The sequence below is a fragment of the Paraburkholderia graminis genome (genome assembly GCF_003330785.1).
Taxonomy (GTDB): domain Bacteria; phylum Pseudomonadota; class Gammaproteobacteria; order Burkholderiales; family Burkholderiaceae; genus Paraburkholderia; species Paraburkholderia graminis.
The window spans coordinates 228154-343496 of the sequence record NZ_CP024935.1 but is presented as its reverse complement, the minus strand read 5'-3'; the positions used below and the strand labels follow the sequence as shown (position 1 = coordinate 343496).

General features: G+C 63.7%; 99 protein-coding genes (2 of these 99 only partly in view). 37 read left to right on the top strand and 62 right to left on the bottom strand.

Going from position 1 to position 115343, the window contains the following annotated elements; genetic code table 11:
• Positions 1 to 740, bottom strand: partial view of a glycogen/starch/alpha-glucan phosphorylase gene (locus CUJ91_RS19720; RefSeq protein ID WP_029966441.1) — the 5' end (the start) only. The gene continues 1714 nt to the left of window position 1, outside the view; 740 of the gene's 2454 nt are visible here — the first part of the coding sequence; its start codon is at positions 738 to 740; the stop codon falls past the left edge of the window.
• A 796-nt stretch (positions 741 to 1536) separates the two neighbouring features.
• On the opposite strand from CUJ91_RS19720, the gene CUJ91_RS19715 reads away from it, so the two are divergent.
• Positions 1537 to 2904 (top strand): MFS transporter, encoded by a 1368-nt coding sequence (locus tag CUJ91_RS19715; RefSeq protein WP_029966445.1) that lies wholly within the window; start codon positions 1537 to 1539, stop codon positions 2902 to 2904.
• A gap of 46 nt (positions 2905 to 2950) precedes the next feature.
• On the opposite strand, the gene ltaE is transcribed toward CUJ91_RS19715, so the two are convergent.
• From ltaE to CUJ91_RS19700, 3 genes are all read right to left on the bottom strand, one after another.
• Entirely contained in the window at positions 2951 to 3958 is a 1008-nt protein-coding gene (gene ltaE / locus CUJ91_RS19710; RefSeq protein ID WP_114156913.1) for a low-specificity L-threonine aldolase, read from the bottom strand.
• Between the two features lie 202 nt (positions 3959 to 4160).
• A complete protein-coding gene (locus tag CUJ91_RS19705; RefSeq protein ID WP_114158000.1) occupies positions 4161 to 4964 on the bottom strand; it encodes a peptidoglycan DD-metalloendopeptidase family protein in 804 nt (267 codons plus the stop codon).
• Positions 4965 to 5056: 92 nt separating this feature from the next.
• Complete coding sequence (locus tag CUJ91_RS19700; RefSeq protein ID WP_053859540.1) at positions 5057 to 5368, bottom strand: cupin domain-containing protein; 312 nt, start codon at positions 5366 to 5368, stop codon at positions 5057 to 5059.
• 285 nt (positions 5369 to 5653) lie between these two features.
• Here CUJ91_RS19700 and CUJ91_RS19695 point away from each other — a divergent pair, with 285 nt between their 5' ends.
• Together CUJ91_RS19695 and CUJ91_RS19690 are read left to right on the top strand one after the other, a co-directional pair.
• On the top strand, positions 5654 to 5971 hold the full coding sequence (locus CUJ91_RS19695) for a hypothetical protein (protein WP_029966453.1): 318 nt from the start codon (positions 5654 to 5656) through the stop codon (positions 5969 to 5971).
• A 186-nt stretch (positions 5972 to 6157) separates the two neighbouring features.
• Positions 6158 to 6961 carry a DUF2968 domain-containing protein gene (locus CUJ91_RS19690; protein WP_114156912.1) on the top strand — a complete coding sequence of 268 codons (804 nt, stop codon included), beginning with the start codon at positions 6158 to 6160 and terminating at the stop codon, positions 6959 to 6961.
• A gap of 162 nt (positions 6962 to 7123) precedes the next feature.
• Here the strand turns inward: CUJ91_RS19690 and CUJ91_RS19685 are convergent, their stop codons facing one another.
• The 5 genes from CUJ91_RS19685 to CUJ91_RS19665 form a co-directional block, all read right to left on the bottom strand.
• Positions 7124 to 7450, bottom strand: a complete 327-nt coding sequence (locus tag CUJ91_RS19685; RefSeq protein ID WP_006049215.1) for a DUF4148 domain-containing protein — start codon at positions 7448 to 7450, stop codon at positions 7124 to 7126.
• Between the two features lie 302 nt (positions 7451 to 7752).
• Positions 7753 to 9162: an NADP-dependent phosphogluconate dehydrogenase gene (gndA, locus tag CUJ91_RS19680; protein ID WP_053859541.1), complete on the bottom strand. Its 1410-nt coding sequence runs from the start codon at positions 9160 to 9162 to the stop codon at positions 7753 to 7755.
• A 214-nt stretch (positions 9163 to 9376) separates the two neighbouring features.
• Positions 9377 to 10015, bottom strand: coding sequence for a DUF938 domain-containing protein (locus tag CUJ91_RS19675; protein ID WP_114156911.1), 639 nt, complete (start codon positions 10013 to 10015; stop codon positions 9377 to 9379).
• A gap of 64 nt (positions 10016 to 10079) precedes the next feature.
• Entirely contained in the window at positions 10080 to 10976 is an 897-nt protein-coding gene (locus CUJ91_RS19670) for an NAD-dependent protein deacetylase (RefSeq protein ID WP_114156910.1), read from the bottom strand.
• Between the two features lie 7 nt (positions 10977 to 10983).
• A complete protein-coding gene (locus CUJ91_RS19665) occupies positions 10984 to 11748 on the bottom strand; it encodes an SDR family oxidoreductase (RefSeq protein ID WP_006049211.1) in 765 nt (254 codons plus the stop codon).
• 229 nt (positions 11749 to 11977) lie between these two features.
• Between CUJ91_RS19665 and CUJ91_RS19660 the strand changes: the two genes are divergently transcribed.
• On the top strand, positions 11978 to 12844 hold the full coding sequence (locus tag CUJ91_RS19660; RefSeq protein WP_114157999.1) for a polysaccharide deacetylase family protein: 867 nt from the start codon (positions 11978 to 11980) through the stop codon (positions 12842 to 12844).
• A 24-nt stretch (positions 12845 to 12868) separates the two neighbouring features.
• Here the strand turns inward: CUJ91_RS19660 and CUJ91_RS19655 are convergent, their stop codons facing one another.
• Complete coding sequence (locus CUJ91_RS19655) at positions 12869 to 14281, bottom strand: DUF2252 domain-containing protein (RefSeq protein ID WP_114157998.1); 1413 nt, start codon at positions 14279 to 14281, stop codon at positions 12869 to 12871.
• Between the two features lie 288 nt (positions 14282 to 14569).
• Between CUJ91_RS19655 and motA the strand changes: the two genes are divergently transcribed.
• On the top strand, positions 14570 to 15454 hold the full coding sequence (gene motA, locus CUJ91_RS19650) for a flagellar motor stator protein MotA (RefSeq protein WP_029966464.1): 885 nt from the start codon (positions 14570 to 14572) through the stop codon (positions 15452 to 15454).
• The gene (gene motB, locus CUJ91_RS19645) at positions 15454 to 16440 is read left to right on the top strand and encodes a flagellar motor protein MotB (protein WP_114156909.1); all 987 of its coding nucleotides are present in this window, start codon (positions 15454 to 15456) and stop codon (positions 16438 to 16440) included. Before motA ends, motB begins: the two co-directional genes overlap by 1 nt.
• Here motB and CUJ91_RS19640 read toward each other — a convergent pair.
• From CUJ91_RS19640 to CUJ91_RS19630, 3 genes are all read right to left on the bottom strand, one after another.
• Positions 16437 to 17243, bottom strand: a complete 807-nt coding sequence (locus CUJ91_RS19640; RefSeq protein ID WP_029966467.1) for an exodeoxyribonuclease III — start codon at positions 17241 to 17243, stop codon at positions 16437 to 16439. The genes motB and CUJ91_RS19640 overlap by 4 nt on opposite strands.
• Positions 17244 to 17266: 23 nt before the next feature.
• On the bottom strand, positions 17267 to 17512 hold the full coding sequence (locus tag CUJ91_RS19635; protein ID WP_006049205.1) for a hypothetical protein: 246 nt from the start codon (positions 17510 to 17512) through the stop codon (positions 17267 to 17269).
• Between the two features lie 125 nt (positions 17513 to 17637).
• Entirely contained in the window at positions 17638 to 19737 is a 2100-nt protein-coding gene (locus CUJ91_RS19630; RefSeq protein ID WP_029966469.1) for a D-(-)-3-hydroxybutyrate oligomer hydrolase, read from the bottom strand.
• A 155-nt stretch (positions 19738 to 19892) separates the two neighbouring features.
• Between CUJ91_RS19630 and CUJ91_RS19625 the strand changes: the two genes are divergently transcribed.
• From CUJ91_RS19625 to CUJ91_RS34450, 7 genes are all read left to right on the top strand, one after another.
• On the top strand, positions 19893 to 20642 hold the full coding sequence (locus CUJ91_RS19625; RefSeq protein WP_114156908.1) for a 2Fe-2S iron-sulfur cluster-binding protein: 750 nt from the start codon (positions 19893 to 19895) through the stop codon (positions 20640 to 20642).
• 13 nt (positions 20643 to 20655) lie between these two features.
• The gene (locus CUJ91_RS19620) at positions 20656 to 21657 is read left to right on the top strand and encodes an FAD binding domain-containing protein (protein ID WP_114156907.1); all 1002 of its coding nucleotides are present in this window, start codon (positions 20656 to 20658) and stop codon (positions 21655 to 21657) included.
• Entirely contained in the window at positions 21654 to 23876 is a 2223-nt protein-coding gene (locus tag CUJ91_RS19615) for a xanthine dehydrogenase family protein molybdopterin-binding subunit (RefSeq protein ID WP_114156906.1), read from the top strand. The genes CUJ91_RS19620 and CUJ91_RS19615 overlap by 4 nt, the downstream gene beginning before the upstream one ends.
• A gap of 75 nt (positions 23877 to 23951) precedes the next feature.
• A complete protein-coding gene (locus tag CUJ91_RS19610) occupies positions 23952 to 24548 on the top strand; it encodes a nucleotidyltransferase family protein (RefSeq protein ID WP_114156905.1) in 597 nt (198 codons plus the stop codon).
• A gap of 330 nt (positions 24549 to 24878) precedes the next feature.
• Entirely contained in the window at positions 24879 to 26564 is a 1686-nt protein-coding gene (locus CUJ91_RS19605) for a DUF4130 domain-containing protein (RefSeq protein ID WP_114156904.1), read from the top strand.
• A 248-nt stretch (positions 26565 to 26812) separates the two neighbouring features.
• Entirely contained in the window at positions 26813 to 27517 is a 705-nt protein-coding gene (locus CUJ91_RS19600) for a PIG-L family deacetylase (RefSeq protein WP_006049198.1), read from the top strand.
• A gap of 165 nt (positions 27518 to 27682) precedes the next feature.
• Positions 27683 to 27835: a hypothetical protein gene (locus CUJ91_RS34450; protein ID WP_006049197.1), complete on the top strand. Its 153-nt coding sequence runs from the start codon at positions 27683 to 27685 to the stop codon at positions 27833 to 27835.
• 105 nt (positions 27836 to 27940) lie between these two features.
• On the opposite strand, the gene CUJ91_RS19595 is transcribed toward CUJ91_RS34450, so the two are convergent.
• The 3 genes from CUJ91_RS19595 to aepX are packed head-to-tail and all read right to left on the bottom strand — an operon-like array spanning position 27941 to position 31913.
• Positions 27941 to 29008: a 2-aminoethylphosphonate aminotransferase gene (locus CUJ91_RS19595; protein ID WP_114156903.1), complete on the bottom strand. Its 1068-nt coding sequence runs from the start codon at positions 29006 to 29008 to the stop codon at positions 27941 to 27943.
• Between the two features lie 20 nt (positions 29009 to 29028).
• Positions 29029 to 30192, bottom strand: a complete 1164-nt coding sequence (gene aepY, locus CUJ91_RS19590) for a phosphonopyruvate decarboxylase (protein ID WP_114156902.1) — start codon at positions 30190 to 30192, stop codon at positions 29029 to 29031.
• Positions 30189 to 31913 carry a phosphoenolpyruvate mutase gene (aepX, locus tag CUJ91_RS19585; RefSeq protein ID WP_107709003.1) on the bottom strand — a complete coding sequence of 575 codons (1725 nt, stop codon included), beginning with the start codon at positions 31911 to 31913 and terminating at the stop codon, positions 30189 to 30191. The genes aepY and aepX overlap by 4 nt, the downstream gene beginning before the upstream one ends.
• A gap of 539 nt (positions 31914 to 32452) precedes the next feature.
• On the opposite strand from aepX, the gene CUJ91_RS19580 reads away from it, so the two are divergent.
• The 3 genes from CUJ91_RS19580 (at position 32453) to CUJ91_RS19570 (ending at position 36415) form a co-directional block, all read left to right on the top strand.
• On the top strand, positions 32453 to 33994 hold the full coding sequence (locus CUJ91_RS19580) for a methyl-accepting chemotaxis protein (protein ID WP_029966482.1): 1542 nt from the start codon (positions 32453 to 32455) through the stop codon (positions 33992 to 33994).
• 252 nt (positions 33995 to 34246) lie between these two features.
• Complete coding sequence (locus CUJ91_RS19575; RefSeq protein WP_029966484.1) at positions 34247 to 36016, top strand: peptidoglycan D,D-transpeptidase FtsI family protein; 1770 nt, start codon at positions 34247 to 34249, stop codon at positions 36014 to 36016.
• Positions 36017 to 36157: 141 nt separating this feature from the next.
• On the top strand, positions 36158 to 36415 hold the full coding sequence (locus tag CUJ91_RS19570; RefSeq protein ID WP_029966485.1) for a DUF2866 domain-containing protein: 258 nt from the start codon (positions 36158 to 36160) through the stop codon (positions 36413 to 36415).
• Here the strand turns inward: CUJ91_RS19570 and CUJ91_RS19565 are convergent.
• Positions 36397 to 37026, bottom strand: coding sequence for a 2-hydroxychromene-2-carboxylate isomerase (locus CUJ91_RS19565; protein ID WP_114156901.1), 630 nt, complete (start codon positions 37024 to 37026; stop codon positions 36397 to 36399). The two genes, CUJ91_RS19570 and CUJ91_RS19565, sit on opposite strands and share 19 nt — an antisense overlap.
• A 252-nt stretch (positions 37027 to 37278) precedes the next feature.
• Between CUJ91_RS19565 and CUJ91_RS19560 the strand changes: the two genes are divergently transcribed.
• Positions 37279 to 37647, top strand: a complete 369-nt coding sequence (locus CUJ91_RS19560; protein WP_006049189.1) for a hypothetical protein — start codon at positions 37279 to 37281, stop codon at positions 37645 to 37647.
• A gap of 24 nt (positions 37648 to 37671) precedes the next feature.
• Here CUJ91_RS19560 and CUJ91_RS19555 read toward each other — a convergent pair whose 3' ends face one another.
• The gene (locus tag CUJ91_RS19555) at positions 37672 to 38298 is read right to left on the bottom strand and encodes a LysE family translocator (protein WP_029966487.1); all 627 of its coding nucleotides are present in this window, start codon (positions 38296 to 38298) and stop codon (positions 37672 to 37674) included.
• Positions 38299 to 38521: 223 nt separating this feature from the next.
• On the opposite strand from CUJ91_RS19555, the gene CUJ91_RS19550 reads away from it, so the two are divergent.
• From CUJ91_RS19550 to CUJ91_RS19540, 3 genes are all read left to right on the top strand, one after another.
• A complete protein-coding gene (locus CUJ91_RS19550) occupies positions 38522 to 39103 on the top strand; it encodes an IMPACT family protein (protein ID WP_114157997.1) in 582 nt (193 codons plus the stop codon).
• A gap of 222 nt (positions 39104 to 39325) precedes the next feature.
• Positions 39326 to 39871 (top strand): hypothetical protein, encoded by a 546-nt coding sequence (locus tag CUJ91_RS19545; protein ID WP_114156900.1) that lies wholly within the window; start codon positions 39326 to 39328, stop codon positions 39869 to 39871.
• Positions 39872 to 40052: 181 nt separating this feature from the next.
• Complete coding sequence (locus CUJ91_RS19540; RefSeq protein ID WP_053859557.1) at positions 40053 to 40673, top strand: LysE family translocator; 621 nt, start codon at positions 40053 to 40055, stop codon at positions 40671 to 40673.
• Positions 40674 to 40782: 109 nt separating this feature from the next.
• Here CUJ91_RS19540 and CUJ91_RS19535 read toward each other — a convergent pair whose 3' ends face one another.
• The 8 genes from CUJ91_RS19535 to CUJ91_RS19500 are packed head-to-tail and all read right to left on the bottom strand — an operon-like array spanning position 40783 to position 52043.
• Entirely contained in the window at positions 40783 to 41985 is a 1203-nt protein-coding gene (locus tag CUJ91_RS19535; protein ID WP_114156899.1) for a polysaccharide pyruvyl transferase family protein, read from the bottom strand.
• Positions 41982 to 43145 carry a glycosyltransferase gene (locus CUJ91_RS19530; RefSeq protein WP_153067644.1) on the bottom strand — a complete coding sequence of 388 codons (1164 nt, stop codon included), beginning with the start codon at positions 43143 to 43145 and terminating at the stop codon, positions 41982 to 41984. Before CUJ91_RS19530 ends, CUJ91_RS19535 begins: the two co-directional genes overlap by 4 nt.
• Positions 43146 to 43150: 5 nt before the next feature.
• Positions 43151 to 44191: an EpsG family protein gene (locus CUJ91_RS19525; protein ID WP_153067643.1), complete on the bottom strand. Its 1041-nt coding sequence runs from the start codon at positions 44189 to 44191 to the stop codon at positions 43151 to 43153.
• 49 nt (positions 44192 to 44240) lie between these two features.
• On the bottom strand, positions 44241 to 46394 hold the full coding sequence (locus tag CUJ91_RS19520) for a glycosyltransferase (protein WP_114156896.1): 2154 nt from the start codon (positions 46392 to 46394) through the stop codon (positions 44241 to 44243).
• Entirely contained in the window at positions 46391 to 48655 is a 2265-nt protein-coding gene (locus CUJ91_RS19515; protein ID WP_114156895.1) for a polysaccharide biosynthesis tyrosine autokinase, read from the bottom strand. The genes CUJ91_RS19520 and CUJ91_RS19515 overlap by 4 nt, the downstream gene beginning before the upstream one ends.
• A complete protein-coding gene (locus CUJ91_RS19510) occupies positions 48652 to 49146 on the bottom strand; it encodes an arsenate reductase/protein-tyrosine-phosphatase family protein (RefSeq protein ID WP_161966588.1) in 495 nt (164 codons plus the stop codon). The genes CUJ91_RS19515 and CUJ91_RS19510 overlap by 4 nt, the downstream gene beginning before the upstream one ends.
• A gap of 55 nt (positions 49147 to 49201) precedes the next feature.
• On the bottom strand, positions 49202 to 50875 hold the full coding sequence (locus CUJ91_RS19505; protein ID WP_153067642.1) for a hypothetical protein: 1674 nt from the start codon (positions 50873 to 50875) through the stop codon (positions 49202 to 49204).
• Positions 50876 to 50924: 49 nt separating this feature from the next.
• On the bottom strand, positions 50925 to 52043 hold the full coding sequence (locus CUJ91_RS19500) for a polysaccharide biosynthesis/export family protein (RefSeq protein WP_407762947.1): 1119 nt from the start codon (positions 52041 to 52043) through the stop codon (positions 50925 to 50927).
• On the opposite strand from CUJ91_RS19500, the gene CUJ91_RS34890 reads away from it, so the two are divergent.
• Entirely contained in the window at positions 51943 to 52182 is a 240-nt protein-coding gene (locus CUJ91_RS34890) for a hypothetical protein (RefSeq protein ID WP_244231101.1), read from the top strand. The two genes, CUJ91_RS19500 and CUJ91_RS34890, sit on opposite strands and share 101 nt — an antisense overlap.
• Here the strand turns inward: CUJ91_RS34890 and CUJ91_RS19495 are convergent.
• Entirely contained in the window at positions 52179 to 53591 is a 1413-nt protein-coding gene (locus tag CUJ91_RS19495) for an undecaprenyl-phosphate glucose phosphotransferase (protein ID WP_114156892.1), read from the bottom strand. The genes CUJ91_RS34890 and CUJ91_RS19495 overlap by 4 nt on opposite strands.
• A gap of 441 nt (positions 53592 to 54032) precedes the next feature.
• On the opposite strand from CUJ91_RS19495, the gene CUJ91_RS19490 reads away from it, so the two are divergent.
• Positions 54033 to 55010 carry a 2-dehydropantoate 2-reductase gene (locus tag CUJ91_RS19490; RefSeq protein WP_006049175.1) on the top strand — a complete coding sequence of 326 codons (978 nt, stop codon included), beginning with the start codon at positions 54033 to 54035 and terminating at the stop codon, positions 55008 to 55010.
• Positions 55011 to 55126: 116 nt separating this feature from the next.
• Here the strand turns inward: CUJ91_RS19490 and CUJ91_RS19485 are convergent, their stop codons facing one another.
• The 3 genes from CUJ91_RS19485 to oxlT form a co-directional block, all read right to left on the bottom strand.
• Positions 55127 to 56578: an aldehyde dehydrogenase family protein gene (locus tag CUJ91_RS19485; protein ID WP_029966510.1), complete on the bottom strand. Its 1452-nt coding sequence runs from the start codon at positions 56576 to 56578 to the stop codon at positions 55127 to 55129.
• An 87-nt stretch (positions 56579 to 56665) separates the two neighbouring features.
• Positions 56666 to 57691 (bottom strand): LysR family transcriptional regulator, encoded by a 1026-nt coding sequence (locus tag CUJ91_RS19480; RefSeq protein WP_114156891.1) that lies wholly within the window; start codon positions 57689 to 57691, stop codon positions 56666 to 56668.
• Between the two features lie 45 nt (positions 57692 to 57736).
• The gene (oxlT, locus tag CUJ91_RS19475) at positions 57737 to 59089 is read right to left on the bottom strand and encodes an oxalate/formate MFS antiporter (protein ID WP_006049172.1); all 1353 of its coding nucleotides are present in this window, start codon (positions 59087 to 59089) and stop codon (positions 57737 to 57739) included.
• Positions 59090 to 59451: 362 nt separating this feature from the next.
• Here oxlT and CUJ91_RS19470 point away from each other — a divergent pair, with 362 nt between their 5' ends.
• Both CUJ91_RS19470 and CUJ91_RS19465 read left to right on the top strand, forming a co-directional pair.
• Entirely contained in the window at positions 59452 to 60399 is a 948-nt protein-coding gene (locus tag CUJ91_RS19470; protein WP_114156890.1) for a LysR family transcriptional regulator, read from the top strand.
• Between the two features lie 96 nt (positions 60400 to 60495).
• On the top strand, positions 60496 to 60804 hold the full coding sequence (locus CUJ91_RS19465; RefSeq protein WP_006049170.1) for a hypothetical protein: 309 nt from the start codon (positions 60496 to 60498) through the stop codon (positions 60802 to 60804).
• Between the two features lie 65 nt (positions 60805 to 60869).
• Here the strand turns inward: CUJ91_RS19465 and CUJ91_RS19460 are convergent, their stop codons facing one another.
• From CUJ91_RS19460 to CUJ91_RS19430, 7 genes are all read right to left on the bottom strand, one after another.
• Entirely contained in the window at positions 60870 to 61619 is a 750-nt protein-coding gene (locus tag CUJ91_RS19460) for an NAD(P)(+) transhydrogenase (Re/Si-specific) subunit beta (RefSeq protein ID WP_114156889.1), read from the bottom strand.
• A gap of 63 nt (positions 61620 to 61682) precedes the next feature.
• The gene (locus CUJ91_RS19455) at positions 61683 to 62510 is read right to left on the bottom strand and encodes a fumarylacetoacetate hydrolase family protein (protein WP_114156888.1); all 828 of its coding nucleotides are present in this window, start codon (positions 62508 to 62510) and stop codon (positions 61683 to 61685) included.
• Positions 62511 to 62608: 98 nt separating this feature from the next.
• Entirely contained in the window at positions 62609 to 64804 is a 2196-nt protein-coding gene (locus CUJ91_RS19450; protein ID WP_114156887.1) for an acetate--CoA ligase family protein, read from the bottom strand.
• A 100-nt stretch (positions 64805 to 64904) separates the two neighbouring features.
• The gene (frc, locus tag CUJ91_RS19445; RefSeq protein WP_006049166.1) at positions 64905 to 66152 is read right to left on the bottom strand and encodes a formyl-CoA transferase; all 1248 of its coding nucleotides are present in this window, start codon (positions 66150 to 66152) and stop codon (positions 64905 to 64907) included.
• 24 nt (positions 66153 to 66176) lie between these two features.
• Positions 66177 to 67940 carry a thiamine pyrophosphate-binding protein gene (locus tag CUJ91_RS19440; RefSeq protein WP_006049165.1) on the bottom strand — a complete coding sequence of 588 codons (1764 nt, stop codon included), beginning with the start codon at positions 67938 to 67940 and terminating at the stop codon, positions 66177 to 66179.
• Positions 67941 to 68490: 550 nt separating this feature from the next.
• Positions 68491 to 69210: a GntR family transcriptional regulator gene (locus tag CUJ91_RS19435; protein WP_006049164.1), complete on the bottom strand. Its 720-nt coding sequence runs from the start codon at positions 69208 to 69210 to the stop codon at positions 68491 to 68493.
• Positions 69188 to 69406: a hypothetical protein gene (locus tag CUJ91_RS19430; protein WP_006049163.1), complete on the bottom strand. Its 219-nt coding sequence runs from the start codon at positions 69404 to 69406 to the stop codon at positions 69188 to 69190. The genes CUJ91_RS19435 and CUJ91_RS19430 overlap by 23 nt, the downstream gene beginning before the upstream one ends.
• A 378-nt stretch (positions 69407 to 69784) precedes the next feature.
• Between CUJ91_RS19430 and shiA the strand changes: the two genes are divergently transcribed.
• The 3 genes from shiA to CUJ91_RS19415 all read left to right on the top strand — a co-directional run bounded on the left by shiA (position 69785) and on the right by CUJ91_RS19415 (position 73014).
• Positions 69785 to 71101, top strand: a complete 1317-nt coding sequence (shiA, locus tag CUJ91_RS19425) for a shikimate transporter (RefSeq protein WP_006049162.1) — start codon at positions 69785 to 69787, stop codon at positions 71099 to 71101.
• A 370-nt stretch (positions 71102 to 71471) separates the two neighbouring features.
• A complete protein-coding gene (locus tag CUJ91_RS19420) occupies positions 71472 to 72875 on the top strand; it encodes an L-lactate MFS transporter (protein ID WP_107709035.1) in 1404 nt (467 codons plus the stop codon).
• A 10-nt stretch (positions 72876 to 72885) separates the two neighbouring features.
• The gene (locus CUJ91_RS19415; protein ID WP_006049160.1) at positions 72886 to 73014 is read left to right on the top strand and encodes an MFS transporter small subunit; all 129 of its coding nucleotides are present in this window, start codon (positions 72886 to 72888) and stop codon (positions 73012 to 73014) included.
• 79 nt (positions 73015 to 73093) lie between these two features.
• Here CUJ91_RS19415 and CUJ91_RS19410 read toward each other — a convergent pair whose 3' ends face one another.
• The 3 genes from CUJ91_RS19410 to CUJ91_RS19400 form a co-directional block, all read right to left on the bottom strand.
• Entirely contained in the window at positions 73094 to 75952 is a 2859-nt protein-coding gene (locus tag CUJ91_RS19410) for a YadA-like family protein (protein WP_114156886.1), read from the bottom strand.
• A gap of 408 nt (positions 75953 to 76360) precedes the next feature.
• The gene (locus CUJ91_RS19405) at positions 76361 to 76786 is read right to left on the bottom strand and encodes a DUF3830 family protein (protein ID WP_029966520.1); all 426 of its coding nucleotides are present in this window, start codon (positions 76784 to 76786) and stop codon (positions 76361 to 76363) included.
• 586 nt (positions 76787 to 77372) lie between these two features.
• Positions 77373 to 78296, bottom strand: a complete 924-nt coding sequence (locus CUJ91_RS19400; RefSeq protein WP_114156885.1) for an AraC family transcriptional regulator — start codon at positions 78294 to 78296, stop codon at positions 77373 to 77375.
• 176 nt (positions 78297 to 78472) lie between these two features.
• On the opposite strand from CUJ91_RS19400, the gene CUJ91_RS19395 reads away from it, so the two are divergent.
• The gene (locus tag CUJ91_RS19395) at positions 78473 to 79471 is read left to right on the top strand and encodes a helix-turn-helix transcriptional regulator (protein WP_006049156.1); all 999 of its coding nucleotides are present in this window, start codon (positions 78473 to 78475) and stop codon (positions 79469 to 79471) included.
• A gap of 114 nt (positions 79472 to 79585) precedes the next feature.
• Here the strand turns inward: CUJ91_RS19395 and CUJ91_RS19390 are convergent, their stop codons facing one another.
• Both CUJ91_RS19390 and CUJ91_RS19385 read right to left on the bottom strand, forming a co-directional pair.
• Positions 79586 to 80347: an ABC transporter permease gene (locus CUJ91_RS19390; RefSeq protein WP_006049155.1), complete on the bottom strand. Its 762-nt coding sequence runs from the start codon at positions 80345 to 80347 to the stop codon at positions 79586 to 79588.
• Positions 80344 to 81270 carry an ABC transporter ATP-binding protein gene (locus CUJ91_RS19385; protein WP_006049154.1) on the bottom strand — a complete coding sequence of 309 codons (927 nt, stop codon included), beginning with the start codon at positions 81268 to 81270 and terminating at the stop codon, positions 80344 to 80346. Before CUJ91_RS19385 ends, CUJ91_RS19390 begins: the two co-directional genes overlap by 4 nt.
• 403 nt (positions 81271 to 81673) lie before the next feature.
• Here CUJ91_RS19385 and CUJ91_RS19375 point away from each other — a divergent pair, with 403 nt between their 5' ends.
• Positions 81674 to 82081 carry a hypothetical protein gene (locus CUJ91_RS19375; RefSeq protein WP_029966526.1) on the top strand — a complete coding sequence of 136 codons (408 nt, stop codon included), beginning with the start codon at positions 81674 to 81676 and terminating at the stop codon, positions 82079 to 82081.
• A 215-nt stretch (positions 82082 to 82296) separates the two neighbouring features.
• On the opposite strand, the gene CUJ91_RS19370 is transcribed toward CUJ91_RS19375, so the two are convergent.
• A complete protein-coding gene (locus tag CUJ91_RS19370; protein WP_114156883.1) occupies positions 82297 to 83994 on the bottom strand; it encodes a tannase/feruloyl esterase family alpha/beta hydrolase in 1698 nt (565 codons plus the stop codon).
• 2 nt (positions 83995 to 83996) lie between these two features.
• Entirely contained in the window at positions 83997 to 85097 is a 1101-nt protein-coding gene (locus CUJ91_RS19365; RefSeq protein ID WP_114156882.1) for an OpgC domain-containing protein, read from the bottom strand.
• Positions 85098 to 85162: 65 nt separating this feature from the next.
• Between CUJ91_RS19365 and CUJ91_RS34035 the strand changes: the two genes are divergently transcribed.
• From CUJ91_RS34035 to CUJ91_RS19355, 3 genes are all read left to right on the top strand, one after another.
• On the top strand, positions 85163 to 85429 hold the full coding sequence (locus tag CUJ91_RS34035) for a hypothetical protein (protein WP_153067641.1): 267 nt from the start codon (positions 85163 to 85165) through the stop codon (positions 85427 to 85429).
• A gap of 176 nt (positions 85430 to 85605) precedes the next feature.
• A complete protein-coding gene (locus tag CUJ91_RS19360; protein WP_244231061.1) occupies positions 85606 to 86787 on the top strand; it encodes an acyltransferase family protein in 1182 nt (393 codons plus the stop codon).
• Between the two features lie 85 nt (positions 86788 to 86872).
• Positions 86873 to 87130 (top strand): hypothetical protein, encoded by a 258-nt coding sequence (locus CUJ91_RS19355; RefSeq protein ID WP_114157995.1) that lies wholly within the window; start codon positions 86873 to 86875, stop codon positions 87128 to 87130.
• Between the two features lie 22 nt (positions 87131 to 87152).
• Here the strand turns inward: CUJ91_RS19355 and CUJ91_RS19350 are convergent, their stop codons facing one another.
• The gene (locus CUJ91_RS19350; RefSeq protein WP_114156880.1) at positions 87153 to 89069 is read right to left on the bottom strand and encodes an AAA family ATPase; all 1917 of its coding nucleotides are present in this window, start codon (positions 89067 to 89069) and stop codon (positions 87153 to 87155) included.
• Between the two features lie 505 nt (positions 89070 to 89574).
• On the opposite strand from CUJ91_RS19350, the gene CUJ91_RS19345 reads away from it, so the two are divergent.
• Positions 89575 to 90198, top strand: a complete 624-nt coding sequence (locus CUJ91_RS19345) for an ABC transporter ATP-binding protein (RefSeq protein ID WP_107709053.1) — start codon at positions 89575 to 89577, stop codon at positions 90196 to 90198.
• A 28-nt stretch (positions 90199 to 90226) separates the two neighbouring features.
• On the opposite strand, the gene CUJ91_RS19340 is transcribed toward CUJ91_RS19345, so the two are convergent.
• Together CUJ91_RS19340 and CUJ91_RS19335 are read right to left on the bottom strand one after the other, a co-directional pair.
• Positions 90227 to 91234 (bottom strand): zinc-dependent alcohol dehydrogenase family protein, encoded by a 1008-nt coding sequence (locus CUJ91_RS19340; protein ID WP_107709055.1) that lies wholly within the window; start codon positions 91232 to 91234, stop codon positions 90227 to 90229.
• 156 nt (positions 91235 to 91390) lie between these two features.
• Positions 91391 to 92980 (bottom strand): tetratricopeptide repeat protein, encoded by a 1590-nt coding sequence (locus CUJ91_RS19335; protein WP_107709057.1) that lies wholly within the window; start codon positions 92978 to 92980, stop codon positions 91391 to 91393.
• A 250-nt stretch (positions 92981 to 93230) separates the two neighbouring features.
• Here CUJ91_RS19335 and CUJ91_RS19330 point away from each other — a divergent pair, with 250 nt between their 5' ends.
• On the top strand, positions 93231 to 93428 hold the full coding sequence (locus tag CUJ91_RS19330; protein WP_107709101.1) for a heavy-metal-associated domain-containing protein: 198 nt from the start codon (positions 93231 to 93233) through the stop codon (positions 93426 to 93428).
• A 44-nt stretch (positions 93429 to 93472) separates the two neighbouring features.
• Entirely contained in the window at positions 93473 to 93886 is a 414-nt protein-coding gene (gene copM, locus CUJ91_RS19325; protein WP_107709059.1) for a CopM family metallochaperone, read from the top strand.
• Between the two features lie 24 nt (positions 93887 to 93910).
• On the opposite strand, the gene CUJ91_RS19320 is transcribed toward copM, so the two are convergent.
• The 4 genes from CUJ91_RS19320 to prpC form a co-directional block, all read right to left on the bottom strand.
• Entirely contained in the window at positions 93911 to 94351 is a 441-nt protein-coding gene (locus tag CUJ91_RS19320) for a hypothetical protein (protein ID WP_107709061.1), read from the bottom strand.
• A gap of 246 nt (positions 94352 to 94597) precedes the next feature.
• A complete protein-coding gene (gene prpF / locus CUJ91_RS19315) occupies positions 94598 to 95785 on the bottom strand; it encodes a 2-methylaconitate cis-trans isomerase PrpF (RefSeq protein ID WP_107709103.1) in 1188 nt (395 codons plus the stop codon).
• A gap of 26 nt (positions 95786 to 95811) precedes the next feature.
• Complete coding sequence (acnD, locus tag CUJ91_RS19310; RefSeq protein WP_107709063.1) at positions 95812 to 98409, bottom strand: Fe/S-dependent 2-methylisocitrate dehydratase AcnD; 2598 nt, start codon at positions 98407 to 98409, stop codon at positions 95812 to 95814.
• Between the two features lie 164 nt (positions 98410 to 98573).
• Complete coding sequence (gene prpC, locus CUJ91_RS19305; protein ID WP_114156879.1) at positions 98574 to 99749, bottom strand: bifunctional 2-methylcitrate synthase/citrate synthase; 1176 nt, start codon at positions 99747 to 99749, stop codon at positions 98574 to 98576.
• A 215-nt stretch (positions 99750 to 99964) separates the two neighbouring features.
• Here prpC and prpR point away from each other — a divergent pair, with 215 nt between their 5' ends.
• Entirely contained in the window at positions 99965 to 101935 is a 1971-nt protein-coding gene (prpR, locus tag CUJ91_RS19300) for a propionate catabolism operon regulatory protein PrpR (RefSeq protein WP_029966546.1), read from the top strand.
• Here prpR and CUJ91_RS19295 read toward each other — a convergent pair.
• From CUJ91_RS19295 to CUJ91_RS19245, 11 genes are all read right to left on the bottom strand, one after another.
• Positions 101892 to 102302, bottom strand: a complete 411-nt coding sequence (locus CUJ91_RS19295) for a helix-turn-helix domain-containing protein (RefSeq protein WP_107710733.1) — start codon at positions 102300 to 102302, stop codon at positions 101892 to 101894. The genes prpR and CUJ91_RS19295 overlap by 44 nt on opposite strands.
• Complete coding sequence (locus CUJ91_RS19290; RefSeq protein ID WP_053859581.1) at positions 102299 to 103450, bottom strand: NAD(P)/FAD-dependent oxidoreductase; 1152 nt, start codon at positions 103448 to 103450, stop codon at positions 102299 to 102301. The genes CUJ91_RS19295 and CUJ91_RS19290 overlap by 4 nt, the downstream gene beginning before the upstream one ends.
• Positions 103447 to 104826: an FAD/NAD(P)-dependent oxidoreductase gene (locus tag CUJ91_RS19285; protein WP_107710734.1), complete on the bottom strand. Its 1380-nt coding sequence runs from the start codon at positions 104824 to 104826 to the stop codon at positions 103447 to 103449. The genes CUJ91_RS19290 and CUJ91_RS19285 overlap by 4 nt, the downstream gene beginning before the upstream one ends.
• Positions 104811 to 105125 carry a (2Fe-2S)-binding protein gene (locus CUJ91_RS19280; protein ID WP_107710735.1) on the bottom strand — a complete coding sequence of 105 codons (315 nt, stop codon included), beginning with the start codon at positions 105123 to 105125 and terminating at the stop codon, positions 104811 to 104813. The genes CUJ91_RS19285 and CUJ91_RS19280 overlap by 16 nt, the downstream gene beginning before the upstream one ends.
• Positions 105122 to 106966, bottom strand: a complete 1845-nt coding sequence (locus CUJ91_RS19275) for an ABC transporter ATP-binding protein (protein ID WP_107710736.1) — start codon at positions 106964 to 106966, stop codon at positions 105122 to 105124. Before CUJ91_RS19275 ends, CUJ91_RS19280 begins: the two co-directional genes overlap by 4 nt.
• A complete protein-coding gene (locus tag CUJ91_RS19270; protein ID WP_171800007.1) occupies positions 106966 to 107946 on the bottom strand; it encodes an ABC transporter permease in 981 nt (326 codons plus the stop codon). Before CUJ91_RS19270 ends, CUJ91_RS19275 begins: the two co-directional genes overlap by 1 nt.
• Positions 107943 to 108896 (bottom strand): ABC transporter permease, encoded by a 954-nt coding sequence (locus tag CUJ91_RS19265; protein WP_107710770.1) that lies wholly within the window; start codon positions 108894 to 108896, stop codon positions 107943 to 107945. The genes CUJ91_RS19270 and CUJ91_RS19265 overlap by 4 nt, the downstream gene beginning before the upstream one ends.
• A 126-nt stretch (positions 108897 to 109022) precedes the next feature.
• The gene (locus tag CUJ91_RS19260; protein ID WP_006049129.1) at positions 109023 to 110639 is read right to left on the bottom strand and encodes an ABC transporter substrate-binding protein; all 1617 of its coding nucleotides are present in this window, start codon (positions 110637 to 110639) and stop codon (positions 109023 to 109025) included.
• Positions 110640 to 110751: 112 nt separating this feature from the next.
• On the bottom strand, positions 110752 to 112026 hold the full coding sequence (locus CUJ91_RS19255; protein ID WP_107710771.1) for an NAD(P)/FAD-dependent oxidoreductase: 1275 nt from the start codon (positions 112024 to 112026) through the stop codon (positions 110752 to 110754).
• Positions 112027 to 112101: 75 nt separating this feature from the next.
• Complete coding sequence (locus CUJ91_RS19250) at positions 112102 to 112770, bottom strand: haloacid dehalogenase type II (RefSeq protein WP_006049127.1); 669 nt, start codon at positions 112768 to 112770, stop codon at positions 112102 to 112104.
• A 272-nt stretch (positions 112771 to 113042) separates the two neighbouring features.
• Entirely contained in the window at positions 113043 to 114536 is a 1494-nt protein-coding gene (locus CUJ91_RS19245) for an aldehyde dehydrogenase family protein (RefSeq protein ID WP_107710737.1), read from the bottom strand.
• Positions 114537 to 114842: 306 nt separating this feature from the next.
• Here CUJ91_RS19245 and CUJ91_RS19240 point away from each other — a divergent pair, with 306 nt between their 5' ends.
• Positions 114843 to 115343, top strand: the 5' portion of a protein-coding gene (locus tag CUJ91_RS19240; protein ID WP_053860770.1) for a GNAT family N-acetyltransferase. Its footprint extends 366 nt past the window's final position; 501 of the gene's 867 nt are visible here — the first part of the coding sequence; the start codon lies at positions 114843 to 114845; its stop codon lies off the right edge, out of view.

Below are 115343 nucleotides of genomic sequence, written 5' to 3'. Positions count from 1 at the left end.
GCGCCGAGGTCGAGCTCGTCGGTGGCGCGCGCGGACCACAGGCGCAGCGTGTTGGTGGCGTCGGTCGCGTAGCCTGGAATCACCGTGTCGTAAGCAGTGGCGTTCACATGCTCGGTGTCGATCCATTCGACCTGATCGCCGCGTTGCACGGTGCGTCCGCCGAAATGCACGGTGTACTTGATCTCGGGTCGCGGAAATTCCCACGGATTGCCTGCGCGCAGCCAGTAGTCCGGCGCCTCGACCTGCTCGCCATCGACGATCTCCTGACGGAACATCCCGTATTCATAACGGATGCCGTAACCGAAGCCCGGAATACCGAGCGTGGCCATCGAATCGAGAAAGCATGCGGCCAGCCGGCCGAGGCCGCCGTTGCCGAGCGCGGCGTCGGGCTCGATGTCGGTCAGCGCGTCCATGTCGACGCCGAGACTCGCGAGCGCTTCCTTCATCTGATCGTGGATGCCGAGCGCGAGCAACGCATTCGTGAAGGTCCGGCCGATCAGGAATTCCATCGACAGGTAGTAAACGCGCTTCACGTCCTGTTCGTATTGCAGGCGCGTGGTTTTCATCCAGCGCGCGACGAGCCGGTCGCGCACGGCAAGCGCCGCGGCATGCAGCCAGTCATGCGGATGCGCGGTGACGGCGTCCTTGCCGACGCCGTACATCATGCGATTGGAAATTGAGCGCCGTAGCGCGTCGACGGTACTGTTGAGCTGGTCGAATTCCAGATCGACGGCTGTCATCGAAGCCTCCGGTAAAAGCGCTGCGACATGCGCGAACCGCACAGATGACGGACGGGAGGCGCGTGCCGGTCAGGCGGGTTAAGAATCAGAGTAGGACATTTTACGACTCCCGGATGCCGGCGAGCGCGGGTGCGGGTCACGCACATGCCATGCCCGCCTGCGCGCGCGGCTATCTGTCGGAACGCCCGCTTTGACGCACGCGCGCGGTGCAACGCGCGCGCTGTTGGGCACTGCGCGCGTGCATCGGGCTGTTATCGACGGTGATGTCAAAGTGTGAAGGCGGGCAACGCGAGCGTGACATCATGCGACGTGGATCGCGTGACACTTGCGATTATTTTTTTGACGCGGGCACGAGGGCACGAGCACGCGAGGATCCGAAGTGGCAATGTGATCGAATCGCGGCTTCATCTGCCAGGCGATGTAACTGTCAAGCGATCGAGCGCATCAACATTCTTCGCCGTGCGTAACGCGTGAGCGCCGGCGCCCACCGATTCGAAGACGCCCGACGGGGCTGACAGTTAGTTGCGTCTGCACTGGATTTCATACGGCTTACGACCCATGCGCGGCTCTGCACGATTTCCGCGTCTCTGTAACAATCGCTACATTCGCCGCGCGGTGCCTTGGTCCCGTTTGGTCGTTCCTCCGGCCGGCCCGCGCTCCTGCTGTTCACCTGGTCTTGCCCCTCGCGCGCCGCATCGCCGATATGCGGCGCGTCGACGTGCCTATCTCCGACGAGCAACCCGTGTCCGATAGACTCAGCGCCGCATCCGCACCGCCCTTTCCCGCGGATGCCCCCATGTCCGCCGCCAACCGCCGCGCGATGGCCGCGATCATGCTCGCCGTCGCGCTCGCCACGCTCGACACCGCGATCGCCAACACGGCGCTGCCCGCGATCGCCGCGGATCTGCACGCGGCGCCCGCGGCATCGGTGTGGATCATCAACGCATACCAGCTCGCGATGGTCGCGACGCTGCTGCCGCTCGCCGCGCTTGGGGACATCGTCGGGCATCGGCGGATTTATATCGGCGGCATTGCGCTGTTCACGCTGGCTTCGCTCGCATGTTCGCTGGCGCCGACCCTGCCCATGCTCGCCGGCGCGCGCGTGCTGCAAGGCCTCGGCGCGAGCGCGATCATGAGCGTGAACACCGCGCTGATCCGCTTCCTGTATCCGCCGCATCGGCTCGGACGCGGCCTCGGCACCAATGCGCTGATCGTCGGCGTATCGTTCGCGGTCGGCCCGACGGTGGCGTCGCTGATTCTCTCGGTTGCCTCGTGGCCGTGGCTGTTCGCGGTCAACGTGCCGCTCGGCGTGCTCGCGCTGGCTTTCGCGTGGCCCGCGCTGCCGCACACTGAGCGCGGCACGCACGGTTTCGATCCGGTCGCCGCGCTACTGAACGTCATCACGTTCGCCGCCCTGATCTTCGCGCTCGGCGAAGGCGCGCAGCGCGCGTCGACGCAACTCGTGCTGGGCGCCGCGGTGATCGCACTCGTCTTCGGCGCGCTGCTGATTCGCCGCGAAGCCGGCCACCCCGCGCCGATGCTTCCCGTCGATCTGTTCAAGCGGCCGGTGTTCGCGCTGTCGGCGGTGACGGCGGTCTGTTCGTTCGCCGCGCAAGGGCTCGCGTTCGTGTCGCTGCCGTTTTATTTCGAGGATGTGCTGCATCGCAGCCAGGTGGAAACCGGCTTTCTGATGACGCCGTGGCCGGTTGTCGTCGCGTTGGCCGCGCCGCTTGCGGGCAGTCTGTCGGATCGCTATCCGCCCGGCCTGCTGGGCGCGATCGGGCTCGCGGTGATGTCGGCGGGCATGGCGTCGCTCGCGCTGTTGCCGGTGCACCCGCATGTGTTCGATATCGGCATCCGCATGGCGATTTGCGGCGCGGGTTTCGGCTTTTTTCAATCGCCGAATCTGAAAGCGCTGATGGCGAGCGCGCCACCCGAGCGCAGCGGCGGCGCGAGCGGCATCGTCGCGACCGCGCGGCTGCTCGGGCAGACCACGGGCGCGGCGCTAGTCGCGTTGAGCTTCAGCGTGGCGGGCCGGCATGGCCCGACGCTCGCGCTCGGCGCCGGCGCTTTTTTTGCCGGCGCGGCGAGCCTCGCGAGCGGTTTGCGGCTTCTGGCGCCGTCGCATCGCGCGGGCGTGCATGTGAAAACGTCGGCGAAATAGAAACGGGCGCGCGGCAGGCGTTCAGCCTATGCGCGCCCCGGCACAATCAACGCGCGGCGAAATAGTCCTTCACCGCCGCGATAAACGTGTCGATGTCGGCGCGCGACACGTCCTTGTGCGTGACGAAGCGCGATGCGTAGAGCATCTGCGTGAGGATGCCGCGCTCCTTGAGCCACGCTTCGAGCGGCGCGCAATGCTGCTGCGGCAACTGCGCGAACACCATGTTGGTCGCCACCGACTGGACCTTCACCTGACCAATCGTTTCGAGCCCCGCTGCCAGATGCGCGGCGTTCGCGTGGTCGTCGGCGAGACGCTCGACGTTGTGATCGAGCGCGTACAGGCAGGCCGCCGCGAGCACGCCGGCCTGACGCATGCCGCCGCCGAGCACCTTGCGCCAGCGGTGCGCGACGTCAATGAGCGCGCGGCTGCCGACCAGCACCGAGCCGACCGGCGCGCCCAGTCCCTTCGAAAAACAGATCGACACCGAATCGAACGGCTCGCACAAAGCCGCGACCGGCTTGCCCGACGCAACCGCCGCGTTGAACACGCGCGCGCCGTCGAGATGAGCCGACAAACCATGTTGGCGCGCGAGCTGAACGGCTTGCGCGACATAGGTCTCCGGCAGCACCTTTCCGCCGATCGTGTTTTCCAGCGCCAGCAACCGGGTACGCGCGAAGTGGTTATCGATCGGCTTGATCGCGGCGGCGATTTTCTCGAGCGGAATCGAGCCGTCAGGGGCATTTTCGAGCGGCTGCGGCTGGATGCTGCCGAGCACCGCCGCGCCGCCGCCCTCGTATTTGTACGTGTGCGCCAACTGGCCGACGATGTATTCGTCGCCGCGCGCGCAATGCGCCATCAACGCCGCGAGGTTGCTTTGCGTGCCGCTCGGGAAGAACAGGCCCGCTTCCTTGCCAGTGCGTTCGGCGAGTGTGGCTTGCAGACGCAGCACGGTGGGGTCGTCGCCCCAGACGTCGTCGCCTGTTTCGGCGGCCGACATGGCCGCGAGCATCGCCGGAGTCGGACGGGTTACGGTATCGCTGCGCAGATCGATCATTGTGTGTCCCAGTGCGTCTTTCGAGTGAGAAGCCATGACGGGCGGCCGGCGCCGCTCGTATTGCTCATGCTGCTCGCCGTGGCGAGAAGCACGGATCGGGCGCCGGCTTGTGAGCCACACAGTGTATTCAATTTGCACGGCGCTCGCAGAGCCGCGTGAGCGCGAGCGCGCGCCGCCGCAGGTCAGCCCGGCCCGGGCTTGCTCAGCCGCCCGGCTTCGGCAGCCAAGCGAGCGGATCGACCGGCTGCCCGTTCTGGCGGACCTCGAACTGGACGGAGCCGACGCCGCGGCCGTCCACCCCGACTTCGCCGATGGTCTGCCCTTGCGCGACCGCATCGCCTTCCTTCACGAGCAGCGTGCTGTTCTGCCCATACGCGGTGATCAGCGAGTCGTCATGCTTGATGATGATGAGCGGGCCATACGCCTCGATGCCCGAACCCGCATAAACCACGCGGCCGGTGGCGGCCGCCTTGACCGGATCGCCGGGACGTCCGCCGATCACGATGCCGTTCGACTTGCCCGGCGCAAACGTCTTCAGAACCGGGCCGCGCAGCGGCCATTGCAGCACGCCTTGCTGCGGTCCGGCGGAGGCAGTCGCACCCGGCGCCGTCTGGCCGCCTGGACCCGCACCCGCACCCGCATTCGGCGCGACGCTCGCGGGCGGCGCGACGACGCTGCCGGAGGCCATCGGCGGAGCGACGCGCAGCACCTGTCCGGGCGCGACAGCCGCGTTCACCGGCAGGCCGTTCCAGGTCGCGAGGTCCTGCGGCCTATGCCCGTATGCGGATGCGATGCCGGCGAGCGTATCGCCCTGATTGACGCGGTAGAAACCGGCCGGCACGGGCACCGTGCTGAGCGTGGTCGGTCGCGCCTGGTTGTTGCCGTAGAACGGCGTGCTGTCCCACGGCATGCTCGTGCAGCCGTTGAGTATCACGGCCAGCCCGGCGGCCGCCAGCAGACGGGTCGCGACCGATGAAGTCCCCGTCGATTGCCTTGGTCTCGTCATGATTTTCCTCGACATTTTTTGATTCAATCTTGTGATTCGATCGACTTCAATCGATGCCTCTAGCATTCCGCGTGCCGCTGATCCCGCGGCACTCAAACGCTGCCCTCGGCCTCGACCACGAGAATCCGCGCGGCGCCAAGCGGATGCGCGACATGCTCGGTGCCGACCGATGCGTAGAACACATCGCCCGTTTCCAGAATCGCCGCCTGTTCGACGCCATCTTCGCGATAGCGCATCTCGACGCGGCCGTCCAGCACGGCGAACACCTCCTCGCCGTCGTTGACGTGCCACTTGTACGGCTGATCGGTCCAATGCAAACGCGTGGTGATGCCGCCCATATTGGCGATGTCGAGCGCGCCCCAGGCGCGCGTCGCGGTGAAGCTCCTGCTGCGAATGATCTTCATGGTCCCAAGGGCACGGGTTAAAGGACGGCGCGGATTCAGCCGCTGTTCAGCCGCGGTTCGATGTTCGAGCCCGACGCGGCAGCCGCCCGAGCCGCTGTGAGCCACTGCCAGCGCCGCGATTTCGAACGGCCATTATAAGTCGCGTCGCGCACGCGTCTCGCCGATACCGCGCCCCGTTCGGCGCAATCGTGTGAGCATTGAAACCTTTGGACCCTCATCTATACTCAACTTTGCTGCGCCTGCGTGGCGCAGGCGCAAACGACCGGGTCCCGCAAGGAGTTGAGGATGAACAACGCCACCTTTCTGGCCGTGCAACTCAGCGTCGACGACGTCGCCGCGTCGCCGGGACTGGCCGAGTTGCTGAACATGCATCTGATTTTCGCCGCCGACGTCGCCGAAGCGGCCGACGCGCTCGTGCAGCTTGCGAGCATCGCCGGACTCGCGAGCGGCGTCGAGGCGCGCGTCGAGATTCCCGCCGTCGCGATCGAGCGGCTGCGCGAGGCGCTCGACAATCTCAGCGGCTACGACGAATCATGGCTGCTCGCGCTCGAACCGAGCCGCGCGCTATTCGACGACATCGGCCGGCAACGCACGCTGCATTGAGGCTGCGCTCGCACGCGAAGTCCGCGTCGACGCGCAGCCCGGCGAGCCCGATGGAACCTGCGTCATCCATCGGCCTACGCTACCGGGCTTCCGCATTTCGCTCACCGCCCAATCCGCCAGTTAGCCGGAACGCTTGATTGCCGGCGTCGTCTGGTCGTTTCGGGCGAGTCAACTGGAGGAACCGCCGTGAAAAGTCTCCTGAACCGCCGTAGCGTGCTGACCGGTCCATCGCATGTCGTGAGGGTCCCGCAGAGCCATCCCGCCGCATCCGATTCGCCCACTGACGCGCACGACGACGCATCGCCGAATCTGGCGTCCGCGGAGTCGTCATCGGATGACGGTCTTGCGCCGAATCCTGGCTCCGGCGCGGGTTCCAATGCGGCACACGCCGCCGTGGCCCGCAGCGGGCCGCGCCCGGTGCTGGCCTTGCGGCCCGTGCAGACGGTGCCCTCGCAGGTCAGCGCGCGCGGCGTGCAGATGGCCAATACGGCCGAAGTCGAATGGCTCGCCGAAGAAGAAGCGCTCACGCCGTTTCGCGTGTTCCGCAGCTTTGCCTACTCCGTCAGCCTGCTGTTTCACGGCAAGGAACTGGTGTACTACGTCGCGCTGTATCAGGACGGCGCGTTGTGGCGCGCGCTGAAAGCGGCGGATCTCGAAGCCGCCGAAGCCGCGTTCCGTCATTTCGAGGACCAGGCGACCCGGCTCTCCGATTGCGAAACGCGCCGCGCGCAACTCGAGGCGCAGAACGAGCAGTTGGCCCGCATGATCGCGCGCTCGGAAGCCGAAGCGGAACGGCTGCGCAGCGATCTGCAGCGACGCAGCGTGCAGGAACAGGCGGCGTCGAACCGGCAGCATCAGGTGCGCAAGGAAGTGTCGCAACTGGAGGCGCAACGTGTTGCGGCGCAGGCGCATCTGAACAAGGCGCATCGGCAGATGCACCAACTCAACCTGACGAGCAACGAAGCGATTCCGCACTTGCCGACTCGTTGAATCGGCGGATTGGGCGGTTTTGGTCTTGGCGGTTTACCAAGCGCCCACGCGGATCGCGCGCTGAGGAACCGGTAAACGGCAAACGCCGCCAGGCGGAAAACCTGGCGGCGTTTTTTTGCTTAAGCGCCTCTACAGCCGGCGGCGCTTCGTCCAACCCGGCAATTAGTTGCCGAAATAAACCGAGCTGCGATCCGTCGTGACTGCGCGGCCTGCTTGCGAGCTGCCGGCGATCGGTGCGCCGTAGCCGCTGTCGGCGACTTGAGCCGAAGCTTGGGCGGTGCCGTTCGCAGCGTTCACACGCGTTTGAGCAGCTTGCAGGTTTGCCGGGTAGTCGACATGATCGCCGACCGGGTTGTAGCCTGCCTTTTCGAGCTGGACCAGTTCGGCGCGGACTTGAGCGCGCGTGACCGGCTGGTTCGATTGAGCAAACGAAGCAACGGGAGCGGCCAGAGCGGCGGCGATAACAGCGGCAGAGATGATCGTCTTCATGATGTAAAACCTCCAGAACTTGTTGTGATGCGCTTCCGGGTTTGTTGTCCCTTGCGCTTGAACAGAAGTTTAGGAGGCCGGTCATCTAGGGGAAACCCCTAAAACGACGAAACTCTATTCCGCAAATTGCAATAGTCCGCGTCTGAAATTGCCGCTGATCTATCCCGTCGATAGCCTGCGGCAACAATAGCGGCACAGCGAATTCAAACGCTGCGCCGCCGCGTGCGCCCTTACAGCAAGCGCGCGCGGCGGCGCGTTTCAAGCGATTCAAGCCGTCCGCGCCGTTCCATCGGCCCGCAGGTTCAGCTCCAGTTCGCGTGGAAGCTACCCGGCTTGTCGACGCGCTCGAACGTATGCGCGCCGAAGAAGTCGCGCTGCGCCTGGACGAGGTTCGCGGGCAGACGCTCCGAGCGATAAGCGTCGAAATACGCAATCGCCGACGCGAAAGCCGGCACCGGCACGCCCGCATTGATCGCCGCGACCACCACTTCGCGCAACGCCGTCTGGTAGTTGCTTGCGATGTCGCGGAAGTACGGATCGAGCAGCAGATTGGCGATCGCCTTGTCTTTCGTGTAGGCGTCCGTGATCTTCTGCAGGAAGCGGGCGCGGATGATACAGCCGGCGCGGAAAATTTTCGCGATCGTGCCGAAGTCCAGGTCCCACTTGTACTCTTCCGACGCCGCGCGCAGTTGCGCGAAACCTTGCGCGTACGAAATGACCTTGCTGAAGTAGAGCGCACGGCGCACTGACTCGATGAACGCCTCGCGCTCGGCGCCGAGCGGCTTCGCCTTCGGGCCGTCCAGCACCTTGCTCGCGGCCACGCGCTGACTTTTCAGCGACGACAGCACGCGCGCGAACACGGCTTCCGTGATCAGCGGCAGCGGCGCGCCGAGGTCGAGCGCGTTCTGGCTCGTCCACTTGCCGGTGCCCTTCTGCGCCGCGCGATCCAGAATCACGTCGACGAGATCCTTGCCGGTTTCTTCGTCCTTCTTGCTGAAGATCTTCGACGTGATTTCGATCAGATAGCTGTCGAGCTCGCCCTGATTCCATTCGGTATAGACCTTGCCGAGTTCTTCGTTCGACAGGCCGGCCACCTGCTTGAGCACCGCGTAGCTTTCCGCGATCAGTTGCATGTCGCCGTATTCGATGCCGTTGTGCACCATCTTCACGAAGTGGCCGGCGCCGTCCGGGCCCATGTAGGCGACGCACGGCTCGCCGTCCGGCGCTTTCGCGGCGATTTCGGTGAGAATCGGTGCGACCAGATCGTAAGCGTCGCGCTGACCGCCCGGCATGATCGACGGGCCTTTCAGCGCGCCTTCCTCGCCGCCCGACACGCCGGTGCCGATGAAATGCAGACCGGCCTTCGCCAGTTCCTGATTGCGGCGAATTGTGTCCGTGAAATGCGTATTGCCGCCGTCGATCAGAATGTCGCCCTTCTCCAGCAGCGGCTTGAGCGATGCGATGGTGGCGTCGGTCGGCTCGCCTGCCTTCACCATGAGCAGAATGCGGCGCGGCTTTTCGAGCGATTCGACGAACTCTTCGAGCGTGAACGCCGGCACCAGCTTCTTGTCCGGATATTCGGCGATGAGTTCGTCGGTCTTTTCACGGCTACGGTTGTAGACCGACACCGCGTGGCCGCGGCTCTCGATGTTGAGCGCCAGGTTGCGGCCCATGACCGCTAGCCCCACTACGCCGATTGCCTGTTTGCCCATGTGAATTCTCCAGTGTCCAAAAGTGTCGTGACGCCGCGCCGGAATGAACGTCGGCCGGACGTCGAGGGTGAAAGCATAAAAGAAATGCCGGTTCGCCGCTTGTTATCGGGCAAGCAACGGCGCGCTTTGGGTTCGCTTTGGGTTCGCTTTGGCCGCGCTTTCGGCCGCTCCCGCCGCTCCCGCCGCTGTGACGGATCGCGCCGATTGCGCGCAGTCACCGTGCCTGGCCGGCTTGCGCGGCGCGCTTCCTGAATACGAGGCTGAAATTATTGGCCGGCATCGCGATCGGCTCGTCGCATTCAAATCCCGCCGATGCCCCGAGCGCCACGACCGCCTCCATATCGCGCACGCCCCACGAAGGATCGCGGCTTCGCAATTGGCGATCGAAAGCTTCGTTGCTCGGCGCGGTGTGCGCGCCGCCGCGTTTGTACGGACCGTACAGATACAGTACACCGCCATCCACGAGATAACGGCTCGCGCCTGCGAATAACGCCTGCGCGGCGCTCCACGGCGAAATGTGGATCATGTTGATGCACACGACGGCGTCCAGCGCGCCGACGTCCCACTCCGGCTGATGCACGTCGAGCGCGAGCGGCGCGCGCAGGTTGGGCGGCGCGTCCTCTGCGATCCATGCGGCAATCGACTCGCGCGCTTCCGCGTCGGCGTCGCTCGGTTGCCAGTCGAGGCCGGGCAGCGCGCCGGCAAAGCAGAGCGCGTGCTGACCGGTGCCGCTCGCGATTTCCAGCACGCGGCCCGTGGCGGGCAGCACCGTGCGCAACACCGCGAGTATCGGTTCGCGGTTGCGTTCGGCGGACGGCGAATGTTGCCGCATCGACGGAAGAGGTTCGGTCATGAGGATGGCGTTTCCATTGAATGAATGGCGTTGGCTCGATAGCGTAGGCGTTGGCGTGCGCCGCTCAATCTACCGCGAGGCGGCCGGCCAGAGCGGTCAGCATATCGGCGCACGGCGCCGCGATTTTCAGCGACAAAAGCGGATCGGCGCGCGTGCGCCCGAGATTGATTGCGGCGATCGGCTTGCGCTGCTTTTGCGCCCATAAGCAGAAGCGGTAACCGGAATAGACCATGAGCGACGACCCGACCACGAGCACCGCGTCCGCGGCATCGAGCGCATGCGACGCCGCTTCCACGCGCTCGCGCGGCACGCTTTCGCCGAAGAACACCACCGCCGGTTTCAGCAAACCGCCGCAATTCGCGCACGCCGGCACGCGAAACGTCTCGAGCGCGTGCCATTCGAGATGCGCGTCGCCATCGGCGGCGGCTTCGGCGGTGACGCTGCGCAGCGCGGGGTTGTCCGCTTCGAGCGTCTGCTGGATCGATGCGCGCGAATGCTGCGTTCCGCAATCCAGGCAAATAACGCCGTCGATTCCGCCATGCAACTCGATCACCTGGCGGCTGCCTGCGCGCTGATGCAAGCCGTCGACGTTTTGCGTGACGAGCGTCGGCACATGACCGGCGGCTTCGAGACGCGCCAGCGCCGTATGCGCGGCGTTCGGCTGCGCCTGCGCGACGACCGGCCAGCCGACCATGCTGCGCGCCCAGTAGCGCCGGCGCATCGCATCGTCGCCGAGGAACTCCTGCAGCGTGATGGGCGGCGAACGCTTCCATTCGCCGTTGTGGTCGCGATAGCCCGGAATGCCGGAGTCCGTGCTGATGCCCGCGCCGGTCAGCACGAACAGGCGCGGGTAACGTTGCACGAAGTCGTGAAGGTCGTCGAGCGTGTGCGATGCGCTAACGGCTTCGAGCGCTTCAAGCGCTTGGGACGACTCAACAGGCGCGGAACGAAGATCGCTCATGACGCCTTCAACCGCGTCCGACGAACGGCATCTTGCTCGCCATGATCGTCATGAACTGCACGTTCACGGACAGCGGCAACTGCGCCATATGCAGCACGGCGTCGGCGACATGCTGGACGTCCATCAACGGTTCGACCGCGATCTCGCCGTTCGCCTGCGGGATGCCGCGCGCCATGCGCTCGGCCATCTCCGTTGCCGCATTGCCGATGTCGATCTGACCGCAGACGATGTCGTACTTGCGGCCGTCGAGCGACACGGCTTTCGTGAGACCGGTGATCGCGTGCTTGGTCGCCGTGTAGGCAATGCTGTTGGGCCGCGGCGCATGCGCCGAAATCGAACCGTTATTGACGATGCGCCCGCCGCGCGGATTCTGCGTTTTCATCAGACCGAACGCGGCGCGCGTGCAGAGAAACACGCCGGTCAGATTCGTGTCGACCACCGAGCGCCATTCGTCGATGGCGAGTTCGTCGATGTCCACCGGCGAGCCGTTGCGGCCCGCGTTGTTGAACAGCACGTCGAGCCGGCCATAGCGCTCGCGGATCGTGTCGAACAAGGCGGCGACGCTGTCCGCGTCGGTCACGTCGCAGGGCACGGCGAGCGCTTCGCCGCCGAGCGCGTGCGCCGCTTCGACCACGGCTTCGAGCGCCGCCCGTCGACGGCCGGCGAGCACCACGCTATAGCCGTGCTCCGCGAGGCGCAGCGCGCATGCGCGGCCGATGCCGCTGCCCGCGCCCGTTACCAAAGCTACCTTTCTGATTCCCGTCACTGTCACAACATGTCTCCCTGTTTGCCGGCGGCGAGGCGCCACTGCCTCGTACGTTACCGCAGCGCAGGGTCGATCACAAATGCCCGCGACGCGAGCGCATTGCCCTGACGCCGCGCTTTCATTGCCGTTCCTGTCCGCGGTCGCGGCGGCTCGCGCATCAATGGTATCGTTCGACGTTGCGCGCGGCGCCTTCGCGGCGCCTGATCAAGCCGCGCAATTACCGGAAGCACGTTTTATGAATCCACTCTCCACGCCCCACGACACGCCGCATGACGCTCGCGCGGCACGGCTGCGCCGCTGGCCCGAAACCGGCTATCCCGCGATGCTCACCGCGACCGCCGCATGGCACGTGCTGGTGCTGGCCGCGTGGCTCGTCGCGCCGCGCGCATGGCCGTGGTGGCTCGCAGCGATCTTCGCGAATCACGCTGTTTTCACGGTGGCCGGTCTGCTGCCGCGCACGTCGCTGCTCGGTCCGAACTGGACGCGCCTGCCCGCCGGCGCGCGCAACGCGGACGCCATCGCCTTGACCATCGACGATGGCCCCGATCCGGTCGTCACGCCGCAAGTGCTCGATCTGCTCGACGCGTTAGGCGTGCACGCAACCTTCTTTTGCATCGGAGAGAAGGCGCGGCGTTATCCGCAACTCGCACGCGAGATCGTCGCGCGCGGTCATGCGCTGGAAAATCATTCGCAGGTCCACGTGCATACGTTTTCCGTCACGCTGCCTGGGGCGCTGTTGCGCGAGATCGACGCCGCGCAACGCACGTTCGAAGAACTCAGCGGCGAGCGTCCGATGTTTTTTCGCGCGCCGGCCGGCTTGCGCAACATCTTTCTCGAACCGGTGCTGCGCAAGCTCGATCTGCGGCTCGCGGCGTGGACGCGGCGCGGCTACGACACGCGCGAACGCGATCCGCAAGTGGTCGCGAGGCGGCTGCTCGACGGCCTCGCGGCACGCGACATTCTGCTGCTGCACGACGGCAACGCCGCGCTCACCGTCGACGGCAAACCGCTGATTCTTGCGGTGCTGCCGGGTGTCGCCGAAGCCGCGCGCAAACAGAAACTGCGCTTCGTCACGCTGCGCGAAGCGCGCATCGACGGTTGATGCGCGGCTTCACGGCCATCAGCATCACATGCGGAAATCCGCCGCCATGTCTTCGTCCGAGCGTGCTTCTAGCGCCCCGCTGCGGCACGCCTTGACGAAAGCGTCGTAGTCGCGCTCAACCTGGTCCGCGTACGTCGTTGCATACGTTGTCAGCGCCTCTGCGAACTGATCGCCGCGACCGATATACGCGCTGACCTCGATCGCCTGGCCGCTCGCCTTTGCATGCGCTCGCGCCATCACCCAGCCGCACAGTTGCGCGTAACCGGTCAGCAGGTCGCTATCGAATAGCTCGATGCTCGCCGACAGCTTCATGTCGCGCAATTGACGGAAGTAGTAATGCCGCCCGAGCGGACTCGTCGCCCAGCCGAGAAAGATGTCGCTTGCGGCCTGCAACATGCGCTGGCCTTGCACGACGCGCTCGCCCTGATGCCTGGCCGGCGGCGACTTGAAATAGCGCGCGACGACCGACGGCCTCGCTTCCTTGATCTGCATGAAGAGCGGCTTGCTCATCGGGTCGACGAGCAGCACGGCCGTGCAGCGTGTGCCGACGCTGCCCACGCCCACCACCTTGAACACGATGTCCTGCACGCTGAAATGAGCGAGCAGTTCGCGCCGATCGTGCGACATCGTCTTCAGGTAGTCGCTCCACATGCCGTCCAGCATGTTGCCTCCGCGCGGGCCTTTTAGCTCTTCGGTTTCCTCGGCGGTGAAGAGCGTGTTCGCGCCGAGCACATGAAAGAGCGCGGGCGGCGCATCGCGAATCACCCAGCGCTCGCCGTCATGCCCGGCCATTCTTTCGAACAGACTTTCGTGCGTGCGGCTCGCCGCCTTCTCCATGCCGCGGCGCACGGCGCGACGCCGTTCCGGCGTGAGCGCCGTCTCGGCCATGCGCTCGAATGTGATGCGCTCGTACCAGAGTTCGAGCGCGCCGCATTGCGCGTATTGCGCCATGCGATTGCGATATTCGTTGACCGCCGTCATCACCAGATCTTCCGCCGCGCCGCGGCTCAGGCGCATATGACGCGCCGCGATCACGAGACTCGCGGTGAGGCGTTTCAGATCCCATTCGAATGGGCCGACCGACACTTCGTCGAAATCGTTCAGGTCGAACACAAGCTGACGCTCGGGCGTCGCGAAGCCGCCGAAGTTCATCAAGTGCCCGTCTCCGCAGATGGGCATCGTCAAGCCCGTGTCGTGAACCTTGCTGAGATCGTGAGCCTGCAACAGCGCGGTGCCGCGAAAGAACGTGAACGGCGATGCAGCCATGCGCCCATAACGCAGCGGCACGAGATTGCGCACGCGGCCTTCGCTGCTCTCCTTCAGCAACTCGATCGGATCGCGGCGCAACTCGCCTACTGTCCGGTGACTCGAGCGCTTCGATTTTTCGCGGGCGGCACGGCCACGCGCCTCACGGTCGGCAATGGTGCTGGCTTTCATGCTCATCTCCGTTCTTCTTGTGAAGGTTCACTTCCGTTCGAGAGACCTGACGCCGGTCGCATTGCATGCTAGCAGAGCAATCGGTAAAAAAGTGAGGGCGCTTTTTACCGATGCCGCATACGCGACTCGCACGCCCTTCTATTTTTCCGCTTTGACTCGTTCGAACACTTCAGCAATAGCCTTTCGAGCCGTTTACCAGTACATGCGGAAATTCAGTGACGCACGCAGCGTCCTTGAAAAAGGACGTCTTCCGGGACGACGTGCGGCGCGCAAGATAACGGAGAGAATATGTTTGTCGCAATTGGCTGGTTATTGGTGATCGGCTCCGTCATAGGGAGCTTCATTGGCGTGGGCGGCCATTTGCCGGCGCTGATTCAACCGTTTGAATTGCTATGCATTTTCGGCGCGGCGATTGGCGCGTTTGTCGTCAGTAATCCGACCTCGACGTTGAAGAAGACGCTGAAGGCGATTCCGTCATGCTTCAAGGGCGGCGGCTATACGAAAGAAAAGTATCTGGAATTGATCGCGCTGCTTTACGAGCTGCTCCAGAAAGCGCGCAAGGAAGGCATGATGTCGCTCGAAGCCGACGTCTTCGCGCCCGAAGAAAGCGTGATTTTCCAGAAGTATCCGCATGTGCTCTCCGATCATCATCTGCTCGATTTCATCGTCGACTATTTGCGCATGATGTCGGGCGGCAACGTCAACGTGCTCGAAGTGCAGGACCTGATGGATGAAGAACTGGCCACGCATCACGCGGAAGCGTCGGTGGCCGCGAACGCGATTCAGAAGATGGCCGACGGCCTGCCCGCATTCGGCATCGTCGCCGCGGTGATGGGCGTGGTCCACACGATGGGTTCGGTCGGCGCGCCGCCCGCGGTGCTCGGCGAGATGATCGCCGGCGCGCTGGTCGGCACGTTCCTCGGCATTCTTCTCGCGTATGGTTTTATCGGGCCGCTTGCCGATCTGCTGAACGCGAAAGGCCGCGCCGAAGCCAAGCCGTTTCAATGCGTGAAGGCCGTGCTGCTCGCGTCGTTGTCCGGCTATGCGCCGCCCATCGCCGTGGAATTCGGACGCAAGGTGCTGTTCACCGCCGACCGCCCGAGCTTCCAGGAACTCGACGACGCGGTGCGCGCCACCAAGACGCCGAAGCCGGCCGCAAGCGGAGCAGCGTAATGACGCAACGACGTTCACGCGGCTCGGAAGACGAGGCGCCGCCGCCGATCATCGTGCGTCGCTCGAAGAAGAGTGACGACCACGGCGGCCATCACGGCGGCGCATGGAAGATCGCGTATGCCGACTTCGTCACCGCGATGATGGCGTTCTTCCTGCTCATGTGGCTGCTCGGCTCCACGTCGAAGTTCGACAAGCAAGGCATCGAGGATTACTTCAACACGCCGCTCTCGAGCCTGCTCGGCGGCAGTGAAGGCACGGCCGCCGCGCGGCCGAGCGTGGTGCAAGGCGGCGGGCGCGACATCTCCGATACGCGTCCCGGCGACGGCAAGAAGACCCAGATCGAAGCGGCCACGCCTGTCAACGTCGTGCCGACGGTGGCGCCCGCGGACGCGGCACGCTTGCAGCAACTCAAGGAAAAGCTCATTTCGCTGATCGAGCAAAGCCCAACGCTAAAGGCGTTCAAGGATCAGATCCGCATCTCGATCACGAACGAAGGCTTGCGCATCGAGATCGTCGATTCGCAGAACCGGCCGATGTTCGCGTCCGGCAGTCCGCGTCTGCAAACTTACGCGGTCGCGATACTCACGCAGATCGGAGCGGCGCTCAACGACGTCGAGAACCGCATTTCAATCGCGGGCCACACGGATGCCGTGCCGTACACCGGCGGCCCCGTCGGCTATTCGAACTGGGAGTTGTCGTCAGAACGCGCGAACGCGGCGCGGCGCGCGCTGGTTTCGGGCGGCATGCATGCCGAAAAGTTGTTGCAGGTGCGCGGCCTCGCGGACGTGCTGCCGCTTAACAGCAATGTCGTCGATGAACCGACCAACCGGCGCATCAGCATTCTCGTGATGAACAAGGCCGCGGAGCAGGCGTTTTTCCACGATGGCGGCCGTACGTCGATCGACGAGAGCACGCCGGCCAGCTCGGCGATTCCCGCAGTCGCGGCGCGCACACACCTTGCTCCGGGCGCGACGATAGTTCGCTAGCGCGTTTTGCGCCGCCTGGCGCTCATATCCAGTTCGACCCATGTCGGCGCGTGGTCGCTCGCGTGCGGCTCGCCGCGCACCCAGCGATCCACGCCCGCGTCGCGCAAACGCGGTGCGAGATCCGGGCTCAGCAAGATGTGATCGATGCGCAAGCCCGAGTTGGTGTCCCAATGACGGCGAAAATAATCCCAGAAGGTATAGACGCGCTCATCGCCAAAATGCGTGCGCAACGAATCTGTCCAGCCTTGCGCGAGCAGGCGCCGATAACGTTCGCGGCTTTCCGGCTGCAATAGCGCGTCTTTCAGCCATGAGCGCGGATTGTAGATGTCTTCATCGGTGGGCACGACGTTGAAGTCGCCGGCCAGCACGACCGGATGCCCGCTCTTGAGCAGATTCGCCGCGTGGTCGATCAGATGGTCGAACCACTTCAGCTTGTATTCGAACTTGGGACCGGGCTGCGGATTCCCGTTCGGCAGATAGAGACAGCACACGAGCAATCCGTCGACGGCCACTTCGAGATAGCGGCTATGCGTGTCGGCCTCGAAGCCCGGCAAGCCGCGGCGGCTTTCGAGCGGCGCTTCGCCCTTCGACAGAATCGCCACGCCGTTCCACGCGCTCTGGCCATGCCAGATCGCGTGGTATCCGGCGTCGCGCACGGCATCGGCGGGGAACGCGCTGTCCGCCGCCTTCAATTCCTGCAGACAGACAATGTCCGGCGCCTCGCGCTCGAGCCATTGCAGCAACGCGGCCTGACGCGAGCGGATTCCATTGATGTTGAACGTCGCAATGCGCAGCGTCGCCACAGTATGTCCTCCCTGCACGCAAGTTATTCCGACGAGGCCTCGCTCGACACCTGCGACGCCGCTTCATCGCACCATTCGATCGCCCACGATCGCGCGCACGAGATCGCATCCGCTTCGTTCGAGAAGGCGTCGATGTCGCCGGAATCGTGCGAACGGAAATGCTCGTTTTTCCGCGGGATATGCGTGATTCTGGCACGCGCGTAGTAGACGCCTTCGTCCGCATGGCGTGCCCGGCAATCGATATGAAAATGCCTGTAGTCGAACTGCATCGGTTGTCCTCTGAACGCTTGATGCCGATCACCCGTAGCATCGCTCGTACCCGCTGCAGATTCAATGCGGCGCTCACACGCGCGACGCGGGGCCGCGCCGCGTCACGCGAGTGAGTGGACCCGCATCAGTTTGGCACGTTCACCGCGCCGTTTGCGACCGTGATCGCATTGCCGCCAGGGCTCGTCGCGATTGCCGGCAAGTTCGCGGTCGTCAATGCAGGCGCCGCGCCCGGCGTGCCGCCGCGCGGCACCGTGTGAACCACTTGCGAAGGCGGCAGCGGCGTGCCGTTCTTCAGGTGGCTCCACATCAGGTTGAGCGCCTGAACGTTGTAGTAATGCAGCGGCACGAAGCGCGTATCGAAGCCGGCCACGCCGAGGAACGCATCGAAGTGCTGACCGTTCGTGATTTCATAGAACGACAGCTTGCTCGCCCCGCCTTCGACCAGCCGGTTCGTCGCCACGTAAGGCCGCGAAGCATGGTTGATCGGCACCAATGCATCGGCGCGTCCTTGCACGATGATGGCCGGCTTGCCATGCAGATTCGCATTCACCCTGACTGCTTCGACGTTCGTGGTCAACGTGCCGTTGGTCCACAGCGTGCGCAGACACGCAGCGCCGACGTAACTTGCATCGACCGTGGCGAGCCGGTGATCGAATGCGCCCAGCGTGCCCGCGTTGTAGACCAGGTTGATGCCGTTGGTCGGCGGCACACCATTGCCGTTGCCGAACACTGTCAGCATCGGCGAGACGGCGGGCGTGACGCCGGCCGCGCCCGTCGAACTCGTCGTGCCGAAGCTGAAGTTGCACAGGTTGTCGGTCACGCTCGCTTTGGCATAGGCATTCGCGTAGGTCACCGCGACCGCCGGCACCGCTTGCGAATCCCACATCGGCGCATGCAGCAGATCGGAGTCGGTCTGGTAGCCGTTCTGATGCAGGAGCGCGAGCGCGTTGATCGCCTGCGTCGTGGTGTCGCCTCCGGTGATCACGCCATTGTTCGCGAGCGTCGTGCATCGCGCGGTGCGAATGGCGGTGGTCGTCGCGAGCGGCAGCGCGGTCAGATACGGCGACCCGGTCGCGGCAGGCGCAAGCGCCGCGCAAGGTTCTAGCAGGTTCGCGAGCGTCATGTAATCGGCAAGCGGCTTGCCGAATGCGCCGACGGGCACGCCGCCTTGCGACACCGACACTTGCGACGGCACGCGTATGTTGATTTGCGGCTCGCCGACCACCACCGCGGTGATGAGGCCCGAAGTGTCCTGCTCCGCCGCCGCCAACGACGCGCCGCCGCCATTGCTCACCGATGCCGCGATCGTCAGAATGCTGCCCGGTTTATAGCGCACGGTGCGGGTCGAGCCGTTCAACGTGCCGTATGAATCGTTGAGCGCCCAATACGCGAACTGAATCGCCTGCAACGTGTTTTTGCCCCAGTCCTGCTCCGGGTTCTGCTGCGAGTGTGCGTGCTTGAACGCATAGCGGTTCGGGAACTGGGTGTTGTAGGTGGCGAGATCCGTGTTGCCGAGGTTCGCTGTGAAGAGACTCGCCTTGCCCGCGGCGTTCGCGTCCTGCAACGTGCCGTCGATCAGCGTCACGCGATTGGTCGATAGTTCATGCGCGCCGTTGCCCGAGCCCTTGTCGGTGTACGCGACCGCACAGCCGCGCTTGAGGCCCCACTCGCCCGCTGCGGAAATCGCGCCGTACACGCCGCGCGAACCCGATGACGTTGCCGTGACAATGCACGGTTGATCCGCGTTGAAGCTCGCGGGAATCTGCACGAGCACGCTGACGTTCTGCTTACCGCTGCCGTCGTCGGCGAAAGCCAGATATTCCTTGCCGGCGATCTTGCCTTCGCCGAGCGTGTCGTTGCCGTTCAGATCGACATTGGGCCCCCAGAAGCGGCCATACCCGCCGTTGCTCGTCATATCGACGAGCGCGCGATAGTTCGACCAGATCGCGAGCCGCCGCAGTTCGGCGGCCGTGGGTTGCGCGGCGTTCGCAATCGCGGGCGCCGTGGCTAAAGCAAGGCCAGTTTTACCGAGTCCGGCCGTCAGCAGGTCGTCACTATTGCCGTCATAAGACTGCGTCTTGACCGTGCCGACGATGAAGTTCGGCAACGTGTTCGTTTGCGGTGGCGGCGGCCCGTCGTCGTCGCCCCCGTGGCAAGCGCTCATGGCGAGCGCGACGACGATTGCAATGGGAAGCGTGGACGTGCTTCGAATGGCTGATGTCATCTGTGCTTGTCTCCGTTATTGTGCAATACCGTTTTGCGTAACCGTTGTACACGCAAGCGCGCCGGATTTGCTACGCTGAACTTCTGAGCGCGACGCCTCGGATACCGACGCATCGTCAGCCTGCATTGACCTTTCAGCGGAGTCAATAGACCGTCATGGCAAGAGATAACGAATGTGAACATTCGGGTGACGAAGCCGCCTTGCGTGAGCCCTTGAGTCAACCTTCACGGCGCCGTTTTCTACAATCGGCTGCAGCCGCGGCCACTGTCGGTGCGGCACCGCACCTTCGCGCGCAAAGCCAGGCACCCGTCGCCCCGGCCGCAGGGACTGCGCAAACTGTCCCGCCCCGGCCCGTCACCTTGAACGTGAATGGCCGCAGTTATGCGTTGCAACTCGAGCCGCGCGTCACTCTGCTCGATGCCTTGCGCGAGTACGCGGGCCTCATGGGCACGAAGAAAGGCTGCGACCGCGGACAATGCGGCGCGTGCACGGTGATCGCTAACGGACGCCGCATCAACTCATGCCTGACGCTTGCCGTGATGCACGAAGGCGAGACCATCACCACGGTCGAAGGGCTCGCGAGCAACGGCGCGTTGAGCCCGTTGCAACGCGCGTTCATCGAACACGATGCGTTTCAGTGCGGCTACTGCACGCCCGGACAGTTATGCTCCGCGACTGCGCTGCTCGAAGAGTTTCGCAACGGCACGGCGAGCGTCGTCACCGCGGATATTCGTAGACGTCCTATCAAACTTTCCGACGACGAAATTCGCGAGCGCATGAGCGGCAATATTTGCCGTTGCGGCGCGTACGCGAACATCGTGGCCGCGATCCGCGCCGCGCATGACGGCAGCGGCCAGAACGCGAGCGCCGCCGACGTCGACCACGATCACCACGATCACGCGTGAGGCAAGCACGAGCATGGATGCGATCTCTTACGAACGCGCCGCCGATGTCGCCGGCGCAGTGCGAGCGGCGCAGCAACCGGGCGCGGTGTTCATCGGCGGCGGCACGAATCTGCTCGATCTGATGAAGGGCGGTGTCGAACGGCCGGTGCGGCTCATCGACATCACGCATATCGGCGGACTCGACGACATCACGACGCTGCCTGGCGGCGGCATCCGCATTGGCGCGCTGGTGCGCAATAGCGATGCCGCGAATCATGCGCTGGTGCGCGAACAATATCCGCTGCTCTCGCAGGCGTTTCTATCGGGCGCATCGGCGCAATTGCGCAATATGGCGACCGTCGGCGGAAATCTGCTGCAACGTACGCGCTGCGGCTACTTTTACGACACCGCGTTTTCACAGTGCAATAAGCGCACGCCGGGCAGCGGCTGTGCGGCTCTCGAAGGCCACAACCGCATGCACGCGATTCTCGGCGCGAGTCCGCAGTGCGTCGCGGTGAATCCGTCGGATATGAGCGTCGCGCTCGCGGCACTCGACGCTGTCGTGCGCGTAAGTGGGCCGACTGGAGAGCGAAGCATTCCGTTCGCGGAATTTCATCGGCTTCCGGGCGACAGGCCCGATGTCGATACCACGCTGCGCCCAGGCGAACTGATCACCGCGGTCGATCTTCCGCCACCGCTTTTCAGCGCGCATTCGCACTATCTGAAAGTGCGTGACCGCGCCAGTTACGCATTCGCATTGGTCTCGGTCGCCGCCGCATTGCAGATGGATGGCGAACGCGTGCAGACCGCGCGCATCGCACTCGGCGGCGTCGCGCACAAGCCCTGGCGAGCAAGTGCCGCCGAGCAGCTACTGAACGGCCAGCCGCTCACGCAAGCCACGCTGAACCGCGCCGCTGCCGCCGCGTTGAACGATGCCAGGCCGCTGCGCGATAACCGCTTCAAGGTGCACCTCGCGCAACGCGCGATCGTGCGCGCCGTGAACGAAGCAGCGGGCCGGCCGGGAGGTCTCGCATGAATCTGATCGGTCAACCGTTCGACCGCACCGACGGTCTGCTCAAAGTAACCGGCGAAGCGCGCTATGCGGCGGAGTTTCCGGAGGCGCGTCTCGCGCATGCGGTGCTCGTCACGAGCACGATTGCACGCGGCACCATTGCATCGATCGATGCGAGCCGCGCGCAAGCCGTGCCCGGTGTGCTGCTGGTGATGACGCATGAGAACGCGCCGCGTCTGCCGAACGGCGGCAAGGCGCAATTGGCGCCGCCTGCGGGGCGTCGGCTGTCGCTGTTGCAGGACAACGAAGTGCATTACAACAACGAGCCGGTTGCGGTGGTCGTCGCCGATACGCTCGAGCATGCGACCGACGCCGCGCGTCAGTTGCGCATCACGTATCGGGCGAGCGCGGCCACGCTCGACTTTGCGCAGGCCAAGGCCAACGCGCATGCGCCCGACAAACCGCAGGGACGTCAAACGGATACGCAGCGCGGCAGTTTCGACGACGGCATGCGAAGCGCCGCCGTGCATATCGACGCGACCTACACGACGCCGATCGAGCATCACAACCCGATGGAGCCGCACGCGACGATGGCGCGTTGGGACGGCCCGCAACTCACGCTCTACGATTCGACGCAAGGCGTGAGCGGCGAAGCTCAGGCAGTGGCGAAGACGCTCGGCATTTCGCCCGGCGACGTGCGCGTGATTTCGCCGTTCGTCGGCGGCGGCTTTGGGTGCAAGGGCTCGTCGTGGTCGCATGTGTCGTTGTGCGCGATGGCGGCGAAACAGACAGGACGTCCGGTGCGGCTCGTGCTCGAGCGGCCGCAGATGTTCGGCCCGGTCGGCGCGCGTCCGCACACGGAACAGCACCTCGTGCTGGCCGCGCGGCGCGACGGCACGCTCACCGCGATACGTCACGACAGCATTTCGAACACGTCGATGATCGAGGACTGGACCGAGACCTGCTGCATGGTCACGCGCATGCTGTATGCGGTGCCCAATCAGGTGACCACGCACCGGCTCGTGCCGCTCAATGTCGGCACGCCGACCTTCATGCGCGCGCCCGGCGAGACGACCGGCTCGTTCGCGCTCGAGTCCGCGATGGACGAGTTGGCCGTCGCGCTCAGGATGGACCCGCTCGCACTGCGCCTGAAGAATTACGCGGAGGCCGATCCGCAGGAAAACAAGCCGTGGTCGGGCAAATCGTTGCGCGAGTGCTATCAGGTCGGCGCGGAAAAATTCGGCTGGTCGCGGCGCAATCCCACGCCACGTTCGATGCGCGACGGCAACACGCTGATCGGCATGGGCATGGCGACATGCACGTATCCGGCCAATCGCAACGAAGCCGGCGCGATCGCGCGAATCCTGCCGGACGGCACGGCGATGGTGGCGTCGGGCACGCAGGACATCGGCACGGGCACTTACACGGTGATGACCCAGGTCGCCGCCGATACGCTCGGCTTCGCGCCGGAGAACATCCACTTCGCGCTCGGCGATTCGTCGCTGCCGAAGGCGCCGGTGTCGGGCGGATCGCAGTCGGCGGCGAGCGTTGCGCCGGCCGTGCGGGACGCCGCCAACGCGGCGCGCGCGCAACTGATCGCGCTCGCGTTGGCGGACCCGGCTTCGCCGGTGCACGGCATCCCGCCCGACGACATCACCGTGGAAAACGGCTGGGTGACGAGCCGCTCGCAACCGGCGAAGCGCGATCCGGCCGCGGCGATCATCGCGCGTGCGGGCGGCAAGCCGATCGAGGCGACGTCCACCGTCAAACCGGGCGACGAAAAGCAGAAGTACTCGTTTCACTCGTTCGGCGCGGTGTTCGTCGAAGTGCGCGTGGATGCGGACCTCGGCACGATTCGCGTGCCGCGCGTCGTCGCCGTGTATGACGTTGGGCGCGTGCTCAACGAGAAGACGGCGCGCAGCCAGATGCTCGGCGGCATTGTGTGGGGCGTGGGCGCGGCGTTGCAGGAAGAGTCGTCGCTCGACACGCGCTATGGGCGCTTCACGAACGCGAACCTCGCGGAATATCACGTGCCGGTGAACGCGGACATCGGCTCGCTCGACATCACGTTTCTCGACCGGCCGGACCCGTACATCAATTCGCTCGGCGTGCGCGGCATCGGCGAAATCGGGATTACGGGCGTGTGCGCGGCGCTCGCGAACGCGGTGTATCACGCGACCGGTGTGCGCGTGCGCGATCTGCCGGTGACGCTCGACAAGGTGATGCAGCCGACGCGCGTCTGAACGCATGGCGGGCGCTTGCCTCGGGTTGCATTGCGCCGCACAATCGGAGGCACTTTCATTCTCCGGTGCCCGCTCATGGCTTACTCGTCGCTTGCCACTGGCATTTTGCTTGCCGCAGGCGTCGGCTCGCGCTTCGATCCGCAGGGCGTGCAAAACAAGCTGCTCGCGCGACTGCCCGACGGCACGCCGCTCGCCCACGAAGCCGCGCGCCGGCTGTTGCTGGTCGTGCCGACGGTGCTGGCCGTGGTGCGGCCGGGCGCCGAAGCGCTCGCGCGTCTGCTGAACGAGGCCGGTTGCGACGTGGTGTTCGCGGCCGCCGCCGAACGCGGCATGGGCGCGAGCCTCGCCGCGGGCATCGAGGCCAGCGACGACGCCGAAGGCTGGATCGTCGCGCTCGCCGACATGCCGAGCATCCAGCCGTCGACGATTGAAGCCGTTGCGCGGACGCTCGACGGCGGGGCGTCTATCGTCGCGCCGTTTTATGAAGGGCAGCGTGGGCATCCGGTGGGGTTTGGCGCGGAACATCGCGAGGCGCTGATGTCGCTCGATGGAGACAGCGGCGCGCGTTCGTTGCTGATGTCTGGGCGTGTGGTGCGGCTGGATGTCGACGATGCGGGGGTTTTGCGGGATGTGGATACGCCGGGGGATTTGCGGGGGGTGGGGGCGGGTTAGCGGGGCTGAAGTGGTGGTTGGGACCGGTCTCGTTTGGCCGGCAACCACGGGTAGTGTGGAGTCGGCGGGTAGCGTGGAGTCAGCGGTGCGGAGTCGGGCGGTTGTGCGGAGCCGGGCGGTTGACTTCGGAGCTGCGTTGGGCGTTGGGCGTTGGGCGTTCGGCGCAGGGCGTTGGCCCCTGCCCGCTGTGCGCTCGCCGTGAGCCTTGGCGTGCAGCAAACCGCAGGCTTGCGTCGACCCAGGCTTGAGCGCATACTGTATATCCATACAGTATTCTTGGACGCGCCACTAGCTGCCGCTCGCCGCGTGCCCCCGGCCGCAACCCTTCGCATGAACCGCATTTCCATTTACCCGTCTTTCAGCGCCTGGCGCGACGCCGCACGCTTGCTGTTGCGGCATGGCGTGCAGCCGGAGCGGATCGAATGGATTGAGTGCCCGGAGACGGCGCAGGAGCCTGCGGGCACCATCGGTTGCAATGGCGCAGGCGCGGCGCTAAATCAGCCGCTTGCCGATGCGTCGGGTGCATCGGGTGCATCGGGTGCGTCGGGTGCGTCGGGTGCGTCGGATGCGTCGGACATGTTGCAAGCCGCGCCCGCGTCGGACACGTCGCACCCGTCTCACGCGTCAGCAACCCCGGACGCAGCAAACGGCCTCGCGGCAACAACCGCCATCCCACGCGAGCTACTCGCCTGGCTGAAAGCAGCCGCCTGTTTCCGCGCGCCCGACCGCTGGGCGCTGCTCTATCGAGTCCTCTGGCGCTGGACGCGCGGCGAACGCGACGTTCTCGACCTCGGCGACAGCGACGGCGCATTGCTCGATCAGCGCGTGCGCGCCGTCGAGCACGAAACCGAGGACATGCTGAACCTGACCTTGTTCAGAAGACGCGATCCGTCGATGGGACCGCCCGAGTTCGTCGGCTGGTACGAACCGCATCACGATCTGCTCGAGTACGCGGCCGAGCGCTTCGCGGCGCGCATGGGCTACTCGACATGGATGCTGGCCACGCCACGAGGCGCCGCGCTCTGGAACGGCATGCTGCTGCACATATCGCAGCCGGTGTCTGAGCACAGCGTCGACGTTCCGACCGAAGACGCAATGACGGGCGAAGCCGTCACCAGCGAGTCCACTGAAGCGCTCTGGCTCGGCTACTACGAGGAAGCCGTCAGCGGCGAGACGCCGCCGGTGCCGCTTCGGTACTGGAGAGCCCCGCCCGAAGGGCCGCCGTTGCCCGCGCAACTCGGGCGCGAGCGCATCTGTCGTCGCGGACAAAACGCTGTCGTGACCGTACCGGCTGCTCCGCCGGCGGAATATTCCGCGCTGACGCCACCGCTGCGCGAGCCCACCGGTCCGCTCGATACCTGCCGACGTTGCGCGTTATGGCGCAACGCGAAGCAGCCGGTGCCGGGTGCGGGTGCGGGTGCGGGTGCGGGTGCGGGTGCGGGTGCGGGTGCGGGTGCGGGCGGCAGCGTGAGTGCCAACGCCGATGCGCATACAAATTCCACTGCCCCCGCCACTCCCCCAATCATGGTCGTCGGCGAGCAACCCGGCGAGTATGAAAACCAGCACGGCGTGCCCTTCACCGGACCGGCCGGTCAGTTGCTCGACAGCGTGCTCGCCCGCGCCGGACTCGAACGCGCGGAGCTCTATCTGACGTATGCGGTCAAGCATTACAAGTGGGAGATCGTCGGGCGGGAGCGCATTCATCGCACGCCCGCGCAACGCGAGGTGGAAGCCTGTCAGTACTGGCTCGAAAAAGAACTCGCGCAGCTTGCGCCGCGGGTGGTTGTCACGTTAGGCCCGACGGCGTTGAAAGCGCTGACCGGCGCGCACGTCAACCTGTCGGAATATGCGGGGCGCACGATCAGTCATGGCGGCTGCGTCATCGTGCCGACCTGGCATCCGGCGTATGCGTTGCGAACCGCCGACGCTCGCTTGCGCGACGACATCGTTGCAAGAATCGCGACTGCGTTCAGGTGGGCGGCGGAACTGGCGGGCGACGCTTCCGAGCGTCGGTGACAACCGCCTAAGCCACGCCATCGCTCGGGCGTGCACAGGCACATGGCTTGCGCAAACACTCATAGCTATGCGTGAGCGCCGCAGAACGGCGAACCGACAGTGAACCGACCGCGAATGAACCGCCAATCGACCGCGAATCAACCGCGCAACTCGTTCCAATTCCGCCTAAGCTGATGTGACGCCGCGATTGTCACGCAACGCTACGCCGTCGTTGAAGCGGCGCACGCGTTCGAAACCACCGACTGCCCATGAGCGAAACCAGCCCGCGCCTGTTCATCGTGTCACCGCATTTCGACGACGCCGTCTTCAGTTGCGGCGCATTGCTCGCTGCGCATCCGGACGCCGCGGTCTGCACGGTATTCGCCGCGCCGCCCGAGCATACGATGCACACCGAATGGGATGAAAAGTCGGGTTTCGTCAACGCCCACGAAGCGATCCACGAGCGCACGTTCGAAGACAACCGCGCGCTCGAATTGCTCGACGCGATTCCGCTGCGCATGCCGTTTCGCGAAAGCCAGTATTCCGATTCGCCGTCCATCAGCAAAATGGCGGCCGCCCTCGAGGAAACCATCTATCGAACCACGGCCAACACGTTGCTGATGCCGCTCGGGCTGTATCACGACGATCACGTGCGCGTGTTCGAAGCGTGCTGCGAGATCCTGCCGCGGCTGTCGCATCTCGCCTGGTTCGGTTATGAGGAAGCGATTCACCGGCGCACGCCGGGGGTCGTGCAGGCGCGCCTCGCCGATCTCGCGCAGCGCGGCATCGTGGCGACGCCGGCCAATCCGAGCGCCGGCCACACGATCGACATGCAGCGGCGCGCGCAGATCAAGCGCGAAGCCGTTCACGCATACCAGAGTCAGTTGCGGGCGTTCGGGCCGGGCAATTACGACGACGTCTTCGCCACCGAGCGCTACTGGCAACTGAGCGTGGGCCGTCGCGTGAAAAGGTAGCGGAACACGCGAAAAACACAGCGGGAAGCGTAGGCAAAAACGCAGGCGAAAGCGCCGACAAAAAGCGCCGCCGCGAAATCCCGCCCGACAGCAAAACCGCCTACCCTTGAAGTGAACCGCACGCGCCGTCGCGCTATCGCACAACTCTCAACCACAGGTGATGCAATGAGCTACGACATGCATACGAGCCCGATCCCCGATCCCAACGCCGACCCGACGCGCGACCCGGAAGGCGATCCGCTGACACCGCCGTCGCCCGGTCATCACAACGACGAACCACAGCGCCCCGAAGGACCGCCCGACAAAGACCCGGTGTGAGCCGCGAAGCGTTAGCAAATCAGCCGCGAACCGACAGCCGCGTGCATAAACCGCACACGACATGCGGGCACGCGACGGCGGCACGGCGGCACACCCGCACCGCAATCAGTTCGTCAGTTCGCTGAAGCCCTGCAACAGCCGGTCGATGTCGGCGGCGTGGATGTCACCCATCGTCGAGATACGGAACAGTTCCGCCGACAGCCCGCCCTGCCCGGCATAGATCACGAAGCCGCGCGCCTTCAGCGCGTCGTGCAATTGCGGATACGTGACGCCGTTCGGCAGCCGGTACGCGCGCAACACGACCGACGACTCCTGCGGCGCCAGCACGCTGCCGATGCCGCGCTCGGCCAGCCCCGCGCGCGCCTGCTCGGCGAGCGCCGCATAGCGCGCATGACGCGCGCGCCAGCCGCCTTCGTCGGCGATTTCGCGCAACGCTTCGACCAGCGCGTAGTACGCGTGAACCGACGGCGTGAACGGCGTATTGCGCTGATCCTGCAGGCGCGCGAGCCGTCCGAGGTCGAGGTAGTACGTGCGGCTCGCCGCCTGTGCAAGCGCCGCACGGCGCACCAGCACGAACGACGCGCCCGGCACGCCGTGCAGGCACTTGTTGGCCGTCGCGGCGACGGCGTCGAGACTCGTATCGGCGAAGTCGATCGCCTCGGCGCCGAAGCTGCTCACGCCATCAACCAGCAAACGCAGACCGCGCGCGCGGCACAGCGCACCGAGCGCGGCGAGATCGTTCAGCCGTCCGGTCGTCGTTTCATGATGGATCACCGCGACGTGCGTGAACGCCTTGTCCGCGTCGAGACGTTCGGCGATTTTCGCGAGGTCTGGCGCCTGCATCCAGTCATGCTTGAGCGCTTCATGTGCAATGCCGTATTGCGCGGCGATCTGCGCGATACGCTCGCCGTACACGCCGTTTTCCACCACCAGCAGCTTGCCGTTTTGCGGCACCAGCGCGGCCGTCATGCTTTCGACGGCGGCCGTGCCCGAACCCGTCATCAGCACCGCTTGCCATTCGCTCGCGTCGAGGCCGTAAAGGTCGACGAGACGCGTGCGCGCCTCTTCCTGCAAATCGAAAAACTCGCTTTCGCGATGGCACAGGTCCGTCTGCAACAGGCTGTTGCGAACGCGTTCGGTGAGCGTCACGGGGCCGGGATTGAGCAGCAGCATGGGCGCGTATTCCTTTGACTTCAGGCGGCGCCGATGTGACGCATCAAACGCGTTTTCACATCGGGCGGAGTGATGGTGGGACGCGGCAAGCCGTCAGGCGTGCCGCGACGAATGACGAGGCGCGCAAAGCGCGGACCGTCGAGCGGCGCGGATTCGAACAGCGCGTCGAGCACAGCGGGATCGTCGCTTTCGACCGCCGACGCATAGCCGCACGCCGCCGCGACGCCCGCAAACGAGACCTGCGGCGACACCGTCGCCTGCCCGCCCGTGGAGTCGTGCGCGCCGTTATCGAGCAGTACGTGCGTGAGATTCGACGGACCGTAAGCGCCGATTGTCGCGAACGCGCCCATGCGCATCAGCGCCGCACCGTCGCCGTCGAGCGCGACCACATGCAGGTCCGGACGCGCGAGCGCGAGACCGAGTGCGAACGGCGTGACACAACCCATCGAGCCGACCATGTACAACTGGTTGGGACGATCGTCGATCGCGTAAAGCTCGCGTCCGCAAAAACCGGTCGACGCGAGCACGACCGTCGATTCGAGCGGCGTGTGCGCGATCACCTTCTTCAACGCGTCATGACGCGACGCGAGTTCGCTCGCCGCCACGCCGGTGAATTGCGAACGCGGCGCGACCGGCGCACGACGCGCGCCCGCATCGCCCGCCTTCAATTCGTATGGCGCGACGCTGCCCTTTTGCATCACGAGCGCGTACGGGCGGCCCGTTTGGTCCATATGGGCGATCGCGCGATCCAGCGTGGGGCCGATTGCGTCGGCTTCGGTCGGAAACGTCTCCCACGGAATTTCCATCGTGTCGAGCATCGCGGGCGTGACCGGTCCCATCAACGCGTGCTGCGGTTCGTCGGCGACGCCGGGTTGGCCGCGCCACGTGACGATCAGCAATTGCGGCAAACGGAAGGTCCACGTGAGCGACGTCAACGGACTCACGGCGTTGCCGAGGCCCGAGTTCTGCATCATCGTGATGCCGCGGCGGCCGTTGCGCGCGCCGAGAGTGACGCCGCCGATCAACGCAACCGCATCGCCCTCATTCGCCGCCGACACGTAGTGCAGCGACTCGTCCTGCAACACGTAGTTGATGAACGGCGTCAGATACGAGCAAGGCACGCCCGCATACCAGTCGAAGCCGCGCTCGCGCGCCGCCTCGACAAACTGTGCTGCTTCGATCATTGCGCCGCTCCGCTCGCTGCGTCGGAGGCCGCACCGCCGACCGATGCCGCGAGCGGCGTCTGTCCGTGCGCGAAGTCGCCGGCGCGGCGGAAGTCTTCGAGATCGTTGACGCCGCGCCAATGGCCGTGCACGTATTGCACTTCGATCGACTCGCCTGCTTCGATCAGCGCGTTCAGCAACGCGGGCATGTCGAGCGATGCAAAGTCGGCGCGCGCCTGCAATTGCGCCATGACAGTCTGCAGACGCTCGCGGCCTGCGCCACGCACGTTGAGCAAACCGACCCAGCGGCCATGCGGCGTTTGTGCGGCGATCGCCGCCGACGCCTCCTGTCCGCTCGACACATGGCGCAATACGACCTTGTTGCCGAACAGGCCGCGGTCGTCGGAAGCCGAGCACCACGCGAAGTCGCGCACGCTGGCGTTTTCCGCATCGGTCAGCGAAGAATCGACGACCACGCTGAAGGCCGCCTCGCTCTCCACCAGATCGCGCAGGATGTAGCTGCGGAACAGCAGATCGCCGTACGAGATCACGGTGTCGCCCGAGAGCTTGTCGAGCGCGCACGCGAGCGACGCGAGTTCGCCGGTTTGCTCGTGCTTGTCATTGACGACGAGCTTGATGCCCGCCGTATCGATTGCATCGGCGCGATAACCGCCGACCACCGTGATGTCGTTGACGCCCTGCTTCTTGAACGCGTCGACGAGCCAGCGCAGCAGCGGCTTGCCCGCAACCGGCAGCATCACTTTCGGACGGTCTTCGGTGACGGCCTCGAGGCCCTTGCCGCGGCTCGCCGCGAGCACGACCGCGGCGCCTGCCGCGCGGCCGCTCGACAGATAGCGGTCTTCCGCTTCCGAATACTCGTCGGCGTCCTGCAAACGGAAAATTTCGTTGACCGCGGCGATGCGGTCTTCCACGTTGACGAGCGTTTGGCTCGTGTGGATTTCTTGTGCGACCGCCTGCATCGCCGACGTGGCCGCGCGAATCAGATGGTTCGCCCAGATCACGGTGCTGATGCCGGCTTCGCGGAACACTTCGGTCGGCGTGCTGTAGTACTTGGTCGGCACGATCACGAGCGGCCCGCGGCCCGCCCACTCGCGCGCGAACTCGAGAATTTCGTCGGGGCGCGAGAGCTTGCTGTGAATCAGGATCGCGTCGGCGCCGGCGCGGCGGTAGGCTTCCGCGCGGCGCAGCGCTTCTTCCATGCCCCAGCCGGCAATCAGCGCTTCCACGCGCGCGACGATCGAAAAATTCTCGTCCGATTGCGAGTCCTTGCCGGCCTTGATCTTGCCGCAGAATTCGTCGATGTCGGCAAGCGGCTGCGCCTCGCCGTTGATGAAGCTATTGGTCTTCGGGAACTGCTTGTCTTCGATGCACACGCCGGCGATGCCGCGTTGTTCGAGCTTGCGCACAAGGCGGCGCACGTTGTTGAAGTTGCCGTAGCCGGTGTCGCCGTCGAGCAGGATCGGCAGATCGCTTGCGTCGGCCATGAATTCGAGGTTGTCGACGACCTGGGTCCAGCTTGCCTCGTTGTTGTCGCGCACGCCGAATTGCGCGGAGATCGCGAGGCCCGAGCCCCAGATCGCCTTGAAGCCGGCTTCGCGGACGATGCGCGCGGAGAGGCCGTTATGCGCCTCCATCATGAATTCGAGTTCGCTGCTGACAAGCATCTGGCGCAGACGTGCGCTGCGTGAAGAAGAGACGAAGGCGGGTTCGCGGGCGTTCATATTCTGTACTCCTGGTGGCGGGCTTATTGGCGGGGCCTGCTTGCGGGTTTATCGGCGCTCTTTTTGCCCGGCTGGCGACTGGAAAATGGCGACTATAGCGGAATTTTCATTTAGTCGTCATTTAGACGGCTGTGCTTTTGCTGTATTGCTTTTAAGTGGAGAAATGTGTCGATTTTTGCAGCGCAGGCGCGCTGGCAAGCGCTTTGGAATTGAGTGGCGTTTTGTGGTTTATTGATGCGAAGGCTTGCCGGGTTGGGTTGGTGCGCGTCGTCGCGGAATTAATTCCATTTCTCGGCACCGGCTTTTTATTAATCAGAGAATCGTCGCTGCGAATAATGCTTTTTATTAACTGCGCAGAATTAAATAAATGCTTTCGCATCAGGTGCATTACCTCCGCCCACACCCTTTAATCAGACGAAACGCGCCTGGCAAAGGGTTTCCCCTGCCCTCATGAGCAAAGTGAAACCTGCCGTAAACAGAGTCAGCGAGAAGCACACAGCCCAATCCGATCGACCCTTTGCCAAGCACCACTCTTTGCTATGACTCTGAACAAAAAATTAGCCTCAATGATCGCCGTCCTGTGGTTCGGCCTGATTCTGATCGGCGGCTTCGGCGCATGGCAAAACCGTGCGTCGATGGTTAGCGACCGGCGCGACCAGCTCACGTCGCTGATCGATCAGGCGAACCACGTGGTCGCCCGTTACTACGCAATGGCGCAACAGCACGCCATCACCGAAGACGAAGCGAAGAAGCAGGCGCTCGCCACGCTCGAATCGATGCGCTACGGCAAGGACGGCTACATCTCCGTGAACGACTCGCAGCCCGTGATGCTGATGCATCCGTTCAAGAAAGAGATGGTCGGCAAGAACCTCGCGCAGTTCGCGGATCCGGCGGGCAACCATCTGTTCGTGGATATCGTGAACGCGGGCAATCACGAAGGCGGCGGCTTTGTCGACTACCTGTGGGCGAAGCCGGGCAGCGAGAAACCCGTGGCGAAGACCAGCTATTCGCAGCACTTCCAGCCGTGGGACTGGTATGTCGTCACCGGCATGTACATGGACGACGTGCAGCGCGCGTTTTACGCGAGCCTGTTGCGCTGGCTCGCGATCACGGTTGCGCTCGGCGGCATCGCCACGGGCATCATGCTGCTCGTGTTGCGCAGCGTGCGCCGCTCGCTCGGCGGCGATCTGGAAGTGGCCGTCGAACATGCGCAACTGATGGCGGGCGGCAATCTCGCCGTGCGCGTGCCGGTCAAGGACAACGACGCCGGCAGCTTGCTGCATGCGTTGCAAACCATGCAGGCCGGTCTTGTCGATACCGTTTCGCGGGTGCGCGCCGGTACGGAAAACATCAACGTCGGCGCGAGCGAAATTGCCGCCGGCAACACCGATCTGTCGCAACGCACGGAGGAACAAGCCGCGGCGCTGGTGCAGACGGCGTCGAGCATGGATCAGATGACGGTCAACGTGAAGCAGAACGCGGACAGCGCGCAACAGGCGGCAGAACTGGCGGGCCAAGCCGCCGACGTCGCCACGCGCGGCAGCCGCGTCGTCGACGACGTGGTTCGCACGATGGGCGAGATCACGACCAGCTCGCGGCAGATCGGCGACATCATCGGCGTGATCGACGGCATTGCGTTTCAGACCAACATTCTCGCGTTGAACGCGGCCGTCGAAGCGGCGCGCGCGGGCGAACAGGGACGCGGCTTCGCCGTCGTCGCCGCCGAGGTGCGCAGCCTCGCGCAACGCTCGGCCACGGCCGCGAAGGAAATCAAGGCGCTGATCGAAACGTCGACGACCACGGTGGAAGCGGGCGCGTCGCTGGTTGCCAACGCGGGCTCGACGATGGGCGAGATCGTGCAGTCGGTGCGTCGCGTGAACGAGATTCTCGAGGAAATCAGCAATGCGTCGCGCGAGCAAAGCGCGGGCATCGAGCAGGTGAATCGCGCGGTCGGCGAGATGGATCAGGTCACGCAGCAGAACGCGGCGCTGGTCGAGGAAGCCGCCGCGGCCGCGCATTCGCTGAAGGATCAGGTGGGCGTGTTGCGCGAGGCAATCTCGAGCTTCGCGTTGCCCGCGTGAAGGCGCACGCACGAAGGAGCGCATGAAGGCACGCGTGAAAAAGAAGGCGCTCGACAGGCAGCGAGCGCCTCTTTAACACGCCGCGTCGAAATCGACGCATCAATCGAACGAAATGAGCCGCGCGGATTTTCAAGTCCGCGCGGCTTTTTTTACGTCTGTCGCGCGTGTTGGCTTGCGCTAATCTCGCATACAGATTACGTTCTCATTACAATGAGCGCTGCCGTAAGTTAATCCGCTGTCAGTCGGACCGCCATGATCCCGAAGAAAAAATCCCCGTCGCGCGATTCTTATGCGCCCGTCGCGAAGAACCAGTTGCTGGTTGCGCGTCTGCCGATGTGGCGCTCGAAGTTCATCGTCGTGCTGGTGTTCGCCGCGTTTGCCGCGCTCGCGGGCCGCGCGTTCTGGGTGCAGGTGGTGAACCGCGACTTCTATGTCGATCAGGGGCAAAAGCGCTATCAACGCACGATCGAACTCGACGCGACGCGTGGGCGCATTGTCGACCGCAATGGCTCGATGCTCGCCGTCAGTCTCGCGACTTACGAGATTTGGGCAACGCCGAAGCTGCTCGACGAAGCCGCGCTGCCGCCGCTTTCGAAACTGCTCGATCTGCCGCTCGCGGAACTGCGCCGCCGCTTGAACGGCGACAAGACGTTCGTGCTGCTCAAACGCCAGGTGGACGCGGACACGGCCGGGCATCTGTCCAAGCTCGGACTCGCGGGCATCACGCAGATCGCGGATTCAAAGCGTTTCTACCCGGAAGGCGAATCGGCGGCTCACGTGGTCGGCTTTACGGATATCGAGGACAACGGCCAGGAAGGCGTCGAGCTTGCCGCCAACGAACAGTTGCTCGGCGTGCCGGGCCATCGCGAAGTGATTCGCGACCGGCTTGGCCGCGTGGTGTCGGAAACACGGCCGCTCGTGCCCGCGCAGAACGGCGACACGATTCATTTGACAATCGATCGGCGCATCCAGCAACTCGCGTATGCACAGTTAAAGGACGCCATCGCGAAGCATCGCGCGGAAGCGGGCAGCGTGGTCGTGCTCGACGCGCGCAACGGCGAGATTCTCGCGCTTGCCAACTATCCGAGCTTCGATCCAAACGATCGCGCGCGCCTCACGGGCCGGCAGTTGCGCAATCGCGCGGTGGTGGACACGTTCGAGCCTGGCTCGACGATCAAGCCGGTGGTCGTCGCGTTGTCCATCGACGAAGGCAAGGTGCGGCCGCAAAGTGTGATCGACACGGCGCCTGGCTGGTACAAGATCGGCCCCGCGGTGATCCACGACACGTCGAATCACGGCGCGATGACCGTCGCCGAGGCGGTGCAGAAGTCGAGCAACATCGCGCTCGCCAAACTCGCGCTCAATCTGCCCGCCGAAAAAATCTGGGCCAAATATCAGGAGTACGGACTCGGCATGCGGCCCGAGCTGACCTTTCCGGGCGTGGCGTCGGGCAAGGTGCGTCCGTACAAACGCTGGCGTCCTATCGAGCAGGCGACGATGGCTTACGGCTATGGGCTCTCGGCGTCGCTGCTGCAGATCGCGCAGATCTACACCGCCTATGCCGGCGACGGCACCATGCACCCGGTGCGCCTCGTACGCGAGAACATCGATGCCGCGGCCGCCGCTTCGCAAACGGGCCATGCGGTCACGACGCCGGCCACCGCGCGCGCGATCCGTTCGATGCTCGAAATGGCCACAGGCGACGGCGGCACGGGGCGCGCCGCAACCGTCGAAGGCTATCGCATCGGCGGCAAGACGGGCACTGCGCGCAAGCAGGTCGGCGCGTCTTACGCGAAGAACCGTTATCGCGCGCTCTTCGTCGGCATGGCGCCGATGAGCGACCCGCGCCTGATCGTCGCGGTGATGATCGACGATCCGGCCGGCAAGGCGTTTTATGGCGGCACTGTCGCAGGGCCGGTGTTCAGCGCGGTAACGGGCGGCTCACTGCAACTGCTCGGCGTGCCGCCGGATGCGCGAGGCGTCGACGGACAAAACGCCGCACACGCATTTGCGCCGTCTTAAGTCTCGCTTAATTCTTTGCTGCAACCATGCGGCTCAACATCCCCTGTTGAGCCGCCAGATCATCGGCGGCGTTTTTTTCAGCGATGTTGCCGACGCGCAAAAGAAAGACTCCATGCCTGCGAAAAAGAAGGAGGACGAACCATGGTTGAGGACGCGGTGTTCGAGCATCTGCGCGCCATGCCTGGCAACGAATGGGTCGGGCAGATTCACTCATGCAAGGTCTCCGACCCGCTGCAGCCGCCCTGGGGACGTTCATACCGGCTTGTCGAATGGACGATGAAGCACACGCCCGAAGCGAGCCGCCGCGTAGTGCCCGCCGAGAGCACGCCGCTCGAGATCGCCCAGGCTGTCGTCTCGCATGTGCCGGGGCGGCGCTTCTGTCAGCACGGCGACGAATAGCAGAAGTCCAACGCGTCTTCGAGCCGGTCGTTGCCCCAGAACATTTCATCGCCGATAAAGAACGTGGGCGCGCCGAAAATGCCTTTGGCCGCGGCCGCTTCTGTCTGTTCACGCAGACGCAGCTTGTTCGCGTCGCTTTGCGCTTCAGCGATGATCTGCTGAGCGGGCAAGCCGAGTTTGACGAGCGCTTCGCCCACGACTTCGACGGAACCGATATCGCGGTCATGCACGAAGTTCTGCTGCATGATCTCGCGGCAATACGCAGCGATCCATTCGCGCTCGGCGCCGAGTAACGCGACGCGCATCGCCAGCAGCGCGGCGCGCGGAAAAACGCTCGGACGTGTCAGCGCGATACCGTACTTGCGGCACTGCCGTTCCATATCTTTCCAGACGTAGGCGCCCTTCTCCTTCTGCAAGACGAACGGGGAATTGTCAAAACCCAGCGCGCGAAAAATCGGCCCGAGCAGAAACGGCCGCCAATGAATACGCACGCCTCGCGCAGCAGCCTCAGCCTCGATACGCATCACGCTCAGGTAGCTGTAGTTGCTGCCGAAGTCGAACCAGAATTCGATGTCGCGCGCGGGCGCTGTGGAAGCAGTGGTGGGGTTCATCTCTTCCCTCTTGCAATGTCTGACAGTCGAGCGGCACAAGCGTGCCTATGATGACAGTCTTCGCGTTTCTCAACCGATGGTGAAAGCATGATGCGTTACCCGCTCGATCTGTGTGTCGCCATGCTTCTTGCCGCCGTCGTGATGGGCGCGTCGGTCATGCTGGCGCTGAATTGAAGCTCCGGGCAAACGCTACGCGCGCCCGCGAAAAGTCGCGATATACTGTACGTATATACAGTACTTTTCGTATGAGCAATGCGTCTTCCTCCCTTCGAGCCTCCCACGCTTGCCGAGCTGCGCGCCTTCTGGCGCGCGCGTGACGAGCGCGCGGTGCAGCGGCTCATCCTCGAAATCCAGCGGCAGCGGCTTACGCTGCTCGAACTGCGCAATCTGATCGACTGCGGCGTGCAGCAGGCGCGCGCCGCGGACCGCACGCTCGTCGAACGCGGCGAACCGCTCATGACGCTGCGTATCCGCCTCGCGCAGGAAGTACTGCGCGTCGGCGAAATCGACGATACGCGGCAAATCAGCCGCGCAGAGCAGGAAAGGCTCGCGGTGCGAACTCAGGAACAGATCGAATACGCGCGCGAAGGGCGTTTGCGAAGACAGCGCCGCAACATCTAGCCGTCGCGGCGCGCGGCCGCCCGCTTAGCGCGTTTGCGTCGCTACGCGCAGGCCGAGCGATATGAACAGCACGCCGATAATCTTGTTCTGCCAGCGGCGCAACCACGTCAGGCGTCCGACGAGTCTGCCGAGCGGGCGGATCGTCAACACGATCAGCGTCGTGTAAAGCGCGCTCATGCCGACGAAAATCAGGCCCAAGGTGGTGAACTGCAAGAACGTCGAACCGTGCTCGGGATGCACGAACTGCGGCAGAAACGCGAGAAAGAAGAGCGCGGTTTTCGGATTGAGCACTTCGGCGGGAATGGCCTGAAAGAACGCTTTCGACGCCGACACAGGTGCGCTCGCAGGCATCTCGCCGCTCGCCGGTTTTTCGCGCAAGGCCCGAATGCCGAGATAGACGAGATAAAGCGCGCCGATCCACTTGACGGCGTTGAAGGCGAGCGCCGACGTCATCAGCAACGCTGAAAGACCGACTGCCGCGCCGAGCGTATGAACGAAGTCGCCCACCGCAATGCCGAGGCCGGTGAAGATGCCGGCCTTGCGTCCTCCGTGAACCGTGCGTGTCAGAACCAGCAGGACCGCAGGCCCCGGAATCAGAAAAAGACCGAGTACGACGGCGACGAAGGTGCCTAACGTGGACAACTCGAGCATGCTGTTCATTCTGTCTCCTGGCGGTTTCCTGCTGATTGGCGGTTCCGTTCAATTCGTGCTCCGCAAAGTGTACCGCGCTCGCGCTTGTGCCTGCTTGCGGTTGCGTTGGTGCTTGCGTTCGCGCTTGCACGACAGCCCGCATCGCAAAGTCGCTATGATTCGAGTCTGGGCCGAAAGCCGGCTCCGACGTTTTTTATCGCAGGCTATTGAGCGGAATTTCCAGGTGACTTACACGTTGTCGGCGCGGCACATCCACGAACTCGAGATTCGCAAGAGCCGGTTTATTGCGTATGCGATACCCGTCGAGGATCGCGACGCCGCGATGGACGAACTGCGCCGTCTGCGCGACGAGCATCCGGCCGCGACGCATGTGTGCTGGGCGTTGCTGGCAGGCGGCCAATCAGGCATGTCCGATGACGGCGAGCCGTCCGGCACCGCGGGCCGGCCGATTCTCGAAGTGTTGCGGCATCACGATCTGGACGGCGTGCTGGCCGCCGTCGTCCGCTATTACGGCGGCGTGAAGCTCGGCGCGGGCGGCCTCGTGCGCGCCTATACGGACGCGATCGCCTCCGCGCTGCTGGACGCGCCGCGCGTCGAACGGATTGCTCAAGGATCGCTGATCGTCGAAGTCGGTTACGCCGACGAAGCCAAGGTGCGTCGCTGGATCGAAGCGGAAAGCTACGCGCTCGCCGATACCGCGCACGCAATGCTCGTGAAAATGACGGTCCGTTTGCCGGTCAATAAAATCGACGACGCGCGCCGCACGTTGGTCGATATGACGCAAGGCAAGGCCGGCTTCTTCTGATAGCGGCGCGTTCGAGTTTTATTTAGAAGATGGCTTGCGAGTGGCCGCTGTTACCATGCTGTTCTCGAACGGCGTATGAATGTACCGCCAGCACGTGCCACCACTTAAAGGGCCACTCCTCTGATCTCGACCGCCGCTTGTCCCCACGCAGCGCCCGAATCGGCGCGGCATCGTTCGCTTGTGCCGCATCTTGGGCGCCCGTCAGCGTCTATACGAATCACAATGCTCAAGGGCTGCGGCGCCGTCGCGCTGCCTTTGATGCTGTCGGCCTGCTCATGGTCGTGGTTCGGTCTCAACAGTCATAGTGCGCCGCGCGCCGCCGCTTCGTCCACGGGTTGGCTCAGCGTCGCGCCCGCGCGCGACTTCGCCTACATGCCGGCTGTCGATGGCCGCGTGTCGCCGAACCGCATCGAAAATACGGCGATGACCGTGGTCGTGCTGAAGAACGACATCAGCGAGACCGTGCGCGAGAGTGTGGCGAGCCGCCTGAAGGTGGTGGGCTTTCATCTCGACGACAGGCGCAAACTGCTGAGCGGCAGCATCGAAAAGTTCAGCGTCGACGACGTTCGCACGCCGGCGCTCTGGACTCTGCAGATGCGCTATGTCGTGACCGACGCCGTCACGCACAAGGTCGTGTTCTCGACCACCAAGACCGTCAAACGGAAGTCGCCGAAATTCACCAGCAACACCATTGCGATCGAGGACACGGTCAAGCTCAGCGTCGACGCATTGGTGAAGGACGCCGGGTTCATCAACGCTGTGAACTAGCGGGCGCGACGTAGACGTATACGTTTTACTGTGCAACGCACGGTAGCGGAGATACCAGGAGAGGCGCGCCGCCCGTTTCGCTACAATCGGAAGCAGCACATGCCGCTGCTTTTTTGCTGCGCTCTTGTGCGTGCCGCGCCAACCGCGCCGGCGCCCATGAGCACTCACTCCGCGAGGCTCCATGTCCACTACCGCCTGGCTCTTTTTTCTTCCCGCCTGCTTCGCGATCAATCTCGCGCCCGGGCCGAACAATCTCCTATCGATCAACGTCGCCGCGCGGCACGGCTTCATGACGGCGTTCCTCGGCGGCGCGGGACGGCTCGTCGCGTTCGCGGCGATGATCGTGCTGGCCGCGACCGGCCTCGCGGTCGTGCTGCATGCGTCGGCGTGGTTCTTTCTCGCGATCAAACTGGCCGGCGCCGCGTACCTGATCTGGCTTGCCATTCAACTCTGGCGCAGCGACGCGCCGGCCATCGACACCACGCAGGAACAGTGCGCATCGCTCGCGACCGTCGCGCGGCGCGAGTTTCTCGTGGCCGCCGGCAATCCGAAGGCGATCCTCGTGTTCACCGCGTTTTTACCGCAATTCGTCGACATCGCGAAGCCGATGCTGCCGCAATTCGCCGTGCTCGGCGCGAGTTTTCTCGTGCTCGAATGCGTGGCGATCGCGCTCTATTCATGGGCCGGCATGTATCTCGGCAAGTGGCTGGTGCGCGCACGGGTGAGGCGGTGGTTTAACCGATGCTGTGGGGCGTTTCTGGCTGCGATGGGGGTGGGGTTTTTGATGGTTAGGCGGGGTTAGGGCGGCGTTGAGATGCGGGTCGGAGGAAACACGGCCAACGGCGACCGTGTTCCGACATAACTACATTCCGGATCGAATTGCCGGATCACGGCAGCCGGATGCGCCTAGCCTATCCCACGACCTCGTCGGAAAGCGGCAACCGCGCGTGTCCGCCATTGCCGACGTCTGCGATGAAATCAGTGAACCGGTCGCGATACCACTCGGCGTCGCCATAGCGCGCTTTTGTCGTCTCTCGCGTAAGAAGCCGGGCGACATGATCGACGCAGACGTCCTCGACCGGCAGCGGCTCATGCGGACCCGGTAATGCATTGTCGCGCAGGAATTCCGCACACTTTGGCTGGTAGCAGAACAGCATTGTTGGAACGTCATACACAAAGCTGACGATCGCGCCGTGCAGTTTCGAAGTAACGACACAGGCCGCTGCGGCGAGTAGATCCACGACCGCTGTGACCGAGTCCCCGTATCGAAAACGCTCCACCGAAACGTTCGACGGAGAGAACAGGCGAGCGATGTCTCCTGTCACCGCAACACTTTCTTCGTCCAGCGAGACAAATAGCACTTCATCCACAAGCCGCTGGCTGTCGACGTACGCAAGTATCGCAAGCACCGCGTCAGTATATTGGCGCAGGTGAATGGACACGATCAGCGTTCGTCTATCAGACGGTCTGCGCTTTGGCGTGTAGATCGCAGGCAACGCAAAAGCAAGATCCCTGAGATTGACGGGCGCCGATCCTGTCACTTCGGCGACGAGGCGAACCGACGCTTCATCGCGCACGGCCACGTATGGTATGTCGCGAAGGACAGCCTCGAATGCGCTTCGCCGCTCTGCCGATGCAAACGGTCCGACCGAAACGCCAAGCGCTGCGACTGGCTTGCTGAGCCGCCGGCCCAAACGAACGATCAGCTTCGCAAAGGACAGCGAAGCGTTAGCACCAAATAGCGAGCCTCCACCGAAAATGGCCGCCCGCGCAGACAACATCGCTGCAACATAAGTGACCGAGCGTACCGCGGCACCGACTCCGCCTCTTCGCATCCAGAGGCCACGTGCCCCCGGCAGATGGAACGAGTGCGTCAACTCTTGCGCCGGTGAAGCGCCCACGATCAACGGCTCGATGCCTCGTGCCCGAAGCGATATGGACTGCAACAGATATCCGAACAGGTCGTCGCCGAAGTTGCGCCTTCCATAGAATCCGAAGAAAGCAATGCGGGTCGTGCGGCTACCCGATGCGCGAGCTGTGCTGCGGCCAGGTCCGCCCTTATTGCACCCATTCGATTGCGCGGCGGCCGGCGCCGCTACGTCGAACTCGTTCATTTCAAGACCTCTGTTGAAAGTGCGCGAGTCAGGGCCGGCGAATGATGAGCATGCACTGGCGACAGCAGACGCCGGTAAATGCCGACGTAAGAGCGAAACAATCGGGCGTCGCCGAACCGGGCAAGCGCATGCTTCGCCGCCGCCGTGCCCATTCGTTCGCGCAATTGCGGGTCGTCGATCAATCGACGTGTGTAATGCTCGAGCTCCGCATCGTTGCTTGCGAGGAAGCCGGTCACGCCGTGGACGATGACATCCCGATTGCCGACGATGCGACTAGCGACCGCCGGCAGCCTCGCCGCCTGCGCCTCTATCAGCGCAATCGGCATGCCCTCCCATAGCGAAGGCAAAACGAAGATGTCGCATTGCTGAAGCGCTCGCCTGAGTTCCGGCGCCGCAATCCATCCACTCAACTCAACAACCTCGCGATCGATCCAGCGATCAATCGCTTCCGCTTCGCCATCGCCATACCACACAGCACGGACGCTGGATGTTCGCGCGAGACGTTGGGCAAGCTGCGTGAATCGCCACGGCGCCTTCTGATAGGTAACGCGCGCCGACGTGCATACGACGACCTGCTCGCGAGTTTGTCTCGTGGTGTCGGCCTCGAAGTCATCGAGCTTCACCGCGTTCTCGACAAGGCTCGTGCGTTGCGGATTCGAAAGCAACATTCGCGCGTAACGCCATTCGCTTTTTGAGCATGCAACGATGTGCCCGCCCATTGCATGCAGCGTCCGTTCGATTAACAGGAACAGCTTTGCCTTTAACGCAGACGTGTCCTCTTTCAGAAACGCAAACCCGTGCGGCGAATAGATCGTGCACCCGCTTAGTCCGAGCAACCGCGTGGCGATGCGGCCTAGCGCCGCCGCCTTCGACGAGTGGAGATGAACAATGTCGGGCCGCTCCCGAAACAGCTCGACGAAAAGCCTGCCCAGACTCGAGAGGTCGCGAACTCCTATGGCAGTTTGCATTTCCACGACCCGGCGACGCACGCGCGGATCGAACAACTTATTCAGCGTTGCGTTAAGCGGCGTATCTTTGCGCACGGAATGGAGCACAACGACGTCATCGCCCGCAGCGGCCTGACGATTAGCTAGAAGAACCACGCAATGCAGCACGCCGCCACCCAGCGCTTCTGTTACGTGTACGATTTTTTGCCGCAAGATCACTACTCCATATTCTGCAATTCTGGCGCTGCGCGATAAGGCAGGAATGGCGATGCGCCACGGCCTTCTTCATCGCTCATGTTGTGGATTCGTCCCGCGAGTGCGATGAGACCGATGGCGAACAGCCACGCCGCCAACCTTGTGTTCATCCGCCCCGTCGGCGGAGCAAACTGACGCCAAAGCACAACCAGCATCAGATAGACGAGAATCAGCTGGAAGCGGATGCCCGCATACGTGACCTGTGTCATGCCGTAAAGCGCCGCTGCCAGCACGGCAAAAATCATCCAGCCGACGGGTGGAATCGCGAACTGCCGCCGATGCATGACCATGACGCCCAGCATGAGCAACTGGATCAACAGGAACAGCAATCCAGACGTTGCATTGGGCGCTTCGATGCCGGTGTAAAGACTCGTCTTGTCGGCGAGGTAGCCTGGGACCAGCAACGACCCGCCGGCGACAGCTAACGCCGCACCGACGAACGTGATCGTGTGCCCGCGCCGCGTGGTCGCGACAAAGAGCAGGAACAGCAATGCCGATGAGAAATGCACACACGTCCCGACCACCGCGAAGATGAAATACCGAAGCGGCTTTCGCTGCGGCGAGAAGCGCGTGGCCAGCAGAAAGATCGAAGCCGCAAGGCCGAATCGCATCACGTTCATGGTCAGTTCATAGAACATGCCGGGCACGAGCACGAGGCCGCCGAACCAGATGCCATGACGACTGCGTGAAATGGACCAGAGCAACAGCAGCGCGGTTGTCATCGACACGCTGTTGACGACGAAGCGCGGGTCGGGCTCGATAGCCCAGAGAAGCCTCGCATACGCATTGAACAGCGGCTCGCCGCCATAGCCGTTCCCTTGGCCCAGATCGGCGAACGCCTGGTAGTAGGCGGCCGTGTCGGTGCCGCAATGGCCGCGCAAGACCGCGAGCGCGACCATCGGCAGCGCACACGTCACAATGACAGCGGTGCTGGTTCCACCGTACGCAACGCACAGCGCGACGCCGAGATAGAAGAACAGCAACGGCACAAGGTAGTACGTCATGAGCCGCACCACCCCGCTTGTCGTGTTGCGGGAATCGCCGCTATGCGTCTCACGCAAACCTCCGTGACAGCAGGCAGCGCCGCAGATATTTCGCGCCGCTCAACGCAGAAAAACACAGCCATTCGCCGGGACCGATCACTTGTCGACGGCGCAAGCGCAGGTAGTTGTCCTGCTCGCCTTTCTGGATTTTCAGGAGCTGGGCGCTCAGTCCGGTTTGCGCGCCGAACTGCGCCTTGTAAATGTACGAAAGCGCGAAAGGGAACAGATAGGCCTCGCCTCCCTCCACGAGCACCACTTCCAGCAACATGAAATAGTCTTCGGCGTGGCGCTTGTTTTCATCGAAACGTGCGCCGACGTCCGCGCGCATCAAAATGCTCGAGGGCGTGAAGCGGTTCGAGAACAGAACGCGTCGCCGCGATACGCAGCGCGGGACGGCAACGGCCGGCCACGGTTGAGACGCCAGCAGACCGCCGGCTTCGAGTTGCGCCACGGGATGCCCGGTTATCGCGACCTCCGGATGCGCGCGCATCCACTTGTATTGCGTCGCCATTTTCGCCGGATGCCAGCTGTCATCCGAGTCGAGGAACGCGATGTACGGCAGCGTCGTCGCGGACCATCCGGCGTTACGCGCCGCACCCGGCCCCGCGTTGCGCGGCTGCAGAAGTACGCGAAGCCAATTGCGCGGATAAATCTGCGCCAATTCGCGAAGCAATTCGCGCGTGCCATCCGTGCTGCAATCGTCGACGAGAATCAACTCCTGCGGACGGCATGTCTGCTCGAAGACGGATTGAACCGCACGCCCGATCGTGTCGCGGCAGTTAAAGCACGGAATGATCACGCACACCGGAATCTGTTCCGGAGGCATTGGCGACATGCTGCGGGCATCTGGCCGCGCGTCGATGCCGGATATCGGCTGCTGCCGTTCGCGGAACAGGAAGTGGCGAGCGCACAGCACGGACAGCACCGCCCACACCACTTCGCCCATCACCGAAGCGGCGGCTGCGCCGACAGTGCCCGCGACGAGCACGCCGATGAGTCCAGCGACCACGCTGAATAGCAGTGCGGCGGCGGCGCACCAGTTGCGCACGCGGACCAGGTTGCGGGTCGTCATCACGGACGACGCACAGACCGTTAAAAATCTGAACGGTGTGCTCAGTGCCATGATGACGACCACTTGCACCGCTTGCCCGTATTGCCTGCCAAACACCAGCGGGATGGCGACCGGCGCGAGCAGCGCCGCAACCGCGCCCAACGCGAGACCTGAGACGAACATCCATCTGCCGCCTTCCCGATACATCCGCTCGAGACGTTCGTCGCCCGATGCGGCCCATCGATGAAGACGCGGCATGAGCAGTTTCTGGAACAGAACCGTCGGCAACAGATAAAGCGCGCTAACAATCGTCAACGCGACGCTGTATGCGCCGACGTCCTGAGGTTCGCCCAGGTGCGAGACGATAACCAGGCCGCTTTGGCCGTACGCATAAAACAGCAGGCCGGATACACCGAAGGGCAGCGCGTTGCGCCACAGTTCCATGACGGGCGGCGTCGGCAGTCCTTCGCGCGAAAATCGTTCCGCGAGTTTTGGTCCATGCCCGATCAGGTGCACCGCGCCGCTTCGCAGCGCCGAGACGGACTGCCATGCGCCGAGCGTCACGATGACGGCAATACAGCCAAAGCCGGCCGCGACAATCAGGCTGCTTGCGCCCAACCGCCAGCACACCAGAAGCAACATGAGACGTCCGGCATGCTGTAGTCCTTGCCACATTGCAACCCGGCCGAATTTTTCCTCCAGTTGCAACTTCACCGAGGCGATCTCGATTGCGCCTTGCGTCAGCACCGCCGGCAGCATGAATAACAGCAGTGCACCGGTCTGCGCATCCGGAGTGCCTAGCCATGCCCACAAGGCGGCAGCGAGAAGACACACCAGCGCGCTGCGGGTGACGAAACGCACGGATGCTTCCATCCATCGACTCGCGGACCAGCCCTCGCTGCCGTACGCTTTGAGCCAGAACGACGGCACGCCGAACCCGACCGCCGGCGCAACGATAGTCACGACAGCGAGCGCAGCAGCGAACCGCCCGTAGTCCGCCGGCGACAGAGACCGCGCAAGCACTGCCTGCACGGCGAACGCCAGGCCCGCCGACATCGACGCGCTGACCAGCAGCACCGACGCAGCGCGAGCGTCACGGATGCGCGAATTCATTCTTGCGCTCCGTCCATCATCGGACGCGCATCTTCACCTCGTGAGCGCCCGTAGCGGTACGTGCCATAGGTGGTGCCATTGCGGAAGCGCCCTGCATGACGATCGATTCCGTTGAGCACAACGCCCTTCACCGCAACGCCCACATGCTGCAAGCGGCGCATGCACTCTTCCATTTCCGCAGCCTTCGTGACCGAGGCGCGAGCGACCAGGAAGATGTTGCCGTTTGAATATGGCGCGAGAATCGCCGCATCGGGCACCGGCAACAGCGGCGCGGTGTCGACGACCACGAGGTCGTAGCGCGCGGACAACGCCTTGAAAAGATCGCCTGTGCGTTCACTACCGAGGTGGTCGGCCGCATTCGGCGGCATCGCGCCAGCCGGCAGGAAGTCGAGCGTCGAGCGCTCCAGCTTGCGGATCGACGCGTCCAGTTTGCCCATGTCGGCGATCACGTCGGACAGTCCGACTGCCGAAATGCAGCCGTATGCGCGAGTGAGTCCGCAGCGTCTCAGGTCGCCGTCGACCAACAGCACACGTTTGCCAGTGCGGGCCACGACCGCGGCGACGTTGGACGCGATAAACGATTTGCCCACATTCGGCGACGGCCCGGTGAACATCACGACGTTACCGCCGCCATCGGACAATGAAAACTGCAGCGCAGTGCGCAGACTGCGCAAACTTTCGATTGCCGGATCGGCTGGGTCGATAAAAGCAAGCGGACGCCGCGGACGCGTTTCCCGACCGAAGTATCCAGACCAATGGAATCCGCCCCTGCGTGCCACCGGCACCACGGAGAGCACATCGAGACCTGTGCGCTCCGCCAGTTCGCGGGAATCCGAAATCCCATGGAACAGAAGGTCGCGAATAAACGCGGCGCCGACCGCTGCAAGTAACGCGACGGCGATGACCGCGAGGCACAGCAGAAAACGCCAGAAGCGAACCGGGCGGTCGGGCAACAACGCCTCGTCGAGAACGCGGACGTTGCCGACCCGTCCCACTTGCAGAATCTGCAGTTGTTCGATGTTGTTCAGCAAGCCCACGTATAGATCGTTGCTGATCTTGACGTCGCGCTCCGCCTTCACCACCTGGCGCTGCATCTCCGGCAGGCCGTCGATCTGTTGATTGAGTCCACTCGACTGCGATTGCAGAACTGCTAGCTGTCTATCGAGAGCCGTCACGGTCGGGTTGGTCGGCGCGAAACGCGTCAACGCTTCGGCTTTCTTCTGCTGCAGCGTGGCGAGCCGTATCTCATTGTCGGCCGCTAGTTGCAGTACTTTTTTGGCTTCGCCTTCAAGGTCCACCGATCCAAACTTGCTGCGGATTACCGCATAGGCTTTTTCTGCGCTGTCCAGTCTGTCGCGCAAGCCAGGCACCTGGCCGCGCAGGAACGCGAGCGACCGCGCGGCCTGCTCGGCTTTGCGCGCCTCGTTCTGCTCCAGGTAGTGTTGTGCGAGATGGTTGAGCACCTCGGTGATCCGTACCGGATCGGCGCCGCGCAACTTCACGCGCAGCACGTTGGAATCCTTTCCTTGTTCGCTGATCGAGAGGCTGTCCTGCAGCTTGCCGATCGTCTCGAGGCGCGATTGCCGCGTGAGCTTGAAGCGGGCACCAACCGCAGCATGCAACGCGCCGACGCACAACGTCAGCGGACCGTCATCGGTCATGAAGGTTTCGGTTGCGCCGAGCCGGCCGACCACATCCTGCTTCAACCCAGGTCCGGAGAGCCGGTACGCGCCCGCGTCAGCAACGGTCAACGAGTACGCCGATCCGATCAGTGCGCTGGGCGTGTCGAAGCGTTCGACGTACGCGCGCTCTTCACCCCACGTATAGCCGCCCATGCCCAGCAAACCGGGGCGCGATAATCCCTTGCTGGCGCGTGCGATCGCCCGGCCGACGAGTGGGAAGCGAACTGGCTCGGCTTCGATGTACAGGCCCAACTCGTCGACGACCGCAGCCACGACGAGCCGCGACCGCAGCACCTGCATCTCCGTATCGGCGGAAGACTTGACCTCGAGCATCGACGAAAGGTCCTGACCCAGCAGTGACGACGCGGTACTCGCACTGCTGCTCTCATCGACCTGAGTCACCATGTCCGCCTCGTACTGCGGATCGGAAAGCAGCACCGCGGCAAGGCCGAGAACACACAGCGTGCCGAAAATCCACAGCATCATGTGCCGGTAAAGCAGGAACACATCGAGGATCGCCGCAAGATCGAAATCCTTTTCTGCGTTGGCGGGTTCGTGCAAAGCGTGGGACTGGTTCACTGTGCCACCCCCTCGACGTGGGCCGCGTCATCGCGATGACGATCAGCGGACCGCACGTTGAATTTCCCTAGCCGCTCTACCCAGTAGTCGATACCCACCGTCAAGCTCTCCCTGCACTGGCGAAACGCCGATAGGGACAAGCCCATGGGGTCGTCGATATCCATGTGGTCGAAGCCGCGCACCGGAAATATGCGGCCGCACATCACGGGGAAAAGCGACTCAATGGTTTGCTTCTGCCGCGCGGTCATCGTAAGAATCAGATCTGCCCGGCTTGCCAGTTGCCAGGTCAACTGCCTTGCGCGGTGTTCCCGCATATCGACGCCGACTTCTGAAAGCACCGCGACGGCGTTGCTCGCCGCCGGTTGCCCGACCATCGCCGCAAGTCCGCAGGAATGTACGTGCACGCCCTCGATCTTCTGCTGTAAAAGAGCCGCAGCCATAGGGCTGCGGCATACGTTGCCTTGGCAAACGGTCAAAACGTTGGAGATCATCTGTCTTTGGTTCTGTATTGCGGTGTGCCGAGGAATTCGACTTCGCACACCGGCGTCATGACGAGCGCCATACCGCCAGTTCATCTATTTGCAACTGCCCCGTCCATCCAATGAAAGCGGCAGTGACCATCGCCTGCGTTGCGCCCGCTGGGACGGTCGCTTGCGCGGTCGGCAGTTCATGCGCGGCGCTTTGCGATTCGCTTGTGCTCAATGGAACGCCCGGCGCGGCATCGAAGTGGAACGCGAATTTCACGCGGCCCGTTACACCTGTCGTCGCTGCGCTGCAGGCCACGTTGAGGACGTCGCCCGGTACAACCGGGAAAGCGGCTCGCGTCGCCACGGAGAACCGCGCGTTGCCTGCATCAGGCAAGCTCACGTGGAGAGCCTGCTTTCGTTTCGCCGATGCGCTGACCTGCGTGATCGCAGTGGCGTCCGCAACTGGACCCGCAACCACAATGCTTCCTGCGAGTTCGGCACCTGCGGTCACCGATGCGCTCCAATGGGTGAGCGCGCCTACCGGTGTGCCGGGAGTGTCCAGTTCGAAAAGACTGTCGGCATTGATCACGCTTCCTCGCCAGGGCAGCGCGTGGACTTGCTGGAAGCTCATCGCTGACAGCGACTCCACGGACACTTCGTCACCGATCAAAGCCGTCAGGCTGCCTTGTGCCGGAGATTCGAATCGCCACTCGACGCCGGAAGCAGAAAGCTTCGCTTTGCCCGCCGCCAGTTGACGCGGTGCATTGCTCAAGTCCTTACGCTTCCAGTGCCTCGGCAGCACGATCGAATCGCGGAATACCGTGCGAAGATGCTTGCCCGCCTGCGTGGCATCGACCAGCAAGCCGTCGATACCTTCTATGTGGCAGTGATTGAAGGCGACCGTACCGAAACTCGCATGGGGCCCGAAATGCACGACGTCGCCGTTGAAGTCGAACGAACACGCGTCGAAAACGAAATCCATGCTGTCGGCGTCGATTGCAATGGCTCGCGCGGAACCGGAAAACGTGCAATCGACGAAGGTCATCCGCTCACCGCTGTTGACGCTCTTTCCATCGGCGGATGCGACGCAAATACCATGTTCGCGGTTCTGCTCGAACCGGCACGAATGCCATGCACTCAGATAGGTATTGATGGGATCGATCGCGAGCGCTCCGCGCCAACCGGTGATCACAACGTTGCGGCCGCCCGCGTCTCGTACCTCACCCGAAAACGAGGGCTGCCGATTGCCCATCACGACGCCCCGCCCTTCCGCGCGTGCCACGCCGGGGCCGAGGATCGAAATCGTGCCTCCCGCTCCATCGAGGAATGGCGAACGGTTGCCGGGGAAGCGCAATTCGGTCGACGGAAGCATCGTTTCGTTTCTGCACGTCAGGCCGTCGCGACCCACCGGCATCGTCGAGAAGTCGAGCAGAACGCCGCCCACTGAACGCAGCTTGATCCACGGCAAGGTATCGATCGTGTCGGTCAGAACATATCGGCCGGCGGGGATCAGCAGGCTCGGCAAGCAGGAGGTGTCTTTCGTGCGTAGGCCGAGATCGCGCACAAAGTCGATCGCGCGCTGCAGCGTGCCCGTGTCGTCGCTCGCACCCGTGCCCTTCCGCGCAAAATCATGCAGCCAGCGAACGCCACCTGCAGAGTCGTCCGGTTGCGGCTCGCCCCACCCAGGCGAGACCGCGGATGCGCCGAGCACTGCCATCCCGGCCGATAGTCCGATTGCGGAGCGGCGGTTCATCGTGCCGCTTCCCGCACGCATCCAGCCAGCACAAAGCGCAGTCTCAGGATCACTTCGCCACCAGCCCCGCGGTGAGCCCCGCGTTGATGGCCGGCAACAGCAGACTCAGCACGCGGCTAAAGCGAACGAGTCCGTTGCCGTCGACATAAACGATGTCTTTCGGTTCGAGTTCGAAGCGGTTGGCGAGGACCATCGAGACCGGCGAAGCGGCATCGAGATGAAAAATGCGCGCGTCCGTGCCACGTCCGCGAATGACATAGAGATTCCCGGCATCCGCGGTCGCGGAACTGATGCTGCCCGCCTGTGAGAGTGCGTCGCTCAGCGTCATGCGACCGTTGCGCAGCGGCACTGCCGTGACCGGCTTCGCGACTTCACCCATCACGAACACGCCGCTTTCATCCCTCGCGGGCACGCGAACCAGGTCGCCTGCACGCAGCATCAGCCTCGAAGGACTCACACCACGCTGCAACATGCGGACGAAGTTTATGTCGTACGACTTGCCGTCGCGAGTCAGCGTGATGCGGCTCTGATCCGCAGCCGGGCTGAAGCCGCCGGCATGGCTGATGGCGTCGTACAGCGTCGTCGGAATATCGTTGACCGCTTGCGCGCCGGCCTGCCGGACCTCGCCATCCACGTAGACCTGCTTCGCGCGGAACGACGCCATGCGAACCGTCACTTGAGGATCGCGAAACGACTTGCCGAGTTCCACGGCAAGCTTGCGTTGAACTTCTGCGACCGTCATGCCCTGGACGTGGATATTGCCGGCAAACGGGAATCGCAGGCTGCCGGTATCGTCGATGATGAATCCGGGCGGCGGATCGAACGCGCGCGCCGCCGCAGGCGAAGGTGAGCCGGATGCGGCCGCTAATTCCGGATGGTCCCAGACAGTGATTTGCAGCACATCGCCAGCGCCGACCGTATAGGCCGTCGCGTGCCCGAGAAGCGCTTCGACGCTTGCGTCGCTACGATGCTCGACCTCGCCTTCCATTTGATCGAGCGAAGCCAGGGTCACTTCGGTGACTGGCACGGGCAACTGCTCGCCCGGCGTCTGGTCGCTGCCGCTGGTCATGGGCAATGCGGCCGATTCCTCCATCCGCATACCGGGCGCCACCGCGCATCCGGTGGTCAGCAACGCGACCACGGTCATCAAGGCTCCCAGCCGATACATCGGCTGGGACAAAACTGCAACTGACATCGTACTCAACCTGTTCAAGCGGGCGCGCCGCAGCGCCGCCCTTGTCGACTGCATCGCGGCAGTCATGATTCGTGTGCGTTGGGCTGCACCCTTCCATCGAAATGCCGTTTAATAAGCATTCCGATTCACCAACCCCCTCACCACCGTCGCCGCAACAATCCGCATATCCAGCGCGAACGACCAGTTGCGCAGGTAATAAAGGTCGTGTTCGACGCGCGCCTGCATCTTCTCGACGCGATCCGTCTCGCCGCGAAAGCCGTTCACCTGCGCCCACCCGGTAATACCAGGCTTGATCCGGTAACGATGGATATAGCCATCGACGATCGTCCGGTACTGGTCGTCGTGCTCGATCGCGTGAGGGCGCGGACCGACCACCGACATCTGCCCGCGCAGCACGTTGAAAAACTGCGGCAGTTCATCGAGACTCGTGCGTCGCAGGAACGCGCCGACGCGCGTGATGCGCGGGTCCAGCCGGGTCGCCTGATGAACCACGCCGTTCTGCTGCGTGTGAACGCGCATCGAGCGAAACTTGTAGATGCGAAACACGTTGCCGTCGGCGCCCATGCGGCGCTGCGAGAACAGCACCGGGCCTCGCGACGTCAGCTTGATCGCGGCCGCGACGAGCAACATCACCGGCGACAGCGCAAGCAAAGCCGCCGCAGCAAATGCGCGGTCGAACAGCGCCTTTTGCATCAGTGCATGAGGCGTCATCGGCGACGCCATCAGGTTGATCGCGGGCAGCCCCACCAGCTCGACCACGTTGCGATCGAACATGGCGAGAGCGCGCACATCGGGAATGAAGCGCAGGTTCACGAGGTCGCCGCTGAATTCCTCGACGATGCGCAGCACCGCGTGCTCTTGCGACATCGGCATCGCAAGCCACACTTCTTCGGTTCGCTCACGGCGCACCCAGTTTGCGAAGTCGCGCAACTCCGAGAACGACGACAGGCCCGGCTCCGCGACCGTTTCGCCGTGCAGCGGATCGAACGTCGCAACGGCGCGAAAACCGGAATCGGTCGAAGCCGCGATGCTCGCGAGCACGCCATCGCGATGCGCGCCGCTGCCGACCACCGCCACCATCCGCAGATTGCGTCCGGCTCGTCTGATGCGGCCAAGCATCGCGTGGATCAACAGACGCGAGGCGACGAGCAGCACCGCGGTGATGAGGGTCCATCGCACGCACCAGATTCTGGACAGCAGCCCCGCGCGATGAAGCAGAAACATCATCGCGAGCCCGCACAGTTGCACCACGATCCAGCCCGCGACGACGTTGAGCGTCAGATGCAGTTTCGAACGCCCGCGCCACGATTCATACACGCCGAACCACGGCAGCAGCATCATGGCGAGCGCCATGTCCAGCGCAACGAATGCGCCCTCGAGGATCGGATGCCCCTCTCCAGCCGGCAACAGGCGCGCAAGCGCCGCCGCCATCGCGATCATGAGCACATCCAGCAGGCGCGCGAGAGCGCTTTCCATATCGACGGATTCGCGGCCCATCGTTTGACGAAACACCGTACGCATGACTGTGCCTAACGGCCGGCGCGACGACATCGCGAAACCGCGCAGTCGCCATCACCGGACATACCAATACGTCTGGGCACAAATACGGACATCATGCGGTTACTCTCAACAAGAGCTATCTGAAAATGGACGGACGCGTCACTTCTTGAGTGAGGGCGCATTCTGCCCTTACGCTGAATGCTCAGGGACCAGAAATTTCCTAAGCCGGGCGGCTATTTGTCAGCTAGATAGACATCGGACGAGCCGAGGCGTCGGAGCGGCGCGAAGATGGGATGGCCGCGCCTCGCATGCCGCGGCTATAAGCGATCGCTTATGCAAAGCGCGAGAAACTTTAACTATCTGTATTGACGCCGCGCCCCTATGCTCAATCAGTGACCCTCCGTCGTGTCCGGCGACGCGCGGCATGGGCAAGCGACTTCTCATAGTCACAGGAGCGGCATCATGAAGATCTGCATCTTCGGAGCGGGAGCGATAGGCGGCTTGATGGGCGTGCAGCTTGCACGCGCCGGCGCCGACGTCAGTTTCATCGCGCGCGGCGCGCATCTCGCGGCAATGCGCGAGCACGGCGCGCGTCTGATCATGGACGGCGAGACGGTGAGCGCGCCGGTCCGCTGCACGTCCGATCCGCGCGAGCTCGGCGTGCAGGACGTCGTCATCATCACGTTGAAGGCGCACTCGCTGCCCGGCGTGGTCGACTCGATGCAGCCGCTGCTCGGCAAGCACACGGCCATCGTGACCGGCGTGAACGGCATTCCGTATTGGTACTTCTATCAGCACGGCGGCAAATTCGCGGGCACGCGCCTCGCGAGCGTCGATCCGGACGGCAGTCAATGGACGAAGCTCGGCCCCGAACGCGCGATCGGCTGCGTGCTCTACCCGGCCGCGGAGATCGTCGAGCCTGGCGTCATCAAGCATGTGTACGGCAAGAAGTTTCCGATCGGCGAGCCGAGCGGCGAACGCACGCCGCGCATTCAGCAATTCCACGAGATCATGCAGGCCGCGGGTTTCGAGGCGCCGATTCGCGACAACATCCGCGACGAAATCTGGCTGAAACTGTGGGGCAATCTGTGCTTCAACCCGATCAGCGCACTGACGCACGCGACGCTCGACGTGCTCACGAGCGACCCCGGCACACGCGCCGTCTCGCGCACGATGATGCTCGAAGCGAAGCGCATCGCGGATCAGTTCGGCGTGCACTTTCGCGTCGATGTCGAAAAACGGATTGACGGCGCGGGCGCGGTGGGCGCGCATAAAACGTCGACGCTGGTCGATCTGGAAAACCGGCGGCCGATGGAAATCGATCCGCTGCTGACCGTCGTGCAGGAAATGGGGCGGCTCGTCAACGAACCGACGCCGACCATCGACGTCGTGCTCGCGCTCGTCAAGCTGCGCGAGCGCATGGCCTTGCAGGGCGCGTGAGCGCGTTCGCGTTTATCGCGTTGGCCGTCGTGGCTGGATGATGGTAGGTGCAAAAGGATCGGACGCCGTCCGATCCTTTTTTATTGCGCCGTTATTACCGCTATCGCTACGGCTCGCTACTGGTCGATCGCGAGCCAGACCGCCTTCGGCTCGGTGAAGTTTTCAATCGCGACGTCGCCATGTTCGCGGCCGAAACCCGAATCGCCGGAACCGCCCCACGGCAGACGCACGTCAGTGTAGCCATACGTGTTGATCCAGACGGTCCCTGCCCGCAGGTCTCTTGCCACGCGATGCACACGGCCAATGTCCGCGCTCCACACCCCGGCCGCGAGGCTGTACAACGTGCCGTTGGCGATACGGATCGCGTCGGCTTCGTCGTCGAAACGAATCACGCTTGCCACCGGTCCGAAGATCTCCTCCTGCGAGATTCGCATTTCGTGTTCGACGTTGGCGAATACCGTCGGCTCCACAAAGAAGCCGCGTTCCCCGACCCGCGCCCCGCCCGTCACGAGCGATGCGCCTTCCGATCGCCCCGCATCGACATAACCGAGCACGGTCTTCATTTGCGCGGCGGAGATGAGCGGGCCCATCGACGTTTCGCGCAGCGACGGATCGCCGACCTTGATCGACTTCGCTCGCGCGGCGAGCCGGTCGACCACTTCGTCATAGACATCGCGATGCGCGAGAATGCGCGAGCCCGCCGAGCACACCTGGCCGGTGTTGAAGAAGATGCCCGACGCCGCGGCTCGCACTGCGTTGTCGAGATTCGCATCGGCAAAAATCAGGTTCGCCGATTTGCCGCCGAGTTCGAGCGTCACGCGCTTGAAGTTGCTCGCCGCGCCTTGCAGAATGCCGCGCCCGACCGAAGGCGAGCCGGTGAACGTGACCTTGTCCACGCCCGGATGCGCGACGAGCGCGTCGCCGACCACGCGTCCCTTGCCGGTGACGATATTCAGGACTCCCGGCGGTAGGCCCGCTTCGAGCGCGAGTTCGCCGATACGCAACGCGCTGAGCGGCGTGATCTCCGCGGGCTTGACGATCAGCGTGCAACCGCACGCGAGCGCGGGCGCGATTTTCCACATGCCGATCATCAACGGGAAATTCCACGGCACGATGGCCGCGACCACGCCGACCGGTTCGCGGATCGTATAGGTCAACGCATCCGGGCGAACGGGGACGACCTGGCCGTTGATCTTGTCGCACCAGCCGGCGTAGTACTCGAGCGTGTCGATCGCGGCCGGAACGTCCTGGCGCATGACAGCAGCAATCGGCTTGCCGGCGTCGAGGCTTTCGAGCGCGGCGAGCTCGTCGAGATTCGCGCGCATCAGGCCCGCGAGGCGGCCGAGAATGCGGCCGCGCTCCGCCGCCTTGATGCCGTTCCACACTTTCAAAGCGGCGCGCGCGGCGATAACCGCTGTGTCGACGTCGGCCGCGCTGCCTTGGGCCACGTGCGCGATCGGCTCTTCGGTGGCCGGATTGATATCGACGGAATATTCGCCTGTGCCCGGCGGCAACCGCTTGCCGTCGATCAGCAGATCATGGCGCCTGAGGTCGGTGTCAGTGTCCATCGTAAAGCTCCTTGCATTGAGATGTTGCGTGGCTGAGTGCTGCAAACCGGTCCGGGGATGACCGGTGCGCGCAAGGACCAGGCGGCGCTACGGCTCGTGAAGCGCCGCGCCGCTGCGCGCGGCGACGGGCCATGAAGAATCGGAGACTGTGTGCGAAGCCGGACTTGTGTTTGCCTCCGGGTTTGCCTCGCGGTTCGCCTCGACGCTCGCGCTGCTCGACAACGCCCCGCCCTGCTCGGCAAACTGCGCCCACGCAGCCGCGGCATTCGGCCTGAGCGAGCGGTTGCGGCGATGCACGAGCAGCGTCGTCAATGTCGCCTCGGGCGCGAGAGGCCGGCTCACGAGCGACTCGCCCACGGCGGGCCAATGCGAGTCGACGGGCAGCACGCCGACACCGAGCCCGAGTTCGACCATGCGCAGCACAGCCGCGACGTGCCCGAATTCCTGCACCGGACGCCGCTTCAAACCGTTTGCATTGAACGCGCGATCGAGCGCCGCGCGCGCGCCGGCGTCGGCGTTCAGCGTGACGAGCGCCCAGTCGTGCAACGCATCCCAGGCGACGCTCGCGTGTCGGGCAAGCGGATGAGTTGGCGGCATCACCGCATGCAGCGGCGTCGTGAAAACGACTTGCGCATGCAATTGATCGCTGACGAGCGGCTCGGCCAGCGAGACCACGCCGAAATCCACCTCGCCGTGCTCGACGCTCACAAGCACACCGCTTTGCGCCTGGTCTTCGACGGTAACGAGAAGTTCGGGGAATGCGGACGCGCAGCGCGCGAGTCCCTGTGCGACCCAACTGGACGACAACACCGGATTGCTCGCCAGCGCGACCACACCGCGATGGCCTTCGTAAGCACCGCGTTCTTCGCGCAACGTCAGATCGATTTCATCGAGCAGGCGGCCGATTCTTCTTTCGAGGCTCGCGCCTGCATGCGTCAGTTGAACCTGGCGCGTCGTGCGGTCGAACAGTTTCAGATCGACCGCGTCTTCCAGTTCACGCACGCAACGGCTCACTGCGGACTGCGTCAGATCGAGTTCGCGCGCCGCGCGCGTGAAGCTGCGTTCACGCGCGACGGCGACAAACACCTTGAGTTGCTGCAACGAAACGTTCATGACGTAGTGGCCGGCGCGCGGCTTGCCGGCCTGTTCCTATTGTTCCTATTCGCCGGTTTGCTCGGGCCAGTGGCTAAGACGCGAGGCCTTGCCGTTACCGTTACCGGCGACGGCCAGCACGCCTGGCGACGGCTCGTCCTGCGAGTGGATCCAGCGCGAGCGCATCGGCGCGAGGATGAACTTCGCGGACACGCCCGCGGCAATCGTGATCACCGCGGACACCGTGAACACGAGGCTCCATCCGCCGGTTGCCGACAGCACCGATGCAATCGGCACCAGCAGCGAGGCCGTGCCCTTCGCGGTGTACAACGTGCCGGCGTTCGCCGCCGCATACTTGCTGCCGAAGGTGTCGGCGCAGATCGCCGGGAAGATCGAGAAGATTTCGCCCCAGAACAGGAAGATCAACGCGGCGAACGTCATGAACGCATACGGGTTCGTGCCGTACTCCATCATGCCGAGCAACGCGAGTCCTTCTCCAATGAAGATCATGAACATCGTGTTTTCACGGCCGATCTTGTCGGAGATGAAACCGCACAGAGGACGCGTGAAGCCGTTGCAGACGTTGTCGATGGAAAGCGTGGCGGTGAGAAGCGGCAGCGTGACGCCGAAGATCGTCATCGGAATGCGCGCGAGGCCCCAGTCTTTCGCGATCGGACCGATCTGCGCAGTGGCCATCAAGCCGCCGGCTGCGACTGCGACGAACGACACGTAGATCACCCAGAACACCGGCGTCTTGATCATCTGGCCCGGCGTGAGATCGACCTTCGACACGGAGAACTTTCTCTTCGCCGGCGTATGCTTACTCAACACCGGTTTCACCAGCAGCATCGCGAGCAGCAGAATCGCGACGCCCTGCAAGATGCCGAAGAAGAAGAACGTGTGCTCATAGCCCGAGCGCGTGATCATGTTCGCAATCGGAATCACGGTGACTGCCGCGCCCGCGCCGAAGCCCGCGGCCGTGAGACCCGCGGCCAGACCGCGCCGGTCGGGAAACCATTTCAACGCGTTGCCGACGCATGTTCCATACACGCCGCCCGCGCCGATACCCGCGATCACCGCGGACGTGTAGAGCATGGGCAAGGTGGTCGCATACGAATTCATCACCCACGCGAGGCCCGCGCATACTGCGCCGCCTGCCACCACGGGCCGTGGACCGAACTTGTCGACGAGCCAGCCCTCGAGCGGGACGAGCCAGGTTTCAGTGAGAATGAAGATGGCAAACGCCAGTTGAATCGAGGCCTGGCCCCAGTGATGCCGCGCGTCCATCGGTGCGACGAAGAGCGTCCATGCGTACTGCAAATTCGCCACCAACGCCATGCACACCATGCCGATGACGAGTTGCCACCAACGGTTCGCCCAGAATACGCGGGCCGCGGTCTGTTGAGTGATGTCGTCCATGTGCCTTGTCTCCGCAATTATTTAGTGCAGCCGGCCAAAGCGCCGTGCTGTATGTGTCCCACCTTATCGTTATCACCCGGAAAGCCTTGCAATCCGGGAATGTTTAATATTTGAGTCTTTAAAGCGCTTCCTTTAAAAAGCGCTTTATTCATCGCCTTTTGGAAGTTCTTAATTCCGACTAATCCGTTTTGTTGTTTTCCGCCAATCTGCCGCCTGGTCCCGCCACGCCTGAAATCCAAGCGTTAACCCGAGTGTTCCGTGGCAGCTTCGCCTTGTTTACAAACCCATGCTAGGGTCATTGCTGAATTACTAATAATTAAAGTTTGTTATTATGTTGATTCACATTTGCTTATACATCGGTCATGACGATGCGCAATGCCACGCTGCGTCAATTGAAGGTGTTCGAGACCGTGGCGCGCCACTTGAGCTTTTCGCGCGCCGCCGAGGAACTGCATCTCACACAGCCTGCCGTCTCCACGCAGGTTCGTCAGTTGGAGGAGCACGCGGGGCTGCCGCTCTTCGAACAGCTCGGCAAAAAGATCTACCTCACGCCGGCCGGCACTGAAATGCTGCACTACAGCCGCACGATCATTCAGCAGTTCCACGAAGTCGACGAAGCGATGAGCCAGTTGAAGGGCGTCTCCGGCGGCAAGCTGAATGTGGCGGTGATCAGCGCAGGCGACTACTTTTTTCCGCGGCTGCTCGCCGAATTCACGCGGCGCTATGCGGGCGTTGTGCTGAACCTCGCCGTCCACAATCGCGAGGAGTTGTTGCATCAGCTCGCGACCAATCAGACAGACCTCGCGGTAATGGTGCGCCCGCCGCACGAGATGGACGCCACTAACGAGCCGTTCGCGCCTCATCCGTATGTCATCGTGGCCGCGCCCACGCATCCGCTCGCGCACAAGCGCAACATCAAGATCAGCCAGTTGGCGAACGAGGCGTTCATCGTGCGCGAGCGCGGCTCGGACACGTGGAATTCGATGGAAGAAGGTTTTGCGGGCCGACTGTCGAATCTGAAGATTGCGATGGAGATCAAAAGCACCGAGACGATCAAACAGGCGGTGATTGCCGGCATGGGCATCGCGTTTTTGTCTGCGCATACCATCAGCCTCGAGTTGCAACTGGGGCATCTCGTGGTGCTCGACGTCGAGAGCTTTCCTGTGATGCTCAACTGGTATGTGGTTCATCGCAAGAACAAGCGCCTGCCGCCGGTGGCGGTGGCGTTCAAGCGCTTCCTGATGGAGGAAGGCGCGAACCTCATCGAGAAGATCACTCGTGTGAAGGAATTGAGCGTCTATAAGCAATAGGCTATGGAGATCCAATAAAACTTTAACTATTGCAAATCGTTCGGTACTTCTATGCTGCAAGCTAGTTTCATCACTTGACAGCCCAGGAGGCCGATCATGAACCACGCTTCGGTTGCGACTCATGCCAGCGCACGCACCACTGCGCGCGCTTCCGCCGATCATTCCAACGACCCGCATCTGAGCGCCTATAACGCGGCCTTCAGCGACCTCGGGCTGCGCTTTCGCTGGGACCACGCCACGCTCGACGTGCTGAGCGAATTCAATAGCGAGGCCGCACGGATTACCGCATACATCGAGCGGTTTCATGCGCATCTGCATCGCGCTTATGATCCGGACTTTCTCGCGCAACTGATCCTGCAAAAGAAGGCGCAGTACTTTAGTGAATTCGCGGCTTTGGGCGAGTGAGCGGATGGGCGGGAATACGTTCCCGCCTTTTATCGCGGCAGTTGCCTGATTGATCGGGCTCGCGTTCATGGATGCCGGCTTACCGTGGATCGGTTGGACAGGCGCCGTGCCGCGCATGCCTGAATGTTCCGTTGCCTGCTGCCGTTGCTGTCGCTGTTATGCCAGCGTCGGCCGTGACGGTATGCTGCCGCGCGCACCATGCCGTGCATTGGGCTGACTTCTTCTGCGTCTTCTCGCCACTTCATTGGCATGTCGGCGCGAGCGCCATACGCATGCGTTTTCGCATGCTTCTTCGAATACTCGCGGCTCATCATCACATGCACACCGATCGACGAAGCCAGCGCGCTCATACCGAGCAACGCGGTGAGCCCGAACGGCTGCGCCGCTTCGGTGACGAAGCCATAGCCGAGCCATCCGCATAACAGCAGCGCGACCGCATTGACGACGTCGTGCCCGCGACGCGCCGTCGCGCGAAGCGGCAACAGCCCGTGCAATTTGCAGAATGCGATCGCCGATGCCGCGAAGATCAACGCGCCGGCGAACACCGCCGCATAGAGTTCGATCCGCTCGGGAATCGCGAGATTGCCCTGATTTCCGGGCGACAGATAACGCGCGACGCCGACGGATACGACGGATAAACCCATGCCGCTCGCGAGCAACGCGGCGAGCGCGGGTCGTCGTGTGAGATTGCGACGGCGCACGACGGATGCACCGGCAAGCATTGGGCCGAGCGCGCAGGCAAGCAATGCAGCACACGCAGCCGTCAGCGAGACGAGCATTCCAAGCCACACGGTACTATCCGACGCTTGCGGCACGCGCGCTCCTTCCGTGTTGTTGCAACCCGCGGACTTGTGGCCCGCGGATCGACCGATCGTTCTTCAAACGAGTCCCGCCGTAACGCCTGTTGCAGTAACGCCCGGCCCCGGCGCTTCGCGTGCCGCGGCTTGCAACGTATTGCGCAGCGTGCCGATTCCATCGATAGAAATAGACACCGTCGCGCCATCCTTGATCGACCCGACTCCCACCGACGTACCGCACGCAATCACATCACCCGGCTCCAGCGTGAGATCCTGCGAAATGAGGCTCACCTGCTCGGCCGGCGAAAACACCATGTCGGAGAGCGGATAGTTTTGCCGCTCGACGTCGTCGAGCATCGTCACGAGATGCGCGTTTTGCCAGTCGAAACCCGAGACGATTGCCGGTCCGATACAACAGAACGTATCGAAGCCTTTCGCGCGGCACCATTGCGGAAAATGCGGATTCTCGTTGAGCAGATCGGCCGCGGTCACGTCGTTGACGAGCGTGTACCCGAAGATCGCTTGAGCAGCTTCTTCGACGTTCGCATCGCGGCAGCGCCGGCCAATCACAATGCCGAGCTCGCCTTCATAGACGATCTTGCCCGCGTAGCTCACGGGCCGCCGGATCGGCTCGCCTGAGCCGATCACCGAGCCCGCCGGCTTCAGCAGAAAAAGCGGATGCGCGGGCACCGGCTTGTCGAGCTTCGCGGCAAGCGCGTGAAAGTTATTCCAGAGCGCGACAATCTTGCCAGGCGCACACGGCGCGAGCGGCGTCAGCGCGCGCGTCGATAACACGGCGCCGGTCGGCACCGGTTGATCGAGACTTTCGTACTCGTGCAGATAAGCACCTTCGACGCGGCCGAACACCACACCGCCGTCGCTGGACATGAAACGCATCCACGTATCCATTACGCCGCTCCTTGAGCGCTTCGGCACGATCTTCTTCGCGAGTTGCAAACGACAATCGACTAACGCGAAGAAAACCGTGCCGCCTTCCGTTTGACGCGTCAGATCAGGCCGGCGCCGCGTGCCCACTGATACTTCGCACCGAGCACCGCGACGGGAATTTCCGTCGAATAGGCGTACGCGGGAACACCATGCGCGTACAGATATTCGGCGGCTTCTTCCACCTGAACGTCGCCCGCGAGCGAGGCCACGATCGGCTTCTCGATACCGCGCGCTTTCATCTCCTCTTTGACCTCGACAACGAGTCGCGCGAACACCATCGGCGGCGTGATGATGGTGTGCCAGTAGCCGAGAATGATCGCGTGAATGCGCGGGTCTTCGAGGCCGAGCCGGATCGTGTTCTGATACGTGGACGGCGGCTCGCCACCCGTGATGTCAACGGGATTGCCCGCCGCGCCGAACGGCGGAATGAACTTGCGGAACGCAGCGTCGAGATCGGCGGGCATGGTCATCAGCGACAGACGGTTGTCCACGCAAGCATCGGACAACAGCACGCCCGAGCCGCCCGCGCCCGTGATGATCACCACGTTCTCGCCCTTAGGCGTCGGCAGCTTCGGAATGCCGCGTGCAAACTCGAGCAGGTCGCGCAGCGAGCGAGCGCGGATCACGCCGCATTGCTTGAACACGTCTTCGTAGATGCGGTCGTTGCCTGCAAGCGCGCCCGTGTGCGAGCTCGCCGCTCGCGCGCCCAGACTCGTGCGGCCCGCCTTCAGCACCACGACCGGCTTCTTCTTCGACACGCGCGCCGCCGTTTCCGCAAACGCGCGGCCGTCTTTCAGGTCTTCGCAATGCTGCGCGATGATGTCGGTGTTCTCGTCCTGTTCGAAGAACGTCAGCAGATCGTCTTCGTCGATATCGGACTTGTTGCCGAGGCCGACGATTGCCGACACGCCCATCTTCGCCGAACGCGAGAAGCCGATGATCGCCATGCCGATACCGCCCGATTGCGACGACAACGCCGCCTTGCCTTGCACATCGTACGGTGTGCAAAACGTTGCGCACAGATTCTTCGGCGTGTAGTAGAAGCCGTAAATATTCGGCCCCATCAGGCGAATATCGTACTCGCGCGCAATTGCCACGATTTCCTGCTGGCCTTCCACGTTGCCTGTTTCGGCAAAGCCCGACGGAATCAGCACCGCGCCCGGAATGTGCTTCTTGCCGACTTCCGTCAACGCGCCGGCGACGAACTTCGCGGGAATCGCAAACACAGCGACGTCGATATTGCCCGGCACGTCCAGCACACTCTTATAAGCCTTGTGGCCCATGATCTCGTCGGCCTTCGGGTGGATCGGATAGATGTCGCCCTTGTAGCCACCGTTGATCAGGTTCTTCATCACCGAGTTGCCGATCTTGCCGTCTTCCGCCGATGCACCGATCACCGCGACCGAATCCGGCTTCATGATGCGGTTCATTTGCCGCACGATGTCTTCCTGACTCGGCCGATAGCGCTCTACCGGCGGCACGAAATCGAGCACGATGCGCACGTCGGCGGCAATCGCACCGCGCTTGCTCGCGAACACCGGGTTCAGATCCAGCTCGGAGATTTCAGGGAAGTCGGACACGAGCCGCGAGACGTTTTCGATCAACCCGGCGAGCGCCTCGCGGTCGACGGGTTCGCCGCCGCGCACGCCCTTGAGCATGTCGGCAGCCGCGATGCCGTCGAGCATCGAGCGAGCGTCGTCGCGCGTGGCCGGCGCGAGGCGGAACGTGATGTCCTTCAGCACTTCGACCAGCACGCCGCCAAGGCCGAACGCCACAAGTTTGCCGAACGACGGATCCGTCACCGCGCCGACGATCACTTCCTGCCCGCCGCCGATCATCTGCTGCACCTGCACGCCAAGCAGATTCGCCTGTGCGTTATAGCGCTTCGCGTTCTCCATGATCGTGGTGAATCCTTGCACCACGTCCGCAGCATTCTTCACGCCGACGAGCACGCCGCCCGCTTCGGTCTTGTGCAGAATTTCCGGCGAGACGATCTTTAGTACCACTGGAAAACCGATGTCCGCCGCGAATTGCGCGGCTTCGTCCGCGGTCGTCGCAAGCGCTTCCTTCGGCACCGAAATGCCGTAGACGTCGCACACGAGTTTGCCTTCCGGCGCGGTCAGCGAATTGCGGCCTTCGGCTTTCGCGTGATCGAGAATGTGCCGCACGACGTCCTTGTTGGCGACCTGCGCGCGGTCGTCCGGCGTGTGTGCGGTACCGCGTTCTTTCAGTGAGAGCGTGTCTTCGTATGCCATGTCCTGCCGTCTCCAATGCGGGTTCGAAAGGCGCCGCCCGGCACCGCGCTCGCCTGGATGGCGAGCGGCGGGCGGCCTGCACTACGGGTTTTTCTATGCGCTAGATGGCGCCGGCGGTGCGCAGTGCGCTGATCTGCTCGGGCGAGTAGCCCAGTTCCGCCATGACTTCGTCGGTATGTTCGCCAAGCAGCGGCGAGCGCTTCACTTCGGTCGGGCTATCGGACAGTTTGATAGGATTGCCAACGGTCAGATATTTGCCGCGCGTCGGATGATCGACTTCGACGATCGTGCCGGTCTTGCGCAGCGAGGGCTCCTCGGCGATCTCCTTCATCGACAGAATCGGCCCGCATGGAATGTCGTACTTGTTGAGGATCTGCATCGCCTCGAACTTGGTCTTGGTCATCGTCCAGCGTTCGATTTCCGCGAAAATGTCCTTCAGACGCGGCAGGCGTGCGGCGGGCGTCGCGTAATCGGGGTCCGTGGCCCACTCTTCCTTGCCGATCACGTTGCAGATCTTGGCCCACACCGGCGCCTGCGTGATGAAGTAGATGTACGCGTTGGGATCGGTCTCCCAGCCCTTGCATTTCAGAATCCAGCCCGGCTGGCCGCCGCCCGACGCATTGCCCGCGCGCGGCACCGCTTCGCCGAACTTGCCGTTCGGATATTGCGGATACTCCTTCATCACACCGGTGCGTTCGAGCCGCTGCTGATCGCGCAGCTTCACGCGGCACAGATTGAGCACGCCGTCCTGCATCGCAGCGAGCACGCGCTGGCCGCGGCCCGTCTGCGTGCGCTGATAAAGCGCGGTGACAATGCCAAGCGCGAGATGCAAGCCCGTGCCGCTATCGCCGATCTGCGCGCCGCTGACTACCGGCGGGCCGTCGTCGAAGCCCGTGGTCGACGCCGCGCCGCCCGCGCATTGCGCGACGTTCTCGTAGACCTTGCAGTCTTCGTACGGACCTGGGCCAAAGCCTTTCACCGACGCGACGATCATGCGCGGATTCAGCTCCTGGATGCGCTCCCAGGTAAAGCCCATGCGATCCAGTGCGCCCGGCGCGAAGTTCTCTACCAGCACGTCGCATTTCTGGATCAGCGCCTCCAGAACCTGCTTGCCTTCCGGGTTCTTCGTATCGATCGTGACCGAGCGCTTGTTGTGATTGAGCATCGTGAAGTACAGGCTGTCCACGTCGGGAATATCACGCAGTTGCTCGCGCGTGATGTCGCCGGCGCCGGCCCGCTCCACCTTGATCACGTCCGCTCCGAACCACGCCAGCAATTGCGTGCAGGTCGGGCCCGATTGCACATGCGTGAAATCGAGAATGCGCACGCCGTCGAGTGCTTTGCCCATGTCGTGTCTCCTAAGGTGTCCGTATTACTTGTACATGGTCTGATTCTTGGTGCCCGGCGCGTATTCGCGCGGATCGACCCAGATGTTGACGACTGCTGAGCGGCCGGTGCGATGAATCGACTCGCGCGCACGCTGCAATGCGCTTGCGATCTGCGCGGGATCGCGCACTTCCTCGCCGTAGCCGCCGAGCATTTCGGCGAACTTGCTGAACGGCACATCGCTCAGCAGATTGCCGACGTTGCCGCGCTCGTCGCCGTATTTGGCGAGCTGGCCGTAGCGGATCTGGTTCATCGCCGAGTTATTGCCGATCACCGCGAGGTACGGCACGCCGAAGCGGTTGGCCGTTTCCATGTCGAACGCGGTCATGCCGAACGAGCCGTCGCCGTAGTAGCACAGCACTTCCTTGTTCGGATGGGCGATCCCCGCCGCCAGCGCAAAGCCGGTGCCGACGCCGAGCGAGCCGAGTGCGCCTGGGTCCATCCATTGACCAGGGCGGCGCGGGCGAACCGCTTGGGCGGAAATCGTCACGACGTCACCGCCGTCGCCGATATAGATCGTGTCGTCGGAAAGAAACTCGTTGAGTTCATAAGCGACGCGGTACGGATGAATCGGCGTGCTATTCGACTTGAACAGCGGCATCAGTTTTTCGGTCGCGGTTGCTTCGGCATCCTGAAGTTGCGCCATCCACTTGCGGCGTGCCTGGCGCTTGTCGTCCTTCAGGCGACCGCTCGCGGCTTGCAGCACCGCGGCGAGAATCGCGCCCGGATCGCCGACCAGACCGAGGTCGATGTCGCGATTCTTGCCGACTGTCCGGTAGTCCATATCGATCTGCACCAGCGTCAGTTCCTTGCTGATGCGCTTGCCGTAACCCATCCGGAAATCGAACGGCGTGCCGACGACGATCAGCACGTCCGCATTCGCAAACGCCTGCGAACGCGTGCGATCGAAGTGATGCGGATCGCCCGGCGGCAGCAAGCCGCGGCTCGCGCCGTTGAAATAACCAGGAACGTCGAGACCGCGCAGCAATGCAATCGCTTCCTCGTGACCGCGCGCGGTCCACACCTGCTGTCCGTACAGAATCGCGGGGCGCTCCGAATTGACGAGGATGTCGGCCAGTTTCTCGATGTCGCGCGGATCGCCAATCGATTTCGTCGACGCGCGATAGTGACCCGGCTGCGGCACGACGGCGCGCGTGAGTTCGACTTCACGGTCGAGCACGTCACGCGGAATTTCCAGGTAAGCCGGGCCAGGCGCGCCGTTGAAGCACTCGCGCGCGGCCATCGAGATCATGTCCGCGACGCGCTCCGTGCTCGACACGCTGGCGGCGAACTTCGTGATCGGCGACATCATGTCGACGTGCGGCAGGTCTTGCAGCGAGCCCATCTTGTGCTGCGTCAGCGCGCCTTGCCCGCCGATATGCAGCACCGGGCTCTCGGAGCGAAATGCCGTCGCGATGCCGGTCACCGCGTTCGTGCAGCCAGGGCCGGCCGTCGTGACCACGCAGCCGAGCTTGCCGGTCTGGCGCGCGTAGCCGTCTGCTGCGTGCGCCGCGACCTGCTCGTGGCGCACGTCGATGATGCGAATCCCTTCGTCCACACAACCATCGTAAATGTCGATGATGTGGCCGCCGCACAGCGTGAAGATCGTATCGACGCCTTCGTTTTTCAGCGCTTTCGCGACCAGATGGCCGCCCGAAACGACGCCCGCGTTGCGCGTCTTTTGCTTGAGCGTGTCTTCGGCCGTGGTGCTGCTCGTGGCGGAGTTCAGGGATGAAACAACTGCAGACATGGTCGTCTCCTGTGTGTCGACCGGCTTGGCGCGTCAGTGCTTGCGCCGGTCCCGTGCTTTGCATCGGCCGGTGTTGCGCATTAGCGCTTGCGCCGGCCCCATGAAAGACTGCTGCTTATCGGTTGTGCAACGCTTCTCAGAACATGCCGCCCTGCTTGCTCACATACGGTATGTGATATATCAGATTCAGGCAAGGACGATTTCATGCTCCGGGTCCGCTCTGCGTTTCTGCTGCAATCCCTGCGGGACATGGGAAAGCGGCTGTTTCGAGATCCGCTTTCGGCCTTCCGCAAGGGAAAACACTGAGCGCCTAGTAATATCGCTCACTGTTGATATATCACATACCACATTTCACCAGACGTCAAGCGCGGTGTTTCCCTACGAAGCGCGGACAAACGAAAAAAGCCCGCGGTGCGTGAACACCGCGGGCTTCAATGCCTGCGTGACTTGGTTGCTACAGTGACGGGCGCGGGCAGGCCCGGCGAAACTCCGCGCCGAACGCCAGACGTGCTTAACGTACCTAACGCCGCACGCTACGCCTATTCAGCCGTCAATCGAGAAAATCGCAGTTCTTCTCCACGAAGGCCGCCAGATCGAGCGAATGCTGGCGCGTGAGACGCTCGGCCAGTTCGGTATCGCGCTTCTCGAGCGCCTCGATAATGCGCAGATGATCGACGATGGACCGCGACGCGCGATCGCTCTGCGAGATGGTCATGCGCCGGATAGCGCGCACGTGGATAAAAATATTCTTGATGGTGTCGAGAATGATCTGCGACTTCGACAACTCGACGATCGACTGGTGAAACGCGATGTTCGCGTCCGAATACTCGGCGATGTGCTCGGCCGGCGTGGCGTCGCGGAAATTGTCGAACATGTGCCGCAGGCGAGCGATTTCCTCGTCTGTGGCGCGCTGGGTCGCCAGACGTGCGGCCATGCTTTCCAGCGCGGCCCACATGTGAATCATCTCGACGATCTCGCGCTTGCTTTTGCGGACGATGTAAATGCCGCGCCGCGGCACCATGCGCAGAAAGCCTTCCTGCTCAAGCAGCGTCATCGCCTCGCGCACTGGCGTTCGGCTGACGCCGAGCGTCTCGCTCAACACCCGTTCGTCCAGACGGATTTCGTCGCGCGTCTGGTAGATGTCCGCATCGGCAATCGCCTGGCGCAGCATCGCATAAGCCTGATCGCGCAAGCTCGCGCTTGCGCCGATAGGCTGCAACGACAACGTCAAAGGTGTTGCCACCGCTTCAGTTTGAAGTTCCGACGACATTCATCGCCTCTGGTTGAACATGCATACGATAAGGCGCCACCGCTGCCCCACGTTGCTCGCTCAATCCGACGAAACGGCCATGTTGCGCTGCAAGTTGCGCGACAGGCTGCGGAATCCAGCGAGCGATAAGAACCGTGGCGGCACTGCCCAAGCCAACAACAGCGACGGCCAGCAGCGAAAGAGGAACAAATTCCATTTGTAGCTCCAACTGATTGAGTGATCGAATGACTCAATCATATGCTGCATCGCCGCAAAAATCAATATTGTGTATGTAGTATATCAGTGACTGTTGTTTTTCGATCAATGACTACGGTAGCATGCGCCGCGTTCTCCCGCCTGCCGCTTGTTGCGGGCGCGCCGCGGCTCCGTGTATACGCCAGGAACGCGCGCTATTCGCGCAGACGCGTTCGACTATCGCGCAATCCACGTCGAGTGCCGATTGTGCGGCAAGCGCAGCGTCATTAATCTTCCGCACAACCTGCAAGCGATCGGCGGCCCGCAGAAGGCGCCGACGCCGCGCCGCCAGCACGCGGCCGGTCATGCAGTAGTCCAAGAATCTCACGGAGACCCCGTCATGAGCACCACTCTCTCGCCGGCCGCAACAGCCGACAACCGCATCGCCCGCAGCCGGGCACGCAAAGCCGCGCTGGGCAGCTTCGTCGGCGCAGTCGTCGACTGGTACGACTTTCTGCTGTACGGGATTGTCGCGGCACTCGTCTTCAACGCGGAGTTCTTTCCGAAAGTGAGCCCGGCAATGGGCACGCTTGCGGCCTTCGCGACATTCGGCGTCGGCTTTCTGTTCCGGCCGCTCGGCGGCTTCGTGTTCGGCCATTTCGGCGACCGGCTCGGCCGCAAGCGCATGCTGGTGCTCACCGTGATGATGATGGGTCTCTCCACCGCGGCCATCGGCCTGCTGCCGTCGTTCGCGACTATCGGCTGGCTCGCGCCGGTGCTGCTCGTCACGCTGCGCGCGATCCAGGGCTTCGCGGTCGGCGGCGAATGGGGCGGTGCGGCGTTGATGGCGGTCGAAAGCGCGCCCGAGAAAAAGAAGGCGTTCTACAGCAGCGGCGTCCAGGTCGGCTACGGCGTGGGCCTCGTGCTGGCGACGGGGCTGGTCGCGCTGATCAGCCGTTCGATGGATAACGCGTCGTTCATGAGCTGGGGCTGGCGCCTGCCGTTCCTCTTCAGCGTAGTGCTGGTGCTGATCGCGATGTGGATCCGCTCGAGTATGGAAGAGTCGCAGGAATTCGTCGAAAAAGTCGGCGCGCACGGCGAGCGCCGCGTGCGGCTGCCGATCGTCGAAGCGCTGCTGCGTCACCCGAAAGCGTTCCTGCTGATCATCGCGCTGCGCCTCGCCGAACTGTTCACGATGTATATCGTGACCGCCTTCGCGCTCAATTACTCGACGGCGAACCTGCACATGCCGCGTGAGTTCTTCCTGACCATCGGTCTGCTGGTCGGCGCGGTGAGTTGCGTGACGATTCCGCTTTTCGCGATGCTCGCCGACCGCTTCGGCCGCCGCCGCGTGTACATGATCGGCGCGCTCGTCGGCATGTTCAGCGCCGTGCCGTTCTTCCTGGCCCTCGAAGCACGCTCGACGGTATGGATCGTGGTTTTCGCCGTGATGCTCGCGAACATCGCGCACGACATGGTGGTCAGCGTGCAGCAGCCGATGTTCACCGAACTCTTCGGCACCGAGTACCGCTACAGCGGCGCGGGCGTCGGCTATCAGGTGGCGAGCGTGGTAGGCGGCGGCTTTACGCCGTTCATCGCCGTTGCGCTCGTGAGCTTTGCCGGCGGTTCGTGGCATCCCGTGGCCGGCTATCTGGCGATCGGCTGCCTGATCTCTGTGCTCGTGGCCGCAAAAATGAAGACCGGGCGCACCGTTTGAACGGTTGATCGCACTTCGAAGAGGCCGGCGTGGCGTTGCAGCCACCGCCGGCCTTTTTTGCTTTGAAGGCGCGGTACGGGCTGCACGCCAAGTTGCGCCAGACCCGACATCTGGACCCACTGCCGCGATCCGGCAGATGCGCGTCGCATTTCCTCGGGCAATGCCTTATGCATTTCTATCTCATATTGCCAACCTAGGTCCGCCGCCCTATCGTTCGACCAGGCAAGCTCCATCCGGGACTTGCGCACGTTCATATGAAGCCCAGCCGCATATATGAGCGCCCCATCGAGTAGCAATTCTCACGCCGAAGCACTAAAGGATTCGGTCTGATGCGCCGATAACAAAGACTTCGCTTTCCGGGAGACCGACCATGAGCAGCATGACCGAGCCACAGCACAATTCAGGCTCCGCACGATTTTTTTCGAAAGAAGCCACCATCGCGAAACCGGGGTTCTCGCGCTGGATGGTTCCTCCCGCGGCACTCGCCGTCCATCTCTGTATCGGCCAGGCGTACGCGTTCTCCGTGTTCAACGGCCCGTTGACCAAGGTGATCGGCATCACGCAATCCGCGCCCGATGACTGGTCGCTGACTTCCCTTGGCTGGATTTTCTCGCTGGCGATCGTGTTCCTCGGTTTGTCGGCGGCGTTCGCGGGCAAGTGGCTCGAGCACGTCGGCCCGCGCCGCACCATGTTCACCGCGGCCTGCTGCTTCGGCGGCGGCTTCCTGATTTCCGCGCTGGGCGTGTACTTCCACCAGATCGCGTTGCTGTATCTCGGCTACGGCGTGATCGGCGGAATCGGGCTCGGCCTCGGCTATGTGTCGCCGGTGTCGACGCTGATCCGCTGGTTTCCGGACCGCCGCGGCATGGCGACCGGCATGGCGATCATGGGCTTCGGCGGCGGCGCGATGATTGCCGCGCCGCTGTCCGTCGCGCTGATGAACCACTTCAAGAGCGCGACGAGCATCGGCGTGGCCGAGACGTTCATCGTGCTCGGCATCGTCTATTTCATTTCGATGTCGATCGGCGCGTTGGCCATTCGCGTGCCGCCGACGGACTGGAAACCGGCCGGCTGGACGCCGCCCGCGACCTCGCAGCAAAAGATGATCACGCGTAACCACGTGCACATCGACCAGGCGCTGAAGACGCCGCAGTTCTATCTGATCTGGCTCGTGCTGTTCCTGAACGTGACGGCCGGCATCGGCATTCTCGGCCAGGCTTCGGTGATGATCCAGGAGAGCTTCAAAGGCACCGTGACGGCTGCCGCCGCTGCGGGTTTCGTCGGCCTGCTGTCGCTGTTCAACATGGGCGGGCGCTTCGTGTGGGCATCGGCGTCGGACTGGATCGGCCGTAAGAACACCTACTTCATCTTCTTCGCGCTTGGCGCCGTGCTGTATTTCCTCGTGCCGAGCTTTGCCGCGTCCGGCCAGATGGCACTCTTCGTGCTGGCGTACTGCATCATCCTCACGATGTACGGCGGCGGCTTTGCGACGGTGCCCGCGTATCTCGCGGACATGTTCGGCACGGCGTTTGTCGGCGGCATTCATGGACGCCTGCTGACCGCATGGGCCGCGGCCGGCGTGGCGGGTCCGGTGCTCGTGAACTACATCCGCGCGTACGAAGTCGCGCACGGCGTGGCGAAGGCCGACGCCTACACGATGACGGTTCACATCATGGCCGTGCTGCTGGTGGTCGGCTTCATCTGCAATCTGTTGGTCAAGCGTGTGGACGACAAGCATCACATGACCGACGCACAAGTCGCCAAAGGCGCATAAGGAGACTCGCATGTCGACCATTGAACCCGTGCACCCGACCAACAAGGTCAAGATCGCCGTCTTCTGGCTGTACGTGATGATCCCGCTCGCGTGGGGCGTGTTCAACACGCTCTCGCAAGCGATGAAGCTATTCCAGTAAGCGCACCCGCGCCCCGCCGCCCGCACCGCGGGGCGCGTTCGATTTGCCGCCGGCAGTTCTCGCCGGCTGGCTTCCCTTGCTACCACTGATACGCGGCGCCGGCGCCGACCGCCGTGGTCACCGAACTTATGCCCGCGCTCAGCTTCACCTTGAAGTTCTGCGCGACGCGCGCCGACAGCCCCACGGCCACCGCCTGATAACCCATGTAACCCGCCGTGCCTACGCCGATGGCGAGGTTCTTCGTCGCGTCGACTTCGGGGACCATGGTCATTGCCATCGCGGACGCCGTTCCCGCATACGCACGCCGCGCCAGATCGCCCATGCCGCCCTGGAACTGCTGCATGTTCACGGCGTCGCCCGGCGCCTGGCCTGCGGCGAGGTTCGTGATGCGGCGCTCGTTACCCGACGAGCCGACGGAAACCGTGTTCGGCTGATCCGCGACCGAACCTTCGCCTAGCGCGACGGTGTTCGCCGCCGACGCTTTCGCTCCGCCGCCGACCGCCACAGAACCGCTGCCGGTCGCCTGCGGCGCACTCGCGGAACTGTTCACGGCCGTATAGCCGTTGCCGCTCGTCGCATAGTTTCTGACGGTCTGGTCGATGCTGCTGATCTGCTGATTGGTTTGCCAGAGCTGCGCGCCGGTTACCGCATCGCTGCTGGTTGCCGATACTTCGCCGTTCTTCAGGTTGGTCAACAGCACGGCCGGCGCATTCGCCGCCGTGCCGCCGAGCGTCATCTTGTCGTGCGCGGAACTGTCGTACTGAACGGCATTCGCCACCGTTCCGTTGATGCGGCCAACCGTGTTCTGCAGACCCGCAATGTCGTTGCTGTTTTGCGTGACGCGGCCGTCCAGATTGCCGAGCGCGCCGCCGACGTTGTTGATGACCTGCCCGCCCACCTTGTACGAAGGCGCGCTGACCGAGCCGTCCGCGTTCACCGTGGAGCCGCCGCCGAGCGCCGTCGCCGTGCTCGCGGCTTGCGCGAACAGTTGCGAGCCGTTGACCGCGTCGGTGCTCGCCGCGTTGAGCGAGCCGCGCCCGACGCCGGTGACGACGCGGTTGCCCTGCGTGCCCGCCACATTGATCGCCCGGCCGTCGGTCGAGGCGCCGATCTTGATCACGCGCGAAGACGGGTCTTGCGTCACCATGCCGGCGCCGCCCTGCTGCACGTTCTGCTGCAGCGTGCTGAGCCCGCTGTCGAGCGAGTCGAGCGCGTCGCCGACGTTCTTCTGCGTGCCGCCTTGCACGTGATACGACGGGCCGGTCACGGAGCCGTCGATATTGACCTGCGCGCCGCCGCCAAGCCCGGCGACCACCGGCCTCAACTGCGCAAAGTTGACCGCGGACGTGTCGGCCAGGCCCGCCGCGACGCCGGTCAATTGACGCGCGCCACTCGTGCCCGCGAAGTCGACACGCGCGCCGCCCGCATCTTGCCCGACGCTAATGACGCGCGAGGTCAGGTCCTGCTGAACCAGCCCGATCTCGCCGTTCGTGATCTGCTTCGCGACGTTCGTCACGTTGCCCTCGAGCGCTGTAGTGCGCGTGTCGAGGCCCGATATCTTCGTCGTGTTGACGCTCACGCGCTGGTCGAGATTCGAAATGTCGGTCGCGTTGCTGCCGACGCGCCGATCAAGGCTTGCAATGTTGTCGCTGTTTTGCGCCACCGCCTGATTGGTCGCGAACAGTTGGCCGCCGTTCACCGCGTCCAGGCTGTCGCTGTCCAGTCTCGTGGCGCGTACGTTGGTCACGCGGACCGGCGCGCCGGCGTTGCCGAGCGTCAGGGTGTCATGCGCGGCGGAGTCGTATTGAACGGAGTCGGCCGTGGCCGCTGCAATTGTCTTCGCGCTTGCCGCCGCACTCGCCGCGGTGCTGGTTGTCACGCTCGTGTTGACGGCTGCCGCGAGCGCCGAGCCGACGTCGCCAAACGTGTTTCCGCCGATGGTGTAAAGCGGCGGCTTGACCGTGCCGTCCGCTTTGACCGCCGCCTGGCCGCCGAGCGCGGCCGCCACGCTCGCGGCATTACCGTAGAGTTGCGTGCCATTGACCGCGTCGCTGCTGGACGCGTCGATCGCGCCGCGCGCGAGTCCTGTGAGCGTGCGGTTGCCGTTGAGGCCGGCGACGTTCATCCGGATACCCGTCGACGACGGCGCGATCAGAATGTCGCGCGTTCCGAGGTCCTGCTTGACGAGACCGATGCTGCCCGACACGACTTGCGACTGCAGCGTGGCGATGCCGGTATCGAGCGAACTCAGCGCGCCGCCGACGGTGGTTTGCGTGCCCGACTGCATGTAGTACCGCGGGCCGACGGTCGAGCCGCTCGCGCTCACCGACGCGCCGCCGCCGAGCGTCGACACGACTTCCTTAAGCTGCGTAACGTTGACCGCCGATTGAGCAGTCGTCCCCGCCGCGACGCCGCGCAGTTCGCGCGGGCCGCCGGTTCCGGTGAAGTCCACGGACGCGCCATCGGTGCCCGCGCCAATGCTGAGATTGCGCGTGCCCAGGTCCTGCCGCACGAGTCCTGTCTGACCGCTTTCGATGTTGCCCGCGAGGTCCGAGATGCTCGCCGCGTTCTGCGAGACGGCATCGTTCGTGGCGTGCAGTTGCGCGCCCGTTACCGCGTCCGTGCTGTAGGCGTTGAGCGCGCCTTGGGCGACGTTCGTCACTCTGACTGGGGTGCCCGCATTGCCGAGCGTCGCGCTGTCGTGCGCGTCGCTATCGTAGAACAGCGCGTCGGCGACATTCGGGCAGCCGGAGGGCGCGCACTCCTGGGCGCCGGCCGGTTGCGCGAACACCAGCGCGCCGAGCAAGCCCGCCGCCGCCGCGGCCAGCGCCCGGCATACCGAAGCGCACTTTGCACCCCCGCTTTTCGTGACTTCCGATGCGGCCACATAGACGCGCCTCGCTTCATTCCATACCGCTTTATAGGTCTTGTTCAACATTCCTCCCATTCTTTTTATTTACTGTCTCTTGCCGAGACTTTTCTTATGCCATCCTAAGTATTTGATCGACTAAACAGACTCAGGACGCACTGCGCTTTTACTTGGCCAACAAGGCTGGAGCGACGAGTGTGCAACCGCGTCCGCGGTTCGCGAATACGATTAATCCTAAAAGCGATTTTTTAGCTTTAATTAGCTAAATGGCATAGTGCGATTCAGACGAAAACTGCCAAAGCTCTTAATCCCCAATGCGGACGATTAAGTGTTTTTAGTCGAATGCTGAGAGTGGCCGAGAACCGGCATGGAGGAAATGCGAGCCCGTCGATGCCGGCTCGCAATCAAAGCGGGACCGCGCGACGCAGACGCCGCGCGTGCAACTTACATGGGCGTCCGAAAAACGCCTGGCGATGCTCAGATCTTTTCGAACAGCACGTCTTGCGCGCCTTCCCACAAAACCTTGACGCCGACTTCGCGCAACTTCTCCTTGCCTTCGACGATGGTCAGGAAGTGGTTCCCCGCGAGCTGTCCCATCTTGCTCGCGAAGCAGCACGAGCCGTAGGCGATCAGAATTTCGGTTTCGCTATAGCCGCCCGGATAAAACAGGATGTCGCCGACCGACGGATGACTCGTGTGATTTTCGAAGCCGACCGCCGCGCCGTCGTTCTCGAGCTTGAATTCGCCGAGCGGCACCCAGCAGCCTTCGCCGCTCCAGCGCACATGGATGATCTTCTGCCGGTACGGCAACAGCTTCAGGAAAGCGGCCACGGTTTGCGGCGCGTCGGGGTTCGTTTCGGCGATAAAGACATGGCCGCAGGAGGTGATTCGAAGTCGGGTCATCGCTTGATATCCGGTATGACGGTGAATGTTGGATGAAGTGGTCGGTCAGACGCGGCTCGGGCCAAGCCGTGGGCTGGTCATTCTGTCGTGCCGTGCAAGGGTTCGACAGATACAGTTCGCGCGGGCCCGGTCAGGCCAGTTCGACCGCAAGCGCCACGCGCCGATCGGACCGTGCGTGAGTCGACATAGCATGGCCATGCCAGCTTTGCAGGTTGTCGCGCCACGAAAGTTCGTAGTTTGCAAGCCGCGCAATGCACAGCACACTTCGAAAGGTGCGTGATTCCTACAGACGGCTTCCAGCTTCGCTTCTTCCTGCGTGGCGCAGTCCGGCCGGCCGCCAAACCAAGCGCGAACGAAAGGCGCAGCGCCGCCATGCATCGGAGGGCACCGCTCGCAGCGGCGAGCGCAGCGGACGCCGTCCATCACCGGCTGTTGCCGCTGTTGCCGCTGTTGCCTAGTGTTGCCGGCCGTTGCCGGCCCTTGTCCAATAACCTGTCTGAGGCTGAACTGGCCATTTGCTGGTCGGCTGCTTGTCCGTTGCTGATCGCTTACCGGCGCAAGCGTTGGCTGCCGCACGGTCCGCACGTCAGCCGCGCAACCGGTAAGCCAGCGGCGTCACGCCGTAATCACGCTTGAACTGCACGGAGAAATGACTGGCATTCTCGTAACCAACCGCAATTGAGATCTGCTGCACGGTCTGATCGGTCGAACGCAAGAGCCTGGCCGCTTCCTCGAGCCGCAAGCGCGTCACGTATTGATGCGGCGTTTCGCCGGTTTCGCGGCGGAACACGCGAGCAAAGTGGAAGTTGCTTAAACCGGCCTGCGCGGCAAGTTCGCCGATGGTCAGGTCCGCATTGAGATTCGCCCGGATGTAATCGGTTACACGCCGGATGCGGCGCGGCACCAGCCGTTCGGGTTGATCGAAGCGCGCCGTGCCCGCTTCCCGGCCGCGCGAATAATGTTGAAGAAGATGCGCGGCGAGCGCGTGAACCAGCGCATCGACATACAGGCGCGAGTCGGCCGGATCACTGGCGGCGCGATGCAATGCAGAAAGCATCGCGGCGACCAGCGGATCGTGAAACCGCATCGCGTCGCCGAGCGACAGTTCGCGGCACGACCCGCCGAGCTCCATCTGATCTGCGACGCTGTCGATCAGGCTGCGCTCGATATGTAAATGGACGGTCGACAGCGGCTCATCGCTGATCGAACGCCAGCGCCAGGAAATCGGCGCGGGCGGCACATACCAGAGTTCGCCCACTCGCAGTTCGGCGCTTTCCCAGCGCCCGTTCAGATTGCGCTCGAGATGCTCGGCGCCGCTTGCCAGCGTCATCAGCGTGAGGTCCTGCAGGCCGGGCGCTTCCAGCAGTTCCTGCTCGTCCGGCTCGAGATAGGAGCGCAACACCAGATGCCGCCACGGGCGATCCACGCTCGACACCAGTTTCTGGCCCGCCATGTAGCGGTCGTAGGCAAGCGTCGTTGTCAGCTTTGGAATTCGTGTCTTCACGTCCATTCCCAAGGAGGTGCCGTATGCAAAAGAGAGAAACCCGTCAAACCCGCGTGGCCGGTCGGCTGTCAGCGCAAGATCGCAAAAATGATAGCAAGGAACCGGCTACCGTAATTTTTGGAAATAGCTAATCATTCAGGTTGTCGTCTTTCACGCGTTTCGAACGCCGGAGCTACCGTTTCATGGAACACGAATGCGATACGCTGCCGCATTGGCTGACCGGTTCGCCGCAGGGCGAAGCCGGCCATGCGTCGGCAGCATACAACCCAGCGGTCACCGCACAACCGGCCTACCCGGCCGGTACGCGGCAGGCCGCGAAGTCAGCCCACGCGGCTGAAGCATCGATCGTATCTGGCCGCGCGGCAACAGGCGCGGCGCCCGCAGGCTTCCTCACGCTGTTCACCGAGGAAGAGATCGGCACGCCCGCGCCGGCCGCGCGGCGCGCGCCGGTCATCAGTCCGCTGGTGCGTTTCGGCAGTGCGCAGGACCGCATCGAATTCGTGCGGCAGCGCATCAGGCAACTGGGCTTCAACTCGTTCAGCTATACGGCCACGCGCACGTCGGCGCATCGCAAGACCATGTTCGTGCTGACGAGCTACGAGTCGCAAAGCTGGCTCACGCGCTATTTCCGCGAGCGTTATTTCGAGCTCGATCCGCGCGTGGCGCTCGCGTCGCCGACCGGCATGCCGTTCCTCTGGAACACGGTCGACATGCGCGCCGATCTGCCGCGTGCGCAAATGCGCAGCGAGCGGCTCGGCGGGCTGATCGACATGCTGGAGGCAACCGGGCGCAAGAGCGGCATTCTCACGCAGATGCCGCTGCCCGAGCCGGAACTGAGCGCGAGCCTGTGCTTTAACTCGGAGATCGCCAATCCGCGCTGGATGACCGAATCGATCGTGGCCGAAACGCTGATGTTCGCGCACACGATTCATGAGTTCATCTGGACGCACGCGAAGAGCGTGATCGGCATGACGCCCGCGCAGCAGCATCGCGTGACGTTGAGCGAGTTGCAGCACGCAGTGCTGAAGGCGGTGGTTCAGGGGCAGCGCGACAAGGAAATCGCGTATTTCCTCGGGCTGTCGCCGCACAATGTGGACTACCATCTGCGCCGCTTGCGGCAGTTGTTCAATGTGCGCAATCGCGTGCAACTGATCAACGTCGCGAAGGCTTACGTGTCGTAGACGCGGGTAGTACGCGGAGTACGCACGGAGCACGCACGTAGTGCAGGCAGGCCACGAAAACGGCGTGGCGGCTTCCCGCCGCCACGCCGTTTTTTTAATGCGTGCGCTTTGCGCCTAGCTCTTCAACCGGTAGCCCGTCTTGAAGATCCACGCAACGATCGCAAGAAACACCGCGAGAAAGAGCGCCGTCATGGCGAGGCTTATTTCGACGTTGACATCCGCGAGACCGTAGAAGCTCCAGCGGAATCCGCTCACCAGATAGACGATCGGATTGAACAGCGTCACGATCTTCCAGAACGGCGGCAGCATGTTCACCGCATAGAAGCTCCCGCCGAGGAACGTCAGCGGCGTGATGATCAGCAGCGGCACGAGTTGCAGCTTCTCGAAACTATCCGCCCAGATGCCGATGATGAACCCGAGCAGACTGAACGTGACCGCGGTCAGCACGAGAAACAGGATCATCCAGAACGGATGCTGCACTTGCAGCGGCACGAACAGGCCCGCGGTGGCGAGAATGATGAGCCCGAGCAGGATCGACTTGGTAGCCGCCGCGCCCACATAACTCACGACAATCTCGAGATACGACACGGGGGCGGACAACAACTCGTAGATGGTGCCGGTAAAGCGCGGAAAGTAAATGCCGAACGACGCGTTCGAAATACTTTGCGACAGCAGCGACAACATGATCAACCCCGGCACGATGAACGCGCCGTAGCTGATGCCGTCCACTTCCTTGATACGCGAGCCGATGGCCGCGCCGAACACGACAAAGTATAGCGACGTGGAAATCACCGGCGCGATGATGCTTTGCATCAGCGTGCGCCAGGTGCGCGCCATCTCGAACTTGTAGATCGCGCGAATGGCGTAGATGTTCATTGATTACCTCGAAGCAGGCTCACGAAGATGTCTTCAAGCGAACTCTGCGTGGTATGCAGGTCCTTGAAACGGATGCTGGCGTCGTCGAGCGCCTTGAGCAGCGCGATGATGTCCGTGCGGCCGCCGTCGCCTTCATACGTGTAGATCAGTTCGTTGCCGCCTTTGGCGACGTCGAGCCCATAGCCGGCGAGCGCGGGCGGCAGTGCGTCGAGCGGACTCTCCAGTTGCAGCGTCAACTGCTTCTTGCCGAGCTTGCGCATGAGTTCGGTCTTCTCTTCGACGAGCATGATCTCGCCGCCGTTGATCACGCCGATGCGGTCCGCCATTTCCTCAGCTTCGTCGATGTAATGCGTGGTCAGGATGATCGTCACGCCGCTTGCCGCGAGCGAACGCACGAGCTTCCACATATCGCGGCGCAATTCGACGTCGACACCGGCCGTGGGTTCGTCGAGGAACAGCACGCGAGGTTCGTGCGACAGCGCCTTCGCGATCAGCACGCGCCGCTTCATGCCGCCCGACAGCGTAATGATCTTGCTATTGCGCTTCTCCCACAGCGACAGATCGCGCAGCACCTTCTCGATATGCGCGGGATTCTTCGGCTTGCCGAACAGGCCGCGGCTGAACGAGACGGTCGCCCAGACGGTTTCGAACGAATCGGTGGTGAGTTCCTGCGGCACGAGGCCGATCAGCGAGCGCGCGCCGCGATAGTCGGCGGCGATATCGCGGCCGTCCACCATCACGCTGCCTTCGCTAGCGTTGACAATGCCGCAGATGATGCTGATGAGCGTGGTCTTGCCCGCCCCGTTTGGCCCCAGGAGGGCAAAGATTTCTCCGCGGTTGATCCCGAGGTTGATGTTTTTGAGCGCCTGAAAACCGCTTGCATAGGTTTTCGACAGATTCGTGACTGAGACGATTGGCTGCATGGATTCGACGATGGCAGACACCGTTGTTTAAGTGGATGAAATGACGCGCAAGCGCGGCCGCACCCGCAATGTAATGGAAACTGCGAAAGCCTGCAGCGCAACGGATCGAAGTCTACGGGAAGTCGCGTACCGCCGAACTCATCGCCGAGCCGTTTCGCTGCAGCGCAAGATAGTTCGGTTTCCGTAACGATATGGGCGCGATGCGCGTCGTCTCCCGCAGCGTTCCCCGCTCGCCCAGCAGACTCCCGCCGCCACCGTCCCGGGAACGCCGCGTGCTCGATTTCAGCCGTGCTGCTGCGCCCGTGCGCGTCGCGCCGGCATCCAAGGCACAGTGCTTGCGGCAGTTTGTTCATGTGAGTGCAAGGCGCTCGCGTGACATCAATCGACTCTATGGAGATGAACCATGAAACGCTTTACCAAAACGATTTTTGCTTCAGCGCTCGTAATGGCACTCTCGGGCGGAGCCTTTGCACAAGCGGGCGGCGGTGCCGGTGCCGGCGGTAGCGGCGGCATGGGCGGCGGTGGTGCGGCAGCGGGTGCGGGCGGCGGTAACGGCGTGGGCGCCGGCGGCGGCACGACGGGCGGCGCGGGCGGCACCGCGGCGCCAGGCGTCGGCCCCGGCACGATGAAGCACCCCGGCGATTCCGGCTATGGCTCGCCGGGCGTGACCGGCACCGGCGGCGGCATGGGCACGGGCACCGGCGCATCGCCGAACAGCGCGACCACGAACCGTTCGAATAGCGGCAGCATGAGCAACGGTACGCGCAGCGGCACGAGCGGTACTAACGGTACGATGCAGAACGGGCAGTAATTGAGGGAAGCCTGAGGGAAGTCGGCGCTCGAGCCTCAAGCGGTTGATTGAATTCGAGGCCCTGATTTAAGAGCGCGTGGAAAGATGGACGGCGGCGCCGCTTGACGGCATCGCCGTCCATTTGTTTTTTCACCCGCAATCCGAGCGCTTGCAATGCTCCAGCGTCGATGGTGGATTTTGCAACGGCTCCAATGTAAAGAAGTCGCGCTTCGCTGCTACGGCTCCGCGCATACGAAGCTGCTCGCCAGATTCACATTCCCTTTACCGGTGTAACGCGGAAACGTCGGATAGCGGCACAACGGTCGCGAGCGTCCATTGGTCGCCGCGGCGATGTCGGTGGCGATCAGCGTTTCCGGCGACGCGCCGCGCGTGACCCAGCTATCGAGTGCGCCCAGCAGATCCACCGACGGCACAAATGCACCGCTGCCATGCTGAAACCCCGGCACCATGTACAGACGCATGAAACGGTTGACCTCGTCCACACCGTAACGATCGACGAGCGCCTGACGGTAGGCAATCGTCTGATTGGGGCTGATGACTTCATCGGCGAGGCCTTGCAGCGTGATGAGCTTGCCGCCGCGCGCCATGTAGCGCGCGAGGTCCGTGTTCATTGCGCCGATGGTCTGCGACAGCGCGATCAATTGCGTGCGATATTTGCCGGGACGTTGCGGGTCGAACTTCAGCGAGTCGAAGTCCGCGTCGTGTGCAACGAAGTAACGCACATAGCCGTCGCCCTGCGCAAACAGGTAACCGTTGGCGAAGAATCTCGGCGTCGCGAGCCGTTCGGCCTGGTGCCCGAGGCCCAGTGAACCCGCGAAATAAGTGCCCTGAAAAACGTTGTAACCGCGATAACCGCCGACGTTCCAGGCCAGCTTGTACGGCAGCGACAAACCATCGCGCAGCACCATCAACGTAGCGAGTTGCGGCTCGGTGACGCATTCGTCGCGTGGCAGCATGTGCCCCGCGCAACGCAACGAATCGACGATCTCCGCTTCATGCTCCCGGCATGCGGCGACGTCGCTCACGATGCCGTCGGCGGCGCCGTCGAGCCGGTCGCAAACCGCAAGCGTTCGTCGATACACATGATCCAGCAGCAGCGGCGGGATGAAGCCGCCCGGCGTCGCATATTCGGCCTGGCCGACCTTCACGCCGATGAGCCGCACGCCGGAAAAATTGAGTGCCGGCGAATTGGCGATCACGCCGTCGTAGTCGTCGGGAAAGCGCTGCATCACCGTGTAACCTTCGCGGCCACCGGTCGAGCCGCCGGCGAAATACATGCGCTGCGGCGGCCGCCCATAAGCGCGCGCGATCAACGCAAGCGCGGCGTCGTGTGTCTTCTTCAGGTGCGCATAGCCGAAGTTCGTCACGGCTTCGTCGACGAGACCGAACACCGCCAACGACGAATCGCCCACATGCCCGGAATCGTCGCCGAAGGTCGCATAGCCTTGCGCGAGCGGCGCGCGATCCGGTGAAAACGGCATCACGCCGACGCCGCTCACCACCACGCCGTTATAGCCGCCGCCGCCCACTTGCAGCGCGCGGCCGTTCCAGTGGCGCGGCAGATTCAGGTCGAAGCGGATGTCGGGCGTGGTCGGCTTCGCCGCCTTGATGCGCCCCGTGATGCGGCAGTATTCGCCGCCCTGCTGATTGCCCGGCGCGGTCGCGCCGACCATCGACGCGCTCTCGATCTGCGCGCCCGCAGTCGGCAATGCGATGAGTTCCGGCGGCAAGACGGCGCCCGCGAATTCGGCGCAACGCATCCAAAGCGGCGCCTCCTTTTGCGCGGCGAGCACCGTACGCGAGCCGGGTCCGGGCAGCACGCCGGCAAGCGTGGCCGCTATTGCGACCGAGATTGCTAATGCGCATAGCCGCGAAGCTCGCGGAACAGCCGTGCGGCGCGAGCGCGCCCTCATCCTCAACGCGCCCCGCTCGCTGCCGCGCGCAGTTGCTGCCCTTTCCATCCGTGCCAGCCGCGCGCAAGAATCAGCAGTGCGCCGATCGCGACGACATCGCCGGCCAGCCCGATCAGCACGCCGCGAAAGCCATGAAACATGTGAGGCGTCGCCGTATCGACGATCAGAGACACGAGCGTGCCGCCGACAAAACACACGAGCCCCGTGCGCCCCACGGTGACGACAGCAGGCAGGCGCTGGGCAAGCCGCGCGATGCTGCCCAAGCGCACGAGCCGCGCGGCAAGCCATGCTATGACGATGAAATTGATCACGCGATCCACGGAAAGATTCTGTTTAAGGGTGCCGGGCAAAGGCTGCGTCAACACGAAAAGTTTAACCGCGGCAAACGCGAGCACGGCGGCGACGGCCGCCCACGTCAACCAGCGAGCGGCCTTGCCTGCATGAAAGCGCTCGCTGACCGGCGCCAGGCGGCACACGATGCCGAGCACGAACATCAGTTGCCACGCAAACGGATTAAAAGCCCAGTCGGCGATGTCGTCAATGCTTAGAAGCGCCGCGAGCGGCCGCGCGAGCCACCATACGGCGGCGCTCAGGGCCAGCGCCGCCACGCGCGAGCGCATGGCCAGCGGCACCATGGCCGGCACCAGCAGCGCGTAAAACACGTACATCGGCAGCACGCTCGACAGATACGGCTGCCGGCGCAACACCGCGATTTCAAGCGCCTGATGCAGCGGCCTCGCGGCGAAAGGCGACCAGCCGGTAAGGTCGATCATCGCGTGATTCAGATTGAGGAACGCGAGCACCGCGCCCGAAAGCAGCGTGAGCAGCGCCGTCAACAGATAGGCGCGGTAGATTTCCCAGCAACGCAGCACGAAGCGCAGATTAGCGGCCTTCTCGCCGCGCGTGGCGAGCACCGCCGTATAGGCCGCCGCCGACGCATAGCCGCCGAGGAACACGAACACTTCCGCCGAATCGCACAACGCGTACGCATGCAGCATCAGATGCGAAAGCGTGCTGCCCGGCATGTGATCGAGCACGATGACGATCAGCACGACCCCGCGAAAGAAGTCGACTTCGACGGAGCGTCCGCGGCGAATGTCCATTCGGTTCTCGCAGCAAGGTTATCCAGCAACACAGCACGATATAACGTTTGGGGCGGCGTCGTGCGATGAGTTCATGCGCGCTGACAGGCAGCCTCCTGTTTGCAGTGGCGCGGTGGCAATCTGAAATCGCGCTGTCGGCAAGCGGTAATTGTGATTCAGGCGATGGGCGCGATTACGGCGATTCACGCAATTCAGAATTCGCGATGGAAAGCGCATTCGATGCGCGGCAAGTTTTGCGGCTTTCACAGCTATTTGCGAATGCACCGGTAATTGCCGCCGAAAAAAATCCGCGCATTGCGGTGTGCGATTTTTTTCGCTTTTTTTCATCGTAGGATGGTTTCATGCACGACCGTCGGAGTTCGCGCGTCCCGCTCGAACGATGCTCCGCACGGCGGCCACTCATGTGGACCGGATACGCCTGCCCGGTCATTCACGCGGCACCGGTCCTTCCATTTCCGGCCTGAACGGTTCGCGCACGCGCACCGCCTTCGCATTGGAAGACACTCACATGAACAAAAGAATCGCCGGCTTCGACGGACTGCGCGCCATTGCAGTCCTAATGGTCTTTCTTCAGCACCGGCTATTCGGCGACATCGGCGAAATAGGCCATCTCGGCGTATGGATCTTCTTTGCGCTGAGCGGCTTTCTGATTATCGGCATTCTCTCGGCACAACGGCTTCGCATCGAAGAAAACGGCAGCGGGTTCGTCGTGGAGCTGAAGCGTTTTCTGTTTCGCCGCACGTTGCGCATCTTCCCGATTTATTACCTGATGCTGACCGTGATGTGCGTGCTGATGCTCTTCGGCATCGCGAGTCCGGAACTGGCGAGCGGCATGCCGTTTCATTTCGCTTATCTGTCGAACTTCTGGATCGGCTCAGTGTTGCATTACTGGCCAGGGCGCTACTCGCATTTGTGGAGTCTCGCGATCGAGGAGCAGTTCTATCTCGTCGTCGCGCCGCTGCTGTTGCTGCTTGCCGCGCGCCGCCATTTCGTCGCGTGCGTGATGATCGCGGCGACGGGACTCGTTGCGCTCTTCGCGATGCGCGCCGGGCATTGGCAGGAGATCACGATCTACACGCATCCGTTGAGCAACTTCTGGCTATTGGCGCTCGGCGGAATGGGCGGCCTGATGGTCGCCGGCGACGCAGGCGGTGTGCGTGCGTGGCTCGGCCACGGCGCCACGCTGTTTGCGTTGAGCGTTTGTCTCGTGGGCTTTTGCGCGAGCGAGCCGGTGTGGAGCGAGTTGCACGATCCGCTGCTGTTCACCGTCGTCAATGCCGTGTATGGGGTGTGCATCGCGGCGCTCGTGTGTTCGATTGCATGCTGCCGCAACGCGGTCGTCGTGGGTCTGCTGGAAACGCGCTGGCTCGCGGGGCTGGGGCGTATCAGCTACGGCTTCTATCTGTATCACAACCTGATTCCCGACCTGACCCGCAACCATCGCGCGCAGGCGTTGTTCGGCGGTGCAGTGCCGTTGTGGGCGCATGCGCTCGGAATTGCCGCGTCGTTCGGCATTTCGCTCGGGCTCGCGCTGCTGTCATGGCGGATGATTGAAGAGCCGATTCTTCGATTGAAGACGCGGCGGGCTTCGGTGGATAACGCGAAGTCTGCAGCGCCGCAGCAGGATAAGCGCGGCGCTCGTTTGCTGACAGACGACGAAGGGCTTCCGAGGTGGTCTGACGTTGCTTGAGGTTGGTTGAAGTCGCTTGAAGTCGACCCCGTGGCACAGGCATTGCTGCCTGCTTGTCATGACTGCGATCAACTGGAGATGCGCCGTGGCCACTCAGCCCGATAGCCCGAACCAGCACGACCAGAAGCCAGACGAAACAAAAGACCCCGGCGGTCCACCCACCGAGGTCTCAAAGCCTATCGGCGATGCAATCCCGACGCCGGTCGAACCGGGGCTTGATCAGCCGCTGCCCGAGAAAGGCGAAACGCCGCCATCGGATGACGACGAAGCGAAGCGCGACCCTTTGGGCGAAACGGAGACGCCTCCGGGCGTTCCGCCGCCGGGGCCATCCGACTTCGCCTAGCGTGGCCTCGGCTCGCCCGCTATCACGCGGCTTCGGGCTCAGGCTCCTGCTCGTGCACGATCTTTAGCGTGCTTTTATGCTCCCTGATCAGCCGATACACCGTCTCGCCAGGCACGGTTTCGTGCTCGAGAAGTTCGTCGGCGATAGCACGCAGCACCGGCTCGTACGCATGCAGCAGGCCATAGCACTGCTCGTTCAATTCCTTCAGCAGCACGTTCGCCTGCTCGATCGCGCTCTTCATCTGAAGACCCGCGTATTGCGAAGGCAACGCGGCGAGGCTGAACAGATTGCCGTCGCTGTTAAAGCCGAACTTGGACACCATGTCGAGGCCGATGCGCGAAGCCTCCTGCAAATCGGAAGCCGCCCCGCTCGATGCCTCGGAGAACGCGAGAATTTCCGCGTTGCGACCGCCGAGCAGCACCTTGATCTCGTTGCGTATCTCGGTCTCGCGGTACAGATGCTTGTCCTGCGCCTTGGTAATCAGCGCCACGCCGAGCGCGCCGCCACGCGGCAAAATCGTGACTTCTTCGAGTACGCCTGTGCCGAGCAGCGCGGCCACGAGACCATGCCCCGCTTCGTGCACGGCGATGCGCGTGCGTTCGTCTTCGGTCAGCGCGCGCTCGGCGCCGCTCACGTCGCCGATACGCGCAATCTTGATTGCCTCGATGAAATGCCTGGCCGCGATTTCCGTGTCGCCGGCCTTGCGCGCGACGAGCCCCGCCTGGTTCACGACCATCGCGACGGTCGCGGGTGACAGACCCGTGGTCAGACGCGCGAGCTGATCGTAGTCGATGTCCGCCGCTTTCGATTTCAGCTTCTCCGCATAGAAGCGGAAAATCTTCGCGCGGTCTTCGCGATCCGGCAGGCGAACCTGCACCGTGCGATCGAAACGGCCCGGCCGGCGCAATGCCTCGTCGAGATTGTCGGGATGGTTCGTGGCCGCGACGATGATCACGCCTTCGTTCGAAGCGAAACCGTCCATTTCCGCGAGCAGCTGATTGATGATGCGGTTGCTCTCGGCTTCGACAGGGCCGCCGCCTGTGTCGGTGCGCTTCGCGAGGCCGTCGGCTTCGTCGATGAAGATCACCGTCGGCGCATTCTTGCGCGCCATTTCGAACAGGTGCTTGACCTTCTGGATGCCGACGCCGTAATACTTCGCGCTGAAATAGCTGCCGGTGATCGAGATGAAGTTCGCGCCGCATTCGCCGGCCAGCGCCTGCGCAAGCCGCGTCTTGCCGACGCCCGGGCCGCCCACCATCAGAATGCCGCAGGGCGCGCGCACGCCCATCGACGTGAATTGCTTCGGGCTCGACAGATAACCGCGGATGTCCGCGAGCGCCGCCTTCGCTTCGTTCGCGCCGATCACGTCGTCGAAGCGCAGCGTGGGCGCTTTCGTCAACAGCGACGCGCCGCCGCGCATTTCGCGGCGCATGAACCACACCATGCCGCCGATCAGCAGCAGCGGCAGAAGCAGGCTGATTACGTCGCGCGTCTGGTCGAACACCTGAAGCCAGCGCGAGCCGCCCGTGCGAATGTCTGCGTCGGGCAACCACACGAGCTGATAGGAAGCGGCGTCGCCGGTTTTAGGTTCGCCAAGCAGCAGCGCATGCGAGAACGTCGCGTTGTGATCGGTCACGAAGTACTTCGAACCGTCGCGCTTCGACACGAGAATCGCACTCGGACTCACGCCGATCGCCGCAACGTTCGCGTCATGAATGTCGCGCAGCATTTGCGACGCGTCTTTCTCCTCGCGCGTCCACGCGGACGTATCGTGCCGCATCTGACTCGCGACGCCGGTTAGCGCGGGCGCGACCTGCGCCGAGCGCTGCTGGTAATGCCACAAACTGAATGCGAGCACGAATGCAATGAGCGCGGCCACAGCCACCACGGTGATTTTGCGCGCACGTCTTTTCTCAAGCGAGTTCTTTCCCGGCTTCATGAGTCACTTCCAAAAACAGGCCCGAGCGAGCCCTAATACATGTCAAATCAGAGGATGAGCGGTTGGGAGAGGAATCGGCTTTCGCGACGCCACGCCTGCCCGGAAGAGAGGATGCCCAACCATGCATCCCTTTTACCAGTCGCGTACGAGCCAGTATGCCGTGCGGCTGCTTCTTCCAAATCGCAGAAAAGGCCTGTTTCTACCGCCTATCCCGCCGTTTGATGAAGGCGGAATATAGGGCGCAAGCCGCGCATGAGATGCGGTAGAAAACTGCTCCGGCGCACAGTTTAGCAGCGTAAAAAAGGCCGTGTATTCTGTAGACCTATCATTTTCAACCCGCCCTATTTTTTGTCATGCGCTGTCGAGCGGTAATCGGTCAATTGTTCCTGATTATTCGTTTCTGGACCGCGCGCATTTTTTGTTAGGCTTCGCCATTCGTCAGCGCTTGATTGCGGAGACGGCGACATGCCCCTGCGCGGCACGCACATTCAACACGCCACAACTTATGCTTCGATTCGAAAACCTCAGCAAGCGCTATAACGACCGCATCGTTTTCGCGGAACTGCATCACGACTCCGCCGCCGGTTGCGTCGCGCTCAACGACGAGTCGGGAAGCGGCAAATCCACCTTGCTCGCGATTCTCGCCGGCGCGCTTGCAGCCGATTCCGGCGATGTCTGGATCGGCGGCCATTCGGTGAACGCGGCGCCCGCCGTCGCGAGATCGCTTTTGACGTACGTGCCAGAGGATTGCATGCCGTCGCCCGATCCGACCGGCCGCGAGTACTTGCAGCGCGTGGCCGCGGCGCGCAACGCGAGCGTCAGCGACGCCACGCTGACGCTCGCCGATTGTTTCGGGCTCACGCCGCATATGGACAAGCGCTTCGAACAGATGTCGTTCGGCACGCGCAAGAAGTTCTTTCTGACCTCGGCGATGCTCGGCGAAACCAGCGTGCTGATCGCCGACGAGCCCGTAGGTGGACTCGACGCCGCCGCGCGCGCCGTGCTGGTCGATCTCTTCACGACACTCGCGCAAACTCGCACGGTGTTTTTCTCGAGCTATGACGAAGCGTTCACTGAAGCCTGCGCGGCTAGCCGCATCACGTTTGCCGATCTCGCGCAGCGCGGCTAAACCTGGCGGGCCGTGCACCGCGCCGCGCTCAAATCGACACGCAGATCTTCCCGAAGTGCGCACCCGACGCCTCGTGCCTGAACGCATCCGCGAGTTGCGCGAGTTCGAACGTGCTGTCGATCACCGGCTTGATGCCCGTCACTTCGAGCGCGCGGATCATATCGCGCTGGTCCTGCCGGCTGCCGACGATCAAGCCTTGCAGCCGCTGTTGCCGCGCCATCAGCGCCGCGGTCGGCACGGGGCCGGCGCGGCCCGTCAGCACGCCGATCAGCGCAATATGCCCGCCGATCCGGCAAGCCGTGATCGACTGCGGCAACGTGCCCGGGCCGCCCACTTCGATCACATGATCGACGCCTCGGCCGCCGGTCATCGAGCGCACTTCCTTGCCCCATTCGGAATTGTCGCGGTAGTTGATCGTATGATCTGCGCCGAGCGCGCGCAGCTTCTCGAGCTTCGCATCCGATGAAGACGTCGCGATAACCGACGCGCCCATGGCTCTCGCAAGCTGCAAGCCGAAGATCGACACGCCGCCGGTGCCGAGCACGAGCACCGTGGCGCCCGCCTTCAACTGACCGTCAACCACGAGCGCCCGCCACGCGGTGAGCCCCGCGGTCGTCAGCGTCGCGGATTCGGCATGGCTATAACCCTGCGGCGCATGCGTGAAATACCGGCTCGGCAGCACGACGACTTCACGCGCATAGCCGTCGACGCCGTCGCCCGGTGTGGTCGTGAAGTCGCCGATGGCGGGCGGGCCGTTCTCCCAGAACGGGAAGAAACACGACACCACGTGATCGCCGGCCTTGAATCCGTCGACGCCTGCGCCGACCGCCTCGACGACGCCCGCGCCGTCCGCCATCGGAATACGCCCGGCCTCGGCGGGCAACACACCGCTCACGACGCCATAGTCATGGAAGTTCAACGAGCTCGCGTGAATGCGAACCCGAAGCTGGCCCGCGCCGGGCTGTCCAGGATCGCCGATGTCGACCACCTGGAGACTATCGACGCTGGCGGGTGATCCAATCTTGACGGCTTTCATATCGCGGCTCCTTTAGGTTTTGTCAGGCGCTCGACGCGCGCCCTGCTTCGCCAAAGAATATCGCAAGCAGGTGTTGCATGTCGGCGAGCGCGGCATCGCGAACCGCGCGTTTATGTTTGTTTTACGGGGCCAACACGAAGCCGCGATGCCAGCCCGCTAGCGCACAAAAGAGCCGTACGTCTTGCCCAGTTCATAACGACGCTTCAGTTCCTCCGCGATACGCGCGATGACGTCCGTCCAATTGTCCCGCTCCGGCTGCGTGAAGATGCGCACGCCCGGATACCACGGACTGTCTTCGCGATCGCGCAGCCAGCGCCAGCAACCGGCGAAGCGATTGAGCAGCCAGACCGGCTTGCCCATCGCAGCGGCGAGATGCGCGACCGACGTATCGACGGAAATGACCAGATCGAGGTTGTCGATAATCGCCGCGGTGTCCGCGAAGTCCGCGACTTCATCCATCCAGTCGGTCAAGTACGGTTTCGTGGCGGCGCTCGGACGCTTCGCGAGGTCGTCGGTCTTTTGCAAGCTGATCCAGCGAAGCGGCGACGACGCGAACAATGGCGCCATTTGCGCCGAGCTCAGACTGCGTGCGCGGTCTTCGGTAAGCCCCGAGTGACCGCCCGCCCACACGACGCCGACGCGCGGCAGCCCTTGTTGCGGCAACGCGTCGAGTCTCGCGCGCCAGGTCGCGGAGCGCTGCGGGTCCGCGCACAGATATGCGTCGGCTGGAATGTTGTCGAGGCGCGTGCCGAACGCGAGCGGCAGCGACATCAACGGACATTGCCAGTCCCATTGACTGATGTCCGGCATGACGTCGTCGAGCATCACGAGACCTGGCCAGCGGGCGCACAACGACTCTTCGTAAAGCCGCCGCAACGACGGCGGGCAGATATAGCCCACCTGGGCAAAGCGTTCGAGCGCGAGCGGCAGATAACGCACGAATTGCAGGCTGTCGCCGTGGCCCTGCTCGGGCAACACCAGCAGACGCGCGCCGCTCGCGTTCAGGCCATGCGCGCCGCCCACCACGTCGGGGCGCTCGCCCTTCCATTGCGGCAACGGCAGTTGCGGCGCCTGCGACGCGGGCTGCCCGCGAGCATCGACGAAATTCGCCGTGCGCTCCTCGAAGTACGGCCACGCCTCTTCGTAGCGGCCTGCCGCGAGCAGCAGCAGGCTGAGACTCGCGCGCGCACCGCGATTCGCGGGATCGAGCGCGATGGCTTGCCTGATATGCCGCTCCGCGTCGCTCAACGAGCCCAGATCCTTGACGACGACGCCGAGGTTCGCATGCGCCTGCGCGTAGTCCGGCTTCAGCTCGATCAAACGCCGATACACAGCCGCGGCCTCGTCGGCACGCCCTTGCAATTGCAGCGCCACGCCCAGGTAGTAGTGAAGCGGGAGCGAATCCGGCTGATGGACAAGTCCCGCCTTCGCGGTCTGTGCGATGCTCGCGAACATGCGCAGCTTGATCTGGACGAGGCACAGCATGTCGAAGAACGGCGGCTGCGGCTCGACTTCGATCGCGCGCTCGATCCAGCGCTGCGCCAACGGAAGCTGATCCGACGCGAGCGCCACCAGCCCACGCGCATAAAGAGCCCCGGCGTGCGTCGAATCGTGCATGATGATCCGGTCGAGCAGCGCCTGCGCCGTATCGAGCCGGCCTGCGACGCGCGCCTCCTCCGCCTCGTTGAACCAGAGCGAGATGACTTCAGATGAGACTTCAGATGACAGCGGAGTTGGGCTTTGCATGATCGCAAGAATGAGATTGCGTTGATGAACCGTGGAGGCGTTGCCCGGGCACGGGCTGCGAACGCTGCGTTACTGCGAGTTGCGTCGATTATCGATGCCCCGCGCGGGAACCTGTGTAGGACCGTTCCGAATCGGACGCGCACATTGGCGTCAGCAATAAAGTAAAAACGCCGGGATACGGACTTGACCTTACCCCCGTGGGAAGGTCCAAGATGGCCCTGAGATTTATCTCAGGAGATTCGAAATGGAACTGGAATTAGCGGTAAAAGATATGTCGTGCGGCGGCTGCGCCAACTCGATCGCTCGCGCGCTCACCGGTGTCGATCCGGCTGCGGCCGTTGACATCGACGTGTCCACAAAAATCGTCAAGATCGCTTCGACGCTGCCGGCCGCGAAACTGATCGAGGCGATCGAAGCGGCGGGCTTTCATCCGTCGATAAAAAACTGATCATGTATGTTTCGCTCGACAGAGCTTTTAAACGGGAATCGACTATGAACAAATTTCGCGCGTTTCGCCCGCTTCGTGTCCTATGCGTATTGGTATCCGCCGGCCTCGCATGCGCCGTTGCCGCCGTGCCTGCCCATGCGCAGCACACGGCGTCCATGCCCGGCATGGATATGTCCTCACCGGCCGACGCCGGCTCGGGCGACTCGACGCCGGCATTCAAGGCCGCCGACGACAAGATGATGAAGAACATGAGCGCGCCGGCCTACACCGGCGACGCCGACAAGGACTTCGTCGCGCACATGATCCCGCACCACGAGGGCGCGGTCGACATGGCGCAGGTCGAGCTCAAGTACGGCAAGGACCCCGAACTGAAGCGCCTTGCCAGGAACATCATCAAGGCGCAGCACGAAGAGATCGCCTTCATGCAACGCTGGCAGGCGAAACACGGCGCGAAGTAGTCTCGCAGGCGAGGACGGAGCCGCTCAGTGCTGGGTGGCGCCCGCTCCGGAACCGGCTTCCATGTCGTCCGCCAACGCGTCGTCTGCCGACTCCGCCTGCGCGGCGGCCGCGCTGTTCGCGGCCTCCTGCAGCAGGCGCGCGGCATGGCTCGCCGTGATGCGCTTGCGGGCAACTCCCTTTGCATCCAGTCCGATAACCTGGAACAATTCGCGGTCGCACGCGAGTTCCTGCCGATACTGCTCGCCAGTACTGACGAGTAATTCGAGCATGCTCTGCTGACGGTGGCGCTCGTCGGCCGTGACGGCAGGATTCCTACATATCGTGGACGCAAGTGCAACCAGCGTATCCAGTTTGCTCATCTGCCGGTCACAGAAATGGAAAGCCGACAACGCGAGCTTTTCGTACTGGAGAGCATCGACAGGCGGGCGAGAATCGGCTTGCGGCGGCTTCTTGTTCTTACTCATTGTGCGATCTCTCTAAGACATCAGTGGGTCGCCCGCATCCTGCTGTGGACGATGCGGTTACGATCGCAGGCGGTCAAACCTGGTCATCGGTTGTTCTTCAACGGGCTGTTGATTATAGCGAGTACCGAGCCGTGAAAGTACAACCAGGCAAGCTAAATATGACGATGTTTCGTCACCCGAATTATTTCATCTAGCCTGGCAGCCGCGGTCGTCCATCGACGCACAAATCCGAGATACGTCGCATGGCTAAACAGCCGCGGGCACCCTCACCCAACCTTCCATCAACACGCGCGCGCTGCGGCTCATCACCGCCTTCTTCACGACCCACTCGCCGCCCGCGAGCGCCGCCTCGGCCCCGACTCGCAGCGTGCCCGACGGATGCCCGAACCTCACGGCTTCGCGCTCGCCGCCGCCGGCCGCCAGGTTCACCAATGTGCCCGGAATCGCCGCCGCCGTGCCGATTGCCACCGCCGCCGTGCCCATCATCGCGTGGTGCAGTTTGCCCATCGACATTGCGCGCACAAGCAAATCGACATCGCCCGCATTGATCCGCTTGCCGCTCGACGACACGTAATCAGCGGGCCGCGCGACGAACGCGATTTTCGGCGTGTGCTGCCGCGTCGCGATTTCGTCCAAGTTCTTAACGAGTCCCATACGCAGCGCGCCATGAGCGCGAATCGTCTCAAACATGGCCAGCGCTTTTTCATCGCTGTTGATGGCGTCCTGCAACTCCGTGCCCTTGTAGCCGATCGCTTCGGCATTCACGAAAATGGTCGGAATGCCGGCGTTGATCATCGTCGCCTTCAGCGTGCCGACGCCCGGCACTTCCAGGTCGTCGACGAGATTGCCCGTCGGGAACATCGAGCCGCCCGCGCCGTCTTCTTCCGCAGCCGGGTCCATGAATTCGAGCTGCACTTCCGCAGCCGGGAAGGTCACGCCGTCGAGTTCGAAGTCGCCGGTTTCCTGCACCGCGCCGCCCGTCATCGGCACATGCGCAATGATCGTCTTGCCGATGTTCGCCTGCCAGATGCGTACGGTCGCCACGCCATCGCGCGGAATGCGGCTCGCGTCGACCAGGCCCGCGCTGATCGCGAACGGTCCGACCGCCGCCGACAGATTGCCGCAGTTGCCGCTCCAGTCGACGAACGGCTTGTCGATCGACACCTGGCCGAACAGGTAATCCACGTCATGATCGGGCCTGCTGCTTTTGCCGACGATCACGGTCTTGCTCGTGCTCGACGTCGCGCCGCCCATGCCGTCAATCTGCTTGCCATACGGATCGGGGCTGCCGATCACGCTCAGCAGCAGCGCGTCGCGCGCGGCGCCGGGCATTTGCGCCGCGTCGGGCAAATCCTGCAAGCGAAAAAACACGCCCTTGCTCGTGCCGCCACGCATGTACGTGGCCGGAATCCTGATCTGCGGTTGATGCGCCATGAAAGTGTCCTGAAACGAAATCGTGATCAAGCCGCCGCTCGCGACGACTCCAGAAAGTCCTGCGCAAAGCGCTGCAACACGCCGCCGGCCTCGTAGATGGAAACCTCTTCGGCGGTATCGAGCCGGCACGTCACCGGCACCTCGACGCGCTCGCCGCTCCTGCGATGAATCACCAGCGTCAGGTCCGCGCGCGGCTTGCGTTCGCCGACCACGTCGAAAGTTTCGCTGCCGTCAATCGCGAGCGTGATGCGGTTCACGCCCGGCTTGAACTCGAGCGGCAACACGCCCATGCCGACGAGGTTCGTGCGGTGAATGCGCTCGAAACCTTCGGCAACGATCGCTTCCGCGCCGGCCAGGCGCACGCCTTTCGCTGCCCAGTCGCGCGACGAACCCTGACCGTAATCCGCGCCCGCGATCACGATGAGCGGCTGCTTGCGCTCCATATACGTTTCGATGGCTTCCCACATGCGCGTGATCTTGCCCTCGGGCTCGATGCGCGCGAGAGAACCGGCCTTCACCTTGCCGTCCACCACGACCATCTCGTTCTTCAAGGTCGGGTTCGCAAACGTCGCGCGCTGCGCGGTCAGGTGATCGCCGCGATGCGTCGCGTACGAATTGAAATCCTCTTCGGGCAAGCCCATTTTCGTGAGGTATTCGCCCGCTGCGCTGTCCGGCAGAATCGCGTTCGATGGCGACAGGTGATCCGTCGTGATGTTATCGCCGAGCACGGCAAGCGCACGCATGGCCTTTAACGTGCGCTCGCCTGCCAATGCGCCTTCCCAATACGGCGGACGGCGAATATACGTGCTCGTCGGGCGCCAGTCGTAGAGCGGGTCGGCTTTATCTCCAGTGTCGACGGAAACCGCGAACATCGGCTCATACACTTTGCGGAACTGCTCGGGCTTCACGCTCGAAGCGACGATAGCGTCGATCTCTTCGTCCGACGGCCAGATGTCCTTCAACGTCACCGCATTGCCTTCGGCATCGACACCGAGCACGTCTTTTTCGATGTCGAAGCGAATCGTGCCCGCAATCGCGTACGCGACCACCAGCGGCGGCGACGCGAGAAACGCCTGCTTCGCAAAGGGATGAATGCGTCCGTCGAAATTGCGGTTGCCCGACAGCACGGCAGTCGCGTAAAGATCGCGCTCCACGATCTCCTTCTGAATGACCGGATCGAGCGCGCCCGACATGCCGTTGCACGACGTGCACGCATATGCGACCACGCCGAAACCGAGCTGCTCCAGTTGGGGCAGCAAGCCGGCTTCTTCCAGATACAGCGTGACGGCTTTCGAGCCCGGCGCAAGCGATGTCTTCGCCCACGGCTTGCGAGTCAATCCGCGCCGGTTGGCGTTGCGCGCGAGCAGGCCCGCAGCGATCATGTTGCGCGGATTGTTGGTGTTCGTGCAGCTTGTAATGGCCGCGATGATCACCGCGCCGTCCGGCATCAGGCCCGGCTCGTTTTCGACCTTTCCGCTGATGCCGCGCGCGGCCAGCTCCGAGACCGGCAAGCGCCGATGCGGATTCGACGGCCCGGCGAGCGTGCGCACGACCGTGGACAGATCGAATGTGAGCACGCGTTCATACCCGGCATGCTCGAGGCTGTCGGCCCACAAGCCGGTTTGCTTCGCATACGTTTCGACGAGCGTCACGAGTTCGTCGTCGCGGCCCGTCAGCTTCAGATACTTGATGGTCTGTTCGTCGATATAAAACATCGCGGCCGTCGCGCCGAATTCGGGCGCCATGTTGGCGATGGTCGCGCGGTCGCCGAGCGTGAGCTTCGTCGTGCCTTCGCCGAAAAATTCCAGGTACGCGCCGACCACTTTCTCTTTGCGGAGGAACTCGGTGAGCGACAGTACGACGTCGGTTGCAGTGATGCCTTCGCCGGGCTTGCCCGTCAAGTCCACGCCGACGATATCCGGCAGCCGCATATACGACGCGCGGCCCAGCATCACGCTTTCCGCTTCGAGTCCGCCCACGCCGATGGCGATCACGCCGAGCGCGTCGACCATCGGCGTATGCGAGTCGGTGCCGACGAGCGTATCGGGAAACGCCACGCCGTCTTGCACCTGCACGACGGGGCTCATGCGTTCGAGGTTGATCTGATGCAGGATGCCGTTGCCCGGCGGAATCACGTCGACATTCCTGAACGCGCGCTTCGTCCAGTCGATGAAATGGAAGCGGTCTTCATTGCGGCGATCTTCGATAGCACGATTCTTCGCGAACGCATCGGGATCGAAACCGCCGCATTCCACCGCAAGCGAATGATCGACGACGAGCTGCGTCGGCACTACCGGATTGACGAGCGCCGGGTCGCCGCCCTGCGCGGCAATCGCGTCGCGCAAACCGGCGAGATCGACGAGCGCGGTCTGGCCGAGAATGTCGTGACACACGACGCGCGCGGGAAACCACGGAAAATCCAGCTCGCGTTTGCGCTCGATAATCTGTTTCAACGACGCGACGAGCGTCACCGGATCGCAGCGTCGCACGAGATTCTCCGCGAGCACGCGCGAGGTGTACGGCAGCTTGTCGTAGGCGCCGGGCTGGATTGCGTCGACGGCGGCGCGCGCGTCGAAGAAATCGAGCTCGGTGCCGGGAAGGCGTTTGCGGTAGGCAGTATTCATGGCTTGGGGACGATCGGTAATGAAGCGCAAACAAGGCGGCGACGTGCGCGAGCGCGCCTTAAGGGCAGGCGCGTTCCGGTATTTAAAGCAGGCGCTTCGGTCTAGTGTAGCTCGCGGCTGCGAAAGCGCGGCCTCGGTTCGTTATCGAACCGAGGCCGTCAACATCAAACGCGTTTTTCGAGCGGCACGAACGACAAATCGTCAGGTCCCGTGTAATTCGCGCTCGGACGAATGATCTTGTTGTCGATCCGCTGTTCGATGATGTGCGCGCTCCAGCCCGCAGTGCGCGCGATCACGAAGAGCGGCGTGAACATCGCGGTGGGCACACCCATCATGTGATAAGACACAGCGCTGAACCAGTCGAGATTCGGGAACATCTTCTTGGCTTCCCACATCACCGATTCAAGACGCTCGGCGATATTGAACAGCTTGTTGTTGCCCGCTTCTTTCGACAGCTTCTTCGCGACTTCCTTGATGACCTTGTTGCGCGGATCCGAGATCGTATAGACCGGATGACCGAAGCCGATCACCACTTCCTTGTTCTCGACGCGCCTGCGGATGTCGGCTTCCGCTTCGTCCGGCGTCTGATAGCGCGACTGGATTTCGAACGCCACTTCATTCGCGCCGCCATGTTTCGGTCCGCGCAATGCGCCGATTGCGCCGGTAATCGCCGAGTAAATGTCCGAACCCGTGCCCGCGATCACGCGGCCGGTGAACGTCGACGCGTTGAACTCGTGTTCGGCATACAGATTGAGCGACACATGCATTGCCTCGACCCACGACTTCGGCGGCTCGACGCCATGCAGCAGATGCAGGAAGTGGCCGCCGATCGAATCGTCGTCGGTTTCGACTTCGATGCGCTTGCCGTTGTGCGAGTAGTGATACCAGTAGAGCAGCATCGAGCCGAGCGACGCCATCAGCTTGTCGGCGATGTCGCGCGCGCCCGGCAGGTTGTGATCGTCCTTCTCCGGCAGCACCGTGCCGAGCACCGACACGCCGGTGCGCATCACATCCATCGGATGCGCGGCGGCGGGAATCCATTCGAGCGCGGCTTTGACGTTCGCGGGCAGGCCGCGCAACGCCTTGAGCTTGGTCTTGTAGGCGGTGAGTTCAGCCTGCGTCGGCAGCTTTTCATGCACGAGCAGATAGGCGATTTCTTCGAATTCGCAATTGCCCGCGATGTCGAGAATGTCGTAGCCGCGGTAATGCAGATCGTTGCCGGTCTTGCCGACCGTGCACAGCGCCGTGTTGCCCGCGGTCACGCCGGACAGCGCGACGGATTTTTTCGGTTTGAACGCGCCGGCGTTGGTGGTGCTGGTGCTGTTGTCTGCTTCGCTCATCGTTGTCTCCAGATGCGTTAGGGATTCTCGAACGCGGCCTTAAATGCAAGGAACGGGCCATCGTCGCAGGCTTGCGCTAAGTGCCTGATTTATCACGGCGGACCGCTTTGCGCGAAACGGCGCACGTTTCGACAATGAAATCATGAAATTTCATTTTTGAAACCGACGCGCGCATAATAGCCGGACCCTGCCACTCACCTCGCGCGAGCCGCAACTTGAGCACTCCATCGTTCGATACAGCCCGACGCCCGCGCATCTGGGCGCTCAGCATCAGCCGTCTGCGCGACCTGTTTATCGACATCGCGGGCGAATACGTGGAACGCGCGGATCTGCGCATCGTCGCCCAAGGTTTCGAAGATGCCGTGCGCGAAATCGACGCCGCCGGCGCGGGTCGTCCCGACGTTGTGATCGCGGGCGGCTCCAACGGCGCTTACCTGAAAACGCGCGTCGCGGTGCCGGTCGTGATGATCACGCCGACGGGCTTCGACGTCATGCACGCGCTCGCCCGCGCGCGCCGCGACGGCGCAAAGGTCGCGCTGGTCACGCACGGCAACACGCCCGACGAAGTGCGCCGCTTCGTCACGGCGTTCGGGCTCGACGTGACGTTCGCCTCGCATCAATCCGCGCAGGACGCCGAAAGCGTCGTGCTGGACCTGCGCGATCGCGGCATCGACGTGGTGGTCGGTCCCGGACTCGTCACCGATCTCGCCGCGCACGCCGGCATGGGCGCGGTGTTTCTGTACTCGCGCGATTCGGTGCGCGCCGGCTTCGACACGGCGCTCGAAGTCGCGCAGGCGACGCGGCGCGAAACGATACGCCGTCAACGGCTCGATAATCTGCTGCAACACTTGCGCGACGGCGTCGTCGCGCTCGACGCCGAAGGACGCGTCGAGGCGATGAACCAGCGTCTTGCCGCCGTGCTCGGCGTCGACGCCGCGAATGCAGCCGGCCGCGCGCTGCTCGAACTCGCGCCGGATCTCGCCGGCAGCCTGCCCGACTCCGACGGCGACGCGTTCTGCACCGTGCGCGGCGCGAGCTACGTCGTGCATCGCGGGCCGCTTGCGAGCGGCGGCGCGGCCGCGGGCACCGTGCTGACGTTTCAGGAATCGCGTGCGGTCGAACGGCTGGACCGCACGCTGCGTTCGCGTCAACGCGTGCAGCAGTTCAGCGCGCGTTACCGCCTGGAAGATATGGTCGGCGCGGCGGAATCCATGCAACGCGTGCGCGCGCTCGTGCAGCGTTACGCGAGGTCGGACGCGACCGTGCTGATTCTCGGCGAAAGCGGCACAGGCAAGGAAATGGTCGCGCAGAGCATGCATCAGTTGAGCGCGCGGCGCGACTTCGCCTTCGTCGCAATCAATTGCGGCGCGTTTCCCGAGGCGTTGCTCGAAAGCGAACTGTTCGGCTACGAGGAAGGCGCGTTCACCGGCGCGCGCAAAGGCGGCAAGGCGGGGCTCATCGAAGTCGCGCACCGCGGCACCTTGTTTCTCGATGAAATCGGCGAGATGCCGTTGTCGTTGCAGAGCCGTTTGCTGCGCGTATTGCAGGAGCGCGAAGTCGTGCGGCTCGGTTCGACGGAACCGACGCGCGTCGACATTCGCGTGGTTGCCGCGACGCACCGCGCGTTGACCGAGGGTATCGAAGCAGGCCGCTTTCGCGCCGATCTTTACTACCGGCTCAACATTCTCAGCATTGCGCTGCCGCCGCTGCGCGAGCGTCCAACCGATCTGCTGCCGCTTGCCGCCGAACTGCTGTTGCAAGCCGCGGCGCGTGAGCCGAGGCTCGCCGCGCGCCTGCCCGACGCCGCTGCCGCCGAACGCATTCTGGCCGCGCTCGCCGAGCCGTTGCGGCGTTACGCGTGGCCGGGGAATGTGCGCGAGTTGCAGAACGTGATCGAGCGGATTGCAGTGGAGCTTGCCGAGATGGAGTCAGACGCCGACTCGCCGGCGGAGACGCAACCGCTCATCACGCGAGACATGCTGCGGACCATCGCGCCGGAAATCGTCGAACCGCAGCAACCGCGCGCTCACAAAACGGCGCTGACGTTGCGCGAACGCAGCCGTCATGTCGAAGCCGATGAAATCCGCGCCGCGCTGGCTGCGCACGACGGCGACCGCGATGCGGTGTGCGACGCGCTCGGCATCAGCAAGACGACGTTATGGCGGAAGCTGAACGGGGCGCGCTAACTTTTGCGATGCTCGCGGCGGCGCCGTGCTTGCCCGCATTAACCGCCGCGCGCTGCTGGATGAACATGCTCGGCGTCATGCCGCAGCATCGCTTGAAATGCCGGCCAAAATGGCTCTGATCGAAGAAGCCGACCTCGGTCGCGACCACCGAACCAGGCACGCCTTCGAGCAACAGCATCTGTGCCCGCTGAATCCGCACGCCGCACAGATAGCGATACGGCGACGAGCCGTACTGCTGCCGGAACACGGTCGCAAAGCGCGACACGCTGAGCGCGGACAGCGCCGCGAGTTGCGCGAGCGTCACCGGCTCGTTGAAATGCGCTTCGATAAAAGCCCGCGCGGCGTTGAGGCTGAGGGACTGTTTCATGACGTCGCGATGGGCTCTTTTGCAAAACGCTGGATGGAGAACCTGTCGAGCGGAATCGGCGTGCTGCCCGTATCGACGAGTTCCGCCATCGTCTCGCCGACGCCCGGCCCGATCTGAAAGCCCGAACCGCTGAAGCCGAACGCGTAGAAGAGTCCGTCGACCTTGCTGCTCGGGCCGATCACCGGTTCGCTGTCAGGCAGATAACTTTCCACGCCGCTCCACACGCGGATCACATGCAACGGCGCGAGCGCGGGCACGAGCCGCCGCATCTGCGCGAGCTGGCGCACCGTGTTCTGCGGCAGCACCGACGCGCGGCTCGTCGCGGCATCGGCCGGACCCGCGGGACCGCCGCCGACGATGATATTGCCGCGCGGAATCTGCCGGAAGTAAATGCCCTCCTGCTTGATCGACGTGAACACGCCCATCGACGATTTGAAGACGTACGGCACCGGCTCCGTCACGCACATTTGCGGTCCGCTTACGACGAGCGGCGCGCTTTCGCCGAACTGTTCGGTCAGACGCGTGGCCCATGCGCCCGCGCAGATCACGAGTTGAGCCGCGCGATACACGTCGCCGCGCGCGCTTTCCACGCGAAAGCGATCGCCCTCTTTTTCGACGCGCACGATCTCCGTGTTCTCGATCACCTGCGCGCCGAGCCGCGCGGCCGCGCGTCCGAACGCGGGCGCGGCGAGCCGCGGATTCGCGTGGCCGTCGAGCGGCGAACTGGACGCCGCCAGCACTTCGCGGCTCAGAAACGGAAAGCGCCGGAACAACGCGTCGCCATGCAGCACTTCGAGTTCGAGCCCGTAGGCGCGCGCGTCGATTGCATACTGATCGAAATTCTCGACGTCCTTCTGGTGATAGCACACGCGCGTGTGGCCGACCGGCAAAAATTCGACGTCCTCGCCGAGCAGTTCCGCCGAACGCTGCCAGGTGCGCAGCGCGCGATTGGCCATCGCGAGTTGCGGCAATGCGCGGCCTTGCCGCCGCACGCCGCCGAAGTTCACGCCGCTCGCCTGCTGCCCGGTCAGCCCGCGTTCCAGCAGAATCACCGAGCGATTGCGCTGGCGCAAAAAGAACGTGGTCGTCGTACCCATGATGCCGCCGCCGATCACGATGACATCCGCTTCGTTGCGAGTCGCGCTCATTGCGCTGCCTCCTCGGTGAGCGCCACTGGCAGCGGCTTGACCGGCGCCTGGCCGCGCAGGCGTCCCACGGAAGCGAGCGGCACGCACGCCGCCGCGGCAATGACTTCCGCGCCCGCATGTCCGCAATAACGCCCTTGGCAACGTCCCATGCCGACGCGCGAAAACGCCTTCGCGCGATTGGCTTCCTGCGCGCCGGTTTCGCGAACGACGCGGCGCAATTCGCCCGCCGTGATCGCTTCGCAGCGGCACACAATCGTCTCGTCCGGCAACGCGGCGGCGAATTGCGCGGGCCACGGAAACGCTTCACGCAAGCCCGCGGCAAAGCGCGAGAAGCGCGCGAGCTCGTCGCGCAAACGCTGCATATCGCCGATGCCCGCCGCTTGGACGCCGTGATCCTGCAGCGCGGCGAGCGCGGCGAGGCGGCCCGACCGTTCGGCTGCGTCCGCGCCGCGCACGCGCGCGCCATCGCCCGCGAGATAGACGCCCTTGACGCTGCTGCGGCCATCGCTGTCGATTTGCGCGAGCCACTGCTGCGCGGCGTCGTCGAAGATAAAACGGCAGCCGGCGAGATCCGCGAGCTGCGTTTCCGGGCGCAAGTGATAGCCGAGCGCAACGGCGTCGCACGCGAACTCGATGCGCTTGCCGCCGGCCAATGCGACTTCGACGCCGCTCACACCCGTTTGCGGCGAACCTTTGATTTCGATGGGCTGCACGCCGCGATAAACCGGCACGCCCGCCTTCGACAACACGCGCGTCAACGCAATGCCTTTTTTCAGCGCGGCGGGAATCGCCAAGAGACGCGGCAACGCGGCGATGCGCTGCATGAACGTCGACGTATCGAGCACCGCCGCGATCTGCGCGCCGGCCTTCACGTATTGCGCGGACACGAGGTAGAGCAGCGGCCCGCTGCCCATCATCACGATGCGCGAACCGATCGCGCAGCCCTGCGATTTCAGCGCGACCTGCGCGCCGCCGAGACTATAGGTGCCCGCCTGATGCCAACCCTTGACGGGCATGAGCCGATCGGTCGCGCCGCTGCACACGATGAGCGCGTCGAACGGCAGCGTGCCGTAACGCGTGCCGCTCACCGTATGCACCGCGTTCGCCGAAATATTCCAGACCAGCGTTTCGGGCAAATAGTCGATGCTGCGTTTCAGCGCATCGAAGCTCGTATGCAATGAAGCCGCGCGCTCGGCCTCCGTGCCGTACAGCGTGTCGTAGCTGCGCGAAAAGCCTTCCGGTTGACGCCGGTAGATCTGTCCGCCGTCGCGCCGGCCTTCGTCGATCACAGTCGGGCGCAGACCCGCTTCGACGCATGCCTGAGCGGCGCGCACGCCCGCCGGCCCCGCACCGATGACGACTACACGCGGGGCCATACGCCCTCCCCGGCTTCAGCGAGACTCGTGACGATCGACATGCCCGGCGCCGCCGGCGTGCTGCACGCGCGCACGCGCTCGCCTTGCGCGGTCCACACCCAGCAATCCTGGCACGCGCCCATCAGACAGAAACCGGCGCGGCGGCCGTCGCCGAATTCGGAGTCGCGCAGCGTGGTGCCGTTGGTGAGCAGCGCGACCATCAGCGTGTCGTCTTCGGCGGCCTCGCGCACTACGCCGTCGACGGTAATCGGAAAGGTCTTGCGACCGGTTTCCGCGAGCCGCACAAATCGCTGGTTCATGCCGGGATCGTCTCCACGTTTTGCAAACGGCTCAACTCGGCCGCCGAGTGATGACAAAGAATCTCCGCGCCCGAAGGCAGTTTCTTCAGCGACGGCGGCGTCATGTTGCAGATACCGTCGATGCGCACGGGACAGCGCGAGCGGAACGAACACAGCTCGGGCACGGCGGCGCTCTCGCCCATCGCGGGCAACTTGCAGGCGGCGACGTGGCGGCGCGCATCGAGCCAGCCCGGTTTTAGTTCGGGTACCGAATCAACCAGCAATCCCGTGTACGGGTGATACGGCGGCGCCGCGAGCACGTCGCGCTGTCCGGCTTCGACACGCTGCCCGGCGTACAGCACGATCACTTCGTCGCAGATCGCGCGCACCGTCGAAATGTCGTGGCTAATGAACATGTACGAGACGCCCAGTTCGCGCCGCAATTCCGCGAGCAGATCGAGAATCGCGGCGCCCACTACCGTATCGAGCGCGGACGTGACTTCGTCGCAGAGAATGAGCGCGGGATCGGCGGCAAGCGCGCGCGCGAGGTTCACGCGCTGCTTCTGGCCGCCCGACAGGCCCGCGGGGGTGCGCGTTGCAATCGAAGCCGGCAGTTTCACCAGATCGAGCAACGCGAGCATGCGCTTCTTCGCCGCCGCGCCACGCAGATGGTGATAAAACGCGAGCGGCCGGCCGAGAATATCCGCGATCGAATGGCTCGGATTCAGCGCCGTATCCGCATTCTGGAACACGATCTGAATCTGCCGATACTGCTCCGGCGTGCGGCGCGATAGCTGCGCGGGCAACGGCTCGCCGTTGAACAGCACATCGCCGCGCGCACGGTCGACGAGACCCGCGACCACGCGTGCCAGCGTCGTCTTGCCCGAGCCCGATTCGCCGATCACGCCGAGCGCGCTGCCGCGAGCAATGCTGAGGCTCACGTCGTCGAGCACGCGCACGGCGGGCACGCCGTCACGGCCGATGCGTCCATAGCCCGCCGAGAGGCCGCGAATCTGCAGCAGCGGCGGCACCTGTCCCGCGCCATCCTGCAACGCGGCCGAGGGCGCTTCCGGGCGGCGCGTCGCGGCGAGCAACTGGCGCGTGTAGGCATCCACGGGCGCATCGAGCACTTGCGCGACCGCGCCGTTTTCCTTCACGGCGCCGCCGTTCAGCACGACGATGCGGTCGGCCATCTGCGCGACGACGGCAAGATCGTGCGACACGTACACCGCCGTCGTGCCGAGTTCGCGCACCACCTTCTTGAAGGCCGCGAGCACTTCGATCTGCGTGGTGACATCGAGCGCGGTGGTCGGCTCATCGAACACGACGACCGCCGGATCGGTGATCAACGCCATCGCCGCCATCAGACGCTGCAATTGCCCGCCGGAAACCTGATGCGGATAACGCTCGCCAATCGTATCCGGCGCGGGCAGCGCGAGCGCGCGAAACAGTGCGATCGCTTTGGCGCGCGCGGCGTCTTTCGTCATCAACTGATGCAGCAGCGCGGGCTCGGTCACCTGATCCATGATCGTGCGCGCCGGGTTGAAGCCCGCCGCCGCGCTCTGCGCGACATACGCGACCGTGCGCGCGCGCAACGCGCGGCGTCCTTTGGCATCGAGCGAGAGCACTTCCACCTCGCCGATGCGCACCGAGCCGCCGCTGATCGAACAGCCCGCGCGTGCATAGCCGAGCAGCGACAGCGCAATCGTCGTCTTGCCCGAACCGGATTCGCCGATCAGCGCGAGCACCTCGCCCTTCTTCACCGAAAAGCTGACGCCCTTGACGATCTCCGTCACCGGCCCGTGCGCCGCGCCCGCGACGACACGCAGCCCTTTCACTTCAATCATGTCCCGGTCGGTCATCATGCGTCTCCGTGGCTACGGCTGCGACGCCGCAAGTTGTCGATCAGCAGATTCATGCCGATGGTCAGCGTGGCAATCGCGACGGCCGGCATCAGCACCGCAGGCGCGCCTTCCGATAAGCCGCCGATGTTCTCGCGCACGAGCGAACCCCAGTCGGCGTTCGGCGGCTGCACGCCGAGGCCGAGGAAACTCAGCCCGCTCAGCAGCAGGACGATGAACACGAAGCGCAGGCCGAAATCGGCGAGCATCGGATGGATCATGTTCGGCAATACCTCGACACGCGCGATATATAAGAGCCCTTCGCCGCGAGCCCGCGCAACCTGCACGTATTCGAGTCCCATCAGGTTCAACGCGAGCGAACGCGAGATGCGAAACGCGCCGGGAATGTAGGCGAGCGCCGCGACCGTCGTCAGCATCGGGATCGACGATCCGAATGCCGCGATCACGACGAGCGCAAGCACCTTGCTCGGAATCGAAATGAGCGCGTCGAACAGGCGGCTCAGCACTTCATCGACCCACTTGCCCGACACCGCGGCAAGCAGACCGAAGAACGTGCCGATCACGCTCGCGAGCACGGCCGCCGCGAGCGCGAGGCCGACCGTATAGCGTGCGCCGTAGAGAATGCGGCTCAGCATGTCGCGGCCGAGGTAGTCGGTGCCAAGCGGATACGCCGCGCTGTAACGCCCGAAAATTTCCGTCGACGTCAGCGCGCCGCCCTGGTACGGCGCGACGAGCGGCCCGACGAACGCGACCAGCAGCCAGAACAGCACCATCACGAGGCCGAGCAGGCCGAGCACCGAAAAGCGGTGGACGAGGCGTTGCAGCGGGTTGTACTTCGCCGGTGCGCTCGTGGTTGCGGTATCGGCGGCCAGCGTTTCAGCCGCCATGTCAGCCGGTATATCGGCGACGAGTTCGTCGCGGCTCACGCCGTACAGTTCGGTGCCCGCGTGAGGGACGTGGTGATCAGGTTGGCTCATCATCGACGTAGCCTCGGGTTGGATACGATTTGACACAGGTCCGCGATCAGCACGAGCGCGAGATACGCGGCGCAGAACACCATCACGCAGCCTTGCACGAGCGGCATGTCGCGGTTCGTCACGGCGTCGACCATCAGGCTCGCTAGGCCCGGATAGTTGAAGATGGATTCGACGATCACCACGCCGCCGAACAGGTACGACAGGCTCAGCGCGACCGCATTCGCAATCGGCCCGATGGTGTTCGGCAGCACGTGCCGCAGCACGACGCGCACGGGCGACGCGCCCTTGAGCATCGCCATTTCCACATACGACGAATTGAGCTGGTCGAGTACCGCGGCACGCGTCATGCGAGCCATCTGCGCGACGATCACGCAGCACAGCGTCATGACGGGCATTGCATAGATACGCAATAACGCGCCGAACGAATTCACTTCGGACAGGTAAGACAGCGCGGGCAGCCAGCGCAGCTTCACGGCGAAGATCAGCACGGCGATGGTCGCGACGAGAAACTCGGGTACCGCTACCGTGGAAAGCGTCAGCACATTCAATGTGCGATCGAGCAGCGAGCCGCGGAACATCGCGGACGAAATGCCGATCAGCAGCGCGAGCGGCACCGAGACCACCGCGGTCAAACCGGCGAGCACGAGCGAGTTCGGCAGACGCGTCGCGATCAACTGACTAACGGGCAGATTGTTCGACATCGACGTGCCGAAGTTGCCGGTGACGATATGAAAGAGCCACTGGCCGTAGCGCTGAAGCGCCGGCTGATCGAGCCCGAACTGATGCCGCAATGCGGCGACGGCCTCCGGCGTGGCGGCCTGGCCGAGCGCCTCTTGCGCGGCGTCGCCAGGCAGCAGCCCTGTCACGCCGAACACGATGGCCGACACCAGCAGCAGCGTGAGCAGCGCGAGGCCGAGGCGCGCGGCGATGAGTCGTTGCGCGTGTGCTTTCATTGAAAGTCGCCTCCAGTTGATGCATGCGCGCGGCGTCGCGGCGCCGCGCCAGTGCATGTATTGCGTGTATTGCGCGCAGGTGCGAAGTCGTAGCGCTCCGGCTCAACGAGCCGGAGCGCCTTCGCGTTACGCCTCTAGCCAGACGTTTTCCGCGAATGCAAAACCCATCAGACCGGCAAGCGGAATCGAACCGAGTCCCTTCAGCTTACTCGTATAGCCATCGAGCGAGCTATGAAAGAGCGGAATACCGATGCCGCCGTTTTCATGCACGAGCACCTGCATGTCGCCGTAGATCTTCTTGCGCTTCGCGTCGTCCGGTTCGCCGCGCGCGGCGACGAGCATCTGGTCGAACTTCGGGTTCTTCCAGTTGGCTTCGTTCCACGGCGCATCGGACTTGAAGAACTGCGTGAACAGCACGTCCGCGCTCGGGCGCGCATTGATGTTGCCGAAGCCGAGCGGATGCTTCATCCAGTGATTCGACCAGAAGCCGTCCGAGGGCACGCGGCTTACCTGCAGATTGAGGCCCGCGCGCGGCGCAGCCTGTTGCAGCAGCATCGCCATTTCGACGGAACCGTCCGCAGCCGGAGACGCGAACACTTGCAGCGGCGCCGAGCCGAGCTTGGCCTTCTGGAAATAGAACTTCGCCTTGTCGGGATCGAAGCCGCGTTGCGGCAGGCCGGCGAGATAGTATTTGTTGGTCGGGTCGATCGGCTGATCGTTGCCGATCGCGCCGTAGCCGCGAAACACCGAGCGGCGGATCTGCTCGCGATCCATCAGGTACATCATGCCGCGGCGGAAATCGTCGTTGCCGGTAATGCCGCCCTCGTCGCGAACGATCAGGTCCGTGTAGCCGCCGGTCTTCGTCTCCAGCACCTTGAAACCCGGCGCGGTCTTCAGGCGTTCAGCCGAATTCGGCGTAAGGCCGTTGATCAGTTGCACGTCGCCCGACAGCAACGCGTTCACGCGCGCCGATTCGTCGCCGATACCGATCAACTCGATCTCGTCGAGATACGGCATGCCCGGCTTCCAGTACTTGTCGTTGCGCACGCCGACCGTGCGCACGCCCGGCGAGAATTCCTTGACCTTGTACGGACCCGTGCCGACGGCCGTTTTGAAATCGCTCGTGCCGTCCTTGATGATGAGGAAGTGCGACGTGGCGAGAATCACCGGCAAGTCGGCGTTCGCGCCGTCGAGCGTGATCGTCACTTCGTTCGGGCCGGTGGCCTTCACTTCCTTGATCTGATCGGCGATCGTCTTCGCCTTCGAAGCGGTGGCCGGATCCTTGTGGCGCATGATCGAATACACGACGTCGGCGGGCGCGAGCGACTTGCCGTCGTGGAATTGCACGCCGTTGCGCAGCTTCACAACCCATACGGTCGCGTCCTTCGTCTCGATGGATTCGGCGAGCGCCATCTTTGCGCCGAGATGGGAATCGAGTTCGGTCAGGCCGTTGTAGAACATGTTGCAGCGAACATAGTCGGTGCTGAGCGCGCCCTTCGCCGGATCGAGCGTGTCGGCCGCGGAGGCCGACTGCGTCGCCACGCGAATCTTGCCGCCCTGCTTCGGCTTCGCTTGCGCGAGCGCGGAACCGCTTGCGGCCATCAGCCCGGCGCCCGTCAGCGACATCATCCCGGCCGCGGTCAGCGCGCGCAGCACGTCGCGCCGCGACGCGCCTCTCGCTGTCAATTGCTCGAGCCCGTTGTCGAGGCCAGGAGCGCCGTGGGGTGAGTTTTCCTTATTCATCGAACTTCTCCGCGAGGTAAGGCAGTTGTGGGGGCTGCGTGGGTTTGTAGTTGTCGACTGCAACAGCGGGTGCAACAGCGGGGACTTCAACAGCGGGTGCAACAGCGGGACTTCAGTAGAAGATGTCCTTGATACGGTAGTACGTGCCGACCAGCGGCAAGAACCAGGGCTTGCCGGTGTGCCCAGGAATCGCGGCCCATTCGGACTCGTCCCACGGGTTGCGCTCCGCGCGGCCGTCCATCACATCGGCCATCACCTGACCCATGTGCGTCGACATCTGCGTGCCGTGGCCGCTGTAGCCCATCGAAAAATAGATGCCGTCGTGCTGCCCGGCATGCGGCAGGCGATCGGCGCTGATGTCGACGAGACCGCCCCAGCAATAGTCGATGCGCGCACTCGCGAGCATCGGAAACATCGCGGCGAGACCTTGCTGCAGGATGCGCCCGCTCTTGGCATCGGATGGCCGCTCGGACGCCGTGAAGCGCGCGCGTCCGCCGAACAGCAAGCGCGAATCGGGCGTCACGCGAAAGTAGTTGTGCATCAGCCGCGTGGTCGTGTACGCACGCCGGTTCGGCAACGTCTGCACTAGCAAGGCGGGCGGCAGCGGCTCAGTCACGACGATGAACGAGCCGACCGGCGCAAGCCGCCGCCGATACCAGCCGAACGGTCCATGCCGCGACGGCCCGGTTGCGATCAGCACCTGCTTTGCGCGCACTTCGCCGCGCGCGGTGACGACACGATGCGCGCCGCCGTCTTTCACGATCGACGTAACCGGCGCGTGCTCATACAGTTTTGCTCCGCGCCGAACCGCGGCTTCAGCGAGCCCGACCGCGAACTTGCCCATATGCATCTGGCCGCCGTGACGATGCAGCAGCCCGCCGTAAAAACTGTCCGACTGCACTTCGCCGCGAATCCGCTCGCCGTCGATCAGTTCGATGTCGGGATCCACCGCGCGACGGATCAGATCCGCCGTCTTCTCCAGATGCGCGAAATGATGCGGCTTCGACGCGAGCTTGAGCTTGCCGGTCGCGGCGTAATCGCAGTCGATCTGTTCTTCGTCGATCAGACGCTCGACCGTATCGACCGCATCCGAATACGCGCGATAGCACGCGCTCGCACGCTCGAGGCCGAGTTGCGCAGCGAGCGCGACGAAGTCTTGCGCGACGCCCGTGTTCACCTGGCCGCCGTTGCGGCCCGACGCGCCGCCGCCCACGCGTCCCGCGTCGACCACCACGACCGACGCGCCGCGTTTGCCGAGCGCCAGAGCCGCCGACAAACCCGTGAAGCCCGCGCCGATCACCACCACGTCGGCGTCACCGTCGAGCGGGCCTTCGCACGCCGAGACGAACGGCGGCGCAGTGTCGAGCCAGTAAGAGTCGAGCTTCAAATCGAGCTTCATCCTGTGCGGGTCCATGATTGCAATCAGCGAGGCAACGTGGCGGGCGGCGGGTTCGTCGCGCGCTTACAGGCCGAGTTCGGCGGCCAGTTCCGGAATGCCCTTCACTTCGTAGTACTGGTAGTACGGCGTCGACGGTTCATGGCCGCGGTTGATGAACGCCTTGTGCTTGACGCCCATGTCGTGCACGGTCATCAGGTCGTAGCGCAGGCTCGACGACACATGCAGCACGTCTTCCGGATTGCAGCCGAGCTTGTCGAACATGTACTCGAAGCCTGGCATGCGCGGCTTGTACGACTGCGCCTGCTCGGCGGTGAACACCGCATGGAACGGCGCGCCGAGTTTGTCGACGTTGCTCTGGATCTGATCGTTCGACGCATTCGACAGAATCACGAGCTTGTACTTCTTCGCGAGCCGCGACAGACCTTCGGGCACGTCGGGATGCGGGCCCCACGTCGGCACCGCTTCATAGATCTTTTGCGCGCCGGCTTCGTTGAATTCGACGTTCATGCGCGCGCACGCACGGCGCAGCGCATTGACCACGACGTCGCGATACGGCTTCCATGCACCCAGCACTTCGTCGCGGCGATAGCCGGCGTAGAACGCGACCAGCTTTTCGAGGTCGTCGCTCTTCAGAATGTGGCCGTACAGTTCGCGCGTCATGTCCGCCATGCGGAACTTGGTCAGCGTGCCGTAGCAGTCGAAGGTGATGTATTTCGGTTCGAATTCGATCATGGTGCAGTCGTCCTATCGTGGTAAGGAACTCGGCGTCGAGCTCATTGGCGAAAAGTAAAAGCTGATTCCTGTAAAAGATTTAATCAGCGCAAAAACATAGATGTTCCTGATTCGCGCGCTGCCTGTGACACAAACCATGCGTTTTGAGGCCGTTGCGCAGCAGAGTCTGCCGTGATCCGGCGCAACCCTTAGCCGGCGTGGGTTTGCGGCGTTCTGAAGGGAATCTGTAGGCGTCGGTCAGGCTGCAGGGCGGCTGCAACACCGCCCCTGCATCACTGCCGCAAATCGATCAGCACGCTCTTGAAGCGCAGGTTCGCCTCGTAAGCCTGGCGGCCGAGATCCTTGCCGATGCCGGAGCGCTTGTAGCCGCCCGTCGGGATCATGAAGTCGGACGTGCGGCCATAGCGGTTGACCCACACGGTGCCCGCTTCCAGCGCGCGCACGAAGCGCAGCGCGCGGCCGAGATCGGCGGTATGCACGCCCGCGGCAAGCCCGTACTCGGGATGCTGCGCGAGCGCGAGCGCTTCTTCTTCGCTGTCGAAGGTTTGCAGCGTGAGCACCGGACCGAAGACTTCCTCGCGCACCGCCTCGGACTGAGCGGTGACATCGGTGAGCAAGGTCGGCGTATAGAACGCGCCCGCCGATGCGCCGCGAACCTCGGCACGCTTGCCGCCGTGGCGCAAGGTCGCGCCCGCGTCGAGCGTGCGCCCCACGATACTTTCGATGCGCGCCGCCTGCGGCTCGGAGATGATCGGCGAGAGCGTCGTGCCCGCGGCCCACGTCGCGCCCGGCGTCAGCTCCGCGAAAATTCTGCCGATGCGTTCGGCCAGCGGCTCGGCAAGACTGCGCTCGACCAGCAGCCGCGAGCCCGCGACGCACACCTGCCCCGCGTTGCCGGTGATCGCGCCCGCGATGCGGCGCGCCACATCGTCCAGACGCGGCGCGTCGGCGAAAACGATTTGCGGGCTTTTGCCGCCAAGCTCAAGCGTGACCGGCTTGGTGCCGCTCGCCGCGCAGGCCGCCATGATCGCGGCGCCCGTGCGCGTCGATCCGGTGAACGTGACCTTGCTGATCTTCGGATGACGCACGAGTTCGTCGCCGGTCGTGCGTCCGTCGCCCTGAATCACATTGAAGATGCCGGCGGGCACGCCGGCCTCGACAGCCAGTTCCGCGAGGCGCAGCACGGAGAACGGCGTCATCTCCGAAGGCTTGAGGACGACCGCGTTGCCCGCGGCGAGCGCCGGGGCGATCTTCCACGAAGCCATCACGAGCGGGAAATTCCACGGCGCGATGGCGCCGATCACGCCGTACGGCTCGGCGATCGTCATGCCGAGATGATCGTGGTCGGTGGCCGCGACGTCGCCGCCCAGCTTGTCGGCGAACTCCGCGTAAAAGCGGATGCCCTCGGCGGTGAACGGCACGTCCCACGACACGGCCTGGGCAACCGGCCGCGTCGAGCCGAGTGCTTCCAGGCGGCCGAGCGCGGGTGCGTCGGCTTCGACCAGATCGGCGAAGCGCCGCATGATCCTCGCGCGCTCGCGCGGCGCCATGCGCGCCCAGCCGCTCGTGCGAAACGCCTGCCAGGCGTTCTCGACCGCGCGATCCACCATGTCCGCGTCGGCGACCGGCACGCTCGCGTAGACGACGCCGTCGGACGGGCGCGCCACATCCATGCGGCGCGTGCCCTGCCCGCTGCCTTGCACCCACTCGCCGCCGATGAAATGGCCGCTGCGAATCGCGACGTCGTCCGGATTGAAGCTGTCCATGAGAAAGTGTCCTAGTGAATGACGCTGATGGAAACCGCCTGCGCCGCGCCGTCGCCGCGACGCCCGCCATAAGTAAAATCGTAGAGCCGCGCGCCTGGCATATGTCGCCGACAAAAATCGCCGCGCAGCAGAACCCGCCTGTAATGCGGGCGCATACGGCATGTTTTGCATCGAATTGCGATGCGGCCTTGCGCGGCGCGCCGGATAGAAAGATCGTCCTAGTCACACCGCGCCGTGGATGACACAGTGACGCGTAAGCCTTTAGCCATTCAGGAGCACGGCGTGCCCGATTCGAAGACAGATCCGATAGCTGATCCGATCACATACAGACGCTTCACCCTCGACGACGTTGCCGCGGCGCATGCGTTGACGGTCGAACTCAAATGGCCGCATCGCGCGGACGACTGGAAGTTCGTCGCGCAACTGGGCGTGGGTTTCGTCGCCGAAGATGCGAGCGGCGTGATCGGCACCGCGCTTTGCTGGAAGTACGGCGCGGATTGCGCGTCGCTCGGCATGGTGATCGTGTCGCCGGCGCGGCAAGGGCTCGGCATCGGCAGAAAGCTGATGGAACTGCTGCTCGAGGAACTCGGCGGCCGCATCACCTTCCTGCACGCGACCGCCGCCGGTCAGCCGCTCTATGAAAAGCTCGGCTTTCGCGCGACGGGCACGCTCGATCAGCATCAAGGCGCGGCGTTCCAGCCGCCGCTCGTGTCGTTGCCGGCGGGCGAACGCTTGCGGCCGCTAGGGTCGAGCGATACCGCGCGCCTCGTCGAGCTGGCTTCGCAGGCAAGCGGCCTCGATCGCGGC

What these genes read in the sequence shown, in the direction of transcription:
- CUJ91_RS19485 (WP_029966510.1), bottom strand. Translation starts at nt 56,578, where the DNA reads ATGGACACTGACACCGACCTCAGGCGCCATGATCTGCTGATCGACGGC.
- CUJ91_RS19675 (WP_114156911.1), bottom strand. Translation starts at nt 10,015, where the DNA reads ATGACCGAACCTCTTCCGTCGATGCGGCAACATTCGCCGTCCGCCGAA.
- CUJ91_RS19545 (WP_114156900.1), top strand. Translation starts at nt 39,326, where the DNA reads ATGCTCAAGGGCTGCGGCGCCGTCGCGCTGCCTTTGATGCTGTCGGCC.
- CUJ91_RS19340 (WP_107709055.1), bottom strand. Translation starts at nt 91,234, where the DNA reads ATGAAAGCCGTCAAGATTGGATCACCCGCCAGCGTCGATAGTCTCCAG.
- aepX (WP_107709003.1), bottom strand. Translation starts at nt 31,913, where the DNA reads ATGAACGCCCGCGAACCCGCCTTCGTCTCTTCTTCACGCAGCGCACGT.
- CUJ91_RS19700 (WP_053859540.1), bottom strand. Translation starts at nt 5,368, where the DNA reads ATGAAGATCATTCGCAGCAGGAGCTTCACCGCGACGCGCGCCTGGGGC.
- CUJ91_RS19450 (WP_114156887.1), bottom strand. Translation starts at nt 64,804, where the DNA reads ATGGCATACGAAGACACGCTCTCACTGAAAGAACGCGGTACCGCACAC.
- CUJ91_RS19655 (WP_114157998.1), bottom strand. Translation starts at nt 14,281, where the DNA reads ATGAAAGCCAGCACCATTGCCGACCGTGAGGCGCGTGGCCGTGCCGCC.
- CUJ91_RS34890 (WP_244231101.1), top strand. Translation starts at nt 51,943, where the DNA reads ATGGGCAATGCGGCCGATTCCTCCATCCGCATACCGGGCGCCACCGCG.
- CUJ91_RS19435 (WP_006049164.1), bottom strand. Translation starts at nt 69,210, where the DNA reads ATGTCGTCGGAACTTCAAACTGAAGCGGTGGCAACACCTTTGACGTTG.
- acnD (WP_107709063.1), bottom strand. Translation starts at nt 98,409, where the DNA reads ATGAATACTGCCTACCGCAAACGCCTTCCCGGCACCGAGCTCGATTTC.
- CUJ91_RS19455 (WP_114156888.1), bottom strand. Translation starts at nt 62,510, where the DNA reads ATGGATACGTGGATGCGTTTCATGTCCAGCGACGGCGGTGTGGTGTTC.
- CUJ91_RS34450 (WP_006049197.1), top strand. Translation starts at nt 27,683, where the DNA reads ATGAGCTACGACATGCATACGAGCCCGATCCCCGATCCCAACGCCGAC.
- CUJ91_RS19565 (WP_114156901.1), bottom strand. Translation starts at nt 37,026, where the DNA reads ATGAACCCCACCACTGCTTCCACAGCGCCCGCGCGCGACATCGAATTC.
- copM (WP_107709059.1), top strand. Translation starts at nt 93,473, where the DNA reads ATGAACAAATTTCGCGCGTTTCGCCCGCTTCGTGTCCTATGCGTATTG.
- CUJ91_RS34035 (WP_153067641.1), top strand. Translation starts at nt 85,163, where the DNA reads ATGAGTTCATGCGCGCTGACAGGCAGCCTCCTGTTTGCAGTGGCGCGG.
- CUJ91_RS19685 (WP_006049215.1), bottom strand. Translation starts at nt 7,450, where the DNA reads ATGAAGACGATCATCTCTGCCGCTGTTATCGCCGCCGCTCTGGCCGCT.
- CUJ91_RS19350 (WP_114156880.1), bottom strand. Translation starts at nt 89,069, where the DNA reads ATGAAGCCGGGAAAGAACTCGCTTGAGAAAAGACGTGCGCGCAAAATC.
- CUJ91_RS19510 (WP_161966588.1), bottom strand. Translation starts at nt 49,146, where the DNA reads ATGATCTCCAACGTTTTGACCGTTTGCCAAGGCAACGTATGCCGCAGC.
- CUJ91_RS19385 (WP_006049154.1), bottom strand. Translation starts at nt 81,270, where the DNA reads ATGCAGCCAATCGTCTCAGTCACGAATCTGTCGAAAACCTATGCAAGC.
- CUJ91_RS19375 (WP_029966526.1), top strand. Translation starts at nt 81,674, where the DNA reads ATGAAACGCTTTACCAAAACGATTTTTGCTTCAGCGCTCGTAATGGCA.
- CUJ91_RS19495 (WP_114156892.1), bottom strand. Translation starts at nt 53,591, where the DNA reads ATGCGTACGGTGTTTCGTCAAACGATGGGCCGCGAATCCGTCGATATG.
- CUJ91_RS19395 (WP_006049156.1), top strand. Translation starts at nt 78,473, where the DNA reads ATGGAACACGAATGCGATACGCTGCCGCATTGGCTGACCGGTTCGCCG.
- CUJ91_RS19520 (WP_114156896.1), bottom strand. Translation starts at nt 46,394, where the DNA reads ATGAATTCGCGCATCCGTGACGCTCGCGCTGCGTCGGTGCTGCTGGTC.
- motA (WP_029966464.1), top strand. Translation starts at nt 14,570, where the DNA reads ATGTTTGTCGCAATTGGCTGGTTATTGGTGATCGGCTCCGTCATAGGG.
- CUJ91_RS19470 (WP_114156890.1), top strand. Translation starts at nt 59,452, where the DNA reads ATGACGATGCGCAATGCCACGCTGCGTCAATTGAAGGTGTTCGAGACC.
- CUJ91_RS19600 (WP_006049198.1), top strand. Translation starts at nt 26,813, where the DNA reads ATGAGCGAAACCAGCCCGCGCCTGTTCATCGTGTCACCGCATTTCGAC.
- CUJ91_RS19660 (WP_114157999.1), top strand. Translation starts at nt 11,978, where the DNA reads ATGAATCCACTCTCCACGCCCCACGACACGCCGCATGACGCTCGCGCG.
- ltaE (WP_114156913.1), bottom strand. Translation starts at nt 3,958, where the DNA reads ATGATCGATCTGCGCAGCGATACCGTAACCCGTCCGACTCCGGCGATG.
- CUJ91_RS19480 (WP_114156891.1), bottom strand. Translation starts at nt 57,691, where the DNA reads ATGAACGTTTCGTTGCAGCAACTCAAGGTGTTTGTCGCCGTCGCGCGT.
- CUJ91_RS19410 (WP_114156886.1), bottom strand. Translation starts at nt 75,952, where the DNA reads ATGTTGAACAAGACCTATAAAGCGGTATGGAATGAAGCGAGGCGCGTC.
- CUJ91_RS19610 (WP_114156905.1), top strand. Translation starts at nt 23,952, where the DNA reads ATGGCTTACTCGTCGCTTGCCACTGGCATTTTGCTTGCCGCAGGCGTC.
- CUJ91_RS19440 (WP_006049165.1), bottom strand. Translation starts at nt 67,940, where the DNA reads ATGTCTGCAGTTGTTTCATCCCTGAACTCCGCCACGAGCAGCACCACG.
- CUJ91_RS19560 (WP_006049189.1), top strand. Translation starts at nt 37,279, where the DNA reads ATGCGTCTTCCTCCCTTCGAGCCTCCCACGCTTGCCGAGCTGCGCGCC.
- CUJ91_RS19400 (WP_114156885.1), bottom strand. Translation starts at nt 78,296, where the DNA reads ATGGACGTGAAGACACGAATTCCAAAGCTGACAACGACGCTTGCCTAC.
- CUJ91_RS19620 (WP_114156907.1), top strand. Translation starts at nt 20,656, where the DNA reads ATGGATGCGATCTCTTACGAACGCGCCGCCGATGTCGCCGGCGCAGTG.
- CUJ91_RS19405 (WP_029966520.1), bottom strand. Translation starts at nt 76,786, where the DNA reads ATGACCCGACTTCGAATCACCTCCTGCGGCCATGTCTTTATCGCCGAA.
- CUJ91_RS19555 (WP_029966487.1), bottom strand. Translation starts at nt 38,298, where the DNA reads ATGCTCGAGTTGTCCACGTTAGGCACCTTCGTCGCCGTCGTACTCGGT.
- CUJ91_RS19535 (WP_114156899.1), bottom strand. Translation starts at nt 41,985, where the DNA reads ATGAACGAGTTCGACGTAGCGGCGCCGGCCGCCGCGCAATCGAATGGG.
- prpF (WP_107709103.1), bottom strand. Translation starts at nt 95,785, where the DNA reads ATGGCGCATCAACCGCAGATCAGGATTCCGGCCACGTACATGCGTGGC.
- CUJ91_RS19695 (WP_029966453.1), top strand. Translation starts at nt 5,654, where the DNA reads ATGAACAACGCCACCTTTCTGGCCGTGCAACTCAGCGTCGACGACGTC.
- CUJ91_RS19420 (WP_107709035.1), top strand. Translation starts at nt 71,472, where the DNA reads ATGAGCAGCATGACCGAGCCACAGCACAATTCAGGCTCCGCACGATTT.
- CUJ91_RS19705 (WP_114158000.1), bottom strand. Translation starts at nt 4,964, where the DNA reads ATGACGAGACCAAGGCAATCGACGGGGACTTCATCGGTCGCGACCCGT.
- CUJ91_RS19265 (WP_107710770.1), bottom strand. Translation starts at nt 108,896, where the DNA reads ATGAAAGCACACGCGCAACGACTCATCGCCGCGCGCCTCGGCCTCGCG.
- CUJ91_RS19605 (WP_114156904.1), top strand. Translation starts at nt 24,879, where the DNA reads ATGAACCGCATTTCCATTTACCCGTCTTTCAGCGCCTGGCGCGACGCC.
- CUJ91_RS19625 (WP_114156908.1), top strand. Translation starts at nt 19,893, where the DNA reads ATGGCAAGAGATAACGAATGTGAACATTCGGGTGACGAAGCCGCCTTG.
- CUJ91_RS19290 (WP_053859581.1), bottom strand. Translation starts at nt 103,450, where the DNA reads ATGAGCGCGACTCGCAACGAAGCGGATGTCATCGTGATCGGCGGCGGC.
- CUJ91_RS19335 (WP_107709057.1), bottom strand. Translation starts at nt 92,980, where the DNA reads ATGCAAAGCCCAACTCCGCTGTCATCTGAAGTCTCATCTGAAGTCATC.
- CUJ91_RS19370 (WP_114156883.1), bottom strand. Translation starts at nt 83,994, where the DNA reads ATGAGGGCGCGCTCGCGCCGCACGGCTGTTCCGCGAGCTTCGCGGCTA.
- CUJ91_RS19360 (WP_244231061.1), top strand. Translation starts at nt 85,606, where the DNA reads ATGAACAAAAGAATCGCCGGCTTCGACGGACTGCGCGCCATTGCAGTC.
- CUJ91_RS19525 (WP_153067643.1), bottom strand. Translation starts at nt 44,191, where the DNA reads ATGACGTACTACCTTGTGCCGTTGCTGTTCTTCTATCTCGGCGTCGCG.
- CUJ91_RS19280 (WP_107710735.1), bottom strand. Translation starts at nt 105,125, where the DNA reads ATGAACCAGCGATTTGTGCGGCTCGCGGAAACCGGTCGCAAGACCTTT.
- CUJ91_RS19490 (WP_006049175.1), top strand. Translation starts at nt 54,033, where the DNA reads ATGAAGATCTGCATCTTCGGAGCGGGAGCGATAGGCGGCTTGATGGGC.
- gndA (WP_053859541.1), bottom strand. Translation starts at nt 9,162, where the DNA reads ATGGGCAAACAGGCAATCGGCGTAGTGGGGCTAGCGGTCATGGGCCGC.
- CUJ91_RS19260 (WP_006049129.1), bottom strand. Translation starts at nt 110,639, where the DNA reads ATGAATAAGGAAAACTCACCCCACGGCGCTCCTGGCCTCGACAACGGG.
- oxlT (WP_006049172.1), bottom strand. Translation starts at nt 59,089, where the DNA reads ATGGACGACATCACTCAACAGACCGCGGCCCGCGTATTCTGGGCGAAC.
- CUJ91_RS19320 (WP_107709061.1), bottom strand. Translation starts at nt 94,351, where the DNA reads ATGAGTAAGAACAAGAAGCCGCCGCAAGCCGATTCTCGCCCGCCTGTC.
- prpC (WP_114156879.1), bottom strand. Translation starts at nt 99,749, where the DNA reads ATGAGCGAAGCAGACAACAGCACCAGCACCACCAACGCCGGCGCGTTC.
- CUJ91_RS19430 (WP_006049163.1), bottom strand. Translation starts at nt 69,406, where the DNA reads ATGGAATTTGTTCCTCTTTCGCTGCTGGCCGTCGCTGTTGTTGGCTTG.
- CUJ91_RS19505 (WP_153067642.1), bottom strand. Translation starts at nt 50,875, where the DNA reads ATGAACCGCCGCTCCGCAATCGGACTATCGGCCGGGATGGCAGTGCTC.
- motB (WP_114156909.1), top strand. Translation starts at nt 15,454, where the DNA reads ATGACGCAACGACGTTCACGCGGCTCGGAAGACGAGGCGCCGCCGCCG.
- aepY (WP_114156902.1), bottom strand. Translation starts at nt 30,192, where the DNA reads ATGATCGAAGCAGCACAGTTTGTCGAGGCGGCGCGCGAGCGCGGCTTC.
- CUJ91_RS19285 (WP_107710734.1), bottom strand. Translation starts at nt 104,826, where the DNA reads ATGGCCCCGCGTGTAGTCGTCATCGGTGCGGGGCCGGCGGGCGTGCGC.
- CUJ91_RS19415 (WP_006049160.1), top strand. Translation starts at nt 72,886, where the DNA reads ATGTCGACCATTGAACCCGTGCACCCGACCAACAAGGTCAAGATCGCC.
- frc (WP_006049166.1), bottom strand. Translation starts at nt 66,152, where the DNA reads ATGGGCAAAGCACTCGACGGCGTGCGCATTCTCGATTTCACGCATGTG.
- CUJ91_RS19630 (WP_029966469.1), bottom strand. Translation starts at nt 19,737, where the DNA reads ATGACATCAGCCATTCGAAGCACGTCCACGCTTCCCATTGCAATCGTC.
- CUJ91_RS19540 (WP_053859557.1), top strand. Translation starts at nt 40,053, where the DNA reads ATGTCCACTACCGCCTGGCTCTTTTTTCTTCCCGCCTGCTTCGCGATC.
- CUJ91_RS19390 (WP_006049155.1), bottom strand. Translation starts at nt 80,347, where the DNA reads ATGAACATCTACGCCATTCGCGCGATCTACAAGTTCGAGATGGCGCGC.
- CUJ91_RS19245 (WP_107710737.1), bottom strand. Translation starts at nt 114,536, where the DNA reads ATGGACAGCTTCAATCCGGACGACGTCGCGATTCGCAGCGGCCATTTC.
- CUJ91_RS19570 (WP_029966485.1), top strand. Translation starts at nt 36,158, where the DNA reads ATGGTTGAGGACGCGGTGTTCGAGCATCTGCGCGCCATGCCTGGCAAC.
- CUJ91_RS19275 (WP_107710736.1), bottom strand. Translation starts at nt 106,966, where the DNA reads ATGACCGACCGGGACATGATTGAAGTGAAAGGGCTGCGTGTCGTCGCG.
- CUJ91_RS19635 (WP_006049205.1), bottom strand. Translation starts at nt 17,512, where the DNA reads ATGCAGTTCGACTACAGGCATTTTCATATCGATTGCCGGGCACGCCAT.
- CUJ91_RS19500 (WP_407762947.1), bottom strand. Translation starts at nt 52,043, where the DNA reads ATGTATCGGCTGGGAGCCTTGATGACCGTGGTCGCGTTGCTGACCACC.
- CUJ91_RS19270 (WP_171800007.1), bottom strand. Translation starts at nt 107,946, where the DNA reads ATGATGAGCCAACCTGATCACCACGTCCCTCACGCGGGCACCGAACTG.
- CUJ91_RS19580 (WP_029966482.1), top strand. Translation starts at nt 32,453, where the DNA reads ATGACTCTGAACAAAAAATTAGCCTCAATGATCGCCGTCCTGTGGTTC.
- CUJ91_RS19250 (WP_006049127.1), bottom strand. Translation starts at nt 112,770, where the DNA reads ATGATCGAATTCGAACCGAAATACATCACCTTCGACTGCTACGGCACG.
- CUJ91_RS19615 (WP_114156906.1), top strand. Translation starts at nt 21,654, where the DNA reads ATGAATCTGATCGGTCAACCGTTCGACCGCACCGACGGTCTGCTCAAA.
- CUJ91_RS19670 (WP_114156910.1), bottom strand. Translation starts at nt 10,976, where the DNA reads ATGAGCGATCTTCGTTCCGCGCCTGTTGAGTCGTCCCAAGCGCTTGAA.
- CUJ91_RS19575 (WP_029966484.1), top strand. Translation starts at nt 34,247, where the DNA reads ATGATCCCGAAGAAAAAATCCCCGTCGCGCGATTCTTATGCGCCCGTC.
- shiA (WP_006049162.1), top strand. Translation starts at nt 69,785, where the DNA reads ATGAGCACCACTCTCTCGCCGGCCGCAACAGCCGACAACCGCATCGCC.
- CUJ91_RS19595 (WP_114156903.1), bottom strand. Translation starts at nt 29,008, where the DNA reads ATGCTGCTGCTCAATCCCGGCCCCGTGACGCTCACCGAACGCGTTCGC.
- CUJ91_RS19715 (WP_029966445.1), top strand. Translation starts at nt 1,537, where the DNA reads ATGTCCGCCGCCAACCGCCGCGCGATGGCCGCGATCATGCTCGCCGTC.
- CUJ91_RS19345 (WP_107709053.1), top strand. Translation starts at nt 89,575, where the DNA reads ATGCTTCGATTCGAAAACCTCAGCAAGCGCTATAACGACCGCATCGTT.
- CUJ91_RS19465 (WP_006049170.1), top strand. Translation starts at nt 60,496, where the DNA reads ATGAACCACGCTTCGGTTGCGACTCATGCCAGCGCACGCACCACTGCG.
- CUJ91_RS19365 (WP_114156882.1), bottom strand. Translation starts at nt 85,097, where the DNA reads ATGGACATTCGCCGCGGACGCTCCGTCGAAGTCGACTTCTTTCGCGGG.
- CUJ91_RS19295 (WP_107710733.1), bottom strand. Translation starts at nt 102,302, where the DNA reads ATGAAACAGTCCCTCAGCCTCAACGCCGCGCGGGCTTTTATCGAAGCG.